Here is a 115,343-nt window from a genome sequence, read left to right as displayed (position 1 = left end):
GTGATTACAGCGGTTGTTACACAAGGTGCTGAACCACAAACAAAAACACATATTAAAAGAGGCTTGCATGCAGGTTTAACACCGACAGAGATTGTGGAAGCACTGCTGCAATTAGTGCCATACATTGGCTTTCCACGTGTGCAAAATGCACTAACGATGGCTCAGCAAGTTTTTCAAGAAAAGCAGCTCAAGGTAAAATAATAGCACGAGTCAAAGAACTTCATGTTGTTTCTCATAGCGATTTTCGCAAATAACACAGCGATAACTCGCGAAAATTTTAGGAGAGTACCTTTAATTTTAACCATTCTATGTATAGCTTTATGAACTACAGCCCATACTGTTAAAGGTTACACTTATTCATCTATTATGATGAGGAGGATGCAGAATGAGTAGTCATACACCAGTAGACAAAGAATCTCAGGAAAGTCCGCCACAGCTGTATAAGGTGGAGCTTCAAAAAACTCAATGAATTGGTAATACAGAGTTTACTCTGTCTTGCTATATCTTGAGGTCTGAAGCAGAAGCCAAACAGTAACAATAATTAGAGGCAATAAGTGTCCTCGGACCCAGAATGATTCTGGGTCTTTTTTATGCCAAAATTATAAAGTGACAAAAAGTTAATTCATTTACTAAAAGAAGGTAAGGTATGCTACTCAATAATCGGATTATTTAATTGACTAAGATGTATGAATAAATACCTTATAACATACATACGACAAGGCTCTACTATAACTTTTTATTCCTTTTGTTTTTTCTCCATATAGTTTTTACCCCACTCGCCCATAATGTCTAATACAGGTATAAAGTTTTTCCCTAGTAATGTTAGTGAGTATCCAACTTTCGGAGAAACTTCTTTATACACTTCTCTGTGAACCATTCCGTCTTCTTCCAATTCTCTCAATTGTCTTGTTAATATGCCTTTTGAAATGCCTGGTAACAACCTTTGAAGTTCGTTAAATCTTCTTGTTCGCCGACTTAGATACCATAAAATAATAATTTTCCATCTTCCAGCGATTACATTTTTGAGTAAGTGTCAAAGAGAATACTTCTTCTTGTTCTTCATGAGGTGGTTCTCCTTGAAATTTAAATCGAGCCATTGTTTGAATTTCTTCTCTTTCGCAATGGTACTTTTTTGGTGACTATGGATTTAGTATATACCCAAGCTTCATAATGCCATATAAAAAATTAATTGGGGGACAAGGAAATGAAAATAATAGTTACAGGTGCCACAGGACAATTAGGGGCAAAGGTTGTAGAAACACTATTAAAAACTGAACCAGCCAGTGAGTTGGCTGTGAGTGTTCAAAATCGAGAGAAAGCAGAGGGATTGCGAGCTCGCGGCGTGGAAGTTCGACACGGAGATTTTGATCAACCGAAACATTAGATGCTGCTTTTTCAGGGATTGATCGGGCTTTTCATTACTTCTACGTTCGGGGATAATGAAACAGTGATGAGACATCATACGAATGCCTTAGTTGCTGCCGTGCGTGCTCTAGTAAAATTTATTGCTTATACTAGTATAACAAATGCAAGTGACGGCAAATTTTTCCTTGCTTCATCACATAGAGCTAGAGAAGAAGCTATTTTGAAAACAGGTATTCCTTACTCATTTTTACGTAACAATTGGTATGTTGAAAATGAAATTGGAGGCATACAAGGCGCGATAGCAGGAGCACCTTGGGTAACATCCGCAGGAACGGGAAAAGTAGGCTGGGTACTTCGACAGTATTTAGCCGAGGCAGCAGCAAATGTATTGATTGGGCATGGAAACGAGAATACCATTTACGAACTTTCCGGTAAGCCAATGATTCAAGTGGAATTAGTAGCTGCTCTTGGAGATGTATTAGGGGAAGAAATCCTTGTACAACAAGTCGATGATGCAACTTATACCGACATTATGAGAGGCGCAGGGATGCCAGAAGCCTATCTTCCTATGCTCGTCAACACGCAAAAAGGTATTCGAGACGGTGGATTAGAGATACAAAGTAACGATTAGCGTTGGACAGAAAAAACGAGGATATCAGTTATAGAGCTACCATTAATTTTGCTTGGCATTCAACTGACGTATGGGTGTAGGTATGAAAAGTGCCAAAATACAATTGAGTGCTCAGGAAAAAAAGCATCTGCTGAGCGAGAACTTCATCAGCGAAAATATGGGAGTTGGTATTTAGCTGCAAGTAATTTAGGTATGACGATTTTATTGGTCGTTTTACAATACTTCCATCATTTTGCAAAATGAAACAGCTTCTTATTTCTTCCCTCTTTTTATCAGTTTCATGATATTAACATTTGGTGGGCTGCTGCTCTTAATTTGGAGAATCAGTAAAAGTAACGAGCGTTTTGAGACGATCCATACAAATGAAACTGTCCCAGGGGATGATCGATACTGGAAGTGGGGTATTTTTTTACATAAATAAAGATGATCCAGCGCTACTTATACAAAAGAAATTTGGTGTTGGCTAGACAGTTAATTTTTCGGAATAAATGGAGTTTTGTCATTATGCTTCTTATATTGTTACCTATATTTTTAATTATTTTTATATAAGTAAGGGAGGAAATGTTATGAAAAAACTTTTAGTCGTGTGTTTCGTGGCGTTGTTATTAGTAGCCTGTACGCAAAAGGACAAGGAAACACAGGTCGATAAAACAAAGGAGATCAATGACATGAATGAACAGCTACTAGGAAAATGGGCAGGCGATATTGAAATTCCAAACGGTTCACTATCAATTATTGTGGACTTACAACGAGAAGGTGGGACACTATCGGTACCCGCGCAAGGTTTGAAAAATTATCCAATTAACAGTGTGAAGTATAATGGCGATCAAGTAAAAGCCGCTATTCATTTAAATGGCTCAGCTATTGAAATTGTAGGTACATTAAAAGGACAGCAAATCGAAGCTACTTTTAACCTAAACGGTGGCAAGTACACGCTTTTATTAAAATCTTACGAAGAACAGCCAGTATCCTACGAGACAATCACTGTTCCCGTCACAAATGGTGATTTAACCGTGGCGCTTCAAAAGAGCACTAAGGAACCATCACCAGTGGCGCTAATTATAGCAGGCTCGGGTCCGACCGATAAGGATGGTAATTCAGCGATTGCTGGTAAAAATAATAGTTTAAAAATGCTTGCCGAAGAATTAGCAAACAAAGGTGTTGCCACTGTCCGATATGATAAGCGGGGTGTTGGTGATAATCAAGCCCTGTTGACAAAGGAAGAAGATGTGTCAATCGATCAATTTGTAGATGATGCTGTTCAAGTTATTCAAACTCTTTTAGCAGATAAAGCCTATTCCAGCGTTCATATTATTGGGCATAGTGAGGGCTCGCTAATCGGCATGCTCGCTGCACAAAAAGCAAATGTGGATTCTTTCATATCAATTGCAGGTGCAGGTAGACCAATTGATGAAATATTAGTTGAGCAATTAGCAGGTCAGTTAACGCCAGCATTAACGGAGGAAACAACGAATATCCTTCGTGCGTTAAAAAAAGATCAGTTAGTAGAAAATGTTTCTCCAGAACTACAAGCATTGTTTAGACCTTCTATACAACCATATATGATTTCTTGGTTAAAGTATCATCCAGCTAGCGTGCTACAAAAATTGACTAGCCGCGTATTAATTATTCAAGGAACCACCGATATACAAGTGAAAGCGACAGATGCTGAAGCATTAAAAACCGGAAGAAAAGATGCCGAACTTTTATATATCGAAGGTATGAATCATGTTTTGAAAACTGCACCAGCAAATCGTGAAGGCAATTTAGCGACATATGCAAATCCCACTTTGCCACTACATCAAGACTTATTACCTGCCATTCATAAATTTATTGTGAATGAGTAGCGGGAATTTCATAATAACAAAACCAACAAGCATGCTCACGGCATTGTCTGAGCATCTTTTTAAAGTAAATCTAGTTGCCAAGAGCGCTATTGCAAAAAAAAGGAAAAAGCAGTCATACACTCTGTTAAAATCGCTTCATTCATTATTTTGCTTCTCCTACGAAAGACCTTTAGAGCGAATCTGCACATCTTCAGTCGGATTTACGTTATTAAAAATAGTACCTTTAGTAACAGCTATATTTATGACAATCCTGCAAATTTTCCTGTAAAAAAAATGACGAACTATTAACTTTCTCACTGCCACAATCATTAGGTTGTGGTATTTTTAATGTGAAGAATAAAAATTCCGAACAATTTAGGAAGATATGTTTAGTATTTTGTGGAGGGAAAAGCTTGAAAATTTTAAGGAAGCTTCAACAGCAGAATACGATAAAAAGTCAACTTCGCAGAGGACATATTGTTATTTCTTTCATCATTAGTCTATTTATTTTTATTCCTACGCTTTTTATCGAATATCAGCAAACCATTAAACATCAGAATGAAGAGATGGCAAATTACTTAGACGCACAAACCTATTTTTTTGAAAGCTGGTTAATGGAGCGATCAAGAGATGTACATACAATGGCTAATTTAGATTTTGTTAGAGGTCACAATTTTGAAAAATCTCAGAGTTATTTTCAAGATTTTAAAGAACAAACAGAGTTTGCTGATTTAATCTTTGTCAATAGGGAAGGTATTGTACAGTTCGATACAGTTACCGAGTATCGTAGAAATGGTGTAGGTGTTAATGTAAATGATCGTAAGTACTTTCAAGTCGCAAAGGAAACGAAACAGCAATATATAACGGATATTCTTATTAGTAAAGTAACAAATCAGCCCATTATTGCTTTCGCTTCACCTATTTTAGATGAGCAACAGCAATTTAATGGTGTTGTTTTTGGAACCGTCAATTTACATACAATCGACGGGCTGTTACAAGAATCAAGAGTTGGCTTTTTAGGGCATGCCTATATCGTGAATCAAGATGGCACATTACTTACCGAACTCGCATCCAATAATAACAAAAGATTTCCAAATGAAACGAAGCATGATGTGTTTAAGCAAAATTTTATGATCGATGAGCATATTCTTACGGCAGCTCAGCATCATTCGACACAATCACTCACTATCTATAAAGATAAAAAGGGCGAATGGGTGCTGGCTAAAAGCAAGCCTATCAATCAAGGAAAATGGTACATTATTTCAGAAGTCGCAGTGTTGGAAGCGTATTTGCCATTGCTAAAAAGATTGGCCCTGTTAGCAATCTGTATTTTATTAGGCACATTTTTCACTATTAAAATCATGTTACTTATCAATAAAAGTATCGAGGAGCCTATTCAGCAATTGCTTAAAGGAGTAGGCAAGGTGGAACAAGGACACTACGATTATAAAATTAATGAACATCAGATGGCACCTTATGCCAAAGAGTTTCAGGAGCTTTGTTCGTCGTTCAATGAAATGAGCGCTAAAGTGAAGGCAGACACCATTTTATTGAGGGAACTTTCAATCACCTGCCAGCTGACGAAGTTATATAATCGTCGTTATCTAATTGAGCAAGGCGAGCATGTTTTTCAGGAATGTGTAGAAGCGCAAAATCCCTGTTCCTGTATAGCTATTGATGTCGATTTTTTCAAAAAGGTAAATGATTCATATGGACATCTTATTGGTGATGAGGTGTTAAAGCATGTTGCAAAACGAATAGCAGAATCCGTGCGAAGTATAGATATTGTAACAAGATATGGTGGAGAAGAATTTGTCATTTTGTTGCCAATAACCACATTGGAAAGCGCTGTAAAAATAGCAGAAAGTATCAGAATAAACGTTGAAGAGCATCCATATAAGATGGCTGACCAATTGATTAAAATTACAGTGAGTATTGGCATTGCTGAATATACTATAGCTAGGGAAATAGCAACGTTTTATGAACTGATTGATAAAGCGGATCAAGCACTTTATGTGGCAAAAGAAAGTGGCCGAAATCAGCTGAGAGTTTGTGATAGTGCCGGTAACTTTACCGAGCATATAATCTGAAGGGATGTTTGCGGACATCGATTTTTAGAGCGTCTACAGGCAAAAGACAAGATGTACGCTATGACAAACATTGCGTACTATTTTGAAGTGTATAAAAAACGACGAAGAGAAAATGGCGGAGTCAATCATACATTATGTTTATGTTTATATGATGACGTGGTCGATAAAAGTGCTTCAGCCGTTAAAAGGGTAATGTTTATATGTATGGCGAATTTGACGACGAATTTGTAATGGAAGATCCATACTCTTTAGAACTTCAACTTGAAACGATTGTTAATATTCTCTTGCAAAAAAAGTAAACGAATTAAAAAGAATGTGCATGCTTTTTACGCTTGCAAGCATCTGTTATTGGATTAAATGCTCTAAAACGGTGAGAATTGGTGATGAAAGGCAGTTTAAATCGATAGAGACCTTGCCGGGATTAGCTATTTTGTAAATAAATGTATGTATAATAATTATAGAATGTGGTCATTATAATACAGATTTCACTTATGAAATCTATAATGATGAGGAGGATGTAAAATGAGTAGGCCTGAACATTTAGACCCCAAATCTCAAAAAATCCACCGCAACTGGACAAGGATTAAGCATTCGAAGTCTCAAGTAAATGGTGAAACGGAGATTACTCTGCATAACCGTATCTTGAGAAGTGAAGCGAAAGCCCGACAGTTTTAATCATGCTAGAGAATTAAGTGGTATCGAGTCCGGAAATATTATTTCCGGGCTTTTTTAATTTGTCTAAAAATTTCCGGTGTTAAAAATAAAATTATTACCAAATAAGTAAAATTACAGTAGTTATTGATAATTTTTGATAAACTAAAATATAAATTTACGATGGATGATGGCAAGACAATCGACAATTATAACTCGGTTGCTGCTTTCTATACTAAAATAATGAAAACAGTAGAGCCAACCAATATTGGTTTGGTTTACATAGAGCCTGGTGGTGTTATCGGACATCATGAAGCACCAGTGGCGCAATTATTTGTAGTAATTCAGGGCGAAGGATGGGTAAGTGGCGAAGATCGTAAGAATATATTATTAAGAAATGGTGAAGGCGTCCTCTGGCAAACTGGGCAAGGGCATGCGTCAGGAAGTGACACCGGATTAACAGCTCTAGTTATTCAAGCAAAGCACATAGAAATTCCATCGATAACGTGAAATGAAAAATAGGTTTATCGAGGGAATAATAATGCCATGCGAATGGTCTTTAAGACATGACCATCAAACAAATCATCAAATTCCTCTACAAATTGAAAGCCCTTTGCTTGATAAAAGCGCATAGCAATTGTATTTTCTTTTTCTACACACACTGTGAGCGTGGTTGGATTCTCTAACTGTTGAATACCGTTTTCCAGCAGAGCTGTACCGATACCTTTATGTTGCATATTTGGAACAAGGTAAATAGCGAAAAGCTCAGCTTGTCCGTTGTTCGTTTTTGAAAAGTTTGCAAAGCCGACTAATGACTCGTCAAGTACAGCGACTAAAAAGGAGCTCTTTTGGCGTCGTTTTAATAAACTTTCTTTACTATAAGCAATTTGTAAAAAACGCTCTTGTACCTTTTTTGGAATAATTCCTTCATATGTATCATGCCAGCTACTCTTGGCAATTTCTTGCACAAAAAAGATGTCTTCCTCTCGCATCTGTCGTATAATTAATGTCAATACTTTTCACCTACAGTTCCAAATTTTATATTGATTGTAACATACAACCATGTGGAAGGGGATGATCTCATGCAAGTTTTGGAAAAGGCGTATGGCTATATTACGAGAGAGCGTGAGGGACGGTTGCAAGTGCTAGTATTTGAGCAAAATATGAATGGAGCGGGTATTCAAATTCCTAACGGCACTGTGGAAGAAGGGGAAACACCACTTGAGGCAGTAGCTCGAGAAATGTTTGAAGAAACTGGTTTGACGTATTTAGCGGTTAAGGAATTAATTGCACAGGACTATTTCAATCATTATTCAGGCGCTTTACAAAAACGCTATTTTTATCACTTAACGACGAATGAGCAGCGTGATAGTTGGCAACATTGTCCAACAGGTGTGAATGAAGCAGACCTGGAATTGACGTTTTACTGGATAGAGGATGAGCATGATGTGATACTTGCGCAGGGGCATGGAGATTATCTATATCGTGTATTAGCAAGGGTGAAAAATTAATAGATTTATATATCCCTCTTTTATATGGTTGAAGCACATTAAATAGGGGGTTTTTTGTGTTAGAAGTAAGTTGCACAACATAAATAGGGGGAGAAACTATGGCTGTTTATTTTAAAGAATATGGTGACAGATCTGCTCCACTCATGCTGTTTTTACATGGAGGAGGAGTCAGTGGGTGGATGTGGGAACAACAAATTCAGCACTTTGCTCCACACTATCATTGTGTTGTACCTGACTTACCAGGCCATGGCAAGAATTACAAAGATCCATACTTTTCAATAGAAAACACCGCAGAAAAGATGATCCAGCTAATTGAAAAAGTGGCTGAGGAACGAAAAATAATTGTTATTGGCTTTTCACTAGGTGCTCAAATTCTCGTGCAATTATTAAGCATGAGACCTAAATTGGTAGATTATGCAGTGATTAATAGTGCTTTAGTAAGGCCAATGTCATTGATGAAAAAATGGATTGGGCCAACTGTCAAACTAACTTCACCACTAATCGCAATCAGGGCATTTTCAAAAATTCAAGCGAAGACACTTTACATACCTGCAGAAAAATTCAATCAATATTATGAAGAGAGTTGCCAAATGCGACAACATACATTAACGCGTGTTCTGGAAGAAAATTTGTCGTTTGCCATTCCTGAGAACTTTAAACATGTAGAGACTCCTATGTTAGTTATTGTGGGTGAAAAAGAAAAATCGATGATGAAAAAATCAGTTATGGACTTACTGAATAGCAACAGTAATTGTGTCGGGATGCTCGTTGCGGATATCGGTCACGGTCTTGCATTAGCAAGTCCGGCATTTTTTAATGAGACGATTGACAATTGGTTGCAGGATTCCTCAAGCTAATCAATTTTTATTTACCTAGCAACAAATTAACACCGCATCTCAGCGAGAGATGCGGTAATTTTTATGCCTTTGCAGCAATTTCTAATGCTTGTGCGAAGTCTGCGATTAGATCATCAACATGTTCTAAACCCACTGAAAAACGTAAAAGGCCGTCTGTTATGCCACGTTTTGCACGTTCATCAGTTTCCATTGCGGCATGACTCATTTTCGCTGGATAGGAAAGAATGGATTCAACACCCCCGAGGGATACAGCGAAAACAGGAATTTTCATGGCCTCTACTAGTGCCTTAGCTGCTTCATAATTCGGTAGGCGGAACGATAATACAGCACCTGCACTTGTACACTGGCTCTGATGAATAGCATAGCCAGGATGCGATGCAAGCCCTGGATAATATACTTGTTCAACTAGTGGATTAGCATCTAAAAATAATGCAATTTTCTGTGCAGATTCACTAGAACGACTAAAGCGTACATCCGTTGTTTTCATATTTTGAAGTAAAGTAAAGGAATCCTGTACACCTAAAATATTACCAAATGAATTTTGAATAAAGTATAAGTCGTTGCCTAACTGATCGTCAGCAGTGACAGTTAATCCAGCAATAATATCCGAGTGTCCCGATAAAAACTTCGTGGCACTGTGAATGACAACATCTACACCTAAATCTAGTGGTCGTTGGTGCAAAGGAGTCATAAATGTATTATCTAAAAATGTTAAACATTTATGTTGTTTCGCCAGAGCTACTACACCCCGAATATCTGTTATACCAAGTGTTGGGTTGGAAGGTGTTTCCATATACAATAACTTTGTCGTAGGTGTAATTGCTGCCTCCACCGCTGCTAAATCCGTAAAATCAACAAAGGAATGTGAAATGCCGAAACGCGGCAACACTTTTGACACGAAGCGGTACGTTCCTCCATAAACATCCTCGGTTATAACGATGTGATCGCCTTGTGATAGTAACATTAACGCTGCAGAAACTGCTGCAATACCAGAGGCAAAGGCATGTGCGCGAACGCCACCCTCAAGCTCTGCGACAGCTTTTTCTAAAGCATCACGTGTAGGATTACCAGAACGAGCGTAATCGAATTCACCGAACGCATCGATACTTTCTTGGTGAAATGTTGAGGATACATACAGTGGTACATTAACTGCACCTTTTTTATTTTCATAACCATCACGCACACCTGCATGGATAAGTGCTGTTTCGATATGTTGTGTCATGCTCAAGCCTCTTTTCTAAGGATTTCAAATACTTGCTTCAAATCCGCAATTAAGTCCTCGGCTTCTTCAATGCCAACTGAGAAACGGAGTAAACGGTCACAAACACCACGTTCAACACGCTCTTCATACGGCATATCTGCATGTGTTTGAGTTGCTGGGTATGTAATAAAACTTTCTACACCGCCAAGGCTTTCCGCAAAGGTAATTAATTTAATATTGCGTAGGAATACATCAATCCATTCAGCCTTTTGCAGACGGAATGACAACATACCCCCTTTACCCGTATAAAGCACATCGGTCACTAGTTCTTCTTCCTCTAAATAAGCTGCAATGGCTTTGGCGTTTGTGTCATGTTGTTTTAAGCGAAGGTGCATAGTTTTTAGACCACGAATTAGTAACCAGGAATCCATTGCACCCAGCACCATTCCGCTACCATTATGAATAAAGCCTATACGTTCAGATAACTCAGCACCCTTTGCTACTACTAGGCCAGCTAGCACATCATTATGGCCACCGATATATTTAGTTGCTGAATGTAGTACTATATCTGCCCCTAATTCAATTGGTCGTTGGAAATAGGGTGTGTAAAAAGTGTTATCGACAATTAACCAAGCTCCATGCTTATGTGCAAGCTCCGCATACACTTTCAAATCAAATTCCTGCATAAGCGGGTTTGTTGGTGTTTCAATGAAAATGGCACGTGTATGGTCATTTATCAATGCTTCTACCTGCTCAACAGAGTCAAATTTGGAATAAACAGGTTTAATATTGTATGTTTCTTTGAAGAAGTTAAAAAGACGATATGTACCACCATATAAATCATCAGGTACTATTAATTCCTCACCAGGTTTGAATAGAGAAAGTACGAGTTGGATGGCCGCCATGCCTGAGCTACAGGCAAAGCCCATGTCGCCTCCCTCTAAATCCGCTATCCCTGCTTCTAAAATGGCACGCGTTGGATTTTTTGTACGTGCATAGTCAAAACCTGTAGATTCACCGATACCTGTATGTTTGTAAGCTGTCGATAAATGAATTGGAGGACTCACAGCACCTGTTGTTGGATCACTTAAATTCCCTAATTGTACTAGCTTTGTTTCAATACTTCTGTTGTTTGTCATGTCGTCACTCTTTTCCTTATCATAATAATAGAAAAGGTCCGCGTATCACCAATGGACCTAGGTTCTTATTGGATAATTTGATTACGTATATAGTATTCTCTATAATTGTTATCAATTTACCATGTAAACTTCGGTAGGACAAGATGATTTCAGAAAATTTGATAGATTATTGTGTTAAAATCTTGTCGGAATAGTAGGGGTTGTATTTTTTACAAGACACAGACAGGGAAGGGACGTTGGGACAATAAGATAAAAATAAAAAGCAATTGCTTGTAACTAAGCAATTGCTTTCTATTTTACATTTGTTCTTTTTTTAATAAATCGCGTATTTCTTTTAGAAGCTCTTCTTTTGCATCCAGCGCAGGAACTGGTTCTTCTACAATAGCCTCTTCTTTTTTATTAGAAAGCTTCGTCATGATTCTTAAGGCTATAAAAATCGCAAATGCAATAATTAAAAAGTCAATAATAGACTGTAAAAACACACCTAATTGAATTTGTGCCTCACCTGAGCCGTAAACAAAGCTCTTCGTTAAATCAATGCCACCTGTTAATACACCGACTAATGGCATAATGATATTTTCTACTAAGGAGGTAACAATTTTACCGAAGGCCCCACCGATAACAACAGCTACTGCTAAATCGACAATATTGCCTTTCATAGCAAATTCCTTAAAGTCTTTCCACATAAAATATTTCCTCCTATATTTAACCAATTAACAACAATCAAATTGTATTTTACTATATTTTGCACTATAAATTCAACTATATTCATAGGGAAAACAAAATAGCTAAAAAATGTCTACATATAAACGGTAAATTTGGTAATATAGAAGAAGATAACGAATGATTAGGTGTGACATATGGCGAAAAAAAAACAGAAAAAACCATTGCTATCACCGGCTGTGAAAATGGGGATGATTGCATTATTAGTACCCATTGCAATAACAGTGTATGTTCTCGCTTTTTTTGCGTGGAAAGAACTACAAACATTACCGATTTTTGAAAAGCTTGCACAGCAGAAGGCGATAGAAGAAATTCAACAAAATTTTGATATAAAAATACCTGAGCAATATATTCCCATCTATATTGCTGCAGAGGAGAAATATGGTGTGCCATGGACATTGTTGGCGGCACATCATCGCATCGAAACGCGCTTCTCCTCTATGAAATCCCTTGTTTCTCCAGCTGGGGCAGAAGGGCATATGCAGTTTATGCCTTGTACCTTTGTAGGTTGGAAACATCCAACATGCTCTGGGTTAGGCAAAGGCGAAATTGCTAAGTCTGAACTAATGAACCCTGCTGCCATTCAAAAATATGGTGGGTATGGGGTAGATGCGAATGGAGATGGGGTAGCAGACCCATATGATATTGAAGATGCGGTGTACAGTGCAGCCAATTATTTATCGAAGTACGGTGCAGCTAAAGGGGACGTAAAGCGTGCCGTGTTTAACTATAATCATAGTGACGAGTATGTTGAAAACGTTTTGCATTATTATAAATTATATAATAACTACCATGATGAGTTAAAAGCCGCAGTTCTTATAAATACGGAGCATTAAAAGTCAATATTTAATGAAGAAAATAAGACTGAATCCAGTTTTGGATTCAGTCTTTGTTTTGTTAAATGGAATTGCCTAGCTTTTCGACATGACTTGAGCCAAATACTTGTGCCTAATGGATTTGGCTTATGATATAATTCATTGTTATTTATGGGTCATATTAATATGTATCCCTATCCTAAAGATGAAAGGTGTAAAAGTAATTCTTCTTTAGTAATTTTTTAAAAAAACTTTTGTCACGCGACTTAAATAGGCGTTGAAAAAAATAATGTTTTGTGGTAAATTTATTAGATAGACATTGTATAATTATAATTTTGCGTATTATCCCTACTTTAATTATACGATACAATCTATTCGTTAGTCAACTCTTATATTTATTTTTTTACAGTGAAAAGAGAAATGGAAATCATTCAGGAGAGCTTTAACAGATTGGAGGAAGGAGCTACCCAGCGCAGGAACGAAAACGAGTCTTAGCATTGGAAACGAGATTTTACAGCAGGTACTGAGCAAAAGTACCGACATGACAAACAATTTGTACAAATTGTAGCAACCATTCAACAGAAGCAAAAATCGGAGTCATCCGTCATGATTGAGGGAGCTTCTCATTGTTTTGGGCGCAGTTGACAGCGGCAAGGTTGGTGCCTTACAACAATGCACTTATTTTAACATAGAAAGTAGGACTGATTATATGTCTGAGAAAACCAATGCTATGCAAAAAAAACCACCATATGGCATGATTGCCATTTTATTTATCGGGGCCTTTGTTGCAATATTGAATGAAACATTACTAAATGTTGCCCTTCCATCTATTATGGAAGAATTCGATGTGAATGCAACTACGGTTCAATGGCTTTCGACAGGTTATATGCTTATTAATGGTATTTTAATACCCGCGAGTGCATTCTTCATTCAGCGCTTTACTGATAAAAAATTATTTATTACAGCAATGTTATTGTTTACATTGGGAACACTCCTGGCCAGTATTGCACCTGCCTTTGGTGTGTTATTAGGGGCACGAATGATTCAAGCTTCAGGCTCCGCGATTATGATGCCATTATTAATGAATGTCATGCTTACCGCTTTTCCAGTCGAAAAAAGAGGGACAGCAATGGGGATGTTTGGTCTTGTGATGATTACAGCTCCAGCGATTGGACCGACTCTTTCTGGATGGTTGATTGAGCATTATAGTTGGAGAATGTTATTTGATCTTGTCCTGCCAATTGCCGTTGTAACCTTAATTTTTGCAGTCTTTAAATTAAAAGATGTAACACCACAACGTGCTATTAAGCTTGATTTCATGTCTCTCGTTTTATCAAGCATAGGATTTGGTGGTTTGTTGTATGGCTTTAGTTCAGCAGGGGAAAAAGGTTGGGATAGTCCACTCGTGTACGGTACGATTATTATTGGTGCACTTGCTTTAATTAGCTTTATAGTGCGTCAACTACGGATGGATGATCCCATGCTTGAGTTCCGTATCTACAAGTATCCAATGTTTGCCTTGTCATCGGCCATTTCAATCGTGATTGCGGTCGCCATGTTTTCGGCGATGATTTTAATGCCCATCTATGTACAAACCATTCGTGGAATTTCACCAATGGAATCGGGCTTATTAATGCTTCCGGGAGCGATTGTTATGGGGATCATGTCGCCCATTACAGGAAAACTCTTTGATAAGTATGGGGCAAGAATTTTGGCGGTGAGTGGGTTGACCATTACCGTTGTAACCTCTTATTACTTTAGCAAAATTGGTATGAATACGGCTTATTCTACCCTTGTGCTGCTGTATACTTTTCGTATGTTTGGGATGTCAATGGTCATGATGCCAGTAATGACAAATGGTTTGAATCAGCTACCAGCGATAAATAATCCACACGGTACAGCTATGAACAATACACTGCAACAAGTATCTGGTGCTATTGGTTCCGCGTTGTTGATTACCGTAATGAACAACCGAACGACCGTAAAAGCTGAGGAATTAGCTGCTGACGCAATGGCCAATCTGAGTGCAAATGCAGCTCAACCTTCAGCACAGGCTACAGCTGAATTACAACAACAAATTATGAATGAAGCGATGTTACATGGTATTAATTTTACCTTTTTCATTTCTACATTGATTGCGGTTATAGCACTTATTCTTGCTTTCTTTATTAAAAGAGTAAAACCTAATCATGAAGATAAGACCGATGAAGAGGCTGTTGTTAAACCTTTAGATATTGATACAGAGTGACAACTCAAGGGAACTGCCTTTATTATTTCATGAGATGTGTAAACTCCTGCATTTTTTACGGATGACATAACCATAGTATCGGCTATGAATTTTAAAAAGTGCAAAACAAAGACTGAATCCAATATTGGATTCAGTCTTAATTTTCTTTATTAAAATGTTAATGTTCATTTTTAATAAAATAAAAAGGGTAGCTCTTTATTTTGCATAATTACGTTGCTTTACGCATAGTTTTTAAAATAATGCTTACGATAAAGATAAGAACAATCGCCCCAATTAATGCTGGAAATACGTAAAAATCACTGACTTTCCAACCCCAGTTACCAAGAACCATACTACCAATCCAAGAACCGACAATCCCTGCAATAATATTACCAATGATGCCGCCTGGTACATCTTTACCTAAAATGACGCCAGCTAACCAACCTAATATTCCTCCGATGATTAAAAACCAAATGAAACTTATCATAATTATTCATCTCCTCAAAATTTAAGATATAAAATGGCGATTACTTAGTTATATCCTTTCTGGAGAATAATAAACATAAATAGGCTACTTTTTTGATTTTAGTTCCTCTTCATTCACGAAAATAATTAAGGTTAATGGCCTTCAGGATTATATTATTTAATGACTTTTGCGCCTAATGTCTGCTCAAAATGACGCAGTGCCCAGTCGTGACCTGCCGCATCAAAACTTGCAACGCCTTGTGCATAAATAACAGTCGAAATACCAAGATTATAAGCATCAACAGCTGTGTGCAAAATACAAATATCTGTACAAACACCCACTAAATGAATTTCGTCAATGCCACGTTCTTTTAATAAAATCGCTAAATTTGTACCAGCAAAGGCACTATAACGAGTTTTATCGAGCCAAAATACTTGCTCTTTATGCATTTGATAGACTTTACCAACTTGACCATATAAATTGCGTCCATTCGTGCCGCGAATATTATGTGGAGGGAAAAGTTTAGTTTCAGGATGATAAGGATCGTTTACTTCATGTAAATCATTCGCAAAAACAACGAATTCATTTTCATCAATAAATTGTTCAATTAATGCGGAAATTTTTTCGTCTAAAGCTTGCCCAGGTTCTCCGCACGTTAGTTTTCCATCCGTTGCTACAAAATCATGCGTATAATCGATTACAAGTAGCGCTTTTTTCAATTTCCACACACTCCTTTTGGTGTAAATTTACTTTTATCATGCCATATCTGGATTGGTTTGTCAGAAAAATAGTTATATTTTAATATTAAGAATAGTTTGAAAATTGAATTGTGTGCGAGTATAATGTGAAAAAAGGCGAGGTGATATGTATGAATATGGCTGTTATGAAACGTTTAGATCGTCAAGGTCTTCTAATCGCATCTTTGCATATGCTTGTAATGCTAAACTTAGCAGTAGAATTTTTATTTGTCTCGTAGTCTCGTAAAAATATAATAGAAAGGTGAGTTCAATGCTCGTCCAATACTAAAACAACCGTGAAGGCAATTTCGTCGTAGTCCACGGTTGTTTTTTGTTGTCGTGACTAAACTTTTTTATTTTCAATATTTTATATCATAGATAGCAATAGAATGCATTTGAATGTTTAATGGTGCGCAACAAATGCTATGTATGGTAAGCCTTTTAGACAATTTTTCATTAAAAAGGAATTTTTCTTGTGAAAATCAAATACATAGAACATATAAAGGAGTGATAGGATGACAAGGAGATTTGAACGTGTGTTTCATCGCCTAGAATGTCCATTTGCCTGGCTGGACTTAGATGCACTGGATGACAATATAGCGACTGTGCAGCAAGCATGTGGACAGAAAAAAATTCGTATTGCGACTAAATCGATTCGTTCATTAGAGGTGCTACGTTATATACAACACAACCTCTCAAATATTGGAGGTTTTATGACATTTACAGCGGCAGAAACGATTTTCTTACTAGAACACCAATTTGATGATTTATTGCTTGGCTATCCAGTAATGGAGGAATTAGCTGTTCGTCAATTGTTACAGTTCGTGAAAGAGGGCAAGACTGTCACGTTTATGGTGGATAAACAAGAACATGTTGCGTTTTTGGAGCAACTAGGTGCAGAGCTTGATGTACGTGTGCCGATTTGTATTGATATCAATTTGTCGAATGATTTTAAGGTCCTTTATTTTGGTACGAAACGGTCATCCCTTCATTCGTTGGAGTCCATCACCCCATTTTTACAATTTATAAAAAATCTATCGTATATTGACGTTGTTGGCGCTATGGGCTATGAAGCTCAAATAGCTGGAGTCGGTAATCGACCGACTAATGCTGTGAAAGGAAAAATAATAGAAGTCATGCAGAAGCAAGCGAAAAAGCAAGTAACCCAGTTTCGTAGACTAGCAATTGCTCATATAAAAGCATATTTTCCTCATCTGTGTTTTGTGAATGGTGGTGGTTCAGGCAGTATGACATATACTGCTCAACAAAAAGAAGTGACGGAAATTACGGTTGGTTCAGCATTTTATGCACCAGCACTTTTCGATCAGTTTACACATTTACAACTCTCAAAGGCAGCAGGGTTTGCGCTGAGAGTAACTCGAAAACCTCAAAAAAATATTGTGGTCTGTCATGGTGGTGGGTATACGGCTTCTGGTGCAATTGCTGCGGACCGCTTGCCAACGTTTTATGAACCAAACTATTTTTCATATCTAAACTTAGAAGGTGCAGGAGAAGTTCAAACACCAGTAAAGATAAAAGGAAAAACAGTAAATATAGGGGACACCATGTATTTTCGACATGCGAAAGCAGGTGAGCTTTGTGAACGATTCTTAGTATTGCATGTCATAAGAGAGGACAAGTATATAGGAACTTATGCAACATATAGGGGGGAAGGACAATGTTTTCTGTAGGCAAATGGAAAAATGGTGAAAAGTGGACGAATTGGGCTGGCAATATCATTTCTTACCCAAGCGAGATGTATTTACCTCGTTCTATCGAAGAGGTGGTAAACGTGGTAAGTCATGCGCGAGATACGACAAAAACAATACGTGTAACAGGGGCGGCTCATTCTTTTAGCGCTGTTGCGATGCCGGAGCATATTGCACTTTCTTTACATAACATGCGCGGTCTAATAGCTGTCAACTCAGAAAAGCAAGAGGCAACATTTTGGGCTGGAACTTATTTATATGAAATGGGACCACTGCTTGCAAAACATGGCTTTGCATTAATGAATATGGGCGATATTCAAGAGCAAACAATTGCCGGTGCGATATCTACTGGTACACACGGAACAGGTGTTACGCTAGGTTCTTTATCGTCCACTGTAACGGCATGGGGCTTTGTAGATGGCACTGGTACTTACAGAGAGCACCTAAGGGGAACAGACGCATTATCTGAGGCAATTCACGTATCACTAGGGATGCTGGGTGTACTTGTAAAAGTAACGATGCAAGTGATGCCTCTTTATAGCTTACATTATGTCGGAACACGGGAGACATTCACGAAAGGACTTGCGTCATATCGTGAGGATATTCGCCAGCATCGGCATGTGGAGTGGTTTTATTTCCCTAGTAGTGAAACGATTCAGGTAAAGCGTATGAATGCCATGGCACCTGTCTATCAAAGTGAATGGAGTAAGTGTGTGGAAACATTAAAGCTTCAAATAGTTGAAAATGGTGCGTTCTTTGCTATTTCAGAGCTGTGCAAATGGAAGCCATCATTAAGTGGTGCGATGAGTAGATTGGCTGCAGCAAATGTTATTGAGGGTGAAAAAGTTGGGATAAGCTATGAAATTTATCCTTCGCCACGTAGTGTAAAGTTCCAAGAAAGTGAATACGCCATTCCCTTAACACAATTTGAAGCATGTATGGAAGAAATTCATGAGACATTTAAAAAAGGTCATCTAAACGTCCATTTTCCATTAGAATGTCGCACAACTGCGGGTGAAGCGGGATATTTAAGTCCAACACAAGGGCAAGAATCGGCTTTTATCGCATTCCACATGTATAAAGGAATGTCAGAAGAGCCTTATTTTAAATGGGTGCATACATTGATGCAAAAATATAAAGGTAGACCGCATTGGGGAAAACAAAGTCATTTAACAGCTGAACATGTGCACGGCTTGTATCCAGCTATTGATAAGTTCTTAGAAGTCCGAGCCCTGTACGATCCAGATGATGTTTTTTTCACAGGTTATCTAAAAAAGTTATTCGTTTTGTAAAAATTGGTATTTAATTAAAATTAGAAATTTTACGCGCTGAGTAGCAAGATAGTCTAAGAAAATAGCAAAAATATTAGAACGTTTTTCAAATTTAAACTATGTAAATATTGTTTATTATAAAAAAATTTAAATTTGAACGAAATGTCAAAATATTTATCAAAGCGAGATAAAAGTGATGCTTAATCAGCATGAAAACGATTTCAAATTTTATGGAGTATTTTAATTGTTTAAACAATTCAAAAAATACTGTTGACGTGGCCCTCTTATTCGTACTATGATAACAACAATTTAATACGTTCGTTACAGTAGTTAGTTGCATTTACTGCAATTAACTTACACACAAAAACAAAATAGACAGAACATTTTGTATATAGCAACGAACATAGCAATGGATAGCAATAAATGAGGGGCGTTTAAAATGAGAAGTGACATGATTAAAGTAGGCGTAGATCGTGCGCCACATCGAAGTCTTTTATATGCAACAGGCAAAGTAAAAGCAAAAGATTTAGGCAAACCATTTATTGGGGTTTGTAACTCTTATATCGACATTATTCCAGGTCACGTTCATTTACGTACATTTGCTGATGTTGTCAAAGAAGCCATAATCGAAGCGGGCGGAATTCCGTTCGAATTTAATACGATTGGTGTAGATGATGGAATTGCAATGGGACATATTGGTATGCGTTATTCCTTACCGAGTCGTGAAATAATCGCAGATTCTGCTGAGACAGTTATTAATGCACACTGGTTTGATGGCGTATTCTACATTCCAAACTGTGACAAAATCACACCAGGAATGTTAATGGCAGCAGTTCGTACAAACGTACCGTCGATTTTTGTATCAGGCGGTCCAATGGAGGCTGGTACATCTGCTACAGGAAAACAACTTTCTCTAACATCTGTGTTTGAAGGTGTAGGAGCTCACAAATCAGGCAAAATGTCATCAGAAGAGCTGTTAGATATTGAAAACAATGCGTGTCCAACATGCGGATCCTGTTCAGGAATGTTTACTGCAAATTCCATGAACTGCTTGATGGAAATGCTAGGCGTAGCGCTTCCAGGTAACGGTACAATCGTAGCCACATCTGATGAGCGTCATAAGCTTATTAAAGAAGCTGCAAAACAATTAGTCCGTTTGATTGAAGAAGACATTAAGCCACGTGACATCATTACAAAAGAAGCAATCGATGATGCATTTGCACTTGATATGGCGATGGGCGGTTCTACAAACACTGTGCTTCATACATTAGCAATCGCAAATGAAGCAGAAATAGACTATAACATCGAAGATATTAATAAAGTTGCAGAGCGTGTACCATATTTAGCGAAAATTATGCCTGCTTCGGATATATCAATGGATGATATTAATAAAGCTGGTGGCGTGAGTGCCATTATAAACGAATTAGTATCCATTCCTGGCGCAATTCATCCAAATCGTCCAACTGTTGCAGGTGTAACGATGGGTGAACTTGTAAAGGATTATCACATTACTAATGATCAAGTTATTCGTACAAAAGATAACCCCTATAGCCCAGTTGGTGGTTTATCGGTATTATTCGGTAATATCGCACCAAATGGTTCTGTAATCAAAGTAGGTGCTGTAGATCCTTCTATTAAAGTGTTTAAGGGTGAAGCAATTGTTTTTGATTCACAAGAGGCAGCGCAAGAAAATATTGATAACGGCACAGTAAAGGAAGGCCATGTAGTCGTCATTCGCTATGAAGGACCTAAAGGTGGCCCGGGGATGCCTGAAATGCTTGCACCAACGTCTGCTATTCAAGGTCGTGGTTTAGGAACTAAGGTTGCATTGATTACCGACGGACGTTTCTCAGGTGCATCTCGCGGTATTTCAATTGGTCATATTTCACCAGAAGCAGCAGAGGGCGGTCCAATCGCTTTAGTGGAGAATGGTGACATCATTACAATTGATCTACCAAATCGCACGATTAACTTAGAAGTTTCAGAGGAAGTATTAGCTGAACGTCTTGAAAAATTGCCAGTATTTGAACCAAAAATCAAACGTGGCTGGTTAGCAAGATATTCGAAATTAGTCACAAGCGCCTCTACAGGTGGCGTCATGAAAATTTAAAAATATATATGTAAAAACGTTGATGAGGTTAAAGGGTTTAGAGCCTTGTATCTACCAGAGAGCCGGTCGTGCTGGAAGCCGGCGATACAACTAAATCCGACATCCCCTCGGAGTGAGCTATTAAACGCGTTTCGCCATTAGATAGCTCCGGGCATAATCGAAGTGCTCGTTATTAATGAATAAATGGTTTATGACACCGTATTGGATGTAAGTTTACTTGCATGGGTTCATAAATGCTTTCTTTTATTCGCGAGGTAGCAATTTTATTGCTATAAACAAGGGTGGTACCATGAAAAGTCTTTTTCATCCCTACGTAAGGTAGTTCTTTGCGTGTGGAGAAAAGGGCTTTTTATTATTTTTCACGATATTAAAATAGTTTTTCGCTATTTTAACTACTTGAAGGAGGCTTATTTTGATGAGTGCGAATGTTTCTATCAATGAAAAAGAAGAATTAGTAACAACAGCAGAAGCAGAAGCTGAAGCTAAAAAAACTTTTCAACCGAAAGATGGTGCAGACGTTTTAGTACAGTCGTTGCATGATCAGGGTGTCGAGATTATTTTTGGCTATCCCGGTGGTGCAGTACTTCAAATTTATGATGCGATGTACAAAAACCCAATTCGCCATATTTTAACAAGACATGAACAAGGCGCAATTCATGCAGCAGAAGGGTATGCGCGTGTATCCAATAAACCAGGTGTTGTGATTGCCACAAGTGGACCTGGAGCCACGAACTTGGTAACTGGTATTGCCGATGCGATGATTGATTCCATTCCACTTGTTATTTTCACAGGTCAAGTGGCCACTTCAGTTATTGGTACCGATGCCTTTCAAGAAGCTGACATTATGGGGATTACGACACCAATTACCAAACACAACTATCAAGTGCAAGATGTAAATGACATTCCACGTATCGTCCAAGAAGCATTCCATATTGCGAATACAGGACGGAAAGGTCCGGTAGTTGTTGACTTCCCGAAAAATGTCTCTCAAATGCTATTTGATGAGGAAAACCCGCCTAAAGCACCGGAAGAAATATATTTACCTGGCTACCAACCAACTTACAAACCGAATTATTTGCAAGTTCAAAAGGCAATTCAAGCAATTTCTTTAGCAAAGAAGCCGGTTATCTTAGCTGGGGCAGGTGTACTTTTTGCTGATGCCCGTGAAGAATTAACGACTTTTGCTGAAAAATATCGTATCCCGGTAACCAATACATTACTAGGTCTTGGATCATTCCACGGGGAGCATGAATTATTTATCGGTATGGCAGGCATGCATGGTACAGCGACGGCTAATATTGCTATTACAAAATCGGATTTACTCCTAAATATTGGTGCGCGTTTTGATGATCGTTTAACGGGCAACTTAGCAACATTTGCGCCAAATGCAACGATTATCCACATCGATATCGACCCTGCTGAAATTGGCAAAAACGTTCCGACAGATATTCCAATCGTAGCTGATGCCAAGGAAGCATTAAAATCATTATTGAAAAAAGATTTTGAAGGACCAGATACAGCTGATTGGTTGAACTTATTAGAAAATCATGCCAACGAAAATCCACTTTGGTATTCCAAAGCAGCAAGTGATACAGAAGTGTTACCGCAAGAAGCACTAGAGCTTGTGCATCGAATTACGGAAGGTGAAGCGATTGTTACAACAGACGTTGGTCAGCACCAAATGTGGGCTGCTCAATATTATCGCTTAAACAATGATCATGGATGGGTAACGTCTGGTGGACTAGGTACGATGGGCTTCGGCTTCCCAGCTGCAATTGGCGCCCAATTTGCGAAGCCAGACAAAAAAGTTGTTGCAATTGTAGGAGATGCAGGTTTCCAAATGACTGCGCAAGAACTCTCGCTATTAAAAGAATTCAACTTACCAGTAAAAATTGTGATTTTAAATAACAGTTGCCTAGGGATGGTACGTCAGTGGCAAGAAACCTTTTATGAGGAACGTTATTCATCTTCACTTATGCCGATTCAACCGGATTTTGTGAAGTTAGCGGATGCATATGGCATTAAAGGCTATCTTATTAACACAATTGACGAAGCAGAAAGTATCTTCCGTGAAGCTCTTCTTTCTGATGAGCCAGCATTAATCGATTGTCGCGTAAAACAGCTTGAGTGCGTCTATCCAATGGTTGCACCAGGCAAAGGCTTACATGAAATGATTGGGGTGAAAAAGAAGTGAAACGAGTAATTACAGTAACGGTGATTAACCAAAGCGGTGTACTAAATCGTGTAACGGGCTTACTTATGAAACGTCAATTCAATATTGAATCGATTACAGTTGGTCATACTGAACAGCCAAACTTCTCAAAAATGACATTTGTTGTACATGTAGAAGACGAAAGCAAAATTGAACAACTTGTCAAGCAATTATCGAAGCAAATTGACGTGTTAAAGGTTAATGACATTACAGATAAAGCCATCGTGCTTCGTGAGCTTGCACTTGTGAAGGTTATTTCACCACCAAATTTACGACTTGAAATGAACTCGATTGTTGAGCCGTTCCGACCACAAATAATTGATACAGCGAAAAACGTTGTTACCTATCAAGTGGTAGGGCATCCTGAAAAAATTGATGCTTTCATCGAGTTAATTCGCCCATATGGCATTAAAGAGTTAACACGAACGGGTGCCACAGCATCGGTTCGTGAAACACAAAAAATTACGCATACGCAGCTCTCTATTTTAAAATAGTTTGCATATAAAATGAAAGTTTTGGATGTGTGTTTCCACAGATAAGTGGCACATGTCTAAAGCTGGACCAAAAAACAAACCCAAACTTAGGAGGAAACAAACAATGACTACAATGTACTATGAACAAAACATCAACGAGGACGTATTAAAAGGTAAAAAAATCGCTATCATCGGTTACGGTTCACAAGGTCATGCACATGCACTAAATCTTAAAGAATCAGGTTTCGATGTAGTAGTAGGTGTTCGTCCAGGCGGTTCTTTCGATGCAGCAAAAGCTGATGGAGTTGACGTAAAAACTGTAGCTGAGGCTGCACAAGAAGCGGATGTTATCCAAATCTTACTGCCAGATGAGCGTCAAAAAGCAGTTTATGAAGCTGAAATCGCACCATACCTAGAAGCTGGTAAAGCACTGATGTTTGCGCATGGTTTCAATATTCATTTCGGCCAAATTACACCACCAGCTGATGTAGACGTATTCTTAGTTGCACCGAAGGGTCCAGGCCACTTAGTTCGTCGTCAATTCCAACAAGGTGCTGGCGTACCAGGTCTATTTGCAATCCATCAAGATGCAACTGGTCAAGCAAAAGATTTAGCACTTGCTTATGGTAAAGGTATCGGCGCTTCTCGCGGTGGTTTACTTGAAACAACATTCAAAGAGGAAACTGAAACTGATTTATTCGGTGAGCAAGCAGTTCTTTGTGGTGGAGCAACACAATTAGTAAAAGCTGGTTTTGAAACACTAGTAGAAGCTGGCTACCAACCAGAACTTGCTTACTTCGAGACATTACACGAATTAAAACTAATTGTTGACCTAATGTTCGAAGGTGGTATGGCTACAATGCGTTACTCCGTATCTGATACAGCTGAGTGGGGTGACTATGTTGCAGGTCCACGCATCATCGACGATTCAGTAAAAGCGCGTATGAAAGATGTATTAACTGACATTCAAGATGGTACATTCGCGCGTCGTTGGATTCAAGAAAATGAAAACGGTCGTCCTGACTACACGAAATTCAAAGAAGCTGGTGCCAACCACCAAATCGAAGAAGTTGGTACTAAGCTACGTGCTATGATGCCATTCATCAACGAAGGAAAAGAAAAAGTAGTGAGAGAAGTGAGCGTTAGTGCGAAAAATTGATATTTTTGATACAACACTTCGCGACGGCGAGCAATCTGCTGGTATTAACTTAAATACCGCTGAGAAGATTGAAATTGCCAAGCAACTCGAACGTTTAGGGGTCACAATTATTGAAGCAGGTTTTCCTGCTTCATCACCTGGTGATTTCGATGCAGTTAACCGTATTGCAGGTACTGTCAAAAATTCCATCGTGACAGGACTAGCACGCTGTGTGCAAAAAGATATTGATACAACATGGGAAGCGATTAAGGTAGCAGAGCAACCACATATTCATATTTTTTTAGCAACATCGCCCATTCATATGGAGTACAAGTTAAAGAAATCACCACATCAAGTGGTGGAGCAAGCAGTGGAAGCTGTGAAATATGCCAAAAAATTCTTCCCACTTGTACAATGGTCTGCAGAAGATGCATTCCGTTCAGATCGTGAATTTTTAGTTCGTATTATGAATGAAGTCGTTGCGGCCGGTGCCACTACAATCAACGTGCCTGACACAGTTGGCTATGCATCTCCTCAGGAATATGGAGCATTGTTTAAATTTCTGCTCGAGAATGTGAAAGGCGCTGAAAATGTTAAATTTTCTGCACACTGCCATGACGATTTAGGCATGGCGACTGCTAATACCATCGCTGCCATCGAAAATGGTGCTACGCAAGTAGAAGGTACGATTAATGGTATCGGTGAGCGGGCTGGCAACGTTGCACTGGAAGAAATCGCGGTTGCCCTTCATATTCGGAAAGATATATATCCTGTGGAAACGGGCATTCATTTACAAGAAATTAAACGTACCTCTCAATTAGTAAGCAAATTAACAAATGTGGTTATTCAACCGAATAAAGCAATTGTTGGGAAAAATGCATTTGCCCACGAATCAGGTATTCACCAAGATGGCGTGCTAAAAAATCCTGAAACATACGAAATTATTTCACCAGCACTTATTGGTGAGGGGGAAGTCCCTCTTGTTCTCGGCAAACATTCAGGACGTGCTGCCTTCCGTGACCGTGCGGAAACAATGGGCTTTAATCTTTCAGACGACAAGCTAAATAAAGCATTTGCTGAATTTAAAAAGCTTGCAGATCGCAAAAAAGAGATTACAGAAGAAGATTTACTAACACTTCTGACAGAGCAACAAGTGCAAATTGAGGATGTGCCTCTGTTTGAATTGAAAATGGTTCAAGTACAATATGGAACAGAAAATATTCCAACTGCGACAGCAACAGTTGTCACGCCAGAAGGTAATGTGAAAAATGTTGTGGCTACTGGATCTGGTTCAGTGGAAGCTATTTTCAATACGCTTGAACAGCTCGTTCCAGGAGCCATTAATGTGATCGACTACCGTGTGAAATCTGTCGGTAAGGGCCGTGATGCACTGGGTGAAGCTGTTATTAATATTCGTTACGATGGAGTTTCAACGACTGGTCGAAACTCATCACAAGATGTGTTAGAAGCATCTGCGAAAGCTTATTTAAATGCCATTAACCGTCATTTAATTCAAGTAAGCCTTCGTGCACTACAAGTGAATTAATTGTACTTGCTTTATAAAAAGTCTCTCATCTGCAAAAAGTAGGTGAGAGTCTTTACTAAAATAGCGTAACCTTGATAGGCACTTACACTATAAAAAGAAAGGTGTTTTTACGATGGAGAAAAAAATTACAGTACTTCCTGGTGACGGAATTGGACCAGAGGTTGTGGCTTCTGCTGTACGAGTATTACAAGTAATTGGCAAACGTTTCAACCATACATTCCATTTAGGCTATGCAACAATCGGAGGCGCTGCCATCGACCAACACAATAACCCACTACCAGATGAAACAATTGAAATGTGTGAAGGAAGTGATGCCATTTTGCTTGGGGCTGTAGGTGGTCCAAAATGGGATAATAACCCACCTGAGTTACGCCCTGAAAAAGGATTATTACGTATTCGCAAGTACTTTGATTTATTCGCAAATTTACGTCCAGTAAAGGCGTTCCCGAGTTTACTAGATGCTTCACCATTAAAACGTGAAGTAGCCGAAAACGTAGATTTAATGATCGTACGTGAACTAACAGGTGGCGTATACTTCGGGGAACCACGTATGCGTACTGAAAATGGCGCAATTGATACAACAGTTTATTCAACAGCAGAAGTTGAACGTATTGTTGAAAATGCCTTTGAATTAGCACGTTTACGTGGAGGCAAATTATGCTCTGTCGATAAAGCAAACGTACTTGAAACAAGTCGCTTATGGCGTGAAGTTGTAGAAGCGAAGAAAAAAGAATATCCGGACGTGCAAGTAGAGCATAACTTAGTGGATTCTGTGGCTATGAAATTGATTACAAATCCAGGTCACTATGATGTTGTTGTCACTGAAAATATGTTTGGAGATATTTTAAGTGATGAAGCTTCCGTTATTACAGGTTCACTTGGCGTATTACCATCAGCTTCCATCCGTGGTGATAATTTTGGACTATACGAACCTGTTCATGGTTCAGCACCTGAGATTGCTGGCCAAGGCGTAGCAAATCCAGCCGCAACAATTCTTTCTGTGGCAATGATGCTACAATATTCATTTGGTCTTATAGAGGAAGCAGCAGAAATCGAACGAGCAGTAAGTGCTGTATTTGATGATGGATATTTCACTGCGGACCTTGCACGTGACGGTGGTCGCACGTTATCTACCAATGAATGGACAGATAAGGTGATTAATGAGATTGATACTAGCTTTGTATCAGAAAGTATTATGACAACATACATTTAAGAAATAGGTGAAGACAATGGGCAAAAATATAATTGAAAAGATTTGGGATAAACATGTTGTTTATCAGGAAGAGGGCAAACCGGACCTGTTATATATTGATCTTCATTTAATTCATGAAGTAACTTCTCCGCAAGCTTTCGAAGGTCTACGCATGAATGGTCGTAAAGTGCGTCGTCCTGATTTAAGCTTTGCAACGATGGATCACAATGTACCTACAAAAAATTTACCAACTATCAATGATCCGATTGCACGCAACCAAATTGAGACATTAGCAAAAAATGCTGCTGAATTTGATATTGAGCTTGCAGGTATGGGGCACCCCGACCAAGGGATTGTACACGTCATTGGACCAGAGCTAGGGTTAACACAGCCTGGTAAAACAATTGTTTGCGGTGATTCCCATACTTCTACTCATGGTGCTTTTGGTGCCATCGCATTCGGTATTGGTACATCAGAGGTAGAACATGTAATGTCTACACAAACATTGTGGCAAAACAAGCCGAAAACGATGGAAATTCGTGTAGAAGGAGAGCTACCTGTGGGCGTTGCTGCAAAAGATATTATTTTAGCGATTATCTCTAAATTTGGCATCGGCGTTGGCACAGGCTATATTGTGGAGTTCACTGGAGAGGCAATCCACAAACTATCAATGGAAGAACGTATGACAATTTGTAACATGTCCATTGAAGCAGGGGCAAAGGCAGGCCTTGTGTCGCCTGACCAAATTACCGTTGACTACATTCGAGATCGTCGCTATGCACCACAGGGCGAGAAATTTGAAGAAGCATCCACTTACTGGTTAAGTCTAGCATCTGATGTCGACGCAACGTATGATGAAGTGCGCATTATCAAAGCTGAAGAAATCGAGCCAATTATCACGTGGGGAACAAACCCTTCGATGGGCTCAGGTGTTTCTAAAAATGTGCCAATGCAAGCAGATTATCAGGATGAGTCCGATCAGGCTGCACTTCGCAAAGCACTTGCTTATATGGGCTTAGAAGAAGGGCAACCACTAACTTCAATCGATATCCAACACGTATTTATTGGTTCATGCACAAACTCACGTTTAAGTGATTTACGTGCAGCAGCAAGTATCATTCAAGGACGAAAAGTACATGGAAATGTAACAGCCATCGTTGTACCAGGATCTCATTCAACGAAAAAGCAAGCAGAGGCGGAAGGATTAGATAAAATCTTTACAGAAGCGGGTTTTGAATGGCGTGAATCAGGCTGTTCAATGTGCTTAGCCATGAATGATGATGTTGTACCTGCCGGTGAACGCTGTGCATCAACATCAAACCGTAACTTCGAAGGACGTCAAGGTACAGGTGCGAGAACACATTTAGTATCACCACAGATGGCAGCGGCTGCAGCGATTGCGGGTCATTTCGTGGATGTACGCGAATTCGTAAAGGAAACGGTGTAAGGGCCATTCACACGGAAAGGATGATTGAAAATGGAACCAATTAATATCGTAACTAGTGTCATTACACCACTAGATCGTAAAAATGTAGATACAGACCAAATTATTTCAAAAGAGTTTTTAAAGCGGATTGAGCGCACAGGTTTTGGTCAGTTTTTATTTTACCACTGGCGCTTCGATGCACAAGGAAATGAAAACAAAGACTTCGTATTAAATCAACCACAATTTAAAGACTCTAAAATATTAGTGGCGCAAGATAACTTTGGCTGTGGTTCTTCTCGTGAACATGCACCATGGGCCATCTTAGACTATGGATTTAATGTAGTCATTGCACCATCATTTGCAGATATTTTTCATAATAACTGCTTCAAAAATGGCATATTGCCTATCAAACTAACAGAAGCACAGTGTGATGAAATATTAGCAAAAGGTTTAGCAAAACCTTATAGCATGGCAGTAAATCTCGCAGCACAAACAGTAACAGGCGAAGATGGTCAGGTTTATAGCTTTAACATCGATTCTTATTACAAAGAAACGTTATTGAATGGCTGGGATGAAATTGCTCTAACTATTAAATATGAAGCACAAATTGCTGCATATGAAGCACAACGTGTAGCGTACTAATAGCAAAGGGAGTCGTCTCAGGAAACGTTTGAGATGGCTTCTTTCTTTGTTAGAAAGTGTACAATCTATAAAGATTGTGCGCTTTTTTTAGTACTCAATTCATAAAAATAAGCTTATTATATACGTAAAGGAGGAGAGAAATGGATACATTATTACAAGAAATAACAACTTGGCTCAAAACAATGGATGAACGGATAGTTATTGGCATTTCAGGACATGGTGCAGCTGGAAAAACAACATTTGCCAATAGGCTCGTAGACCAACTAAATCAACAACAAGTGAATTACATGAATACAGATCCTTATATTGTTAGTTCAAACATAAGAAATCAAGCAATAATCGACTATACATACCAAAATGAAAATCATCGTTATAAAATGACAGCTTGCCATCCATCCGCGCATCATTTACCTTCTTTAGAAAGAGATATTCGGATGCTTAGAGATGGCTTAAATCTATATACAATCGATACACATTATATGAAAAGCGAGTTACTTTCGTCACAAAAAAGCGTATCGATTGTAGAAGGGATGAGTGTTGCATTTGTGAATCCAGCTTTATTTGATTTGAAAATTTATTTCTATACCGATGGTGAAACAGAATTTATGAGAAGATCGAGTCGTGATATTGTTGAAAGGGGAATGGATATTAATTATTTAAGGCAGTCACACGAAGAACGTCGTATTCAGTATGAGGTCTTTATGCAGCCATACAGCCAGCATTTTGATATTATTATAAAAACTTCAGATGAAGCAATCACTCTAGAAAAAAATAAATTTACATTTAAATAATCATATGTTTATTATACTTTGGCTTACTGGTTGAACAACGTAAGTATTTTTAGACCGTTGCTTATCAAGATGCTTACAAACTTTCGAGGAAAGAGGTAGAAATATGATCACTGTTATTGGTAGTTTAAATATGGATTTAGCAGTAAAAATGGATGTTTTTCCAAAGCAGGGTGAAACAGTGCTTGGAGAACAATTTCAAACAATCCCAGGTGGCAAAGGGGCTAATCAGGCAGTTGCGGCGGCGCGATTAGGAAGTCAGGTAAATATGATAGGGTGTGTGGGTACAGATAGCTTTGGTGATACTTTACGTAACGTTTTACAACAAGAGCATATTCATACAGACACAATAACAACAGCTTCAGTACCCACTGGCATTGCCAATATTCTATTATACAATGACGATAATCGTATCATTGTGGTACCAGGTGCAAATTATGAATTGAGTCCCATACACATAGAGGCTGCAAAAAAGGTCATTCAGCAAAGTCAAATGGTAATCATGCAACTTGAGATTCCGAAAGAGACGACGGAATATGCATTAAAATTATGTAAAGAAGCGAATGTACCAGTATTGTTTAATCCCGCACCAGCGGCGAATTTTGACATGCGATGGATGGAGGAAATTACGTATATGACGCCAAATGAATCAGAATGTTTATTGTTATTTGGTGATGACTTTGACGAGGTACTGAAAAGATATCCAAATAAGTTAATCATCACACTGGGTAGTGATGGTGCGCGTTTTTTTGATGGGGAATATCCTATTCATATCCCAGGCTATATGACAAAAGTGGTGGATACTACAGGTGCTGGAGATACGTTTAATGGTGCATTAGCACATGCACTAGTAGAGGGTCAATCGTTGGATGAGGCAGTATATTTTGCGAATATAGCAGCGTCCTTATCAATTGAAAAATTTGGCGCACAAGGTGGCATGCCAACTCTTGGAGCCGTCTATGCACGCATGAGTGGCTGTGAAGAATAAAGAGTATTAGTCCCGATCTAACAAGTTTTTAAGATAAGGCTTTGTACAGCTCCCTGCATAGTTAGATACGAGTGTGATTGCATTACCAAAATTATATTATTAATATTATTTCTTTATATCTGGATAGGGAATAGTTATTGAGGAAGACGGTCATATATCATAAGTAATAATTACTATTTGTGACAACTGCAAATAAGTACAATATCCTTTTTTGTTATCTCTCCCTAGTACAATGTATAGGAATTATATTAGTTTCATTTATAATGGAACTATAGATATATAGGAAAAGAGGTTTTGGGGATGACGAATTTTGACAATATTCCACTTGAATATACAGCCTCAGCGAATAATATTTTGCCACAGCTTGTAGATTGTTTGCGTCAACTGCATGGCATTATTGTACAAAATACATATGTAAAAGATACGGCTAAACACTTAAACCGAATCATCCAAGATGCTAACAACCAAACAATGCTGCTAATTGTTGGCAAGGAGCGTGTCGGGAAAACAACACTTGTGAATGGGCTTCTTGGTCGCTCTGTTTTACCTGTAAATGATAAAAATCCTACAGGCGTTAATACATTTTTGCGATACGGCGAGCAAGAGGAAGTAAAGGCGTATTTCTTAGATGGCGTGGTGGCGGTATTTGATATGAGTAAATTAGAGTTACTCACAACCGGAGATACATTTGCATCACAAATTTTACGCGAGCATTTAGATTATTTAGAGGTCTATCTGAAGAATGACTTATTGAAATCTGTCACAATTATTGATTCTGTTTCATTAGAAGCAGGAAGTGGAGAAATGGCCTACTTCTCCGAGTCGCTTATCAACCGGGTCGACGAAATTTTTTGGGTTTTACGTTCGGGCTCAAAGGCTATCGATGCAGAGGTCTTATTAATTGATACATTAAAAAATAAAGGGGTCGAACCTCTTTGTGTGATTAATGGCATTGACACAAATGATAACTCCGAGGCATTTGTGTTGGCTGAGAAAGAACGTATCGGACAATTAATGAGTGATTTCATCGCAGTTTCTGCCACGGATGCTCTTGAAGCAAAACAAACTCAAAATGAAGAGTTATGGCAAAAGAGCCAATACGATAATCTGATTGCACAAATTCATCGTATTGCTGTAAATAGTGATAAGAAAACGTACGCCATTTTAATTCGCTTCTTGCAATGGCTGGAGCGATTCCGCTTCGAACTGACGGTTATTCCACAACGTGATCCATTCCAATCTGCTGTAGAAAACATTGAAAAATACGCCGGCGATACACAATATGAATTTTCACGTTACCAACGTGATTTAGCAATTGTACAAGAATATGAACAAGAGTATGAACAGGTTGCAAATGTCTTTAAAAAAGCTCAAACACTGTATCAACTGTTGCAAACTATCTCGCAAAATGATTATTTACAAGATGACATAGTAGAAAACTTTACGGAAAAGGCTATTAACTATCAACAAATGTTACGTGAATATCGAAATATGCATAGTGAATACATGCGTGAATATGAACGGTTGGATGCACAGCATAAAAAAATTCATGGAAAAGGGCTGATGAAAGCTATTTTTGGCCATCATACACAAAATGAATTTTTTAAGGAGCGTGTCAATAAGTTAAATGAACAGCAAGTGGTGTGCATTGCACAATTTGATAAGGTACAGGAAGCGGAAGCATCAATGCTTCAGGCAATCTATTCGATACAAAGCTATTTGATGGATTTAGCAAAAAAGCGTTTGGCACGTATAGAGCAAAAAGTACAAGAGCTCAATAATCAACGTGCTAAAGAAAAGCGTCAGTTAAAATTATATGCTGACAAATTAAATGAATTTTCATGTTTAATTGAAGCACAGGGTTATATAAAAGAGACAATACAGCCGTTTTTAATGGATGACAAACTTCCACTACGTGCTAAGGATCAAGAAATGCTTACAGAAACAATCAACAACATCATGGCCATTGATTTATCGAAGAACGGCTTACTTGCTCGAAGTCAAATGAATAATAAAATGGAAAACAAAGAAATACCTTTTGAGGTAAAAGAAAAATATCTGTTACATATCTTAGCTTTAACGGAAACAGATGTCATCTCAAACGATATACCAGAAATACCTCGAAAATTGGATATACAATATAATAATGAATGATAATCCATGAATAAAAAGATGTCCTAAAAGTATGATTTTTCTTTTAGGACATTTTTTTGTTTTATGCTGTTCTTCTTCGTTGTTGCGTTGTAGTTATGCGCAACGGTCAGTAGTATTCATCCAGTTTCTTCGTTGCCTAGATTTTCTAAAAACCTATCTTTTCATAGCTAACGCTACTCTTCAGATGGTTCCTCATAAAATTCTCCTTTTTTGAATCACTCTTAACAGTTATCTCCACAGGACGTATTTATCTGTGCTGTGAAAAGCACAGATTCCACTAACATGCTCAGATTCTACGGATACATTAAATTGCATTTTTAAAAATATGCATTGACTGAATATAAACGTTATATTATTATGTTTGTAAATAAACAAACATAATAATATTTTGTTTGTTTTTAGTCTTTCTTATTTTTAGTCGAACCGTTTAAGAAGTTGAGCATCCCATTTTGGTAAGAGCTTGAACCGAGCTTTATTAGTGGGCTCTACTGACTTCACTGAATGGATTAAAAAAGAATGGTTTTTCTAAAATTATAGAAATTCAATATGTATTAGGAGGTTATGGAAATGAAGAAAAATAATGGAAGTTTAGATAGGTTGAAAGCTAATCCAATGATTGCTTTTTTGATTCCTGTCATTTTCGCCAGTGTTTTACAATCATTGGGTCAGGTCTTTGGGATTATTGTTGTTGGTCAAACACTAGGCGTTGATGCACTCGCAGCCATTTCGGCATTTTTTCCAATATTATTTTTTCTTATATCCTTTGCCGTTGGCATTGGCTCAGGAAGCTCAATTCTGATTGGGCAAACGTATGGTGGGGGCAAGATATCCAAAATGAAAGAAGTAGTTGGCGTAACGCTAGCCTTTACAATGCTTGCTTCAGCCTTTGTTGCCATTCTTGGTAGCATGTTTACAGCTAATATTTTGAGATCGATGGGAACACCCGAGAATATACTACAAGAAAGTATAGAGTACGCTAGAATTTTGTTTGTGTCGTTACCCATTACTTTTATGTATATGACATATACCACTTTTCTGAGGGGGGTTGGAGATTCCAAAACGCCCTTGTACGCATTAGTTTTGAATACGGTTTTAAATATCACATTGTTGCCGCTTCTTATGTTTGGATGGCTAGAATTACCTGCGTTCGGGTTAAATGGTGCCGCATATGCTGCTGTATTCGCCAACTTCATAACCTTTGTATTCCTTATCGCGTACTTATACACAACAAAGCATGTGTTAAAACCTGATCGTACAATTTTGCGTTATCTCTATTTTAAAGGTCCGATAGTAAAAAAACTTTTGACATTAGCCATTCCTACAAGTATTAATATGGTGGCAATCGCTATGTCGGAAATAGCTGTCATTACATTTGTCAACGATTATGGTTCCAATGCTACTGCAGCGTACGGTATTGTCAATCAACTTGTAAGCTATATACAAATTCCGGCAATGAGTATTTCCATTGCGATTTCCGTATTTGTTGCCCAAGCCATTGGCGCTGGAAAAACTGCTACTATCCAACAGATAACAAAACTTGGGGTTAAGTTAAATTATCTACTTGGTGGCGGACTCATAGTAATTGTTTATCTCTTTGCTGAACCTATATTAAAAATATTTTTAACAAATGACGTAGCTATTGAAATGGCAAAAAGTCTTGTATTAATTTCGTTTTGGGGTTATGTACTGTTTGGTCATATGCAAGCTTTGTCTGCAACCATGCGCGCAACAGGCACGGTTTTGTGGCCAACTGTCTTTATGATTGCGAGTATTTGGCTAATTGAGGTACCGACTGCCTATTTCTTGTCGCATTATACCGAACTTGGTATTACAGGAATTTGGATTGCGTATCCTGTAGCGTTTATGGTCAATCTACTTGTGCAAGCTACTTATCATCATGTTGTTTGGAAAAAGAAATCTTTAAAGGCATTATTGGCGTAAGAATAGCTGTGGAGTGAGCCCATTCTTTATCAAAACTTTACATAGCATATTTAATACATGAAACAAAATATGGTATTTAAACGTATAGTAGATAAGGAGGGAATGTGATGATTCATATTAAAGGACACTACACGGATGCGAAGATTTACGCACAGACGCCGCTTCAAACAGCCATTGACCAAATACAGGCATTAACAAATCAAGCTTTTATGGCTGGGACGAAGGTACGTATTATGCCCGATTATCATGCAGGCAAAGGTTGTGTCATTGGCACAACAATCCAACTAAAAGACCGTGTCGTACCTAATCTGGTGGGGGTAGACGTTGGTTGTGGTGTTTTTGTCGCAGAAATTAAGGAGTCAAAGATCGATTTTGCAAAGCTCGATGCGACGATTCGAGAATTTGTTCCGAGCGGACAAGAGATTCATCAAGAAGTAGTACCTGCACGTAGTTTTGCTGAATTTGAGGGAAAACAATTCATCGCAAGTGGCTTAAAGGATGATTACACGAATTTATCCCTTGGTACGCTCGGTGGTGGTAATCATTTCATCGAACTTGCAAAGGATGATCTGGATACTCATTATTTATTAATCCATACAGGTTCTCGTTATGTTGGGGCAAAGATTGCTAATTGGCATCAAAAACGTGCCTATGAAACGTTACGTCGTGAGGATTTAACAGAAAAAATTAATGACTTCAAAAATCAGGGGCGTGCACAGGAAATTCAAGCGATGATTCAGGCTTATAAAGAGCAAAATCCGAAAGTATCAAAAGAGCTAGCCTATTTAGAAGGCGAGTATTTTAATGATTATATACATGATATGAAAATTGCCCAGCAATACGCGCGCATGAATCGTTGGACAATTGCCGAGACGATTGCTAAACACATGGGTTGGGATTTTACAGAAACGTTTGACACGATTCATAATTATATAGATACGGATACAATGACGCTACGAAAGGGAGCGGTGCGTGCCGATGCAGGAGAAAAACTTGTTATTCCAATGAATATGCGAGATGGCTCACTTATTTGTATGGGGAAAGGGAATGTTGAGTGGAATTGTTCTGCGCCACATGGAGCTGGACGTATGTACTCTCGTCGTGTCGCAAAACAAGCGCTGACTATGGATGATTTTAAAGAAACGATGCAGGGAATATGGACAACTTCTGTAAACGAAGAGACACTAGATGAAGCTCCAATGGCCTATAAGCCGATGAGTGAAATAACTTCAGTTATCGAAGATACAGTTGATATTTTAAAAATCATTAAACCTGTTTATAATTTCAAAGCGAGTGAAGCGGTGAAGCCGTATGAGCGAAGAACGTAAATTGTACGACGCAAGGCGTGAATGCCTTGCTAATCAGCAATTCAATAAAAGGCAAGTGTTATCATATCTAGATTGCCGTAAATGACAAGGCTTACCATAAGCATAATCGCTGTGGTAAGCCATTTGGGTTTGATGAATAAACTTCTTTCAAAAAGTAAAACACAAAATGATACTTTAGCGCTTAGTACTTACGCTTCAGTTGCAGGTGTAAAGGTACGTGTTGCTAATTCGCCATCTAACATGAAAATTGCATTTGAATCGTTTTCGATACGTTCAATTTTATGAATTAATGTATCGAAAGTAGATTCTTCTTCTACTTGCTCGTCAATAAACCATCTTAAAAATGCCATTGTTGCGTGTTCACGCTCGTCTAATGCAATATCAGAGAGGTTGTAAATGCGACGCGTGACCTCTTTTTCATGCTTCAGCGCAGATTTAAAAGTATTTAAAAGAGAATCAAAATTATTATCTGGACTTTCGAAACCATAGATAGTTGCACGGTAGCCCATATCACTTAAAAAATTATAAAATTTCATGGCATGGAAGCGCTCTTCTTCAGCCTGTACTAAAAAGAAATTGGCAAAACCGTCATAGGCCTCATCCGTACAGTATGCTGCCATTGCCAAATAGGCATGTGCAGAGTAAAATTCAAAGTTCATTTGATCATTCAGTGCTTTGTGTAGTTTTTCAGATAACATAAAAGTTTTCCTCCCTTAGTAGTAAATACCTTCTACTTACTCTTCTAGTATATAGTGAATATAGGCTGTCGTACAAAAAAAATTGTTTTTCATCGTAATCACTGCAAAAAACAATTGATATTGGTTCTCAATTAGAATATTTAGTCAAACTGATTTTTTAAGCGCCAAATAAGCTCTAACAGATTGGTAAATAAATTGATAAAATCCAGATAAAGATTTAATGCCATACCAATGACTGCCTCGTCTGACACATGATTATGCCGAATTTGGTTAAAGTCATACACCGTATAGATACTGAATAGTAGTACAGTGATTGCAGCGATGATAAGCCCAACCATATTACTGACAGGGACGAATATAAAAATAATGGAAAATACAAGTACCACCATCAACACAGTGAATAAATAGCTTCCCCAATTTGAAATATCTTTATTCATCAGCATGCCAATGAGTGCCAGTGCTATGAAGATGACAACGGTTGCGCCAAAAACAAGTAAAATGAATTGTTGCCCTAGTTGCCCAATGTAGAATTGTGTTGTCCAAAAAAGTAAAATACCCATTAAAAAGGGGATAGAATACATAATCGAATGAGCGAGCTTCATGCTTCGAACAAAGCAGGTAATAATAAGTAGGATAATACAAATAATTGATAAAGGCATTACCATTGCAGGGGGCAATTGAGTCGCAACAAGCATACCTACTACAGTCAAAACCCACATAAAGGTAAAGTGTTTGAGTATTTTATTTAACTTTTGATTTCGATTGGCATACGCCATTTTGCATGGTCCTTTCTTTTGTAAAATAACGTCATAGTATGTATACGAATGATGGTAAGAAAAGATTCTGAACGTACATTAGCTTTGTCAATGATGCATATAGAAAAACATTCGCCAAGACGATTTGTCGAGGCGAATGTTTTCACTATATAATTATGCATTTTTCTTTTGGTTTTTGATACCTACTAAGTAACCACCTAAAGCAATAGCAACTAGTACAACCCAGAAAGTGACCTTCCAAAGCGTTGAGTGTGGAAATTCGTGTGGAATCACACCTAGTTTTTCATGCGCTAATGTTAGTACAGCTAGCTTCACACCAACCCAACCAACAATTAAGAAGGCTGCTGTTTCAAGTGATGGGAATTTATCAAGGACGCGAACGAACCAACGTGCAGCAAATCGCATCATAATAACTCCGATAATACCGCCTAAGAACATGACACCGAACTGCCCAGCATTAATACCACCAATATCAAAATTACCTAAATGTGGTAGTGTAACCGCAATCGCAACTGCTGCTAGAATAGAATCGACAGCAAAGGCAATATCAGCAAGTTCGACTTTAACAACAGTCATCCAGAAGCCAGATTGTTTTTTCGGTTCCTTAATTTCTTCGGTTTCCTGAGAGGCTTTCCGAGAATCATAAATATGCTTAATGGACATGAATAATAAGTAAGCAGCTCCGATTGCTTGAATTTGCCAAAAGTTAACAAGTACAGTAATTAGGAATAATGCCGCAAAACGGAAAACAAAGGCACCAACTAAACCATATAATAATGCCTTTTGTTGTTGAGGTTTAGGTAAATGCTTTACCATTACTGCCATTACGACCGCATTATCTGCAGCTAACAAGCCTTCAAGAACGATTAATACGACAAGTACCCATGCGTATTCTAATAATATTGCTTCCAAATTTGTTTCCTCCTTTATGATTGGAAAAGAATAGAATATATTGCTTTCTACCAATTTTTTATTTTTTAGGCAAAAGAAAAAGACCCATGCCTAAAAAATAGGCAAAGGTCTTGCTAAGCAATTATCTGGCATTTTTCCAGATAAATATTTCGTACCTGTGACGATGCTTTCGGTACAAATAACATCTGTCTCTTAGACAAACATCTTTGTAATTGTTGCTAAAGCTGTCGGTACAGAAACCATCTATACAAAAGCGTAGATGGTTTTGCTATCACACCCGATGGCAAGTACCATGTAATGACGAATGTGAAACCAGATGTATCGCTCACATCTGCTAGCTACTCCCCCTTGACAAAATTGTCAAAAGCTATTCAGTTCTCTTACAAAGAATTATATCATGTGTGCAGTGAAAAGCAAAAGAAAATATAGCAATAAATTGAAAATATTTTTCCGAACAGTTCTAACAAATGATACTATTAAATGATAAGTGAAATTTACAACGTAGAGAGGAGACATACATGTATAAAAAATTTTTCTCATATTACAAACCACATAAACGATTGTTTGTCATCGACTTTTCGAGCGCGATTATTGTGGCCATTTTAGAACTGGCTTTTCCTTTAGCTGTTCAGTGGTTTATAGACGAGCTACTGCCAACAGGCAATTGGGGCACAATTGTCAACGTCAGTGTATTATTATTGCTGGTGTATGCACTGAGCACAGCCTTAAACTTTATCGTTAACTATCTTGGGCATAAACTCGGGATAAATATTGAAACGGATATGCGCCAAGAATTATTTAACCATGTGCAACGTCAGTCATTCCGTTTCTTCGATAATACCAAAACAGGTCATATTATGAGTCGTATTACCAACGATTTATTTGATATTGGCGAGTTTGCCCACCACGGGCCGGAAGATTTGTTTATTGCAGTCATGACGTTCCTTGGAGCTTTCGCTATTATGTTCAATGTGAATCCGACACTTGCACTGATTGCAGCCATCATGGTGCCATTTTTAACTTGGCTTGTTACTTTCAGTAATGTGAAAATGAACAAAGCATGGAAAACGATGTACGGTAAGATTGCCGATGTCAATGGTCGTGTGGAAGATAGTGTGTCTGGTATACGCGTTGTAAAATCATTTACAAATGAAGCATTTGAGATGGAGCGCTTTAAAGAACAAAATGGGCTATTCCGCTCAGCAAAATTATATGCTTATAAAATTATGTCAGGGACACACTCAAGTATTTATATGATGACGCGTTTATTAACCTTGGTAGTCCTTGTTGTCGGGGCTTGGTTAAGCTTTAATGGTAAATTATCTTACGGAGAGCTAGTAAGTTTTGTCTTGTATACAAATGTTCTCATCAAACCAATTGACAAAATTAGTGCATTACTAGAGCTTTACCCGAAAGGTATGGCAGGTTTTAAACGTTTCCGTGAGCTTGTGGAACAGGAACCTGAAGTGCAAGATCGAGAAGGTGCACAGACAGTCACACATTTATGTGGTGATATAGCATTTAAAGATGTACATTTTAATTACGACACGTCAAAATCGGTTTTAAATGATATTTCATTTGACGTTCGTGCTGGACAAACGATTGCTTTTGTTGGTCCATCAGGAGCAGGGAAAACGACGATTTGTTCTCTTATTCCGAGATTTTATGATGTCACTAGTGGGGCGATTACAATTGATGGTATGGATGTGCGTAATATGACACAAGCCTCATTGCGTGCACAAATTGGCATCGTGCAGCAGGATGTCTTTTTATTTACAGGTACTATTCGTGAAAATATTGCCTATGGTCGATTAGATGCAAGTGAAGAAGAAATTCAAGAAGCTGCAAAAAAAGCGCATTTACAGATGTTTATTGCAGAGCTTCCAGATGGCTATGATACACAAATCGGCGAGCGTGGTTTAAAATTATCGGGCGGTCAGAAGCAACGCCTGGCAATAGCCCGTATGTTTTTGAAAAATCCGCCAATATTAATTTTGGATGAAGCAACTTCAGCGTTGGACACAGAAACCGAAATGATTATTCAGCAGTCTTTAACAGAACTTGCAGCTAATCGGACAACGCTAATTATTGCGCATCGTCTTGCTACCATTCGTAATGCTGACCGTGTTCTTGTTGTGACACCAAATGGGATTGAAGAGGATGGTACTTATGATGAACTTGTTGCGCAAAACGGCATTTTTGCTAAGCTTCACCATATCCAGTTTCGAAAAGTGCAAGGACAACAAACCATGCAGGAATTTGTTGATATGACGTAATAAAACCTTGCCTGATAAAGAACAGATTTTGCGTCACTCCTGCTCAACAAACCAGACCCACAAGATTAAAAGAAGTGACTACTACTGGACAGTCTGTGGAAAGGGAAGCAAAAGTCAGCTACAACGACTCACCAAAAACAAGGGGTTTGGTAGATAGCCCCTTGTTTTCTAGTTGCAATCATTCATTGATCGTTTCGTCAAATGTTTTTCGTCCAGGATTCACTTTATTTACATGGACATCAATTTTGCTAATCGAATCAGATGTTAAATTGATTTTCCTATCTTTCTGTAATTTTTTCCATGTTTTCACATCTTCGCGATAGAGTGCTTCAGAAAGATTGTAAATATCAGTATTTTTTTTCAATGCTTCCTCATAGGTTGCTTTTATTTCCTTTTTGACTTCTTGTATTGTTTTCTTTCTGATTTGGTCCACTGATATTTTACCTTTAAAGCCATTAACGGTTACATCGTATTTGAGGTCTATCTCAAACGTCACCTGATCGTTCTTGACAATTGGATGAATGTCTACACCAATTTTTTTCAATGTTGTCGTTAAATAATCTCTTTCTTCACCATCTAATTTAAAGGTTAATTGTCCTCTTTTTGTTTTATTATTCATCCATTGCATACCTCTCGCAGCATCATCCTTAATAAAGCCTTTAAAACCATCTTTTGAAAGTATGCCAACACCTGTCAAGGCAGTTTCCTCGGAAGACTGGTCTGCAGTTTGCCAATTTTTATTTATGGTCACTAATGGGATACTCACTTCATGGCTTGGTTCATTCAACCCTATGATTAACTTTCGTAAATTAACCGGTTCAACAAATGATTCTTGGGCATCTGAATTGAGTGGGTTACTTAGTTTGGATGCTGTTAGCGATTTATCTATGATAGGTGTTATTAAGAGAATTTCTTCAATGGATTCCTGTGTGCAATAAGCCCAAATTTGATATCTTGTTTCCCGATGACGTAAAAAGCTATCGATAATTGGTACAGCATGCTCACTTTTCATGGCCTCCTCCGATAAAATAAGGTAGGTCATATGTCCCCAAAATACTTTTTGATCGATGGAACGATATAATTTAAAAAGAGCTTCCTCCATCGTTTTACCTTTCGCACGTCCTATCTCAGCCTGTGTTGGATTTGGATTCGGTTGCTCAGATTTAGCAACGTTTGAAAAGTCGATAATTTGCATGAATATTTCATATTCATCATCCTTGAAATCAATACCGACTCCATGAATATAATACATTCTTTGAGGCTCGGACACATCCCAACAACCAGAAAGTAATGTAACGACAAGTAATAAAAGTAAGAAAAACTTTTTTCTCATTTTTTATCTCCGCTTTTAGAAGTACGAGTGTTATCTTGTGGCGCAAGTGGCTTAGGACGCTCTGCATAGCCTTTTGGTGATACCCGAAAGATGGATTTTTTGATGGTTGCCCAATCTAAATCTCCAGCAAGGTTCATGTAAGAGTAACCGAATATTCGTGTATTACATAGGTATAGCAGTGTAAAATAAATTGAAATGAAGAATCCAAATAAACCTAAGAAGGCACTCAACAGTATAAAGATGACTCTTAGTATACTGATGGTGGTGACAAGCGACTGATTAACAAGCGTAAATGATGCAATTGTAGAAACAGCAATAATCACAATCATTTCTGGGCTCGTCACACCTGCCCGTATGGCTGCATCACCAATAATTAATCCACCAACGACACTAATTGTGCCACCAATAACAGAGGGGAGTCGTAAGCCTGCTTCCCGAAACAGTTCAAACATTAGTAGCATAATGAGCATCTCAAGTGATGAAGGTAGTGGAAGGCCTGTTTTTGCTTGTACGACCGTTGCTAATAGCTGTAGTGGTAACTGGTTCTGGTGAAAAGTCGTTAAAGCTAACCAGAAAGCAGGTAAAAGCAAGCCGATTAAGATACCAACAATCCGTAAGACACGTTCAAGGGAACTGAAAATTACGGGATACTCATTATCTTCTGCAGACTTTAACAGTAAAAATAAATTAACCGGTGTAATCATTGCATACGCTACACCGTCTACGAAAATGATGAAACGTCCTCTCACTAATGCCTGAATCGCATAATCTGGCCGTCCGGTATAATCGAATTTCGGGAATAATTTTGAGTTTTTATTGATTCGTTCCATCAATAAATCGCCACTAAATACAATGTCAGTATCTACCGCTGCTAATTGCTTCTTAATGCCATGTAAAATGTTGAAGTCCACAATATCATCAAAGTACAGAATGGCGACCGTTGTCTTTGAGCGTGCGCCTAAATCCATTTTTTCCACACATAAAGAATTAGTAGGGAGACGCTTGCGTAATAGTGCGATATTTACCGAAATATCTTCAATAAAGTTATCCCTAGGACCTTTGACCAGAACTTCCAATCTTGTCTCTTCGGGATTTCGATTTGGTTTTTTTGCAATATTACTAGCATATAAAAGTGATTCTTCTTCAAAGAAAAGCAGTAGATACCCTGTGTAAACAAGTGAAATGGCCTCTGCTTTATCCGTTACTTGCTTTAAATTTGGAATGTGCAATTGTGTAATGACGCTCTCGGCAATCGACTCATCAGCTAATTTATTGAAAAAATATTGCACACGTTGAATAATGACTTCATTGAGTAATTGCTGATCGATCATCGCATTACAAGTAATGAACTGCACTTTTTGGTGCGAAAATGTATATTCTTGAAAATCAATATCAGCAGATTTTTGGAATAATTGTTTCAAGGTGTTTAAATCTATAGCCTTCTCCACCTGGGGCATTATGATTCACCGCTTTCCATTTCTTGTTTATGTGGTTTAACCTTCTTAGATGCCTTATCTGATATGAAAGCAACAATTACAAATAAAATTGATAAAAGTAAAAAGAAAATAAAAGTAGTTGTCAGTATATAATTCCCTTTAACCTTTAAAAATATGTTTTCATTCAACATCATAAGCGGTAAACACAGGAAGAAGAAGGGTGGAGCGAGAAATTTCCATATGCGCTTTGGATCACCGGTCATTTTTAACAAATCTGCTACAATGTATAAAATAAAGCTGACGCGTATAAATGTACCTGTTAGCCATTGGTAAATAGAGAAAAAATCAAGATGTTCGATATAGCGTCCGATTGTCACAAGTCCCCATTCCTCATAGGCCGGATACCGTTGCTTTGCAGCTTCACTAGGTCCGAATTCAGTAATGGCTCCAATTAATGGCCCCATTGTCAGCCCCATTAAAATAATAAGTATGATGGTAAAATGATACCAACGGATACGTCCTTTAATTTGATGCTGTAGAAACAACAGCATTATTAGCTCCACAAATCCGGATGCGGGGTAGATCAAGCCTTTGACAATAGGTTGAAAACCGTGTTCGAAAAATGGCCGTAGTAATGAGTAGTCTTTCACTTGCATATTTGTAAAGGCAACAAAAAATCCTAAGACTACTACGCCAAATAACACAAACACATTTAAAATAACAATAGTTTGTATGCTTGTAGTAACGAGTAGTATACAGAGGATTGTATAAATAAATAACAATAGAATGACTGGTGTTTGTGGTAAGAAAGTGGTATTTATCCATTGCAATGTTTCGACCATCGTAAAGGCCGTCATAATGACTAAAAAACCCACAGTAAAATAAATAATAATTCTAGCGCTAACTTTCCCAATCTTTTGCTCTAGCCAATCTTTTAGAGGCTCTTGCTTCGTCTTTTTTTGAATATAAACTAATAAAAATAGCCAAAAGAATATAATGAAAGCCGCAATAATCACCGATAACCAACCATCTCTTCCTGCAACATCTAACAGTGGGGGGAGAATGGTTACATGATTTTTTAAGCCAATAACTGTCATTGATAGGAAGATAACATGTAATATACTAATTGATCCTACGTTTTTCATATGAAAACCCTCTAACATATATTGATACAATATAGCTTAGACAAAAAGTTGAAGGATTATAAGTAATGAAAAAGGCACTATCTCATGTAAACTGAGATAGTGCTTTCTATTAATGTATATACTTATTGCTAACAAGTTTATCTTGCAGGACATCTGTTGGTATTTCAAATTCAACAACACCCATATAGCCAGGTGCGACCTCGTATTTATCAAAGGAAATCATGAGTTTTCCCTTTTCAGAAATATAGAATTCTTGCTGTGCTTTTATGCTCGTAAATTCGTCAAAAAGTTCCTCATCAGCAATACCAGCACCTTTGATCCAATACACTTTGTCTGCATCACTTGCGCTTTCTGCACGCATTTGCTCCTTGATGTTTTCACTAATCACATTGATATAACTATCATCTTTAAAGAGCATTGGTAATGTGATTAAAATTTCATTTTGTATATCAATCGTGTCGTAATGCATAACGGTTGAAGAAGAAGCAACTGTATTAACGGTATATCGACCAATCGATAAAATCTCATCGTTATCCGTTTTAATTTCATAGCCGCTATCTACGCCTAAATGACCGCCACCATTTGCTTTTAAATCTCCAACATCTGCTATAAATTCATTATAAAGTGCCTTACCTTCTGAACGGTATTTTTCATTTAATGTATTGGCAAGATCTTTATTTTCTAAATTTTCAATAGAAGGTACTTTAATGTTCGCATCGTATGTGTCTTCGGCAACTTCATATTCTGTCCACGTTAAAACTTTTACAACACTACCGACAACAGGTATGTCAGCAAGTGTACGTGCCATTGCAGGGCTAACATTTAAACTAGCTGTAAACAGCATAGCGGCAGCCGCAGAGCCAAGTAACCATTGTGGTGTTCGATTCTTTTTCTTTTTTTTCCCTTGTTTTAATGCATTCTCCACGATGAAATCTAGCTCCTTCGGTATTGGTACGTTATTATAGTGCTTTTCTAATTCTTTTAATTTTTTATCCATGTGATGTTTCTCCCTTCACATCTTGCAATTGTATTTTTAGTAGTTTTAACGCTTTATAAAGCCGCGATTTGGCTGTACTCAATTTAATGTCAAGTATGTTGGCAACATCTGCGAGCTTTAAATCTTCAAAATAGTGCAAAATAACAACTTCACGATACATCTGAGGCAATTCTTCTAAGGCATGCTCCAAGTCTACGTCTTCGTAGACATCCTCTTGAGCAGGTGTTAAATATTGCATGGTGTCATCGTCTGTCACTTGTAAGCGTTTATGCTTGCGTAAAAAATCAATTGCCGTACGAACAACAATTTTGTAAAACCAGCTTTTCATATAATCCACATTTTCTAAGCGGTCGAGAGAAAGCATAGCTTTTTGAATACTGTCTTGTACAACATCGAGGGCATCCTGTTCATTCTTTGTGTAGCTATACGCGAGCAAATAAAAACGCTCTTTCTGTTCACGAATAAACTGGACAAACACCTCTTCATGTTGAAATGCATTTCTTGTTTTCATGTCTAAAGAAGCTCCTTTATAACTTAATTCAGCTGAAGTTCCACTCTATATAGAGTGTTGAAATGAATACCATAAGCTATCGATTCAGTGGTAGTAATGCGCCATCTGAAACAAGTTCATGCTTTCGGCGGATTTGTCACAGATTTTTTGAGAGTGTTGGCAACTCAAGTAAAAATCTGGACGTAATTACACTGTGGCATATTTAATCATTTCATTGTATACAACTACTAGACGTGCGAAAGAGGAGAAAAAGTTGATGGAAAGAAAAAAACTTACCCTGGACTTACCCCTGTCAAGTAGACAGCTATAAAAAAGACTAAACAGCCATCTGGTGTCGATATTCTATCGGTGCCAGATGGTTGAGCCGTTTTTGGAAGCGTTGGTAGTTATAAAAGTAAATATATTCTTCAACCGCCTGTATAATTGCCTCATCTGAATCCTCATGTAAGAGATACAGACACTCGCTTTTAAAGTGTGAGAAGAACGATTCAATGCAGGCATTATCGTGACAGTTTCCTTTGCGGGAGTGGCTGCCAATCATGCCAAGTTGCTCGATGTGTTGATGATATTTAATGGATGTGTACTGGAATCCTTGATCTGAATGAAGGATGCTTCGATACACATTTCGTTTGCTCGTCAACTCATCTAACGTATCTAATACAAGCTGTAAATCATTTCGTTTGCTGATTTTCCAAGCAACGATTTCGTTGTTGTATAAATCTTGCACGGCAGATAAGTAGAGAAATCCATTTTTCGTCGGTAAAAATGTGATATCTGTGACGAATACTTCGTTCGCTGCACGCTCTGAAAATTGACGGTCCACGACATTGTTAAATACACGAGAAACACGATTTTTCCACACACGACACTTCTTTCGGATGATGGAATGGACGCCTAATTCGCACATTAGTCGATATACTTTTTTATGGTTCACCATGAATCCACGGTCGCGTAAAGCGATTTTCACACGTGGATAGCCGTATTGTTTATGCGCTTGATGAATTTCTAAAATGTGTTGTTTTAACGCCTTATCATTTTGTTTATGACGTGATATTTTCCCATTCTTTATCCATTTATAATAGCCTGAGCGTTGAACTTTCGCCATTTCTGTCAACCATGTGATGGGATAACGATCTTTCATCGATTTCATAATCTGATACCGATCTGAATACGTCGGTACACCTCCATTTACAGATTTGGATACTGCTTTTTTAAGTATTCTACCTGCGCTTTGTAGTAATCTCGCTCTTCTTCTATATTCTTAAAATGAATTCGTTTCCCTTTTAACGGATTCTTCACACCCTTTGCCCCTGAGCCGACAGAAGGCAACCGATTAAAAGCTTCAATGGACCCAACTTCTTTAAATTTCTTCACCCAAGCTTTCACTTGTGAAACATTTCGAATCTCGTATATTGTCGCAATCTCCTGCATACTTCCTTCGCCTGCTAAATAAGCTTGAACAACTTGTAATTTAAATTCATTCGAATAGGTGCAATTTTTTCTTGGCATACAAAAATCCCCTTTAAGTAAAATGTTATCTACAGCGTACTGTAGTTTTTTTAACATTGTCTACTTAAAGGGGATAATATCACCCCGCACAGAGGTAAGATTTTTTCTTTTTTTTAATTTCGCCCATAGTGGCGAAGTGGTTCACGAAAAATAGTCATATGTATTTTTCAGTAGTAATAGAATTGTTACAACGATAAAGAGTTTACGCACATAACCACTACCACGTTTTATTGCAAACTTAGAGCCTACGATTGCACCAGCAATTTGGGCAAGACCCATTGATAAACCATACGCATAATGTATATGCCCGAGGTACATAAACATAAGAAGAGCAGCAATATTGCTACCGAAATTTAAAAATTTGGCATTACCAGCGGATTTTAAAAAGTCAAAACCGACGATTAAAAAGGCAAAAAGTAAAAATGAACCGGTACCAGGACCTAAAAAGCCATCATAAAAACCAATTAATGTAATGATAACAATGAAAAAAGCATAGCGTTTAGGTGTTAGTTTTTTATAGGTGGAAATGCCACCCCAGTCTTTTTTGAAAATCGTATAAGCGGCTACAACTGCTAACATCACAAGCATTAATGGCTTTAAGACGCTCGGGTCCATTAAATGGACAATCCATGCGCCAATCATGGAGCCGAAAAAAACAAATGGAAACAGCTTATAAACAGATTTAATATCTAGTTTCCCAGAACGATAAAACGTAATTGTACTTGTGAGAGAGCCCATCGTACCTGCTAGTTTATTTGTTGCCACAGCAGCTGAAGGAGGTAAACCGACGAACATGAGGGCTGGTAAAGAAATGAGTCCACCACCGCCGACCACCGAATCGATGAAAGCGGCTAAAAAGCCAAAAATAATAAGAATCAGTAGAATATTTAAATCTAAATCGAAAGGCAATACCGTCATCTCTTTTCTATAATAATAAACTGATATTATCGAAACGAAGAGCAGCTGTAAATAGTTTAAGATGTTTTTTACTTTCAATGGTTTGAGCTTACTAGCTTTTTACGAGTAAATAGGAAGTGGCGATTTTTGAAGAAATATAAGAAATTCTGTAAAAAACAAAAATATTCTATTTTAAGTAATTATTTTAATGTATTATGAAGAAAATAGTGTTTTTGCGTAAAGGGGACGTGATGACATTTGAGTTTAGGGAATCATTTTAGGGTTTTTGTTTGTGTTGTGTTTATGGGGGTACTTGTTGGGTATGTTTATAACACCAAAAAAGATGTAACGGATAATGAATATATTGATGCAGTTAAACAAGGTTACTTAGCAAATTTTACGGATGTAACTGTCCGAGATGCTTTTAACTACGCGTTTACAGAACCTTATTGGCGTTATTACGAGGCGAAAACAGGTCAGCATGTTGTGGAATTATCGGGGGAAACTTCACACGCGGGGGAAGTGGGACACGCTGTTTTACAGTTTGTCGTGAATGAAGATGCCACGGAATTTACACTCTTTGCTATGAAGTTTAATGATTCCGTATTAGATATGGAACAAAGATGGACACTGGTAGTGACGGTTTATGAAACATGGCAGTTGAAACAACTTGCCTATCATTAGTGCCTTTTACTTTTGAAAAAGAAGTCCCTATATTACAGTAGAAAGGAGAGCTACATACAGAAAGGGTGTTTCTTAATGAAATTAAGTATTTTAGATCAAATTCCTGTACCTAAAGGACATACTGCTGAGGATGCCTTCAAGCGAACAGAGCAGCTAGCGCTGTTAGGTGAAGAGCTTGGTTTCCACCGTATGTGGCTGGCAGAGCATCATAATAGTGGGTCACTTGCAAGTTCCGCACCTGAAATTACAGCTGCTTTTTTAGCCGCAAAAACACAACGCCTACGAATCGGCACAGGGGGCGTCATGATGATGCATTATTCGCCCTATAAACTGGCTGAGGTTTTTAAAACATTAAGTGCGCTTGCACCTAATCGTATAGACTTTGGTGTAGGGCGTGCTCCTGGTGGTGACCATCCATCTATTTATGCGCTTGCAGAAGGTCGTAGACAGCGTATGACAGAGCAGTATGACAAACTCGATATTATTTTGAAGCTTATGAATGAGCAAAAATCGGGTGAGTATGTCTATGATCAGGTCATTGCATCACCGACAAATATCCAGTTACCCGAGGCATGGTTACTTGGCTCAAGTGGTCAAAGTGCCATGCAGGCAGGACAGCTAGGTGTTGGCTATTCATATGCACAGTTTTTTACCGGTAATATATCAAAAGATATTTTTGATACGTATAAGTCAACCTTTACACCTTCTTATTATATGGAGAAGCCACACATTATCGTCACTTATGCGACGACTGTTGCAGAAACGGTAGAGGAAGCGGAATATTTGGCCAAGCCGATTGATATTACGCGCCTTCAGCTAATGAAGGGACAAATCATCCAATCGATGTCACCAGAAGACGCAAAAGATTACCCACTAACAGAGATGGATAAATTGACGATTGCCAATAATCGTAAGGCAAATCTTGTTGGTACACCGAAGGATATTGCCCAATATTTAGTAGCAGAGCAAGAACACTATGGTTTTGATGAAGTAATGCTAAACTGCAATCAATATGCACAGGAAAGTCGTTTGAATTGCTATAAACTATTGGCGAAAGAATTATTATAGTAGCTAGTGTTTTAAACTTTAATATGCTATTGACATAAAAACGTCCAATGCAGCCACTGTTGACTGTATTGGACGTTTTTTGATCCCACAACAACGGGCAGTAACCTCAAGTTGAAAGAGTCAGCTTGGTTGTCGATCAACTGATCAGTAAAGCTTGCTTGGTTCAGCTATCAAACCAAGGGGCAGAAAAACCCTCATGGTTTGAAGTTTCACTTTATCCTATCGCTGAGCCACTTACAAACGGGGCATCTTTATAATACATATTTTTGACTAGAACGTTCGGACCTAAGCATTTCACTGCTGGACAGTGGCAATTGAGTGATTTTGCTAAATCAGTTTCCATCCATTTGTCGAAAATCGCTGGTAACTCATCGTTGATGATATTGCCAAGAGCAGGGGTATCACCAAAGTCAGTAACGATGACATCGCCTGTGAAAATATTAACATTTAGGCGTGAGCGACCATCTGGATCATTGCGCAATGTAACGTTTTTCGCCTCGCGTAAGCGTTTTAATAGCTTTTGGTCCGCCTCATTTGTACTACAAGGATAAAATGGTAATGTACCGAACAGCATCCAGGTACTGTCATCACGCACATCGAGGAGATGATGTATAGCTTCGCGTGTTTCTGCTAACGAAAGTGATGACAGTGCACTTGCAAAGTCTGAGGGATACATTGGGTGTACTTCATGTCGGGCACATTGCATGTCATTAATGATTTGGTTATGGATATGCTCTAAATAGGGCAATGTCTTTTTGTTGAGCATCGTTTCTGCCGATACCATGACACCATGTTCAGCTAGCATTTTTGAGTTATCAATCATGCGTTGGAAAAGCGCTGCACGCTGGTCGTAGGTTGGTTTACGGTCCATCATTGCAAAACCTGTTTCGACGAACTCATCGACTGTACCCCAGTTATGTGAAATATGTAGCACATCCAAATACGGTGCAATAAGTAAATAACGTTCAGGTTCTATAGTGAGGTTCGAGTTAATCTGGGTACGTACGCCTCGTGCATGTGCATATTTTAATAGTGGCAAAACATAGTTTTGCACCGATTTTTTGCTCATCATCGGTTCGCCGCCTGTAATGCTCAGTGTTTTTAAATGTGGAATTTCGTCAAGTCGTTTCGTGATTAAGTTCATTGGCAGTGCTTCAGGGTCTTTATTTTGCAATGTATAGCCGACTGCACAGTGAGCGCAGCGCATATTACAAAGGTTAGTTGTTGTAAATTCAATATTCGATAGTGTCATCTGTCCATGTTGTTCAACATCTAAATACGCTTCCCATGGATCAAATGATGGCGTAAGTTTTTGTAAGGTCGTCATAATTCGTACATCTTCCTTTCTAGCATTCTATTGTCTCATATTCGGTGATATTTTCAAATATGAAATTCTTGAAAGGGCTTTTATATGGCTAGACGAACATTTTTGTCGCCTTACTAAGGAAGTTCAGCTTATACTTTTATGCGTATTATTTTTCGGATAATTCTGTAAATAGGTAATATGGAGTGATTTTACTGCTATTTTTTGCAAAAAACGTTATGATAGAAGGAGCAAGACGGCAAGACCGTAAGGAAGGGAAGTAGGAAATAAGTTGAGTAAATATGAAATACTTTTATTTGATGTAGATGATACATTATTAGATTTTGATTTAGCTGAAAATGCAGCTCTTAGTCGATTGTTCGAACAGGAAAAAATTGCGACAACTCCGACGATGATTGCCCGCTATAAAGAAATTAATGAATCAATGTGGCGTGCCTTTGAACGCGGCGAAGTGACGAAAAATGCCCTACATAATACAAGATTTTCGATAGCGCTAAAAGAATTTGAGCTAGAAGTAGACGGTGAATATTTTGAAGCTATCTTTCAAAAGTACTTACAAGAAGCACATCATTACGTTGAGGGGGCATATGAACTAATCGCACAGCTCGCAGATAACTATCATTTATATGTTGTTTCGAATGGTAAAACGATAACGCAAAATAAACGCTTGGTAGATGCAGATTTAGCAAAATACTTTAAAGGTATTTTTATTTCGGAGCAAACAGGTTATCAAAAGCCAATGCCAGCATTTTTCGACTATGTTTTTGACCGAATTGATGGGTTAAATAAAGAAAAAGCACTAATTATTGGGGATTCTCTCACTTCTGATGTCAAGGGCGGCATACTAGCAGGGATTGATACATGTTGGTTTAATATTCACAATATCGAAAATACAAGTGATATTTTGCCAAACTATGAAATTAAAAAGTTACACGAACTTTATGGTGTATTAGAAAAATAATGAATCCCCGCGAGTACAATGTTACTTTTGCGGGGATTCAAAGTATAGGAAAATAAAAGTTGGAAAATGATCGCTAAATCTGATAAAAGGTAACCTGCATTTGCCAAAATAGGACAAGAGGCAGCATACTAGTGTATGCTAAAAATACTATATTTTTACACAATTAAATCATTTATGATAGTTATAGAAGGATGAAAGGGAGGGTAATATGAAAGGAATATTCCCAAAAGCTATAATGGTTGCCCTATTAGGCGCATCATTGACGACTCCGCTACAGGCACATGCCTATCAAGAGCCAACGGATTATGTACATATGAAAACCGAAAATATGACGGTTTACTCAGCATATGGCGCTAAAATTGCCGCGTCTGAAAAACAAGGAACCTATAGTGTTAAAGCTAATATTGTCAATAATCGACAGCCACTAGAGGTTGAAATCTTTAAAAATGGACAATCTGGAGTCTTAAAGCAAATGGTTAAAAAAGGCGTAATGGAGCCAGTTGCCTATCGGGACGAAGGAGATCGAGTGGTTGCAACCATTCATAATAATGCTGAATTAAAGTTTGCATATCCTGTACAAATTTATTTTCATGATATAGCAAACTCGACATATAGCAGCTATATTACCGCATTAGCAGAGCGCGGGATTGTTCAAGGGCGTACATCTGATAACTTCGGTGTAAATGATTCCTTAACACGTGCGCAGTTTAGTGCCTTACTCGCCCGTGCATTTAGCTTCCAACAGGAACAAACAAAACAGTTTAAAGACGTCGATGCGAAAAAATCATGGTTTGGTGGTCATGTTGGAGCCTTACATTCATTAGGGATTATTAACGGAAAAGCTCCTAATACATTTGATCCAAATGGTAAAATCACTCGTCAGCAAGCCATTTTAATGCTTGGTCGAACATTAGATGCTGTAGATTTTGTACCAGAAGAATATGACACACTACCCTATCAGGATAGCAATGCGTTCCAAGGCGAATTATTACGCTATACACAAACATTGTATGGTATTGGTGCTCTTGACTACAATACAAATTTATTGCCAAACCAATATATTACACGTGGCCAATTTGCTAAAATGTTGGCGCTTTCTTTAGAAGCGGCAGGAAGATTGTAACTAAATAGCAACACAGCAAAACGAACCAGCCGAGGGCACATAAAAGTCTTCGGCTGTTTGCTATGGATTCGGTGGTAGGAGTAGCGTGTTTTAGAATGCACAATAGGTATAAAAATCTGGTTAACGGGCAAAACCTTTTATGAGACTAGTTTCATGAAGGGGAGAAAAAGCTATGAGTACAATTTTACAGGCAAAAAAACGTGATAAAGGAAGACGATCATCTTTATCACAGCTTAGAGATAATGGTGCTATTCCTGGAGTTGTTTACGGTTATCAAATGGAATCCACTTCAATCTCACTTGACGCAAGAGCATTTGCGAAAGTGCTTGCTGAAATAGGCAGTAAGAGTGTGTTCCAATTAGATGTCGAAGGAACGAAGGTAAATGCGGTATTAACAGAAATGCAGCGTAGTGCTTTAAAAGGATTTGTGAAGCATGTAGACTTTAAATCAATCAATATGTCTGAAGAGTTAGAAGTCGATATCCCAATTACAGTAGTCGGAGACGCCATTGGAGTTGCAGACGGTGGTTTCCTGTTACAGCCAAATCGTGAAGTTCGAATTAAAGTGAAGCCTGCAGAAATACCTGAAACAATAGAAGTGGATGTGACGGAAGTAGCAATTGGTACTTCACTTTATGTTGCAGATATTCGCCAAAAATGTGCTTTTGAAATTTTAAATGAAGACGACTATACATTAGTAGCGATTACACCGCCACCTGCTGAAAATGAACAACAAGAAACGGTCGATGAAACCCCTGAAGCAATAGAAGCAACCGGACAAAATACTTCTGAACCAAAAGAATAAAGGGTGATTAGAAAACGTCATAGAACATAGAACAACGTGTTGATGTATGACGTTTTTTCTTTAAAAGGTTATCAAAAAAATAGGGCCAACTCCAATTGAGGTGGCTCTTTTTAGCGTTTATACGTGAACAAAAAGCTCGTGAAATCGATAGGATGTCACAAGCTTTTACATATATACTATAAAGTTTTGGTAGACTTATACAACTGCGCTTTTAATGCCAGTCCATTTCATAAATAATCTCTCATTGCAGGCTAGCGCAAGTTGCACAATGGGTCCGAGCCCAAATGCCATCAATACTGTACCAACCCCGACAGGGCCTCCAAGTAAGAAACCAAGTATAGCGACTGTGACTTCCATCGTTGTACGAGCGCGTGTCACACTCCAATTAAACTTATGGACAAAAAGAAGCATTAATGTATCTCGTGGCCCAATACCCAAATTTGCAACCATGTACATCCCGCAGCCCCAGCCGAGTAAAACAAGCCCAGTAAGGTAGGATAATAATTGCATCCAAAATCCATCAATATCAGGCAACCAATAGTTAAAAATATCAATAAAAATACCTGCTAAGAACATATCCACAAATGTACCAGGAAGTGGCCATTTCTTTGTCACTAACATATCAAATGCTAAGATGGCTAGACCAATTAAAATAGACCAAGTACCAATAGATAAACCCAAAGTTTTTGTTAATCCAATATGTAAAACATCCCAAGAGCCGACACCAAAAAGCTGTCCTTTTATTGTCAAGGTTATACCAAAGGATAAGACCAAGATGCCTGTAAAGAAAAATAGACATCGCGTAAAAAAAGCTTGTTTCATACTTACTACCCTCATTCTGAAAATTCATGTTCTCCAAAAGAATATTATAACAAGAGATTGCGCATATTACCGAAGACTATCATTTCTTATTTTTCAAAAAAAAAGTGTTTTAGCTTAGACTAGGAAGGGCATTATAAAAGAGAATCAAGAGAGAGGATGGGATGAAATGACTTCTGTACGTGATGAAATTTTAGAAGTATTGAATCGTGAAAAAATAGGAACGATGGCAACAGTTGAGAACGGGAAACCATACTCACGTTATATGACCTTCCAAAATGATGAATTTGTATTGTATACAGTGACAAATAAACATTCAGAAAAACTAGAGGAGTTACAAAAGAATCCGTATACCCATATTTTATACGGCTATGAAAATGGCGGATTTGGGGATACTTTTGTTGAGATAGAAGGCAAGATGGCAGAAATTCATGAGGAAGGTTTGAAAAACAAACTGGCTGAATTTTTCACAGGTATTTTTATCGGCAACAACGATGAGATGGTAACATTAAAAATTGAACCGATACGTATGCGTCTGATGAATAAAAAAGGTGAGCCCCCAAAAGAACTAGAATTTACAGTAGAATAAATAAAACTTAAAAAAGTTCATTGAGCGGATGGTTTGTTTCAGACTGTAAATAAACTTGAACTACACCCCAATTGTTAGACACCTATCTAACAATTGGGGTGCTTTGTTGATGTTTAGATTCATGGCAACTGAAAAATTCCAAGATTTATGCGTGCGTGAGCCTAGCACATCTTGCAATGATTGCGCAAGTGAGTGAAACACTGGTGGTTTATTTTAGAAAAGTGAACACTAAATTATTCATGTTGTCAATACATTTAAAAATAAGGCCACTACATACAATGCTACTTGAATCTCTGCGGTAATTCATGCATGATAATTCATAAAGAAAAAGAGGGGAGTGCATAGAATGCCAATAAAACTACAACAACTTGCACAAAACATATTGACATCTCAAGGACAGGTAGAAGCAGACTTTATCTTGCGTAATGCCCTGGTAGCGGATGTTTTTACATTGACGTGGAAAAAGGCAGATATCGTTGTCAACAATGGACAAATAGTTGCACTGGACACACACAACCAATTTAAAGCTAGCTATGAGGAGGATGCAGCCGGACATTATGTTGTGCCAGGGCTAATTGATGGGCATATACATATTGAATCGTCTATGCTAACACCCGCTGAATTTAGTCGTGTGCTTGTGCCTCACGGGATAACAACAGTCATAACAGACCCACATGAAATTGCAAACGTTGCTGGTACTGAGGGAATTCAGTTTATGCTAGACGACGCTAAAAAAGCAGATATGGATATTTTCGTAATGCTACCTTCAAGTGTGCCAGGTACTAGTTTTGAAAATGCAGGAGCCACTTTAGGAGTTAGGGATTTAGCGCCATTTTTAGCTCATGAAGATGTACGAGGATTAGCGGAGGTTATGGATTTTCCAGCAGTATTGACTGGTGAAGCAAACATGCTTGAAAAGATGCTACTTGCACAGCAAGCAAACCTTGTTGTTGATGGACATTGCGCAGGCTTAAATCGTGCGCAAATTACAGGCTACCGTGCTGCTGGTATTCATACCGATCATGAATGTGTAACAGCAGAGGAAGCGCTAAATCGTGTAGAACAAGGGATGTATGTCTTAATTCGTGAAGGTTCTGCCGCAAAAAATTTACGTGATGTTTTACCCGCAGTCAATACATCGAATGCTCGTCGATTTGGTTTTTGTACGGATGATAAATACGTGGATGAATTGATCGATGAAGGTAGCATCAACTTTGATGTGGCCATGGCTATTGAAGAAGGTATGGAGCCATTACAGGCGATTCAACTTGCAACCATCAACACAGCTGAGTGCTACCGCTTGTATGATCGAGGGGCATTAGCACCGGGATATAAAGCAGATTTTGTTTTAGTGGAAAATCTAAAGGAAATGCGTGCGAAAGCAGTTTGGAAAAATGGGGTAAAGGTTGCTGAAAATGGCGTAATGCTCACAGCTCGTCCAGAAACGGCTGTACCAGCGCACATCCATCAATCCGTGCATTTGCCAACAGTGACGAAAGAAATGCTAACAATACCGTTTGCAAAAGGGAATAAGGCCAATGTGATGGAAATCGTGCCAAATCAGCTTATTACCAATCATTTGGTCGTAGATGTCCCTGTTATAGATGGCGTATTTGAACCGTCAGTGGAACAGGATCTACTAAAACTTGCTGTTATTGAGCGTCACCACAATTTGCATACGACGGGGCTGGGCATTGTCACAGGCTTCGGCTTGCAAAAAGGTGCAGTAGCGACAACCGTTGCACATGACTCTCATAATGCATTAGTGGTTGGCACAAATGATGCCGATATGCTAATAGCCCTTACACGGATTCAAGAAATCCAAGGTGGTTTTGTTATCGTAGCAAATGGTGAAATTATAGCAGAAATGCCTTTAACAATAGGAGGCTTAATGACGGATGCACCAGCGGATCAGGCGAAGGCACAATTAGCAGATTTGCATAATGCCTTACATGAGTTAAATCCACACTTAGATTTCCATTTCTTGTTGACATTCTCGTTTGTCGCTTTACCTGTTATTCCAGCCTTAAAACTAACAGACACAGGTCTATTTAATGTGACAACATTCCAGCATATAACTGTGGAAGCCTAACAAAATATAACGATGTTGTCCTATACGTATATGTCGTAATTAGCATTCTTGAAAAGAGAGCAAGGTTTAGAGCCTTTGCTCTCTTTTTGTGTGGATGCAGTTCTTTTGAGCCATTTTGTAAATTATTTGTACATAATTGAATAACAGGAAGTTCATTGGGTATATAAATAGAATAAAAAACGAGAAAAAAATAATTAGTCTGTAAAATAGAATCTTTGTTTAGATAGGAGGAGTGTGAAGATGGCAATACTTGTTGTTAAGAAGAGCATTATGCACCGCTATCAGAATATTGGGCAAGCTATTCAAGAGGCTGAGGCTGGAGATTTTATAGAAATTAGGGATGGTGTTTACGAAGAAAGCATTGATATTCCTAAAAGATTAATCCTCTATGGCGTGGGGAATGTCACCATCAAAGGTGGCGTGTTTATTCGATACCATACGCACGTGGAAATGCGAAATCTCCGTTTTAGTCAGGGTCAGGGGATTTATATTAAAGGGGACTTACAGTTAGAAAATTGCGTAATCGAGCAACAACTGGTAAGGACACAAGTCGCCGTCAGCTTTGGAAGTTTAATGATGAAAAATGTTGATTTACTAGCGAGTCCATTAAATCAATATGGATTGCGTATCGATAATGGTTCCAGTGTTGTCCTTACTGATTCAACAATACAACATCATACAAAAGCTCAAATCATAGCACAAAATAGTGAACTCGCAATGACAAATTGTATGTTATTAGAGGGACAAATGAACGCAATCTTTGCTATAGGTAATATGAAAATGGACATAGCCAATTGTGAGATTCATGGCCACCAGAAAACACAATTTGTTGCAGCTTCTAGTACGATTTCGATGAAAAATACGCTTATTCATCAAGGGCAGAATTTGGGCATGCAAATGTTTGATCACTGTAAAATGATGATGGAGCTTTGTGAAGTCAAACAACATGGCGGCACCAATATGGTCGTACATGAAAGTGAGCTAAAGGTCTCAGATTGTGTTTTTGCAGAAGGTCAAGGAAATGGTATTTATGTGGGAGAACACTCGAAGGCGCTTATCTATGCCTGTCAGTTGAGTAGACACAACAAGCCGCAACTTTTTATAGAAAATAGTAAAGCTGAAGTTCATAAATGCACGATAAGAAATGGCGCAACTTCAGGACTTACTATTTTTAATGAAGCCGACGTAACTATGACTGAATGTAAGATACAGCATCATCCACAATTTCATATTATTGTGGATGCGAGTGGTCTACAGCTAAATCACGCCATTATTGAGCATGGTCAGACAGGTGGTATTTATGGAAATGAACATGCGAAGATTACTCTAAAGCATACAACAATTCAAGAGGTGAACAGTCACCACCTTTATATCAATCATGCACGCTTATTTGTGGAAAATAGTACATTTGCTCATATCATTGGCAATGGTATAACTTGTATCGATGCCATTTTTGAAATTTTAAATAGTGATTTCATAAATGCTAGACAGAGCCCATATGCAATCATTTGGTCTGATAAATCGATGGGGCGTATCGAGAATTGCGATGTCCATGAATGTGAGCGAGTAATTTTAGCGATGACCAATCAGTCACTACTAGAAATCGTTAACACAAATCTTGCCAAGGTAAAAACGGCTGCCATTGTTCAAGAAAAGAGTCAATTATATGTACGAGGTTATGCACATGGTGCAACATGGCAAGGAGATGCCTCCTCGAAAATTATCAATAGTGACTTAAAATCAACAGTATCTAATGAAAACATACAACATATTGTGAACTTGCTAAGTACTGCAAACACCCTGAATGTACAGCAATTAAATAAAGAATTACAGATACCAGCTGAAGTATTACAGGAAATATCAACAATACTACGTAGTAAAGATATTAAAAAAACGATGTGAAACCAAAACATGACTAGAACAAGTAATTTCATTTTTTGAAATTACTTTTTTCTTTTTTTGGAAAGAATAAGGATGAAAAAGCCTGGAGTTAAAGGGAGATTGAAGATCAATTCAAAAGTTGTTAGAAAAGGTTTAAAATGTTACAAGAAAGGGTAATGTTAATGAGTTTAACTGTCGATTTTGAAGTAGAGTGCTATAAGTTCCTCTCTTAGAATTAGTTTTGAAATAAAAATACCCTGTTACATGATTTTGTTTTCTACGAATAAGTGGCACGTGTGCATGCTCGTCGATGAACGAAATGAACGGGTTTCCTGCTCATTCTTGAATGCCGCATGAGTACTGTTTGAAACAAATAGTAGGCCGGTAAGGTATATGATTGCCTAACTGTTTATCAAAAAACAACTAGCAAGGTATCCTACGTTGATGGCTTTGACTCAATTTAAAAAAAGCATTGAGGCAATGCTGGTTATCAAACTTTGTTACAATATATAAAAGGAGTTGACAAAAGTTCTTAGAAACATCCAATGTATAAATACAAGGCTTGACATGATTATTTGCTAAAAATGAACTGGATAGTAGCCTATACAAGCTTTGATGAACAGATAGCTTCTGCAAATTTTTTGTCTTACTTTTAGACTTTGTAAACTTCTACCATAGCACCATAAAATGTGAGCGGTTTCATTTACAATTTCCGACAAATTATAGGAATGATATCGATATATATAGACTAAATAGTATGCAGTTTTCATTTTCAGGTCTATTTATAATATTATTTCAAGAAAAAAAGTCGTAATTCTAGAAGCATAATTTTTACAAACAAAAAATTATAGCAAAAAAAGTAATGCTTATTGGGTACTGCAGAAAATATTATTAGAAAATTAAGTTTTTATATTGATTAATTTTGGTGTTTTATCCTATAATTAGTATAAATGATTCAATAATAGTACTATGTTAGTAATGCTCTAGATCTTTAGATAATGATTTCGGAATAATAAAATAGGTAAGTGGAATGGAGGTGAAAAAGGTATGTTTGGGCTTTCGAAGGAAGAAATATTGCTGCTGCTCGAAAAAGTGGAGTTGGCAGATAGTCAAAAAAATGCAATAGCTGATATCTTTCATCTTAACAATATGAGAATTGAACAACAGTTAGCATTTATTATCCACTTAGTAATAGATGAGCGCGAACGAAACATAGCAAACAATACATATTTAAATTAAACGTAAAAATTTCTGTCGGAAGTTAGAGAAATTTGTCTTTGACATAGTACATATCACTTGATGTCCTAAATAATGAATGGGCATAGAAAAAAAGGTGTCGTGTTATTTACGTTTTGCCGATATTCACCTTTAAACGATAATTCGAATAGGATATTAGCAAACAATCACAGAGTTAGGGCCTTCTACTAAACCTTTGTGATTGTTTTCTTCTCTAAATACTAGTATCCCTTTTTATCATTTATGTAGTTATATTAATGAGCACGAAAAAAGGATGTCATCAGCCTTCATTTAAGAAATTAATAAGGGAGAATCAAATTTTACATAGAAAAAATAACGAAATAGCTAGCAAAGTGATGAAGAAATTTTTCAGAAAATAAAAAAGTCTGTTAGCTGTGTAGGCCAACAAACTTGAAAGGGAGTAATGGCGTATTACATCATTATATTAATGATTTTGTAAAACAAATGATACGATTCACTTCTGTAAAACCAAGTTTTTGATGAACCGCCAAGCTGTCTAAATTGTGTAATTCGCAGTCACTCGCAAACTCTAGACAGCCTTTCATTTTAGCCCACTGCTCGCATGTTGCGACAAGTTGCTTGGCTAAACCATGTCCCCGATAGTCCTCTTTCACAAATAGCCCCTCTAAATAGCCGATAGGACTGGAACTTGTACCCTCCACATAATCCGTTCGCAGTTGACATTGAGCAAAGCCGACTGCTTCTAAACCTTGATAGGCTAGGAAGATTGCCGTGTTTTCAGTGGTAGTATGTAGCGTCATTTCTTCCATAAATGCCATGAGTGTATTGTTTGGCCAAAGTAATAGTGCTAATTGTGCTGCGGTCTGTGCATCTTCATTCCTCGCTTGTCTAATCATCCAAAAACCTCCTTCTAAATATTGTATAATCGATTGAGCTGTGAAATCAATGAACAAATTATCATAAAGCAGTACCTAGTTGAGGTTTATGGTGAAAAATGAAACTAATTGAATAGTAGACCGTATAGGTAATTATTAGAAAAAGTTTAGGAAAGCATAGCGTTGAAGCTCGGCCTATGCCCGTTCTTGATTTCAAAAAGCTACGTTATTGAGTCGGGAAACCCAGAACAAGGCAATAAATTGTTGCAGTAGTGAATGTATTCATATATTTGCTTACTTAAAAGAGTTGGTGAACTTTTACAACAACTGACGGAATTTTAAAGGAGTGCAGGTAACATGACATTGTTGCAAAGGTTAATTGACTAAGCAAAGAATCCTAAAGGATTTGTAGGGTCTGCGATTTTACAGATAATGAATGTTGCTCATCGAGGCATGAATAAATGGTTAATTGACAGTGGCACGATTAAAGATGGAGATATTGTATTATAAAACCAAAACAGAAATAAAGCACTTATTTAAAAGTGTCGGATTTCAAACGGTGAACAGCCATGAAGATACACAAAAAGGCTGGCTATGTATTAAAGGTATTAAATAGTTCAAATCATAGAACATCATTATTTTGAAATGGAGGTTGTATCGATGAAGAGATGTGCATGGGTAAAACTTGATGAGCCATTATATGTCGACTATCATGACAAGGAATGGGGTGTGCCCGTATATGACGATCAGCATTTATTTGAGATGCTATGTCTTGAGGGGGCGCAAGCAGGACTGAGTTGGTGGACAATTTTACAAAAAAGAGAAGGCTATCGTGATGCTTTCGATCAATTTGATGCGACGAAAATTGTTCTGTATACTGAGGACAAGCTGGCTGAGCTTAGAGAGAATCAGCGAATCGTTCGCAATAAACTTAAAATTGCAAGTGTTGTTACGAACGCACAAGCATTTCTTCGAATACAGCAACAATATGGTTCATTTTCGCATTATATTTGGGGCTTCGTCAATCATCAGCCCATCATCAATCATTGGTCTACCTTAGCACAAGTGCCGGTAACAACAACACTAAGTGACTGCATGAGTAAGCAATTAAAAAAAGATGGATTCAAATTCGTTGGTAGCACGATATGTTATTCCTTTATGCAGGCAACGGGAATGATAAATGATCATCTTGTTGATTGTTGTTGTCGTCAAGTGAATAGCGAGGTGCAGGGTGATGGACATTGATGAAATCAAAGCACGATTAATGACAAAGGCTACGATATTTGAAACTGGTGGCATCAGACCAACTAATAAGCTGCTTGAGAGTTGGTTTGGCGCCGTTGCCTGGTCATTGCCAGAACAGCAACAGCCAGAAGGATTTCAGCCACTGGCTACATTTTTTTTGAAAGAGTTACCTTTTGTACCTGCAGCAATCAGACATATCGAACTACTGACACTTTTTATCAGTGAAGAAATTTTTGATCATCTTGTTGAAGATGATCTTAGCCGTTTTTTTGAAATAAGAACATACCCGTCATTAAAGGGTCTAGTGCATCGTAGCTGGTATCATGACAACATACGAGCATTTCCACTAAAACCTCGTTTGGTTGACAATGATTGCCCTGCATGGGATGGTGGAGGTATACCGCTTGAGGTGGAAGAGGAAATAATACGGTACGAGAACGAAGAAGCTATGGAGTACTTTGACGATATTGTAGAGGAGATTTACGCTGTCCATAAACTTGGCGGATATCCAGCTTTTTGTCAAAGTGGCAATAATTTTGGTGAAGCCTATCCATTTGTTTTACAAATTGCCTCCGATAACAAGGCCCACTTCAATATCGTGGATAGTGGGAATTTTTATTTCTTTTACAATGGTGAGAACAACGATTGGCGTGTTCACTGTGATTTCTACTAACTGTGGCCTTCTAATAAAAAAAGTTTGATGGATGGACCTTTTTAGCATGGTTTTTTACCAATTATAGTTGAGGCGCATGAAGGTACTATGATAAAATGAAATCAAGATTGCAAAAGGCATATATTTGGCAATTTGAAGAGAAAAAGTATATACTATAGCTAGTGAGCTATTTGAAAAACATGCGGTACTTTGGCAGGTAATCGTAAGTGCCGTATATTTTAATAAAGCTGAAATGCGCAGCATGGGTAATTTCATCTTTTGATTAAATATTCACTACAATTAACAATTATTTCATTAGACAAATAAAAGAAATTAGTGTATAGTAAAACTAATAAATACATTCCTTAAGTGGAAATATTGAATTCACCTATTACAAAAAGTAATCGTGTTTATTCGGTACTTTTTGTAATATGTGAATTTTTTTATTTTATAGAAGAAATTATATATTACAATTTTATTTTTTGGAGGTTTTCTTAAATGAAACAAGGTACAGTAAAATGGTTTAACGCAGAAAAAGGTTTTGGATTTATCGAAGTTGAAGGTGAAGCAGACGTATTCGCTCACTTCTCAGCGATTCAAAGCGAAGGTTTCAAATCACTTGACGAAGGTCAAAAAGTTGAGTTTGAAGTGGAAGACGGTAACCGCGGACCACAAGCTAAAAACATCGTTAAACTTTAATTAACACATGCATTTCATAAAAAAGAGGCTTCCTTAGGGAATGCTTCTTTTTTTTATGTACATCAATGTTTATACATAGAAAATCGCAGTTTGAATGACTAGGCCGATGTCAGTACGATGCTATGTGTCGTAGAATGTAAAATACATCAATTGATATATAAGGAACACACCCATGTAAGCACCGGCTACTAAAAAGAGCGGATTCAAAAAAACGGCATGAATGGTTGTCATAAAAACTGCATCATCAACAATAATTTGATAGATGGAAGTGGCTGCGATACTGCCAAAGACAATCGAGGAAATTACTGCCATAGCATTAAAAAAGTGTCGAGTTTTATCGCTGTTATGTTGTAAGTAAAGCATCAGGATGGGAACAAGCAACGTAGTTGCAATTATTATAATTTTCAAAATATCACGTCCTTTGTTCCAGTATGCCCTTGAAAAATTGCGCATAATCAACAGAGAAATATCTAGAGGATAAAAATTCATGTTGGAAATAATAAATTGGCGAAAATTAAATTACAGGGACATCCACTACAAGCTATAAATTTGTCTCCATATTGTAGGTGATGAAAAGAGTAAATTTTGATTTACCAAAGAATTATTCTAGGCTTGTCACCGACAATCAGATTCTTTTGTCGGTGCCATTTTAGCAGTGTCTGGAATCCTGTGAAAATCATATTGTGTTAAAGCAAATTGAGTATGATATAAGTATTCTAGGACAAGTAACTTGCCCCCAGCTACACCGCACAAGATGCCTGAAGTCCCTTGACCGTTTGTCAATGAAATTCCAACTGGTTGGCCGATTAAATACTGAATTTTATGTTGCTATGGCATAATGGTCACTCCTTTCAATACATAATATGTTCTTAGTATCGTTAGGTGCTGATGCTCCGATAAAAACCCATGTTGCTAGCAAACGTAAAATAGGCATTGTCATAATTCCTATAAAATGAAATTCATTCAACGCCAATAAGAAAGGAGAAAACATTTGCTAAATAGACAGATGATTCAACGAAAAAAAATAAAAAGGGTGAAAAAATTGGAAAATAAAACAGTAGTGAAAAATGGCATTGGTTTTGGTGCAGTACTAGCTATCACAATATCATGGAGTGTCAATCACTCTATATTGTGGGCTATTATTCATGGATGTTTCAGTTGGCTATATGTTATTTATTATGCTTTAACAAGGTAAATTACCAAATTGCGTATTATTGTTCGCTGGACAGTAATTTGACGTCGTCAGCATATCGGATTAAGGTGCAAAAGTTTAAATGAATTTTGAAGCGGGTAAAAATAACAGAGGTTGTATTAATCGAAGAATGGAAAAAGTATATACCGTTCATATCTGAACTGAGCTTGGCATAAATAACTAAGTGCTGGTTATTGCGAATTGAAATAAACAGCTCACAATATTCGGAGAAAAGGGTGGGTGCCATTCACTTAATTGTGGTATATTGCAAATTTCATACAACTAAGACTGCATCATTGAAGAAAGGTTGATAAGATGACACATCAAGTTACCGCTACGAGCAATATTGATTTCGGTGCTACAGGCGTTGAGGAAATATTGCAAAATGTAGCTTATATTTTATCTACATTTGTAATTTCTTGTCCTCTATATGGTAGGAGGTCAAATACTGACGCACCTTTTTATCTTACAAAGAGACGGAATACCGCACGCATTATTGATAGCATTAGACGTTTCGAGCCACGTGCAGTTGTTATCGATGTAGATTATCTTGGAGACGTATTTGTTGGGAAATTAGAACCTGTAGTAAAAGTAATTGTGAATGAATAAAGCTTGGAGAAGAAGGGGAGTGGATAAATCTGCGGACCTTCCAAGTATACAAGTATGTTAGCGTAGCGATTGTTTAGAAGCATTGTTCCTATCCGAATATATTGGATCACGAATGGCTAGAACAATTCACTATGTATCTATAAAAAAATATGCCTTAAAAAGGATCTCTAAGAAGAGATCCTTTTTTTGTTATGCAACTGGATTTCTTCTAATACCGTCAATTTTTTGGCAGTCAATAACGACTGGTGTAGCCGCAGCAGCATCTCCGACTTCAAGGAAATAAGCACAGCAAGTTTTCGGATCTAATCTAATGAAAAGAACACCAAGGAAACTACCGCCACCTGATAATAGAACATCTACTAGCGTACCTGGTTCCAAGCATCTTAATAGATTACAGATACAACCTTTACATTTGTGCTCAAATTTATCATCGCATTTCTCTTTTTTGCATTTGTGTTTGTCATCTTCCTGTTTTTTCTTGCAATCACATTTATCGTGTTTACGCTCGCACTCATCGTCTTTGTGCCAGGAGTTGTCGTGTTTACATTCGCACTCATCCTGTTTGTGCCAGCATTTGTCGTGTTTACGCTCGCACTCATCGTCTTTGTGCCAGCATTTGTCGTGTTTACATTCGCACTCATCATGTTTGTGCCAGCATTTGTCGTGTTTACGTTCGCACTCATCATGTTTGTGCCAGCATTTGTCCTTTTTCTGTTCGCAATGTCTACACTTATCATGTTTAGAATCGCACTTGTCGTGTTTATGCTTACATTTCTCCTGCTTATGTTCACACTTTTCAAATTCACAGTAACATTTATAGTGATTGCATTTGTCACCTTTATTTAAATTGTTATAATTCCAATTCATATACTTATAATATCTATTATCTTGCATTCTGTAATCTCCCTTTTATGTTAGTTTTTTAGTAATGCGCGCGCTGCCTTACACTAATAATCTATGAAGGTTGGTTGAAAGGAGATTGGTAATTTGTCCTGTGAAAAGATTAAAATATAAAAACTTGGTATTAAAAAATAAGTTGTATGATTACCTAAAGGCTATGAATACTATAACAATGCTATTTTAATGAAAAATTTAGATAAACTTTTGCCTTAAATCTGCAACTTTGATTTCCAGCAAAGAGTGTACGCTGTCAGTAATCGGTAAAAAATATGAGATAGTAGATAAAAAATAAAGTCAGAAAATGGTATAACTTCAAATAACAATTGATAACATACAGCGGAAAATCAAGTGTTATAACATTCATTCTGTTATGCATATTTATCAACATATTCCTAGGGTCTGGTTCATAATTTTTTTAGTATTTATTTGTAAAATAAAGCATATTTTATGTAAAATGAGAATGGAGAGAATGGATGAAGGGACTAAAAATGAGTTTTTTAATTTTATTTTTATTGATATTCATCACAGTTGTACTTATAAAAAATAACGCATCTCCAAGTGAACAATCTCTTCACAATGATATTAGAGACAATTATGCTGAGGAAATTGGTGAAAAATTACAAAGCTCAAGCTTTACGAAGGAGGTTTTACAGGCTTTAAGAGCGGATGGCTACTTCCCCGACAGCACAGTCGGCTATTTAGTGGATTCCCCGGATAAACAATTTATTTCAATTTACTTACATAACTCAGATAAATTAGACAAAGCGTCGAAGGAAGAAATTCAAAAAATTATTAATCGTGTGGCGAAAAATAATAATTTAAATTCATTCATTGTTGATATAAAGGAAACAAATTAAGATAAATTGTAAGTATGACAAAGATTAAGGCAGCCCAACGGATTGTCTTGGTCTTTTTTCTTGGAAATTACGCTATGGTATAATTGTTTACGAGGAGATGAAAACTGTGAAAATTTTAGTTTTAGGTGCAACGGGTCGGGTCGGTAGCCATATTGTTTCACTTGCACTACAAGACGGTCACCATGTTACTGCCTTAGTACGTACACCGAATAAAGTGGAAATAAAAGATACTAATTTAGACATTACTCATGGCAACGTATTAAACCAACAGGACATAGAATCTGTAATGTCTGAAATTGACATTGTAATTAGTGCATTAAATACGGATGGCACAAATACACTTACAGAAAGCATGCGAATGATTCTTGAAACAATGAAAAAAGCAAATGTGAAACGAATTATTACCGTTGGTACAGCCGGAATATTACAAAGTCGGTTAAATCCTCATTTACTCCGTTACCAGTCGAGTGAATCCAAACAGAAAACTACTTTTGCAGCACAAGAGCATCACAAAGTCTTTGACATGTTAAGCCAATCTGACGTTGATTGGACAATTGTCTGTCCTACATATTTGCCTGATGGAGAATATACTGGCGTATATCGAACAGAACGGAATTTCCTGCCTGACGGTGGAACTAAAATTTCAGTGGCGGATACTGCTGAATTTACTTATCAACAAAGTGTATGTAATGAATATTTGCAATCTCGTGTTGGCATTGCATACTAATAATTGGGGGATTTTTCTTCCCAACAGTGAATGAGATGATATTTAATTTGTAATATCAACGAGCTTTTATTTACTGTATGATTACTTTCAAGAAAAAAAGGGCAGGTTGCTCAAAGTCATTTCTTATGAATAGTACTCGAAGACATAAAAATACTCCCCTTGGAAAAACAGATTTTTAATGTTAAATCTGTCTCGCTAATGGGGAGCATTTGATAGAGGAACTTTTTATTGTATTAGCAATTATTTTTCATGATTGTTCTTGTCGCCTTTTTTATGATTTTAACGGTTGCGTTTGCTTCAGATTCTTTGTGCCATTTTTCACAGATAGTTAGTACCCAATTTGCTTGAGTTTTACTTGCGTCGTTTAACCAATTGCCCACAGAATCTTGCACATATTTTGATGGATCTGCTTTTAGTAAATCTAAAAGGGGTAATGCTTTATGTGGTTCTTGCTTAAGGATCTCAATATGTTTTGTCCAAACTCCCCGAGGTCTCATAGATTCAACTGCAAAACGTCGAATATTTTCATTATCATCCTTAGCCCATACAGTTAACAATTCCACACTTTTATCTATATCTTCGGAAAGATCCTCTCTTATCGCCATCCAAGCAATTTCTCGTACGCCAAAATGATGATCCGCCGCAAAATGTCTAATAAATGACAGTTTTTCTTCTAGAGTTTGTTGGCGATTTTTATTCATAAAGGCTGCCCAACATCTTACACTATCAGATATATGATTGGCGCAGTATGTCAATATTTCTAACCTTTTTGCCTCATTTTCTTCAACCATTACTGTAGTTAGTAAATCACTAGTGGTACGAATCGCTTTCATCCCCGTAAAAGCATTTTGATTGGCCATTTCGGTTAATAGTACATCCATTTTTCCCTTTTCCAAATTGAATGACGGTATTACATGCTTTAACAATATTTGATGATTGACAGCTTGCCATTCAATAAGATTTACACTCTCAATTAACCCGCGATTTAGCAAATCTAGTATTTCACTTGGGATATCACTGCTCTTCCTAGCCCCTTTTCGATTCAGAACGTGTTCATGTATCATTCGTTAGTTCATCCTTATTTTAGTATATTTGTAAAATATGAATCTATTTTAATTGTAACGTAACTATAAATCCACATCAACTTTAGAAGGAGGGGCGGGAAAGCGATTCATATTTTCTTTATACTAAAACTTCAAACAAATATTATAAAACGCGTATGACTACTTTAATTAACAAAGTAATCATACGAATTTTTAATTAGAAGTGTAATCGATACGATGATAAATAACTGTCGGACGAAACCACTTCCTCTCTTTATGGCAACCTGCGAGCCAACAATTGACCCAAATATTTGAGCAGTTCCCATTACAAGACCATAAACATAGTGAACGTGATCTAGATACATAAACATTAAAAGGGCTGCCATGTTACTGCCAAGGTTCAACAATTTTGCATTACCCGCAGCTTTTAAAAAATCGGTGCCAATCATGAGAAAAGCAAAAATAAAAAAGGAGCCAGTGCCAGGGCCGAGGAACCCATCATAAAATCCAATCGCAAAGAGCAGAAAAATAAACCCAGCCAATTGTAAAGGGGATAATTTCTTAATGGCTGAGATGCTACCCCAGTCTTTTTTGAAAATGGTATAGACAGCAATAGCAGCGAGCATAAATAGCATCAATGGTTTTAATAACTCTGGACTGATTGATGTGACGGTCCAAGCACCAAACATAGAGCCGAAAAATGCCAATGGAAAATATTTTTTGACCGAATGAAAATCAATTTTTCCAGAACGATAAAATGTAATGGTTGAAGTAGATAACCCTATCGTACTAGCTAGTTTACTTGTAGCGATGGCTGTTGTTGGATTTAGACCAAGGAATAATAATGCAGGTAATGCAATGAGTCCACCCCCACCAACGACAGAATCAATAAACGCGGCGAGAAAGCCAAATAGTATGAGTATTAGTAATAATTGTAAATCCAGCTGCATATAATCACTCTTTCATTTAGTTACTACTGAAATAGTAACTAATGTAAACTTGTTTGTAAAGTATAAGTTTTATCGCTATATAAAACGGAATATGACTATAATAAAGAAAATGGAGGGGTTCACTAGTGGAATTAATTAACCAATTAAAACAGTTAGGCTATACAGAATATGAGGCGAAGGCATACATAGCATTGGTACAAAATAATCATGTGACAGCCTATCAAGTAAGTAAGCATTCAGGTATTCCACGTGCACGAATTTATGGAATACTTGATTTATTAGTTGAAAAAGGTCTTGTAATGAAAGAGGAAACACCAGAAATAACAACCTATACGGCATTAGCGGTATCCGTATTTTTACAAAAGGTAGAAAAGCATTGGCAGTCTAGTTTTAAATCCATGTCAAGTAACTTAGAATCCTTAGAACAACAGGAGCCTGTGGAGGACAATAAAGTTTTAAGTATTAAAGATAAGGATACGATTATAACTTATTGTCAGTCGATGTTAAAAAAAGCGAAAAAAAGAGTGCTGATATCGATGTGGGATGATGTCTATGAGGAACTACGAGAAGACTTGCAAAAGGTGGCACAGCAAGTGAAAGTGCATGGCATTACACTGCATGTGACGGAGCCGTTAGCTTCATTAGACCAACATCGTGTGACTGATTTTACGGAAAAGACTACTACGGACCATTGGTTTATATTATCAATCGATGGAAAAGAAATGATTTATGGACCATCTCCTGCTAATCGTGAGCTTGCGTTCTTTACAGATGATCCCATTCATATTTATTTATTAGAAGATTATATTTGGCATGATGTACTAGTAAATCGGTTAGTAAAGCGTAGCAAAGATGATTTAGGTGATTGGATTACAAAAGAACGACATGCGTTTTTCGGGGCCTAAATTACTCACTTTTTCATAAAAGTGTCGTAATGGCAACCTTGCAAATTTTTCAATGAGCAATATCGACGAAGGAAAAAAAGAACCTTGCCAATGGAAAGCCCTCTGTTGCTGTACTGTGTCCTGTAAATTACTGATTGGAGTTTCACTGTATCCCGCATTAACGGTCAGTAAGACGCTAAGGTGGAGAATTAACTGACCGTAAAAGCCCGATTGGTTCAACTACCAATCAGAAGAACACTGATTGGAGTTTCACTGTATCCCGCATTAACGGTTAGTAAGGCATCACCTATGGACGACCAACTGACCGTAAAAGCCCGATTGGTTCAACAACCAATCAGAAGAGCACTGATTGGAGTTTCACTGTATCCCGCATAACGGTCAGTAAGACGCTAAGTGGAGAATTAACTGACCGTAAAAGCCCGATTGGTTCAACAACCAATCAGAAGAGCACTGATTGGAGTTTCACTGTATCCCGCATTAACGGTCAGTAAGACGCTAAGGTGGAGAATTAACTGACCGTAAAAGCCCGATTGGTTCAACTACCAATCAGAAGAACACTGATTGGAGTTTCACTGTATCCCGCATTAACGGTTAGTAAGGCATCACCTATGGACGACCAACTGACCGTAAAAGCCCGATTGGTTCAACAACCAATCAGAAGAGCACTGATTGGAGTTTCACTGTATCCCGCATAACGGTCAGAAAGACGCTTAAGGTGGAGAATTAACTGACCGTAAAAGCCCGATAGGTTCAACTACCAATCAGAAGAGCACTGATTGAATTTTCACTGTATCCCGCAATAACGGTCAGTAAGACATCACCTATGGACGACCAACTGACCGTAAAAGCCCGATTGGTTCAACTACCAATCAGAAGAGCACTGATTGGAGTTTCACTGTATCCCGCAATACGGTCAGTAAGGCATCACCTATGGACGACCAACTGACCGTAAAAGCCCGATAGGTTCAACTACCAATCAGAAGAACACTGATTGGAGTTTCACTGTATCCCGCAATAACGGTCAGTAAGACGCTCACGGTAGAGACTTAACTGATCGTAGAAAGCCCGATAGGTTCAACTACCAATCAGAAGAGCACTGATTGGAGTTTCACTGTTGAATTTTCACTGTATACGTTTAGCGGGGCAAAGGAGCGGGTAAAAAACCATTACGATTGACCACAGAAATGGTCTACATCGTTTTATCCCGAGGTGCTGCGCAAAAAGCAGTTAAAATCTACGAACCCGGAAATAACAACCGCAACAAAGGAGAAAGATAACATGTCAATTACAAGTACAGCAAAAGAGGATTTAAAAGCACTATTTAAAGAAGCTAAAACAAGAGGGATTTTAAAAATTGATCATAGCGATCGAGTAGACCGCATGAGTGATGGTGATGCACTCGGTTTGCTTATTTCGATGGTAAAACGAACTTTATAAAATATCAGTTACTCAACCATACAAACGATAATTAAATTAAAAAATGACCAAGATAGCAAAGAGCTATTTAGGTCATTTTTGCTTATTATTTGACTCATTGGAGGGTGAATGTAGTATTTTGGTGACGCAATCTAACTTTGATGACAAAAAAATTATGTGGTAGCTACATTTTTGAATTTGACAATATGTATACGTTTGTATACAATACGAATGTGATAAAGTGTATACATATGTATACAAAGGAGGAGTTTATTTTGAGAGATGAAAGATTTAAGGAATTTAAACGTGGTGAGCGACATGAGGGAAGAGAAGGCTCACATCAACGAGGTGGGCGACACAAAGGACGAGAAGGTTCGCATCAACGTGGACCGAAAACCTTTCGCCGAGGAAGAGCAATTGCCTTTTTAGAAATGATGAATCTGAAGCGTTCGACTATTAAGCAACAATTAGAGTTACCGGAGTTTCAATCTATTCAAGCGATTTTAGTTGGTGAATTAAAAGCAATTGATATGATTATCAACGAATTTACGCAATTATTCGAAATACATGAAAGTGAAGCAATGGATACGTCCGATGAAAATGTAGTGAAAGATTCTGAGTTGAACAATGAAAAGTCATTAGAAAATGGTATGGAGGATACTAAAATTAATGAAACAAATTAATCGTTATATCGATTCATTATTTCAAAATCAAGATATCCTTTTGGAAGATGTTTTAGCATCCATTGAAGCAAACGGGATGCCCTCTATCTCGGTGTCTCCATCCTCTGGAAAACTATTAACGATGCTTACATCAATTTCAGGGGCTAAAAATATACTTGAAATAGGCGCTCTTGGAGGTTATAGCGGAATATGTCTTGCTAGAGGGTTTGGTAGCGATGGGAAATTAATTTCTCTTGAATTAGAAGAGAGATATGCACAGCTTGCATACAACAATTTATCGAAAGCCGGTTTTGCCAATCAAGTATCATATCTAATTGGGCCAGCTTTACAGAGTCTTGAAAAACTAGTTAAGGAAAATCAGCAATTTGATTTATTCTTTATCGATGCGGATAAAGATAATTATGAAAATTATTTAAATTGCTGTATTCGACTTGCAAATCCGGGGGCCTTGATAGTGACTGATAATGTACTTGCTAACGGTAGTGTCGCAGACTCCAATGTTCAACCAAAACGATATACTGAAATAATGAAAAAATTCAATGAAATTGTCGCCAATCATCCTCAACTAGAATCTGTGATAGTTCCAATCGGTGATGGGATGACGCTTTCAAAAGTGAAGAAATAAAAGGCATTTAGCGACTATGGAATTTTGTGCAAGCAAACTCGATGCACATGCTTATATGCCGATAGACGGATAGAATCCTCGAAATGATGGATAGACCACATGAGAAGGAAATATGAAAAGGGTCACTTTCCTATCTAAAGTGACCCAAACCAACAAATCAGGGATGTAAGGCTAATTTAGCTTTACACTACTATTACTATGATGTGATTGCTATCTTTGTATAGTTTATTGCCCGAGAAATAGATTTTAAATAAATGTTTATACAAACACTGTATCTAAGCAGTAAAAGCTACATAAAATTGTTGGTTGTCGAATGATTCAGGCTAAAAAAATTGTCAGGTTAGGTCAATCGACAACTTAATATTTGCAAATGAGAAGATTGTCCAATGGGTTGGTGCAATAATTAATGTTTAGTTCTTACCAGTTGGTGGTTCTGATTGGCAAGAAAATATGAAAAGGGTCACTTATAGAAAGTGACCCTTAAAATCTATCAGGAATCGGCAAACCAGATTACTAATACGTGATAGCTAGTAAAAGGAGTTTACGTTAATAGATGAAACTTGCGCCAACAATAATTAGCAGAATAAATAGCACAACGATTAAAACGAATGATGAACCGCCGTAGCTGTTGCCATAACCTTCATTTCCCATAATATCTCCCTCCTTTCTACAATCTATAATATGTATAGATGTAAAAATGAGAGACGGTGTTAATCATAAACAATGAATTAATTTTAGTAAAAAAATTTAAACGTTAATTAAAATATGTTTAACAAAAGATAAAAAAAGGGTCACTTGGGTGAAAGTGACCCTAGTAACAAGTTTCGGAGGTGCAAAGCTAGATTAGCTTTACACTACTATTATTATGTGGAGTTAGGTATGTTTGTATAGTTCTTTGCCCGCGACTGGCCAATTTAAAATAAATAAAGGTAGATCCAGTACAAAAATAAGCACAATATGTCGATGGAGTAGCCAAAAGGTTACTTCTTTTTTTATAAAATGAAGGAGCTATCTCTTGAAAATACATCGTGTGCGATATAAAATGATCGTATACGATATATTTAGGGAGGTGAGTTTAAACATTAAAGCATTATTACTAGAGAATCAGTTATGTTTCACGGTTTATACAGCCGCTAATCAATTTACAAAATTGTATCGCCAAGTATTGGAACCATTTGATTTGACTTACCCGCAGTATTTGGTATTACTCGTATTGTGGGAACAAGATAATCTTGTCGTAAAGCAAATTAGCGAAAAATTGAGTTTAGGCATAGGTACTTTAAATCCGATATTAAATAAGCTTGTTGATAAAGGTTGGGTCAAGAAAAAAACTTCTTCAATTGATAAACGAGCCGTTGTCATTTCGTTGACAGAGAAGGCAAGCTTGATGGAGACATCGATTACAGAAAAGCTCGTTGAAAAAATGACGCATTGTGATGCATTAACTGAAATTGATGGAGATTTAAGAGCACAGTTACAAAATTTAAACGTGATATTATCTCAATTGATTGATATGGAGGAAAAAAGATGAGTATTTATGATATCAAAGTAAAATTAGAAGATGGTTCAGAATATAGTTTAGAGCAATATAAAGGTAAGGCGTTGCTCATTGTGAATACAGCCACAAAATGTGGGTTTACACCACAATTTGAGGACTTAGAAGAATTATACAAAACATATCAAGCACAAGGATTTGAGGTACTAGGATTCCCTTCAGATCAGTTTAAACAAGAGGTAGATTCAGCCACAGAGGCGGCAGAAGCCTGCCGTTTAACATATGGGGTTACATTCCCAATGCATGAAATTGTAAAGGTCAATGGTAAAGAAGCACACCCACTTTTTGAGCATTTAACAACGCATTCAAAGGGATTTCTAGGAAGAAGCGTTAAGTGGAACTTTACAAAGTTTTTAGTAAATCGAAACGGTGAAGTTGTATCTCGCTTTGCTTCAACTGATAAACCTAAAAGCTTCGAGGACGAAATTAAAAAAGTTTTATAATCACGTGTGCAAAAAGAACACATAAAATACGGTCCCAAAGACATGCAGTGTAGTAACTGGATGTCTTTCTAGTATTTATCTTTTATAGTATTAGCAGGTGAGGAGACGACAAGCGACTATTGCTAATAGGCAATGTGTTTGAATAATATTCGATGTCGATGTATTATCAATGACCATGTATTATGATTTACAATATTTGTATCTGTATTTTTTTAAAAGATTTATAAAGTCTTTATTAAAATACATAAAGAGTCACATCTAACCAGATGTGGCTTTTTGTTATGCATTTAATAACTATGTGCGGAAGATGACAAATGATTTAGGAAGAACGCATACATGAATTCTCGATTACCTTAGACGACACAGTTGATAGATACAGTAACGGCAAATAACCATTGCAGTGTGAAAACATTACGAAAGCCGACTGTGCAAGGCTGTTGGTCGTAAGCACAAGGAAGTGAACATTCAGCACATTTAATAAGTAAAGATTATCATATCTACATGGTCTATAAGCGATTTATGTAGGAACGTTTGCAAGCAACGAAAGCACCAAGTTTATCAATGAAGTGAGGTGGTAATATGCAATTTACAGATGGTACATGGACATTTGAAACAGAAGAGATTGAAGCAACTGTCAAGAATCCTCAACGAGAAGGGGAGGAGCGGGACATGCTGAATGCATTTGCTCGCTATGCTTACTATCGATACAAGCAGATAAGAGATTGTGTAAATCCTCGTAAGTGTAAATACATGTGGATTGATAAAGTACGTGAACAATTAAAATCACCGGCTAAAGTACGGAGAGTATGTACTTTATTAAACATTACAGAAGAGGAAGTACATTACATTGTAGCTTTTGTTAAAAAGTATTTAAAGTATGTAAAATAATCCGCTAGTTAAAAAATGGAAAGAACTCATATTGTCGAAAGTTTGACAATATGAGTTCTCCTTTTTTATGTGCCTGTTTTACATGGTATTTTTTCATTGAAAGTCTTGCAATTGGCTGAGCCATTAAAAGTTCAATCCAAATGCTATAGCAAAATTTCTTAGTCAAAGCTACAGGAAGTTTAAAATGGTACTAGACTAATCCGTTTCGTACCAGTAATATTCAATAGAACTCTAAAAGTAAAATCAACTGTTTGTCCGATGAAAACGGGTATCCCTGTTCTTACAAGTGGCCCTACATATTAATACTAATAAAATAACCATTACCTACATAATCAGAAGAATCTAAATGTATCTAAATAGATTTCTTTATTAAAGCCATGTTCCAGTCCAATAATGATAGGGGCAATGATCACATCTAACGAGGTGCATCTTTTCTAATGTTGCAGGGATTATTCCGAAAAACTTTTGTTATTTATAATTTTTAAAATGGGTATAATTGTTTATTTTATAATTTTGATAAGTGTTACATTAAGACTATGACATTCTGTTTTATTTACATTTTTAGGTATTACAACCCGGCTGTTTTGTATTGACATGGTAGTTCTTATGGATAATAATAGATAATAGATATCAGTATTTGTTTTTTTTTAGGTATAAAGAATTAACATGTGTCAATGAATATAATGGCTTTGGAAAGGGGAAATTTAGATGATAGGTAAAAGTATAAAGCGAAAATTATTGTTTTTTACATTAGGTTTACTGTTATTGTCATCTGTACTTAATGCCGTATTAGGTGTGTGGATAGTTGGTAAAAATAGCCGAGAAGTTCTAATTGAAAAAGCCCATGAACAGGTTTTTGAAATGGCAAAGCAAGTGGAAATGATATTAAATGCAGAGAGCGATCCCATTTCATCTCTACAAGAATATGTGCAACTAAAGGAAGAACAAGATAATGTAACGTATGCTATTATTATTGATACTAATGTTCAAGCGGTGGCACATAGTGACAAAGAAAAATTAGGAAAAGTATATGAAGACGACTACACGATAGATGGTGCTAAAAACGGCAAGAAACAATTTACAAGATGGTATGCTGAAGTGCAAGGTATATGGACGTATGACATTATGGAGCCAATATATAAAGATGGCGAGCTTTATGGAGTTATTGACATTGGGGTGCCTGAAAGCGGCATTAAATCCATTATAAATACTGTACTAATTTATCAGATTATTATAGGCGTCGTAAGTTTTTTAATTATAGGTGCTTTAATGTGGTGGATTATTGGTCGTATTGTTGCAGCTATTAAAAATCTTGAAAACGTCATTCATCAAACCGCAAGCTTAGATTTTACGGATAGTCCAGAATTAGAGAGTTTATTAAATCGACAGGACGAAATCGGACTTATGTCAAAAGGCATTTCAGGCATGAGGACGGCATTAAAGGATGTTACCGTTAATATACAAAATACCAGTTTCGAGTTATCAGATTCCTCAAAGATTTTAATGCAAATCTCAGATGATACGGTACGTACAACGGATGAAATTAGCTCAGCCATTAATGAAATAGCAAAAGCAACAGAAGATCAGGCTAATGATACAGAAAAAGGTGCGGAACAATTAAATCAACTTTCTGAAAACATTGATTGTGTTATTGAGCACACAGAAAAGATAGCGTCCATGACGGCGGATATTGATAAATTAAGTAGTCAAGGTGTGGAAACCGTTAACCAACTCTCTATCTGGTCTGAAAAGAATCGCGTGTCTTCACAACAGGTAAGTAGCATCGTGCAAGAAGTAGATAAAACTTCATCTGACATATCAAGTATTATTAATACGATTACAGAAATCTCTACTCAAACGAATTTATTAGCATTAAATGCATCTATAGAGTCAGCTCGTGTAGGTGAAGCAGGAAAAGGTTTCGCAGTTGTTGCGGATGAAATTCGAAAATTATCTGAACAGACTTCTAATGCAACTGAAGATATTAAAAACAAAATCACGGCTATTCAAGACATTTCTAAAAGTGCTGTACAGGAAATTGGTACGAGCCTAAGCATTGTCGAGCAAAATGCTAAAGCTACTGAAAATACGAGTGAAATATTTAATACCATAAAGACAGCTCTTGATCAAACAAGTAAAGTGGCACAAGAGGTGAAACAGTTATCTGATGAGATGAATGAGCGCAAAGAGCAAATCATTAGTGCTGTTCAAAACATTGCTGCTTCTGCAGTAGAAACCTCTGCTGGCACAGAACAAGTTTCCGCTTCGGCACATGAACAGCTAAAAAATATCGAAACTGTTTCAGAAAAAGCAAACGCCCTATATACAATTGCCGATAATTTAAGTAAAGAAATGAAGAAATTCACTATTTAATATTAGCAAAAAAGTAATAGCCAACAGTAATCGTAGAGAAATCTATTTATTGAACAGAGCATTACGCAATGCTATTGTGATAATTCATTTATTCATATAAGCTTCTATAATATTTACTGAGTCACATCAACTAGATGTGGCTCTTTTTAGCATTTCATGAGAGATCGTGCTGATAAATTTACACATCAAAAGGGGCTGATTTCGGCAGAAACAGCCACAACGTCGTCACACCTACAGCTTCTCGCGCGAAAGCTATTGATATGAAATACACGAGATGAGGCATTCTGCTTCGTTTTCATTTATTTGGTTTGCCTCAAGAACGCTGGAATTGAAAACGTCTTCGTCGGGACCTTGAACAATAATTGAATACCACAATCACAAATGGAGTAAGGAGAAAATAAAAGGATTAAGTCCGGTACAATACCGAACTCAATCCTTCAAAGTTGCTAAATTAGCTTCACTTCACATATATTATTTTGATCTTTGTTTAAACTTTTATTTGATAGGTATTCGAAGTCCTACGAATGAAGCGATAGTTAAAATAGAAGTAATAGCCCCTAATATAGCATTCAATTTCTCTAATGGTTTTTTAGCTTTCTCTTTATCACCATTTTCTAAATGAGTTTGAAGTAATTCAAAATTGGCTTCTGCAATATCTCGTTGTTCATCTGATAGGCGTTGAATATCTTCGTGAAGTAGCTTCAAAGCATTCATAATATCATCTGAATGACCAGCTATCCCTTGGTTTAGGGTACCATTGTTTTCAATCGTTATATTACCTTTGTTTTCTCCAAAAGTTAAACCACCATATTTACTAGATTCGCTCATATAACCATCTCCTAAAATTATTGTTAAACTCCCAAGCTTTGATACTAAATCTAATAATTGACCAGAATTTTCTTTTTCTAAGTTATTGATAATGTCTCTTAAACTCTCTGGTTTATTTTGCTGTTTTAAACCAACATAATGCGCTTTGTTATTGTTTTTTTTTTTGATAAATTTTCTTTAAAATCCTCACTTAATTCAATTATTGGAATCGTGTCTAAAGGATTAACACAATTTTCGGATCCGCAATACTTACAAGTAATTTCAGGATCAATACTATCCAGTTCATATTTAGCAACAGTTAAAATGTTTCGATTGCATTCTTCACAGAGGAACTCTAATTTTATGATAAGCGCTTCTTGTTTTTCTAATTCAGATAATTTATCAATAACTACTCCAAGAGGTAAGTCAGTTATTTTTACAATATAACTATGGTAAAATTTTTCAATTTTACTTTTAGCAATTGCCTCAAGTGCATTATTAATTTTTTGAGAAATTTCCCATGGTTTTAAATTGCTCACAACTTTTACCTCACAGAATAATTTTTGTTAAATCAATTTTTCCCTAATATAATGCAATACATGCTCAGATGCGAATACATTAAATTTAAATGTCTTTGTCGTTAAACCAATTTTTATAGAATATTCTTGGACCACGCCACCAACACTATGCTCAAATATTATAGATCCTTTTTGTTTGGCTAGGTAAGGTTCTAAATAATCATATAATGGTAATCCTCTAAGTTCTCTAATACTACCTAATCCTATTGTTTCAAGACCACTTAAAAGTAACATCGTAAAAGGTGTTGTTTCTAATGTACCGATAATATCCTCACTATTCAAGTTCTGCTCAAGAATGGATAATTCACCCTTAGTATAGTATTCATCAATGGCAGAAAGTATACTTACAAATGATTGACCATGTGTTTCTTCAAATGTATTTACTATCCCTGCTGGTCTTCCTATAGCATCAATAAGCTTTCCTTCAAGTACATCAACTAAAGAATCAAGAGTACCACCGTATCTCTCTAAGAAATCATACTGTTTGAATTCATATTCCTTATCCACTATTTTAGCTAACCCAGCAATAACTTTCTTAGCAACAGCAGAACTTGCTCGTACTTCGATTATTCCCTTAACTTCATCAATATAAACTGTTGTTATTTCGTGTCTAATGTATTCTCTACGGTTAGCTAAAAAGTAATCAACATTTACCCCTGTTCTATGAATAAATCTTAAATAATAAGCTTGTGACCCGTCAATTTCGGCAGCTGCAATAATTGTAGGTTCATCCGGAATATTCTCGCTATCTGGAGTAATGACTGTTTCAAAAGGATTAAATGGCATTTTATTAATAATACATTGTTTAAGCCCTGTTAAACCAGCTTGATTTGTAGTTTGATACCAAACTAAAGAAACGACTCCAGAAAAAATGTTATTACTTATTACTTCCAGCGCATCACCTTCAATATGCTCAAAAGCGGTCCACACTCTACTTGTTAATTCATTTATATTCCCTGTTGATTCTAAAGTCATGCCATTACAGACTTCTTTTAGTAGCGCTTTGTTTAACCTATTCAAGTCCTGGGGGAAAATCAAAGATTTAATTGTATTCATTTTTCACCTCTGGAATTATATAGTCGATTTTAATAATATATTCTATATATTACCATAAAAAGATAATTATTTGTTAAGAATGACAAAAAAACATAAATAAGTATTATTTGTATTATCGTTGAGATTTGATTTCTTTATTTCCTTATTAGAACATATGCACGTAAAAAGGATTTATGCCGTTATTTTAGAAAAAATAAAGTTGGAAAAATACTCATTATAGTAGTGGAGTAAGCTGAAGTCCAAGTCGGTTGAAGTTGTAAATAAAGCAATGTAAAAATTTAATGTATCTATCGTAGTTTAATGACTGCACAATTTGAGGGTTAAACGAAAAAAGAGCGATTAAAATATCGCCCTAAAAAATTCGTAAAACCCCATATTCATTGGTAGAGCCCACACGAAGAAACCAACAAGGGCGACAGGACCAATAAAAAAATTATAAATCTTTGTCGGTAAGATTTTCCCGAATAGTAGCTTGTAGATGACCACACAAACTACCATTACAATAGGTAGCAGAATCATCGGTGGTATTAAATATAGCAGACTTCCAACCACTGAAATCCATGAAAAGATGTCCATAGCATGACCTCATTATGTATTTTTAAGATGATTACTTGTTTCCTTTTTAAGTTCTTCAACCCGTTTGTTTTTTTAACTTTTTAATCTTAGGATCAGAAGATTGGCAAATACCAAAAAATAAGCAAAAGAAAAAGCGACAAGTGAAAGTGTTTTCTAAAAAAGATAATTAGAGTGACAAAGGAAAACTAATGCTAGTTAATCTACGAATGACATTGGAAAAAGTTTCGGCATTTTAATATTGCGCTGGACGAGGAAAACAGAATAGGAAAAGGGTCACTCGGACGAAAGTAACCCTCCATATAAAAAGTGCGGAAAGCTATATTAGCATTGCCACCCTATTATTAATATGATGTGATAGCTATTTTTGTATAGTTAATTGCCTGAGAAATAAATTAAAAAAGTCGCAGCATTTCTGACGCCACAGCTTAGTATGGTTCTTGTCCTGTTGACGGTTCGTCAGTAATTCCCCATCTTAGCAGGGCACAGGGTAAACTTAACCTATATCGGCAAAAAAGATGTAAAAGAATTAACTCGTTAACTACACTAGGCAAACAAGTAGTCCCGCGACAAAATGTGTAAGTACATAAGAATGAAGGGGAGTTTGATGCAATAACCAACTGCAACACGCAAAATACGGTGGTAATCTACCATGTACAAGTTCAACTCTAAATGGCACGTTAAGTTCACATCAATTATTAAAATTAGATCATGAGTAGTTGACTAAAGCAAGAGTTAAAAGTAATATAAATGTAAAATTAGCAATAATAGGGAGGTTTTTTATATGGCAATTACAACGTTTAAGGCAAACACATATTTAAAAGAAAAGGTTTTGGTAGAAGCAGATGTAAGAGGACATAAAATTATTATTGATGAACCAAAGGAATTAGGTGGGGATAATCAAGGTGCAAACCCTGTAGAACTCCTTCTTGCTGCTTTAGGTGCATGTCAATCAATAGTAGCAAGAACTTTTGCACATAAATTTGATATAGACCTTCAAAATTTATGGGTTGAATTAGAAGGAGACCTTGATACAGATGGCTTTTTAGGAAAATCCGATGTGAGGCCAGGGTTTTTAGCAATTCGATATACTTTTCATATCGAAACGAATGCATCACACGAAAAGGTAGAGGAATTTAAAAAATTCATTGTAGCCCATTGCCCTGTAGGGGATACGATTGCTAATACAGTAAATGTTGTTTCTTCAGGAATTGTTATGGACAATCCTATAATTTAATGGAATTGGTGTGATTTTCGGAATCCATGGCCGGCCATATTTAGACATTATGCAAAACTTCTACTAATTATATAGGTTTACCATAATAGACGAGCCTTTATCCCGAGCGGGGATGGAGGTTATTTTATTGGAGAAAATTGTGCCAATCTAGTCTCTATTGGATTATGGTTGTGTGAACGGTGAAGATGATGGAATACCAAAATTTTAGAAAAAGCATCGTCGAAGGCGTACTGGATGATCGAGTTACTTGTAGAGTTTGAGGATAAATTTCTGTTCCTTTTTAGTTCTTCGATGCGTTTTTCTAATTTTTTAATCTTCATGTCAGTAACGCAATAACTGTTATTATAACATTTAGGAGGGTAAACCTAAGAAACAGGGCAAAGCCATAGAATATTTATTACTGTTGGTGAAGAATATAGTTGAATGGTTAAATTAAAGAAATATTGATCAAATAAATAATTGTTTTTTAGAATAATAAAATGAAACTATTTAACTTGCTATTCGTACAAAGGTTAAAGGAGGTGTAAACTATGACGTTTGGTGGATGGATGATTCTTACTTTTGCAATTGTATGTTATCTACCTTTCTTTATCTGGCTTGCTGCTAGTTATTTGAATAAATCAAAAAGAGATAACAACAAAAGACAAAATACTTTTTGGGCATTGTTGGTGATAATGGGATTAATAAATTCTATAAATACTTTTTACTTTAATATTAACGATACATATTCTTTTGCAATAACAATTTCAGTTATTCTATTATTTAGCCTATATATGTTAATAATCGTATTAAAAGATAAAGGGAAGATAACAATAGGCTAAGCCTTAAAAGGAACAAATGTAACCGCGGACGTTACTTGGTGAGAAGTGTCGGTGGAAGGTTTTCTGCAAGTATTCCTAGTGCCTTGTAAAAGCTTATCTGGTTAGAAATATAGAGATGTACCTAGTGATATATTAAATGGTATAATTTACTTTATTTGATAGGTAGTAAGGGGGCATAATAGTGAATTATGAAGTGGCAGTTGCTTATGGGAATGAAGGTTTAATTAAAAAAAATGTAAATGGTGTAGATGAAATCGTTGTAGAAGATGAGGCATACTTTTTATACGATACAAATGGGGACATGATTTTTAGTGCACCGATAATAAGTGTAGTTTACATTCAAAATGTTTAGTGTTAGTCTGTTAGACCGCTCAAGGGAGTAGCTTTTATTGTATCTGTAAATAATATGTATCCTATCATTGTCAATCGGTAACAAACGAACACGCATAAAAAACTCAGGTAACCAGAGGAACCTGAGTTTTTTTGTTAATTAATAAGTGTATCAGCAGTATGCAAATAAGGAGAAATAAAGAATGAGATTATGGCATGTGGATTTATTAGAGTATCTACCAAAAGGACAACTACTTTCCCAGTGGAGAGAATTAAATAGTATATTTGCCAAAGAAGATAAACACATATTAATTAATTATATATACGAATATCCTAAAGATGATTTGTATGTTTATACAGAAAAAGTAATGGATGAAATGAAGAAGCGTGATTATAAAATTAGAACATACGAGAAAATGAATAAATACTTTGAAGATTTGGCGTCAGTTAAGAAGGTTAAACCCTTTAACAATCATCACGACATTGAATATCTTCAAATTTGCTATTACAATCTAAAGGAAAAGTTTATCCGTGGTCAGAAAGATTATGAAGAGGATATGTACCATAATTTATGTAAGTACGTCAATGACAGGCTGTTATCTCAATAAGAGATTATTAAGAGTTTGACTATTGGCTTGCTATATTTTGCAACAAACAATATTTTTATACCTATTTGGTGTACATTTTTTTATGAATTTAGGAGTACACTATTATTCAAATACAGTATCTTAAGTGTAAAAAAATAACATAATTATTTATATTTAGACCTCAACCGATTTTTAGTTGTGGTCTTTTTACTGCACTTTTAAATCTTTCAAATTTGCATATGTGACTGTATATTTATACAAATTAAGATGGAGCATAATGCCCTTTTTCAATAAAAGTAACTCTTTTAAAGATTGTTGTTATTCAAATAACGCAGCAGGTTTGTTTAATATTTCTTAATTTAGGTTTTTTCAAAACGATGGACATAATATATCAAAAACCTCACACAATAAAAAAAGAGTTTCTATTATGGACCATGTTTTTTTTAAAAGGATTCCTTCTTTATTTATCTTAGTTTTCATTGCAGAAAAAATGAACTACAACAACATCTGTAGTTTACCATATCAAATACGATTATAAGGCAATATTTTGGGGAATGAGTTATGTATAAAAGGACTTTTGCGGATATAGAATTTCGAGAGGTAATTTAGGGGCTACTTTTATGATTCCTGCTATAAAAAATGTAAAAGAGAAGAACGAAGTCTTCAAATAGAAAAACATTTCTCCGCCTATTTTTAGGTATTTGTGGTATACGTATGCCTTGTGGCATACTTTTTTTCTTTTTACTATTGAATAGCTAGTCAAAAAACTGTTATAGTGAAATTGTTTGTCTGACGTCTGACTAGTTATTTTCTTGTTAAGATATTTGGCTGTACTTCAAATTTCAATATTGGAACATAATGAACGAAAGAATGTCTTTGTAGTCTTGGGTTCGAACGCCCAAAAATTATCATATCTATTTATGGAGGAACTTATGAGATACTTAATATCCCTTTGTGGATTGTTACTTGTTTTTGCTTTAGCTCTGCTGATGAGTAAAAACAAAAAAGAAATAAAATATAAAAACATAATGATTATGTTAATCATCCAATTTCTATTGGCCGTATTACTGCTAAATACAAAGTTTGGTTATATTCTTATCAAAGGATTTACAAAAGTATTTGATCATTTATTATCTTACGCAAGTACGGGCATAACCTTTGTTTTTGGTGGTTTAGCGAATGAAGGTGAGTATTCCTTCTTCCTAAATGTGTTGTTACCAATTGTTTTTATATCTGTATTGATAGGGATCTTGCAGCATTTTAAAATTCTTCCTTTCGTCATGAGATGGATAGGTTTACTTTTAAGTAAAGTAAATGGTATGGGGAAATTGGAATCCTATAATGCAGTTGCTTCTGCAATGGTAGGTCAATCTGAAGTATTCATTACTGTGAAAAAACAATTAGATAAGATTAGCCCACAGCGAATGTATACATTATGCGCATCAGCAATGTCGACCGTTTCGATGTCAGTTGTTGGAGCATATATGACTATGATTGAACCAAAATATGTTGTAACAGCGATTGTCTTAAACTTGTTTGGCGGATTTATTATTGTTTCGATCATTAATCCGTATACAGTGGAAGAAAGCGAAGATATTTTAAAAATTGAAGATGAGCATAAGCAATCTTTCTTCCAAATGCTTGGGGAATATATTATGGATGGATTTAAAGTAGCCATCATTGTTGGCGCTATGCTTATCGGTTTCGTAGCATTAATGGATTTAATCAATTCACTATTTGATATGATTTTCGGTATATCTTTCCAAGACATTTTAGGTTATATATTTGCACCAATTGCTTTCCTAATGGGTGTACCTTGGGCAGATGCTATTACTGCCGGAGGAATTATGGCAACCAAATTAGTAACGAATGAATTTGTGGCAATGATAAGCCTTGGAGAAGTAGCGAATTCTATGAGTGCACATACACTGGGCATTATTTCTGTATTTCTTGTATCCTTTGCAAACTTCTCATCTATCGGTATTATTGCCGGAGCAGTAAAAGGGTTGAATGAAAAACAAGGGAATGTAGTTGCTCGTTTTGGCTTAAAGTTGTTGTATGGCGCCACACTTGTTAGTATCCTAACGGCTACAATTGTTGGTTTGGTTATTTAATTTTAAAAAGAAGCAGTTGCTGCTATATTGTTTGAACTGCACCCCAATTGTTAGACACAATCTAACAATGAACTGCTCCCTGTCAAGTAGACAGTGGAAATAATAAAAATGCTTTACGCGGCTTGAGACCTGAATTCCAAGGGGCTCAAGCTGTTTAATTTTTCTTGATAGCGCTCTGAATTATAAAACGAAATGTATCCTAAAATTGCTTTTTTTAGCGCTTCATATGTATCATATTTATTTAAATAGTATTTTTCGCATTTGAGCGTACCCCAAAAAGCCTCGATTGGTCCGTTATCGATACAACGTCCCACTCTAGACATACTATGTACCATCTCGGCATCATCTATCATACGTTTGAAAAGTTTTGAAGTATATTGATAACCACGATCGCTATGAATAAGTGGATGCTCATCCTCTTTTAATTTTTGTATGGCTAGTGTCATCGTTTGAAAAACAAGTTTATTGTTATTCGAGTGCCCTAATACATAACTCACAATCGAATTATCGTATAAATCAATAATGGCGCTTAAATAAGCCTTTTTACCATTCTCATATTTAAATTCCGTGACATCTGTACACCATTTTTGATTCGGTTTATCTGCTTTGAACTTGCGACTGAGTATGTTTTCTGCTACATAATCTGGATTCGATTTACGATATTTTTTTCGTTTTCGACGAATCACCGATTTTAATCGACACATTTTCATCAAACGATAAATACGTTTTTTATTTACCTTCGGTAAATCTACTTTTTCACGATGACGATTGATTGTAAGTGTGATGCGACGATATCCATAAATCCCATCTACTTGTGTATAAAGGTACTGAATTGATTCTAGAAGCTGTTCATTCTCGATTTCTCGTGCTGATGACTGACGGTTCAACCACTTATAATAAGCAGCACGTGTAACATCGGCAATTTCACATAATAAAATGATTGGCAGTGCTTCCTTCGCTGCTAATTCTTGAATGGCAATATAACGGCTATGTATACGGCTTTTACTTAACGACGCCTCCTTTCGATTTCCTCTAACTTTTTTAAGAAGAGATTTTCTGCACGTAATCGTTCATTTTCACGTTCCATACGCTGGATTTCTAAACGAAACTTGTCTTCAGTGCTTAACTCTTCTTCTAACTTTGTACGCCCACGGCGATCATGCAAGCCTAATTCCCCGTATTTTTCGAATTTTTTTACCCATTGATATACTTGTTGGTAAGAAACCGCATATTGTTCAGCTGTTACTTGATAATTCTTATCGTTGGCAATACAAACTTGTGCTATTTCAATGCGCTCTTGTACTGTTGTTTTTCTACCTTTAGTCATAGTTTGGCTCATTCCTTTACCCGAATCTTTTAATTCACTATGACTAGTATACTTTTTTATCCAATTCCTTAAAACCGATCTACTAGAAAGTCTATACTTTCTTACAACCTCTCTTAATGAAAATTCGCCTGAAAGATAGTCTCGGACAGCCGCTAATTTTAATTCCTTAGCATAACGATTCTGCTGGTTTAATCGTTCAAGACCCTCTTCTCCAAAATAACGATAATCATTTTGCCAATCTTTAATCGTATCACGATGCACTTTATATAATTCGGCAACTTCATTAAGAGTAAATTGGCCAGTATGATAAAATTTTAAAATCTCTAATTTTTCTTCTTTTGAAAAACTACACGTTCTCATAAAAAAATCTCCCCATTTGATAAACAGATTTTATTTTTTAATCTGTCTACTTAATGGGGAGCATACCACAATTGGAGGTGCAGTTTTTTTGCACTTCATGAATGGCTAGCGGCTCAGTTAAACTGAACGAGAAAAATAATCCTGTTATGCACAAGAGCACTATTATAGCGATAAAAGAAGCGACAATACAAAGTTATGACACTGCTTAAGGTGATTCCATCAAACATCCTAAGAAGATCTTGCATAACAGAAAAGTATATGGGGCTCTTTCATCATCATTAGCATGAAATCACTAGACAACTACTGTATCCGTAAACTAACACCACTTTAATGTTGGGGATTAGAGAGTTATCTTGATTGGGCTTTTGACAAAGCAGCAGCTGCACGAGGTAATTAATACTCAGCTAAACCATTTTGTAGAATGAAAAAAGAATCTATTTTGAAAAAAATTCTATCAAAACAGATTCTAAAAAAGTTTCATCACTTTAGTTTATTTTATTGAACTACATTTGCGGAGCTTCCATACCAAACTTTGTCCATTCCTCTTTTGACGGTCCATAAATACCTGGAACAACTAATCCTGCCTGTCGCATAAGAACTGTCATTTGTCCTCGATGATGGCATTGGTGTTGGATTAAAAACATTAAAAGTGAACCATTTAGTATCTGTTGACCTAGAAAGTCAATACTTTCATTCATTGTACTGTCAGTCCATTGGGTTTGTAATGCCTGTACAAATGCCTTACAAACTTTGTGATAGCTGTCTGCAATAAATTGAGCCGAAGTAGGAACGGGATAATCTTTCGTTGGGGCTTCGAACGTTATGTTTGTATTTGAAGTGATAATGCGTATAGCAGTAACGGTATGCCAAGCAATGCGTCCTAAAGACCAATTTTGTAATGTTATTTCCTGTTCAAGTGATTCATCAGTTAAATTGTTGAGTAGTCTTTGTGTAGCACCCGCTTCGAACTCCCAAGATTTCATAAAATGCTCTAAGGTTTGGAACATAAAGAACCTCCTAAAAGTAAGTTTTTATGCATCGTTTGTTCAATTATACTCTCCTTGAAGCACAATTAAATTATATTTTGTTACAAAAAGTTTAATTTTATCCATAATCAGTATAATTTAACTAATGCAAAACATTCATTAAGTAAACAGTAAAAGCTACTAAATAATATAATGATTAAGTGAAGTTTTAAAACTTATAGTTCAGGAGTGGGTACTTTGGAAATGTTAATAATGGCTATAGTGGTTACTTTTATTTTCGGTAGCTTTTCCTACATGTTGTTGAAGCATCCTGAGAGTGTTTTAACGGTGAGTTCCTTTTCAGAACAACTCTCTAGGAAACCAATTTTAACAAAGTTCCTAAAGTTTATGGGCTGGTGGTGTTTATTACTTGTGATAGGAATATGGATTATAGCAATAATTTCTTTATTTGAATGAGATTATGATTTTTTTAAGAAGTGAAACCAGTTAAAGGTCACTCGGCAAAGTGACCCTAGGAATAACTATGAGAGACTATTTGAATTTTTCAGGTTTGGCTACTTTCAAGGAAGTCACTTCCCCACAATTTTTGCAAAATGACAAAATAAGTGGGGAACCAGAAGCTATTAAAGATCCTATGGGTCTAACGTTACTATCTGTAGTAAAACTACTATGACCAAGTTGTCCAGTAGCAAATGAGTCGTTACCACAGGTCTTACAGATATTTAAATTATTTTCCATAATATCACCTCATTATGTGATTTATGTAAATTTTAACGTAAAAAGACTCGCTGATCTTACAGTTGAAGAAAAGAACTACTTAAATGATTGGGTTTATCCAAAATTCAGGTAGTGGGATAGCGTTGAACAAAAACATCTTGGGGCGATGTTAGAGGAACTATCCCAAAACTAATATATGTTAAAGAGGATAACAACATTACCACTATAAATACGTAGAAAACCACGATTTTAAAATGGGGAGCATTTTTCTAATTATTCATATCTTTAAGCCCTGGGTTGTGTTCATTTGGCATCTCTGGCATAACTGGCACCGGTAATCCTTCTGGGGGAGGCGTTACATTCAGTGTTCCACCATTTCTACTTGGGGGTTGGCCTTGGAAGATCTCCCGATACGTGTAGGATCTAATCTAATGTTAAATTGACATTATGATAGCCCATTTCAACAAACTTCCTACACTCAGGATATTTATTTATCTCAAAGTTCGGTACTGGGAATAGCTTCCCAAATCTACACCCAAAGTTTCTAATGCTTTGGCAAATGCATTCTAATGAGCATTATCTCGCACTATTAGGAAAGCAAGAGTTTCCCTAAATGTTTGATTAGAACTCATTTCATAAATACGTGTTTTCGAAGTACACCAGTTGACTCAAGTACTAAATTATCTAATAAATCTGCCATGAGTTTCCGTTAAGTATTCCCATGCTACACCTACTTTTCTAGTTTTGGCCATTATTCAAACAAGGATAGGATGGATGAAATTAATTCATAAAAAACAAGCTGATTGAGGACGACCGTTTAACTTCTTTTCAGCAGAAGTCTCCCACCTCTATAGGTGGTGAGATGAATGCGGATTTAAGTTGCTTTTCAGCGGGTGTACAAACATCCGCTGAAATAAGTTAAAAGCCTCCGGCGGATGTCACGGAAATCGAAAAGGAGTTCTTTGTGCAAGTACAAAGCCGATTCTGGACGCAATAATGTCGAGGCATTATTGATAGACAGAAAAAGGTACTTTCCAGTATAAATTACTCCTAAGAGGGCAAATTACTTTTTGGAGGTGAGAATTTTGACAAAAGAAAAGCAAAATAAAAATGAATTAGAGCAAGAGGAATTTGGATTAGAATTAAATCCTGAAGATTTAGAAGTACGTGAAGAAAATGAACAAAAGAAAGAACAAATTAATAAACCAAATAAAGAAAAAAAATAAGAGAAAAAAATACCACAATCTTCGGGTTGTGGCATTTCTAATAAAGTGGACATAAAAAAAGCTATAACGACAAGGTTCGTTACAGCTTAAGCAGTATGTGAGAAAAATCTCATGGCCTATTTAACTTAACCAGAATCGATGGTTTTATACATAAAAAATTATTAAAATCATGTCAAATAATTATTTATATCAGGACTGACAGTTACCATAGGTTAATAGGTGTAACATCTAAAACATTTTAACAGGATTAATGAATTGAATAGAAATCTTATTAGACGTGATACCCTTTTAAAAAAGCCGCAGCGAGTCAAGTCTCTGCAGCTTTGAAGTAGTGTGAGAACACTATAGACATTCTAAGATGCACCGATTTTTGTTTATTTATACATCAAAAAAGCCACAGCGTGTATTATAGGGGGCAAACAAGAAGTTTGTATAATATCTATCATTGGATGGTGCATGCAGTAAACGAGCTTCGTAACGGTCTAATTAAAAACAGCGAAGTACAGACTGGAAGCAACTTTACCAAAGGGGCAATAGGGAACGTGTAATATGTAATAGGATGCTAGACGCTCGAAATATAGCAAAAGATTTAAAGATTACAAGCCTAAGGTTGTGGCGGTGCAAGAACGTATCGATAAGGTACACACCGTGCAAAAATGAAGGACTGTTGTAGATATGAAGGGAGTTCAAGGCGGCGTTGATAGATCAACATATGGCCTTATCCTCCAAGTATTGGGCGTATAAAGCACAATAAAGTGAAAGACAGAGCTTCTTGCCCCTTATTACTTTTAACTTAAAATTAACCGACTGATTACCATAAATGGTAAAATGTATTATAAGTTTTTATGCAAATTAAAAAGGAGAGTTTCTATGAATGTGAGAGTTCCTACCCCAGTTCAAAATATTTTAAATGACTATATATCTAATTTTCAAAAGCAAATTCCTCATACACTAGAAGCGCTATATTTACACGGTTCAATTGCCCTTAATGCTTACACTGAAGGCTCTAGTGATATTGATTTTATAGCAGTTATGAAGCGCTCCTTAACTGAATCAGATATGAAAGTAATAGCTGTGCTTCATAAAGATTTAAATCAAAAATATAAGAAAATAGCAATGGACGGGAGTTATCTACCAGTTGATAGTGTCGGTAAGAAACAAGCTGAGGTGAAAAATTGTTTATACGTAAATGAAGGCAAAATAAAATGGAGTAATGATGGCATTAACCCGGTTACTTGGTGGATTTTAAAAAACAATGGGATTACCATAATGGGTCCCGATGTAACCACATTAGATTTTAATGTGGATGAAAGTATTCTAGTTGATTATGTAAAAGAAAATATGAATACCTATTGGTTAAATCGATTGAAAACAATGAAAAAATATAAAACCATAGCGTTTCTGATACCCAACCAATTTATTGATAGGGAAGTAGCGTGGTCTATTACGGGAATGTTACGGCAATTTTATACTCTAAAAGAACATAACATCGCTTCAAAAATAGATGCTAGCAGTTATGCAATCAATCATATACCTGAAAGATGGCATAACATTATAAACGAAGCAGTAAATATTCAAGAAGGTATAAATAGACGTTCTTGTAAGTCGAAAAAACAACGTATTGACGACACAATCCAATGTATGAATTACATTCTTAATACTTGTAATAGTATGAATGAATAAGCTAAATTTACGATTCTGCAAGACGCTAATGCAGAAGGGATTTGGTAAGTATGACAAGGGCAGCGTCAAGGACGTCAACCCGTTAAGAAGATGAGCCAAAGAGAAATTAAGGCAAAATGTTCTATCTAGGGGAGACGAGATGAAAATGTCATTTACTGCTGCTCTTGTTAAAACTATTACAGTGATATAAACATTTTTGTTACATCGTTCTATTCTTTAAACTCGGATACTGGAATGGAGAAATAAGCAAAAGCAAAACGCCCAAAAAAATAAAGATGAGGGTACTTGGCAGAACTAGACTTAATCCGGTAAACATCCCACCGATGGCCATACCTGCATACCGGATGAAATTAAACAGACCTAAGGCAGCTCCTCTATGTTCGCTATATGCATTACTTAGTACAGTTGAAAATAGTGGAGGGGCAAATCCAACTGTTAAGCCATACATAAACAACAGGATACTAAGTCCAATTAATGATTTGGTATGCAGAAAACCAAAGGCTATAATTAACAAGGGCATGAAAAATAAAACAGTGATAAACAGCTTGTTCAATGCCACTTTCTTTTGTATTTTTTTAAAGATAACACTCCCCAAAATCATACTAACAGTTAAAGGTAAGTACAATAAACCAATGTTTTGCATCGATACATGATAATGATCGTTGAGTAATAGCGGTAAAAAGACAAGAATGGCAAAGTAAATGAAAAAGATAAAAAAGCTTACCGTCATCGTAATAAAACCTACACGATTCAATAAAATAGCTCGATAGATTTGGGTAAAGCTACTAGACTTTTCTTTTCTGTCTTTTCTTTTTCCGTTGTTAGGAAATGCATACATAATAAACATAAGCAATATGACGGCAATAAGAAAAAGAAATAGAAAAATCCCTTGGTAGCCATAATGTTCCCCTAATATTCCTCCTAATATTGGAGAAACTGCTGGGGCAAGGGTAAGTACTATTTGATAAGTACCCATTGCGCTCCCTCTTGCTTCTCCTTCAAATAAATGTGAAATCATATTTATCGTAACCAAGGGAATAATACCAGCACCTATTGCTTGAACAATTCTAAAAACCATAAAGAGCATAAAGTTGGTTGTGAACGCGCAGATGATGGTCGAAATACAAATTAAAAAGAAACTAAAGATTAACAACCGTTTTTGATTCTTTGTATCTACCACCGTTCCTAAAAAGATTTGAACCATCGCGATAATAAAAATAAAGCTACTGACAGTAAAATTCACCCAATTAATTGATACGCTAAAGGAATCTCGAATAAGCGGAATTACCGGTGTATAAATATTTTGATTTAAAGAAGCGAAGAAACTGCTTATACTTAACAAATACAACGCTAGTATTTTCGTTTGAGATAGAGATAGTTTTCGAGACATACATATTCTCCTTTTATAGCTTTAATGTGACTTAATGTTTTCAGTAATTGCGTTTAAAAATCGAATAATGGTCTCTAATTCCGTTGGATTAAACTCTTCAAAGATACGCAAATAACGATTTTTTGCCTGCTCATGTAATTGATCATGAATAAGTGCAAGCATCTCTCCTGATTTAGTGAGAAAATAATAAACTTCTTTTTTATTATCTCCGTGTTGTGTTTTTTCAAGGACATTATGTTCTAAGAGCTTCTTTACTGCTTTTGTAATCGCTGGTTTAGATACTTTTAAAACTTCCGAGAGCGTAGTGTTATTTGCCTTTCCTTTCTCTTTAATTGCTGCAACGATGTGTAATTGTGTCAGTGTCCAATCTGAAACAATTGCTTCTTCCTGACTTACTTTCATTCCTTTTCTTCTTCTATCAGCCGATTCTCTTTCTGTAATTAATTGCTGCAAGGCTTCTATAGCATCATTTTTTCTATCCATTTGTTTCACCTATCTTCATTGTAATTTCATTATTGTTAACCGGTTAATAATTAGGATTATAAATTTTAAACTTTTTTATGTCAATCTATAACTATGTTTTTAAGGGGATGTTTTATAAATTTGATTTTAATAGTTAACCAGATAACAAAAAACACTGTAGTATTTAAGTGATGAATGCTAATCATACTTCACTCAAGTTTTGAAGAAGTTATTTATGGAAATAATACACATTGAAATAAGTGAATTAAATCCACGAAAGGTATATAATGTTAATATATTGTATAGAAAGTGAGTGATTTAATATGATAGTCAGCTCTTTATCTACATCTAACAAATTTGAGGTGCGGAAGGTTTAATAATTCAATTAAAGTTCTTCCGCATATAAAATCGGAGGGAAAGAAATGTTTAGTTATTACGGTGCATTATGTACAGAAGTATATGATTTTACCAAGCCAGAGGGGTATTCAATTGATGGTGATATTGAATATTATCTTGAAAGATTAAAAGGGACTAGAGGGAAGATACTTGAAGCTTGTGTCGGGTCAGGACGATTCTTAATCCCTTTACTTGAAAAGGGATTAATTGTTGATGGCTTTGACTATTCACCTGAAATGTTAGATTCTTGTCGGAAAAGATGCAGAGAAAAAGGCTTAAATCCGAAGCTATATGAAGGTAACTTAAGTAGTTTTTCTTTAGAATCAAAATATGAAGCTATTGTTATACCTACAGGCTCCTTTTGCTTGATAGAGAATGCAACAGATGCTTTGAAATGCTTTTATGATCATCTTATTCCAGGAGGACGCGTAATAGTTGATCTACAGATCCCAAATAATTGGCGTACAGGAGAAATTACTACATCAACCTTTCCTCTTTCTAACGAAGAAGGCATTTTATTAGAAAACAAATCAATTGAAATCAACTGGGTCGACCAATATACCTTATCTTATTTAAAATACGAGAAATGGAGAAAAGGTAAGCTAGTAGACACAGAATTACAGAAGTTTGCAATGAGATGGTACGGAATCGAAGAATTTAAACTTATATTAGAAAGCATTGGTTTTTCTGATATTACTTGTTCTGCCGATTATACTTACAAAAAGCAACCATCAAAAGAAAGCCAACTCATTACATTTGAAGCTATACGAAAATAATACAATCGCACATTTATGAAACTAGATATCTGCAAAAGAACTGAGCATTATTTCTTGCTTAGTTCTTTTATTTATATAAAAAAGACTTTTAACTAAACCTACTAAAAGCTTGTGAAGAATAATCCTTAAACAGGGGCTTTAGTTAAGGCTGTTTTCTCAAAAGATTGTTGTTATTCACCTAACGTCGTAGTTTAGTTGATATGAAGAGTACCGAGCAAAAATGGCATTGGATGAAGAATGCCAAATAGCATTTAAATTTGCAGAAGTGAATATACGTTAAAGCCGATGGAGTTGCTTAAGCAGCTCTTTTTTTCTTGTTGAACGGGTGCTTTAGTTAAATATTCAAGATTTACATAAGTTCAAAACATAAAGACAGAGTTGATTCTACATATTTTTGGTAGATTAACTCTGTCTTTATGTTTTACAGCAACCAACAAAAGTGGCACTCATGCTTATCAATAGAGATGATCCGAAACACACGTTTTAGCGGTTGTTCCAGCCCTTCATAAAAAGCGTAAAGTAGTATGATTAGCTTTGAGCAAAGGTGACTACTTCATAAATTTGTAGTTTATGATATGTCCGTTCAATCATTACAGCGAGACTACAAGGTGATTGAAAACCTTAAAATGAGCAAAGTATATTTGCCTATACTTGATAAACTTTTAGACGACATATCACAAGAATGTTAAAACGCTAAGAGGTTGTTGGCCAAAGATAAAATTAGAGTAGTGCGTTGGGAAAAGACTGATGAATACTTTAGCCATCTCGTTATTGCCACAGCTGGCGATGATCAGTGTTTACTTTACTTATGCTAATATGGCATTGAAACGCAGGTGGAGAAATTATTATTAAGTATCCAAAATAAATAACCTAGATAGTTTAATTACCATTCATTCCTTGTTTTACTTGTTTTTTTGTCTTTTTGTCTTAGCTCTCATGAAAAGTATCACGCTAATTAAATTTTCTCAAACCGTTATTATTTTTTGACTTAATATCTGAGACATTTTTTAATGGCTTTTGAAGTGCATCCACAATGGCTGCGATGATACTTGTTGCTAAAATACCCATTAGACTTAGTGATATAGGACCTGCTGGGTCGTCTCCTGTGATTTTAGCAAGCACCTTTAAGCTTACTATTCCTAACAAAATGAGGAAAATGACTGTAAAAGCACATTTTTTTATAACCTTCAAAGATTTAAGGGATAATTCAGAGAAAGCATTGTTTTTTTCGATATAGGTTAGTAGTTTAAATGCTTGATACAATGCAACAGAAAACGTAATACAGAATCCATATGCACATACTAAAAAGGGGATTAGGAAATAAGCCGTATCTGGATGTACCTTTGCATCTTTAATGGCTATCTCAGGCAACCAATAGATACATAAAGCAAGCATTGCAATTCCAATCAGAAAAATAATTACCTTTAAGAAAGTGGTTGAACCTTGTTTAACATTCATTTAAAGCACCTCACTTATTAATGACAACATGATTTTATTACATTTTTTATCGCTTTTCAATAAATTTGTATTGTTTTTTATTATATTATTGTTGTTATTGAAATATCCTTTTGCTTTTAACAAAAATAAAGAGCACTTCTCATTACAAAGAGCAAGAACTAAAAGCAGGGGTGAAACCAAATGCACCTAACGACATTTCAATTGAACAGCGAGAACTACCACTCGAATGAGGTGAACCAGCACAGGAGGAAAAAACTATGGATTATGCAAGGTTTTTTGAATTTAGTGAACCGTATTACGCGTTAATTATGGCAACTTCAAAGGAAGAAGCTAAAAAGGTGTATGTTGAAAATGTTGCTGATGATGAAGGAGATTTAGAGTTTACTGAAGTCAATGATTACTATGCTGTAGCAAGATTCGCTTACGGAAAAGGTGAAGACGGTAAACAGCCTCCGTTTAATGAAATATTAGAACAGCTAAAAGGCAACCAATCTGAATTGTTGTTGATTGATGCAAGTTTAATTTAACCAAATACACGCTGCCGGTAGAACAACACTATAAAGTTTTATCAGCAGACTACTAGTGCTAACAGGAGGGCAAACATACGAGCAAAAAAAATAGATCATATGCAAATCGTTAGCGACATTTGAATGCTTAATCAATATGGCAAACAATAAACATCGCAGTAAAGGTGTAGCAAATATACGTAAAGTGCCTACGCCAATACAGATTACAAAAGACAAAGTACGTTTTGTCATAGGAATCAAGGAAAATACTGGATGGGTTGTTTATACTGGTGTATACAATGGACCAGCTATTGCCTTTGATGCTAAGGAAACAAGTATCGCAAATTTACCGTTTTATAAAATCCATCTGACTACAAAGCTGATCCATTGTATTACTTATAAGCCCTTAATGAAAAAATGCAAATTAATTCCATTAAATGCTTTGGATGAAAAATAGACTTTAACCACAGTATAAGCTCGTACTAATTAATACAAGGAGGTTACAAGATGATTTTTAATGATATTTGGCAAGCGGACATGGATGGAAACGGATTAATGCCTTTAATTAAGGGCGTAAGTGACAATGAACAGAATGAAGAAATGGGGTTTGTAATTGTTAATACTAACCCATTTCCGGAGGGAAGAAATTCTAATAGTACAGATAGACAAGCAATGTATTAGAAACTGTAGTTATACCTGAAAGTAAATTAGCATCTTATGAATTATTCAAAAAACTTCATGACAATTATGACTGGAGACGTGAACATGATGATCCTACGCCACAGGAAGAATTAGATGAAGTAGATGAATTTCTAAATTTTGTTATTGAAACACAACCAATGAAAATAGCACGGGATTATGCAGTTGAAAATGAGAAAATTAAATCTGATGCATCAGATGAAGACTGGAAAGATTTGTTAAAAAAATATGGTTTAGGCAATATTATCATAATAGTACTTCAGCATTTGAACATGTATTTATTGGTGAAGAGGGTCGTGGAAATAAGTTAGATGGTCACCATTCATGGTATCACTATTATATAAACGATGGTCCTTATGAAAAAACGCATCAAGAAGATGTGATTTTATTCTTAAAAACTGTTCAAGTAAATAGTCGTGCTGAAATGAGCAATAAAGCTGAAGTGATTACAATAAGATATGAGTATACGGAAAAAGATAATGAAGGTTCAAAAACATTAATAAAACAAACGGGTGGATTTTTTGTTGGACTTAGTACAGAAGGGCTGTTAGCTATGGGTACTGTAGGATTTCTTTATGAACCGGATGTGGAAAATATACAAATAACAATAAACGACGAAAAATATACATTGGCAGTTTTTAAAACACAGGATGGAGATAAAAATCTGCGTACTTTCTACCCGAAAATTCCTCAAAGAAATAATTAATCCTATAATTTTTACTATTAAGTAAAGTACAGCAGAAACTAATTCACGAATTAGGTTGCTGAACAATATAAGGAAATAACGAAAAAATTTGGTGGGTATATACCCACCAAATTTTAGTTAATTGAACTTTTTTGATATTAAAAAAACAAGAACAAATGAGGTAAGAAGAAATATCTAAAAAGGTTTGTATGTGCATTCCAAAAAAACGGAAATAACACAAGTCACACTCCAAACAAAAGTGATAAATCGAACATAAGCCGCCTTCACATTTTTATACAAATTATAACATATTAGTAGATTCGGAAAAGAAAAAGCCGCAGCGTGTTCAGACGCTACAGCCTAGAATTGGTTCATGCCCTTTTAAGGCTTGTCAGATAAATGAATTATATCATAAACAATTTAGGGGGCAAACAAGGGCAAACAGAGTTAAATCGTTATCAGTTGGACAAGGCAATCAAGAAGTATCATGACAATATGTGTAAGTACATGAGAATGAAGGATGAGCTTGATTCATTAACAGCGGCGGCATCTACAGCTAAGTATGGTATTGAGGCAACAATGCCAAAAGCCGTTGGTGGCACAAGTGATCCAGTTCATGCGCATGTTCAAATCAGAGCTTCGCGCGAAGTACGTATAAACAAGATCAAAGACGAATTACTTTTGGTTCAAAATTTAACAAGCAAGGTAACTGGCGACATAGAGCAAGAAGTACTTTATTGGTTGCTAGAGGGCATGCCTTTCCGTTGGATTGGTGCAAAGCTTAATATGAGTCATACAAGCGTACAGCGAGTACGAGAACGTGTTATTGATATGATGATGAATTAAACAATAATAACCCTGTCCTCATTTTAAGACAGGGTTTTTTACAAAATATTTTACACTCTCCGAACAACGGCCAAATAAATAGATGATGATATACTTTGAATGAAAAACACTAGCATTACATAATAAATAAAATATTCTTTATCTATTAATTTAAACATTGCTACTAGTGCTACTCCAATTAATATACCAACAGTTAGAACAGAATAAGAAAATGACTTGATTTTAAAGATGAGCATTTGACCTCTCTCATCTTGCGACTCCATCCTACGTTCAAATGTAGATTTGTAAAACTCTGCAATAATTACTAACACTGCTAAAACACAAATACTAATCGTAGCTACGTTAACCATTATTCATCCTCCACATAATTAAATACATCCGTTATTTCTTTCTCAAATGAATTAGCAATTTTAAAGGCTAGAATCAAAGACGGATTATATTTATTTTTCTCTAAAGCTGCTATAGTTTGTCGACTGACACCAACCACATCTGCTAATTGTTGTTGTGTCCATCCTTTTTCCGCCCTACAAATTACTAATTTGTTATTTAACAATAGCACCACCTCTTGTATAGATTGTAATTTATTTCTTACAAATTGTAAACTATTTCTTACATTATATAGAGTTGGTATTTTCAAGATGTTCCAAGTGTTACAAATGTGCCAGATGTTCCAAATGTTCCAAACGTATCAATTTGGGTAAGTTGCGGTGTAAACTAAAGGGGAGGTCGGACAGGTAAATGTTTCTTCTCTTGGTATTTATAAAATCCTAATTATTAGAGAAAGACAGACCGACGACCGACCAGCGATGAACAAATTTGTTCGGAGCATGACATACATGGCCGGCCATATTTTTAAAGAGATTAGGTATCTAAATAATATAAAGGGCTAAAATCAACCACCAAAATCTTTTTATCCCCTTTAAAGTTTTTGGTGATATTTGCTTGATTTTGTCTAAGGTATAAGCCAATATAAAGAGAACAAGAGTTCTTTATTGGTCGAAAAGTTTACCAATATCCCCAAATACTGTATGATGATACTAATAAATTCATAGAGAGTTAAAGGGGATAAAAAGAATGGATATTGTAGGGCTTAGACATTTTATTAGAGATTTCAATATTGATACAGGAAATATTTCTGTAAAACTTGTACAAAAAATAGATTGGGAATATGAAGTTTACGAACCAATAGTGCGAGAACAAATGCAAAGAGATTTAAAAGAACTATATACAGAGGTGCTCCAAACTAGATTATTTGAACTTCCACAAGAAGAATATAATCCAAATGTAGGCCAGGATGGATATCTATCAGTTGCTCCGTTGCATGTGGCACATGTTAATGATACTATCGAAAAATTAGAATCAGAGGAGAACATTCACGGGGACATGAATGAAATGAATCTAGACAATATAAATTTTTATTGTATTAGATTTACACAGAACACAGAATCGGTTTATATATTTCGACGATTTACGAAGATGAAAAAAATCAGACGAGGATTTACAACTTTTATAGAAGATAACACTTTACGTAAATTTGATAATGATCTTTTCATAGGTTTAGATAGAGATATTGATATATTAGTATATCAAGGAGAAATGTTAATAGTTAATAGGTTTGCATTACAAACTATTTTTAATCTTCATGATTATTTCACAAATAGAGCAACAGAGGCTTTAGATCATATTGAGAATGGAAACGTAATATCTAATTTCGAAGAATTTAGAGAGGATTGTTTAAATGATAGACAAGCCTCCAAAAGAATTACAAAAATTATTAATACGCCTGGACGGATTGAGGGATTCTTAGAGAATGCCAATCTACTTCCCAACGTGATAGCAGAGGCTGACTTAGAAATAGAACTTAATGAAGAGGGAAAAATTATATATACACGGAATAGACAGGTGCGAAGTCAAATACTTTTTTGTATCGCTGATGCCTATTACCTGTCGCTAATATTAAATCGTGTAGGCGAAGATATTTCGCAATAATAATGATTAGAACGGAGGGAAAGTATGAAGGTTAAAAGAAGAATTCAAAAAATACTTTTTTACCTTTCGTCTTTTATTCCATTATATTTATTATTATTTATTCAAAACATACAAATACGTGATAATAGTGGGCGATTTCTAGCGCCAAAGGAATTTTTTAGTCAATTTTTTCAAACGAGTACATCTGTTTCATTTTTTTGGCTGGGGCTGTTAATGTTAAGTTTACTATCTTTATTTGGGGTTTTTTTGTTTTTCTTAGTTTATACTAAAACAGAAGGAAGAATAGGTGAAATCAAAGATACTGAATTTGTAAGAGAGGATACTCTTGGTTATATAGTCACGTACATTGTCCCATTAGTAACTATGGACATTCAAAGTAACAGAAGTTTGGTAATTAACTTTATTCTTTTTATAATCATTGGTACATTTTACGTAAGAAATGATCAACTTTTTATGAACCCATTGTATAATGTTTTTGGATATAATGTTTTTTCTGCAGAGAATCAAATTTATATTACTAAAATAAGCAAGTCGAAGTTAATGATAATTGCAAAAAGAAATTTACAAGTAAAAAAAGTTAATCTAGTAGGGGATATTTATATATTAACTGAGCATCAACAAGGGAGAGAGAATCCCGATGATTTGTATGGTTAGATTAGTAAACAATATGAAAGCATGATAGTTTGATGCTGGTTATACATCTAATAATTTATCCCCCCTTTTAGGTCGCATCCTTAATTGAATGTGACTTTTTAGTAATCAAAAAAAGAAGTCATGCCTTTCTGTAGTGAAACCCAAAAGATAGACTTTAACCAGAATGATTTTCTCCATTCTGGTTTTTCTTTTATGCAGCCAATCTTTCACGATAGGTGACTGACTACATCCAAATTTACTCTTTATTCGCTTGTAATTATAGTAGTAAATATATTGATTAATTGCTTGTTTTAGTTCTTCAAAACTAGTATAGATAACTCGGTGATACATTTCTTGTTTTAATAAGCCGAAGAAGTTTTTCATTGGCGAATTGTCTAAGCAGTTTCCTTTTCGAGACATGCTTTGGAATATTTGATTGTGCTTCAGTAGATTGGCGTATTGTTTCATCTTATAGGCCCATCCCTGATCTGAATGAAAAGTGCGACGATAAGGACAATCCACTGTTCGTTCAATAGCTTCTAGTTGGGCGTCATGAATGGCTTGTACATTTGGGCGTTCGGATACACGATAAGAAATGATTTCACCATTAAACATATCCAGAAAGCCGTCTAAATAAGCCTTCTTCACGGTTACTTTTCCATTCTCCTCAGTCACGAAATACTTGAATTCAGTAGTATCTGTTGTCAATTTCTAATGGGGAATGGATGTATAGAAACGACGGTGAATTCGATTCTTCTCAACCGTTCCAACAGTGCCTTTGTAGGTACTATATTTGCGAGATTTCCTTGTAAATTTCACACTTTGGAGACCAAATCTAAATCATCCAACCATTCTTCACCGTACTGAACGCTATCGGGTCCTTTTAGGTGCTGCTAAATGAGATAAAGGACTGGGAAAAGTCGGACAAACGAAAACTGATGATTACTGGTGAAAAGTATTACAGAAATAAAATGGATATTGAAGAAAAGAAACGTGGTGCTTCTTGGAAGTCTAATTTAAAGTTAGTGCATGGGTATGTGAAGAAACTTGTTGACCAAAAGGTTGGTTATGTACTTTCAAAGGAACCATCTATAACGAGTGGAGATGAAGTATATCAGAAAAAGCTAGATGAAATCTTTGATGCTGGAATGATGAATCGTTTACGCAAGGTAGGAAAAGAGGTTGTTAAAAAGGTGTAGCTTACCTGCATCCATACTTTAATGAAGATGGTGAGCTTAGTTTCATGCGTTTCCCAGCTGAGCAAATTATACCGTTTTATGCTGATTCCGAGGACATGAGAATCGAGTCGTTTTTGAGAGTATACGAAACAAATCATTACGAAGGTGGATTTTGCAAGACACTTAAACAAACAGACGCTTTTCCATTAAAAAAATAATTAGTTAAATTCCGAATATTAGAATAATTTATGTTAAGTTATAGTATAATTTAACAGATAAATGGTCGTAAGTGTTAAAGAGTTAGCGAAAAAGGGTGTGATAGTTTGGAGAATAAACATTCGATTATTAAACTATTTAGAAGGTTAAAATTATTAGGGTTGGTTTTTATGGTGATTGTTTCACTTACATTGATCTCGGGGTTTCTTTATGAATTAATCAGTTATAAAAATGTGAAAAGTAAATTTCCACCAGATGGACAGATGATTGATGTTGGAAAAAGAGAAATACATATGAATATCCAAGGAACCAAAACGAATCTACCGCCTGTTGTAATTGAAACAGGAACAGGTTCTTGGTCTTATGATTGGTCAAATGTTCAGCAAGAATTATCAAAGTATACCCAAGTCATAACATATGACCGAGCAGGATATGGATGGAGTGACCCACCTCCCAATGGATTTTCTGTTGGCACTACGATTGAAGATTTAAGTAAGATTCTCAAATTTTCTGAAATTGAAACACCTGTAATATTAGTTGGTCATTCTGTTGGCGGGATTTATTCACGACTCTTTGCAGACAGATACCCAGAAAAGGTATTTGGATTAGTTCTTGTTGATTCAAGAAATGAATATTTTTCAGAGCAAGCTACAGAATATAATAACAAGTTTTTCGAGACACAAGACCAAACTATGAATCGTTTCTTATCTCAAATTGGAATAGTGCGACTATTAGGGGCAAATATATTTTCTAATTCCATACCTGATTACATTTCCGCAGAAAAATATATAAATGTCCATTGGGATGCTCCGTTTTTCAAAGTATTAGATGAAGAAATTAAGGAAATAGAAGTCTCTGAAAAATTACTGAAAGACACTCAATCTCTAGAAGATAAGCCTTTAACAATTGTCACGCCAGTTGATGTAGAATTAATGGCCTTAGAATTGGAATTTTCAGAACAAGAGGCGAATGACCTTAACAGGAAATGGAAGGATTCTCAAAAACGATTGACCAAATTATCCACTAATAGTAAATTCGTCTTAGTTGCAAATAGTACTCACTCTGTAATGTATGACAAACCTGAGGTAATAATAGAATCAATATTGGAAATGGCTGATGAAATTAATTGATTTTAAAATAATAAAGATATCCCTTATCACTAAAGGCCCTTCCCTGGAGTTCTACATTATGTGTTCATTACAAGTATTAGTGGTATATCTTAGAATAAATCAAATAATATCTATAAATAAAAAAATCACTTATTAAAAAATAATGAGTGATTTTCTTCTATCTATTGTATTTGTTGCCTGTGAATGTTTTTTATAATGCATTTCACTAAGAATTAAAAGCAACCAAAGCAACAAAAAAGCAACCAAAAATCTGAATGCAAGTGAATCTCGGTGAAATCGAAAAATTATACAACCACATAAAACCTTGCTATAATAGGCTTTGCGAATACATATGAAAGAGGGTAAAAAGATGAACGCTTACGATGAATATAAGCGTTCATTCTTTGTAGAATCCTAGATGTATCAGCCTTTGTAGAGGATAAATGAGCTTGATTTTGAAAAAAGTCACGAAAAGTAAACATTTTTCTTCAGATTTCCTAAAGTTCAAATATTAACTATTAATTTCATTTCCATAAAATTAATAAATTCATACAGGTTATTTACTGAAAAACATTAGTGTCAACATTCACTTTTTTGTGTATAATATTGGTAAAATATAGCTAATAAGTTATATTATATTAATATTAAGGAGATATAAATAATATGGATGAAACAAGAACAGATTTAATTGAGAGTAAATCAGGCACTCAAACTTTAGTTCCTTTTAAAAATTTCGAATCATATTTACAAGAATTAGGATTACCTCATGAGGGAATCATTGCCTCAGATAGAGAAAGAAATTTAATGAGTATAAACTTGCCTCAAACAATTCAAGACCTTTCACAACAAACTAAAAGAGACGCAGTATATTTATCAAAGTTTGTTGCCAGTTCTGCTATTGGTTTATATGATGCGGCGTTAAATTATTTGTGGAATGAAGTAGTTGTATCATTAAGAACTAAAGTAAATGTCTATGGACTTGATTTATTCTTTGACGCAGCTGTGGGAGGGGATTTAAGAGAAACCTATTCAACTTTCGACGATTTAAGTTCCATAAAGGATAATACTTTAATTGATACATGTAGAAAGTTAGAATTAATATCTGATCTTTTACATGAAAAATTAAAACATATCCTATACATGCGTAATAATATCGGAGCTTCCCATCCAAATATGGAATCGATCAAAACTTTTGAGCTACTAGGTTGGCTTGAAACGTGTGTAAAAGATATTATAGATGATAGACCATCCGAAGCTGCTTTGTTTGTTCAACAACTTGTAAAAAATCTAAAAAATGATGAATTAGTAATTGATCAGCCACGAATAGAACAAATTAAAGAAAACTTACAAAAACAAAATACACGAATATCAGGCAATTTATTGATAACACTTTTCGGTATTTTTACCAAGAAAAACACGTCTCCGAATGTAAGGGTAAATATTTTAAAATTAGCACCAATAGTGTGGGAGACAAGTCCAGAAAATAAAAAATATGAGATTGGTTTTAAACTAGATCAATTTGCTTTAAATTTAGACGATGAAACCCTTGCTTTAGGGAATAGTTTCTTAGAAAAATGTAATGGTAGCAATTATAAGAGTGAAGGTACTCGCAATAGAGAAGTAAATGCACTATTAGATAGATTAATAGATACACATAATTCTAGAGATAATTTCCATCATGAAGTACCTATTGCTAAACAAATAAAAAAATATATTATTGAAGAAAGTGATATTTTGCCTAATTTTGAAGATAAGCTAATTAAAACGATATTAGTTTGCAGAATTGGTAATGGTACATGGTATTGCGAAGGAGTCTCTCCAGGTGCAAAACAATATTATGATGAAATCATTAAGTTATTTAATTCTAAACAAATAAATACATTAGTTAAGTTTCTGAAACAACCAGAAATTCGTAATCAATTTAGTATACACAACTGTTTGCAGCAAACTAAAGTAATATTAGAGTTAATAAACCTCGATTTACAAGAAGCTCGAACTAGAGAAGCGATAGAATTTATTTTGGATAATATTGATAACTATAAAACTAAAATATTTACGACAAAAGAATTAAAGGAATGCTTAAAGTTTCTTTAACATAAGTTAAATGTGAGAGACGTTACAGAGAAGATTTAAATCTTTGTAACGCCTCTTTTTGTTATTATTAATTTCGAAAATTAAAGTACTCTTCAGTCATTTTTACTTTAATAAAAAATGCTTTTTTAAATAGTATTTCTTAAAAGTTTAAACCTCCAATAGTTCCGTAAACTTAGCATGCATTTTCTCAGATGCATTGGCGCGCATTCCTGATGTCACATGTAAATAAATTTTCGTCGTGGTTTTAGAGTTTTTGTGACCGACACGATTCATAATGAAGTTCAGATTCACGCCAGCCTCTGCCAATAAACTAATGTGCGTATGACGAAGGATGTAGGTGCGGAATTGTTTGTTGATGTCGGTGAGGGCTCCTAGTCGTCGGACGGTTTGGTTGAGCATTTTGACGGTAGGGGGGATGCCTTCTTTGTCACCGAATACAAAGTCAGATTTAATCCATTCGCGATCCTCACGCCATTTGTAGAGCTGCTTCAATTTCTCTACGACAATGTCATCTATGTCAACGGAGCGGATGCTGCCAAAAGTTTTTGGTGGTGTGAGCTCGAAGTCGCCTCGAATGCTTTTTTTCGCATATACAGTTTTGTTAATGTTAATGATTTTTTTGTCTAAATCTACGTCCTCTAATTTCAAGGCAATCGCCTCTCCTGGGCGCATACCTGTAAAGGCGATTGTGTAAATGAGAGTACGGTACATAATATTGCGGTGCTTGTTCACGTAACTTAAAAATTCCTTTAATTCTTCGGTTTCTAAATAGAGCTTCGCTGTTTTTTCATTACTAACATCCTCTAATGCTAGCTTTTTCTTTGGTATAAATGAAGCTTCAACAGGGTTTATCTCAATTAAGCCAATTTCCTTCGCATATGCAAACATCATCTTCGCCACATTGTGTGTGCCGCGTAGCGTGTAAAAGGCTGTGCCATTTTCAAATAGATGATTGAGGGTACCTTGTATTTCAATGGTCGTGATGGCGGTCATTTTCTTTTTCGCCAAGTTACGTTTCAGTAGGGAAATGCAGTAGGCACGATGCTCGTTGGTCGTTTCCTTGTTGCCCTTCATACGATATAGCTTCAGCCAATCTTGGCTGAACTCTTCGAATGTCACCTTCGCATCAAAGGTATATGCCTTTTTCAGCTCTGCAATAGCTTTCTCTACTTTTGCTCTTGCATCGCCTTTACTTTTGCCACGACGGGTAATTTGGCGTCGTTTGCCAGTGGCTGGATTACGTGGGCCTTCTCCTGTACAACGCCATGTCGTCTTATTGATTTGTACGAAATGCATTAGTTGTCACCACTTTCATGAATTACTTCCCAAATCGTTTTCAGTTTCTCGATGTCCTTTTCGTTACAGTTGGGTAAAGACTTATACCATTGCTGTAAAGAGGGGTAATGGGCAAAGGGTTCTTTCAATGTAGGGTTGTAAGACGCATCATGCAAATAGCCCGCAGCTTCTATCAGCTTCATGTAATCGTATTTATATGCTCTGGCAATTTGCTGTAACGTTTCGGGAGTTGGCTTTATGGGTTTGCCTGTACGTCGATCAGTGCCTTTTTCTAACATGGCCAAGTAAGAATACGTAATTTCCATTCGTTTCGCTGCATCACGTAAACCTTCATCACCACGTAGCTCCTTCAATAATTCACCTAAACTCACATCCTTCTCCTCCATTTCATCACCTATTTATGTGCATGTCTATCTTTTCATGAATATAAAATAGCCGCATCCCACAGGCTATTCCAATTCAGAATAATTGCTTGTTACTTATGTATTGTTCCAATCGTTTTACTGCAAAATCGTATTCGACATTAAATAGTTGTTGTACATGGTGGACGGTGAGGGCACTCGAATCAGATTGCTCAAGTTCATCCAGCATGAAAGAGGGAATACAGGCATGATACATGAAGTTGTTTGCCTTATTCTCTTGGTACTCACGGAATAGGGGAGACATACGCCCTTGATGCCCAGTATGTAAAAGTACATGGCAAAGCTCATGACAGAAGTCTTGCCATTGTTGTTGTGGTGTTAGAGATTCATTTAAAAAGAGCAATCCTGTATTTCCTGTAAAAAGTGCCTGGCTGCTTTCCGACCAAAAAAATGTATTAATCCTTAAGCGTTCGGCAATCGTATGAAAGTTAAGCTCCTGCGGCGTAAATATACCAATATGATTGTACAGTGTCTTAATGTATTCTTCAGTGTGTGTAAAATAAGTTACCATCAAACCATCTCCAATATTACAAAGTGAGAACTTGTGTTCTTCTTTAGTGTATAATAAAACCCCACTATTTGGTAGTGGGGTGATAATTACTGGTCTAAGTTTTTAATTAATTTAAGATTGTTTATGTAATCTTTTTTATTTAATACCTGTCTATAATCACTTAGCTCAATAACATGAGCGTAATCTTCACTTCCGGTTGTTCGTTCTGTTACCATTATTAATTGACCCTCTAAAGTTGACATATAAAGTAAACGTGAATAAATAGTTAATAAATTTTCTTCATCTTGTCCTTGGTGATTAGGCGTATCAATAATTAGGAACCTGAAGGGATATGTTGAATTGAAAATATTGTATTCGAAAACAGATAAATAATATGAATATATAGCTCGAGTTAGATCACTTCCAGAGTAATTTTTCAAACTAGGTCTAAAATTTGTAAAAGAGGGTGATGCTAATTCTAAATTTAAAGCTTCGGCATTGCTATGGTAAAGATCTTTCAAGGATTTAGTTAAACCACTAGTAATTTTTTTTGAAGATAATTCCTTTACTTTTTGATCTAACTTTATGTAGTCAAGCTGCATACCTTCTAAAATTCCGATTTGTTCTTCCAACAGCTCCTTAGACGCATTCGCCATTTCTAAAACGCCCTCTTGTTTAATATTTTCTATGAATGGAGATTGATTATCTAATTTTTCAATAGCTGTTTTTAAATGTTCTAATTCTATTTCTAGAACAACTATGTCATTTTGATAATTAGCTATATTTTCATTAGATAATTTTATATGTTGTCGAGTTTCTTTTTTTAAAATTTCTAATTCATCTTTTTCAGATATTAATCCTAGAATCTCAGGAAACTCATTTGTATGAGAAGTATGACAGATTGGACAAACGAGTTTCGATGGTAATGAATTAGAATATTTAATATCTTTAACTAGTTCATCGATATTTCCTTTAATAATGGATAATACTTTTCTGCTTTGATTTATTATATTTTCTTCTGAAACAATCATCTTCTTTAGATCGATGATTTTGTTTTCAGTATTGTTAATTTCATTTACTAGTCTAAGTATAGATTCTTCATGAATGGGGATATCCGGGTTGCTTTCAATCTCTTGAATATTTAGTTTTTCATATAAAGTTCCTAAAAATCCAGATACCTCATTATTATTTTTCTCTTGAGCACTTATTTTCTTTTTTAAAATATCTTTTTTTTCTTTTTCTATAAAATATTCATTTGGTAAAGTATCAGTGATATAGAGAATGCTCATTTTATCGGCTTCAAAAAAATGACTCATATTTGGAAATCTATTGGGGATATTACTCCAACCAATATCTTGATCAATAAATTGATACGAAAATAATAGTGCTGGCGTTGGAATAACCGATTCACCATTATTGTTTGTGATTTTTAGATTAATGTTAAAAATAGTGTTAAAACGTTCGGAAAAATCATCGTAAGTTATAAAAGTTTCGAAATTATCATTATCAGGAGTTTTTATATAAAAATACTTTTGATTACGTGCAAAAATGAATTCTGACTCCCCGTTTGACACCTCTAAATAATATAAATTTATTAGTTCTTCCCAACTATCATCAAATTTCACTTCACAACCAAGTGTATGTAAAATACTTTTAATTAACGAAGATTTTCCAGTTTTGTTTTTCCCAATTATTAAATTTAAGCCATCACTAAAAATTATTTCTTTAGCTCTTTTACTTTTGAGATCTATCACTAATAATTTTTTGAAGGATAGGTAACTCATGTTCAGATTCTTCTCCTTTCAATTGAAGTAATCTTAAATTTCTAATAAAATTTCTATGTTTAATATTCGCTAATTTTTTCGAAGTATTTTTCATAGAATAAACCCTCCAATATTTTCAGTTTGATATTCTGGTGCTGTATAGTATAGCTGGAGACTAAATTGTTAAAATCTGATGGGAGAGATGTTGAACTAATATTAAAAAAATGTTCAGTGAAATATGTCTCGTAAATTCCCAAATATTCTTCGATTTCTTCAAAATATTCAATGTCGTCTGGATTTAGAATCATGTAATCATTATGTTGTTTTAATGCCTTCTTTATAATCTTAATATCTATGATATTTAGGGGAAGGTGGGAAAATAATTCAGAAACTTCATTTTTTTTAATAAGTGAAGATTGTATTTTATCAAATATTTCATATGATATAGACTTTTTATTTAGTATTGTTTCTCTAGAGGCGATGTAATCAAATTTAGTGGTAGCTTTTTCCACTATTTCTCTTCGAATTGCCTCGTGCAAGTGTTGTACAGTATCTAATTGTAAATTTTTGAACTCCATCATTTGAACAAAATTACTGTGAACGATCTTTCTATGATTTTTTAAATCTAAATCTGTTAATTCAAAATAAGTATTTTTTATAAAAATATTAAAAGTTTGTTCAAATAAATTATCAGGACACATTGATAATGGAAATTCATTTCTAATTGAACTTTTAATATTATTATATGAAGTAGGATGAGTCACCTTTAAATCAGTCTTATAATGTACGGATTTAATCCAGTCATTTAATTCTGAGTTTAATTCTGAGTTTATCTCTTGGTTAGTTATGAAATAGCATTTTTTACAAATGTTAGGGAAGTTTAAAAAATTGTAGAATACATATCCCATAAAAGAATGTTTTTTACCTGGCTCTACTTTAAATAATCTATTATATGTAAAGGTACCAGAATCACGTGTTTTCACTTGAAAAAAATTCACTTCATTAAATTGAATCGAATCGTTGGAAATAATTAAATCATCATGCAGTTCGCAAAAAATAGTCTTTTCTTTGTTTTCTTCTTTGTAAATTGTAAGTAGTTTGTTGAAAGTATATGAAGTTTGAAATTCATATCTATTATACGAATCGCTTCCTGATTGTTCACGAGCTACTTTATTAAAAATCATTAAGCTTCACACCCTTTAAGTAATAAAATAAATGTGATATCGAATTAATTGTACAATACATGCAAATATGTGTATATGATGTATGATTTTCCCTTTTAAGTGATGAGAAAATAGGCAAACATTCGAATGGTATGCCTATTTTTTTTGTTCACTTTTAATCACTTCCCATATAGTACGAAGTTTGCGAAGTTCTTCCTCACTAGATTGTGGTAACTCTTTATACCAAACACCAAGTTCGGGATCATTGATGAATGCCTGGAATGCAGTTTCATCATCTTGTGGCTTTGATGTAGGTTCGAGGGTATCTGTACGGCCAAGAAGATAGTCAGTACTGACTTCTAATACTATTGCTAAATTAAGTAGCTCACTATCTTTAACGGGTCTTTCATTAGATTCAATTCGATTCATGACACTAACGTTTAAATTAACTCGGTTTGCTAATTCTCGTTGCGTCCATCCTCTTTTTTCTCTTAAGGAGATTATTTTTCTTCCAATATCCAT

General features: G+C 36.1%; 111 protein-coding genes and 7 pseudogenes (1 of these 118 only partly in view). 72 read left to right on the top strand and 46 right to left on the bottom strand.

All coding sequences use genetic code 11. The features are described 5' to 3' along the window. On the top strand, positions 1–201 hold the 3' portion of the coding sequence (locus C9J31_RS13870) for a carboxymuconolactone decarboxylase family protein (RefSeq protein ID WP_107949535.1). 189 nt of this gene lie to the left of the window's left edge; only the last 201 of its 390 coding nucleotides appear in the window; its start codon lies off the left edge, out of view; it ends in the stop codon at positions 199–201. Positions 202–736: 535 nt separating this feature from the next. Here C9J31_RS13870 and C9J31_RS13865 read toward each other — a convergent pair. Beyond that, a pseudogene (locus C9J31_RS13865) lies at positions 737–1,097 on the bottom strand (winged helix-turn-helix transcriptional regulator). A gap of 107 nt (positions 1,098–1,204) precedes the next feature. Between C9J31_RS13865 and C9J31_RS13860 the strand changes: the two are divergent. The 5 genes and pseudogenes from C9J31_RS13860 to C9J31_RS13840 all read left to right on the top strand — a co-directional run. Next, positions 1,205–1,993 (top strand): annotated as a pseudogene (locus C9J31_RS13860) (NmrA family NAD(P)-binding protein); the annotation flags it as partial. A 569-nt stretch (positions 1,994–2,562) separates the two neighbouring features. After that, on the top strand, positions 2,563–3,843 hold the full coding sequence (locus tag C9J31_RS13855) for an alpha/beta hydrolase (RefSeq protein WP_107949537.1): 1,281 nt from the start codon (positions 2,563–2,565) through the stop codon (positions 3,841–3,843). Between the two features lie 392 nt (positions 3,844–4,235). Then, the gene (locus tag C9J31_RS13850; RefSeq protein ID WP_107949539.1) at positions 4,236–5,912 is read left to right on the top strand and encodes a sensor domain-containing diguanylate cyclase; all 1,677 of its coding nucleotides are present in this window, start codon (positions 4,236–4,238) and stop codon (positions 5,910–5,912) included. A gap of 522 nt (positions 5,913–6,434) precedes the next feature. Beyond that, positions 6,435–6,587, top strand: coding sequence for a YpzG family protein (locus C9J31_RS13845; protein ID WP_107923955.1), 153 nt, complete (start codon positions 6,435–6,437; stop codon positions 6,585–6,587). Positions 6,588–6,746: 159 nt separating this feature from the next. Continuing rightward, positions 6,747–7,073: a cupin domain-containing protein gene (locus C9J31_RS13840; protein ID WP_107949590.1), complete on the top strand. Its 327-nt coding sequence runs from the start codon at positions 6,747–6,749 to the stop codon at positions 7,071–7,073. Positions 7,074–7,087: 14 nt separating this feature from the next. Here the strand turns inward: C9J31_RS13840 and C9J31_RS13835 are convergent, their stop codons facing one another. Beyond that, complete coding sequence (locus C9J31_RS13835; RefSeq protein ID WP_193767064.1) at positions 7,088–7,576, bottom strand: GNAT family N-acetyltransferase; 489 nt, start codon at positions 7,574–7,576, stop codon at positions 7,088–7,090. Positions 7,577–7,645: 69 nt separating this feature from the next. On the opposite strand from C9J31_RS13835, the gene C9J31_RS13830 reads away from it, so the two are divergent. Beyond that, the gene (locus tag C9J31_RS13830; RefSeq protein WP_107949541.1) at positions 7,646–8,074 is read left to right on the top strand and encodes an NUDIX hydrolase; all 429 of its coding nucleotides are present in this window, start codon (positions 7,646–7,648) and stop codon (positions 8,072–8,074) included. Between the two features lie 98 nt (positions 8,075–8,172). Beyond that, positions 8,173–8,931 (top strand): alpha/beta fold hydrolase, encoded by a 759-nt coding sequence (locus tag C9J31_RS13825; protein ID WP_107949543.1) that lies wholly within the window; start codon positions 8,173–8,175, stop codon positions 8,929–8,931. Positions 8,932–8,992: 61 nt separating this feature from the next. Here C9J31_RS13825 and C9J31_RS13820 read toward each other — a convergent pair whose 3' ends face one another. From C9J31_RS13820 to mscL, 3 genes are all read right to left on the bottom strand, one after another. Further along, positions 8,993–10,153 (bottom strand): aminotransferase class I/II-fold pyridoxal phosphate-dependent enzyme, encoded by a 1,161-nt coding sequence (locus C9J31_RS13820; protein ID WP_107949545.1) that lies wholly within the window; start codon positions 10,151–10,153, stop codon positions 8,993–8,995. A gap of 2 nt (positions 10,154–10,155) precedes the next feature. Continuing rightward, on the bottom strand, positions 10,156–11,271 hold the full coding sequence (locus tag C9J31_RS13815; RefSeq protein ID WP_107949547.1) for a methionine biosynthesis PLP-dependent protein: 1,116 nt from the start codon (positions 11,269–11,271) through the stop codon (positions 10,156–10,158). Positions 11,272–11,567: 296 nt separating this feature from the next. After that, on the bottom strand, positions 11,568–11,957 hold the full coding sequence (gene mscL, locus C9J31_RS13810) for a large conductance mechanosensitive channel protein MscL (protein WP_107923959.1): 390 nt from the start codon (positions 11,955–11,957) through the stop codon (positions 11,568–11,570). Between the two features lie 174 nt (positions 11,958–12,131). On the opposite strand from mscL, the gene C9J31_RS13805 reads away from it, so the two are divergent. Together C9J31_RS13805 and C9J31_RS13800 are read left to right on the top strand one after the other, a co-directional pair. Then, a complete protein-coding gene (locus tag C9J31_RS13805; RefSeq protein ID WP_107923960.1) occupies positions 12,132–12,830 on the top strand; it encodes a lytic transglycosylase domain-containing protein in 699 nt (232 codons plus the stop codon). Between the two features lie 688 nt (positions 12,831–13,518). Then, positions 13,519–15,057 (top strand): DHA2 family efflux MFS transporter permease subunit, encoded by a 1,539-nt coding sequence (locus tag C9J31_RS13800; RefSeq protein WP_107949549.1) that lies wholly within the window; start codon positions 13,519–13,521, stop codon positions 15,055–15,057. 208 nt (positions 15,058–15,265) lie between these two features. Here the strand turns inward: C9J31_RS13800 and C9J31_RS13795 are convergent, their stop codons facing one another. Next, positions 15,266–15,523 carry a GlsB/YeaQ/YmgE family stress response membrane protein gene (locus tag C9J31_RS13795; protein ID WP_054767518.1) on the bottom strand — a complete coding sequence of 86 codons (258 nt, stop codon included), beginning with the start codon at positions 15,521–15,523 and terminating at the stop codon, positions 15,266–15,268. A gap of 152 nt (positions 15,524–15,675) precedes the next feature. Next, on the bottom strand, positions 15,676–16,221 hold the full coding sequence (locus C9J31_RS13790; RefSeq protein ID WP_107949551.1) for a cysteine hydrolase family protein: 546 nt from the start codon (positions 16,219–16,221) through the stop codon (positions 15,676–15,678). 533 nt (positions 16,222–16,754) lie between these two features. Between C9J31_RS13790 and C9J31_RS13785 the strand changes: the two genes are divergently transcribed. The 15 genes from C9J31_RS13785 to C9J31_RS13715 all read left to right on the top strand — a co-directional run bounded on the left by C9J31_RS13785 (position 16,755) and on the right by C9J31_RS13715 (position 37,157). After that, a complete protein-coding gene (locus tag C9J31_RS13785; protein WP_107949553.1) occupies positions 16,755–17,930 on the top strand; it encodes an amino acid deaminase/aldolase in 1,176 nt (391 codons plus the stop codon). Further along, positions 17,918–19,240 carry a D-arabinono-1,4-lactone oxidase gene (locus C9J31_RS13780; RefSeq protein WP_107949555.1) on the top strand — a complete coding sequence of 441 codons (1,323 nt, stop codon included), beginning with the start codon at positions 17,918–17,920 and terminating at the stop codon, positions 19,238–19,240. The genes C9J31_RS13785 and C9J31_RS13780 overlap by 13 nt, the downstream gene beginning before the upstream one ends. Before the next feature lie 418 nt (positions 19,241–19,658). Continuing rightward, the gene (ilvD, locus tag C9J31_RS13775) at positions 19,659–21,329 is read left to right on the top strand and encodes a dihydroxy-acid dehydratase (protein ID WP_107949557.1); all 1,671 of its coding nucleotides are present in this window, start codon (positions 19,659–19,661) and stop codon (positions 21,327–21,329) included. Between the two features lie 415 nt (positions 21,330–21,744). Then, positions 21,745–23,523 (top strand): biosynthetic-type acetolactate synthase large subunit, encoded by a 1,779-nt coding sequence (ilvB, locus tag C9J31_RS13770; protein WP_107949559.1) that lies wholly within the window; start codon positions 21,745–21,747, stop codon positions 23,521–23,523. Next, positions 23,520–24,035 (top strand): acetolactate synthase small subunit, encoded by a 516-nt coding sequence (gene ilvN / locus C9J31_RS13765; protein ID WP_107923966.1) that lies wholly within the window; start codon positions 23,520–23,522, stop codon positions 24,033–24,035. The genes ilvB and ilvN overlap by 4 nt, the downstream gene beginning before the upstream one ends. Before the next feature lie 103 nt (positions 24,036–24,138). Then, a complete protein-coding gene (ilvC, locus tag C9J31_RS13760) occupies positions 24,139–25,173 on the top strand; it encodes a ketol-acid reductoisomerase (protein ID WP_107923967.1) in 1,035 nt (344 codons plus the stop codon). Beyond that, on the top strand, positions 25,160–26,698 hold the full coding sequence (locus tag C9J31_RS13755; protein ID WP_107949561.1) for a 2-isopropylmalate synthase: 1,539 nt from the start codon (positions 25,160–25,162) through the stop codon (positions 26,696–26,698). The genes ilvC and C9J31_RS13755 overlap by 14 nt, the downstream gene beginning before the upstream one ends. 112 nt (positions 26,699–26,810) lie before the next feature. Next, positions 26,811–27,911 carry a 3-isopropylmalate dehydrogenase gene (gene leuB, locus C9J31_RS13750; RefSeq protein ID WP_107923969.1) on the top strand — a complete coding sequence of 367 codons (1,101 nt, stop codon included), beginning with the start codon at positions 26,811–26,813 and terminating at the stop codon, positions 27,909–27,911. 16 nt (positions 27,912–27,927) lie between these two features. After that, positions 27,928–29,337, top strand: coding sequence for a 3-isopropylmalate dehydratase large subunit (gene leuC / locus C9J31_RS13745; protein WP_107949563.1), 1,410 nt, complete (start codon positions 27,928–27,930; stop codon positions 29,335–29,337). A gap of 30 nt (positions 29,338–29,367) precedes the next feature. Continuing rightward, positions 29,368–29,958 carry a 3-isopropylmalate dehydratase small subunit gene (leuD, locus tag C9J31_RS13740; RefSeq protein ID WP_107923971.1) on the top strand — a complete coding sequence of 197 codons (591 nt, stop codon included), beginning with the start codon at positions 29,368–29,370 and terminating at the stop codon, positions 29,956–29,958. Between the two features lie 140 nt (positions 29,959–30,098). Next, the gene (locus C9J31_RS13735) at positions 30,099–30,749 is read left to right on the top strand and encodes a uridine kinase family protein (RefSeq protein WP_107949565.1); all 651 of its coding nucleotides are present in this window, start codon (positions 30,099–30,101) and stop codon (positions 30,747–30,749) included. Between the two features lie 103 nt (positions 30,750–30,852). Beyond that, complete coding sequence (gene rbsK / locus C9J31_RS13730) at positions 30,853–31,734, top strand: ribokinase (RefSeq protein ID WP_107949567.1); 882 nt, start codon at positions 30,853–30,855, stop codon at positions 31,732–31,734. A 300-nt stretch (positions 31,735–32,034) separates the two neighbouring features. Next, entirely contained in the window at positions 32,035–33,888 is a 1,854-nt protein-coding gene (locus C9J31_RS13725; RefSeq protein WP_107949569.1) for a dynamin family protein, read from the top strand. A 567-nt stretch (positions 33,889–34,455) separates the two neighbouring features. After that, positions 34,456–35,829, top strand: a complete 1,374-nt coding sequence (locus C9J31_RS13720) for an MATE family efflux transporter (protein WP_107949570.1) — start codon at positions 34,456–34,458, stop codon at positions 35,827–35,829. 107 nt (positions 35,830–35,936) lie between these two features. After that, positions 35,937–37,157, top strand: coding sequence for an RtcB family protein (locus C9J31_RS13715; RefSeq protein WP_107949572.1), 1,221 nt, complete (start codon positions 35,937–35,939; stop codon positions 37,155–37,157). A 188-nt stretch (positions 37,158–37,345) separates the two neighbouring features. Here the strand turns inward: C9J31_RS13715 and C9J31_RS13710 are convergent, their stop codons facing one another. The 3 genes from C9J31_RS13710 to C9J31_RS13700 all read right to left on the bottom strand — a co-directional run bounded on the left by C9J31_RS13710 (position 37,346) and on the right by C9J31_RS13700 (position 39,543). Beyond that, positions 37,346–37,855 carry a ferritin gene (locus C9J31_RS13710; protein WP_107923977.1) on the bottom strand — a complete coding sequence of 170 codons (510 nt, stop codon included), beginning with the start codon at positions 37,853–37,855 and terminating at the stop codon, positions 37,346–37,348. 140 nt (positions 37,856–37,995) lie between these two features. Beyond that, the gene (locus C9J31_RS13705; protein WP_107949577.1) at positions 37,996–38,631 is read right to left on the bottom strand and encodes a Bax inhibitor-1/YccA family protein; all 636 of its coding nucleotides are present in this window, start codon (positions 38,629–38,631) and stop codon (positions 37,996–37,998) included. A gap of 153 nt (positions 38,632–38,784) precedes the next feature. Further along, positions 38,785–39,543, bottom strand: coding sequence for a TerC family protein (locus tag C9J31_RS13700; protein WP_107923979.1), 759 nt, complete (start codon positions 39,541–39,543; stop codon positions 38,785–38,787). A 518-nt stretch (positions 39,544–40,061) separates the two neighbouring features. Between C9J31_RS13700 and C9J31_RS13695 the strand changes: the two genes are divergently transcribed. Then, positions 40,062–41,819 carry an ABC transporter ATP-binding protein gene (locus C9J31_RS13695; RefSeq protein WP_107949579.1) on the top strand — a complete coding sequence of 586 codons (1,758 nt, stop codon included), beginning with the start codon at positions 40,062–40,064 and terminating at the stop codon, positions 41,817–41,819. Between the two features lie 178 nt (positions 41,820–41,997). On the opposite strand, the gene C9J31_RS13690 is transcribed toward C9J31_RS13695, so the two are convergent. The 8 genes from C9J31_RS13690 to C9J31_RS13655 form a co-directional block, all read right to left on the bottom strand. Beyond that, positions 41,998–43,152, bottom strand: a complete 1,155-nt coding sequence (locus C9J31_RS13690) for a Ger(x)C family spore germination protein (protein WP_107949580.1) — start codon at positions 43,150–43,152, stop codon at positions 41,998–42,000. Beyond that, the gene (locus tag C9J31_RS13685) at positions 43,149–44,609 is read right to left on the bottom strand and encodes a spore germination protein (protein WP_107949581.1); all 1,461 of its coding nucleotides are present in this window, start codon (positions 44,607–44,609) and stop codon (positions 43,149–43,151) included. Before C9J31_RS13685 ends, C9J31_RS13690 begins: the two co-directional genes overlap by 4 nt. Further along, positions 44,609–45,733: an endospore germination permease gene (locus C9J31_RS13680; RefSeq protein ID WP_107949582.1), complete on the bottom strand. Its 1,125-nt coding sequence runs from the start codon at positions 45,731–45,733 to the stop codon at positions 44,609–44,611. The genes C9J31_RS13685 and C9J31_RS13680 overlap by 1 nt, the downstream gene beginning before the upstream one ends. 109 nt (positions 45,734–45,842) lie before the next feature. Then, complete coding sequence (rsiV, locus tag C9J31_RS13675) at positions 45,843–46,730, bottom strand: anti-sigma-V factor RsiV (RefSeq protein WP_107949584.1); 888 nt, start codon at positions 46,728–46,730, stop codon at positions 45,843–45,845. Continuing rightward, complete coding sequence (locus tag C9J31_RS13670; protein ID WP_107949586.1) at positions 46,723–47,241, bottom strand: RNA polymerase sigma factor SigV; 519 nt, start codon at positions 47,239–47,241, stop codon at positions 46,723–46,725. The genes rsiV and C9J31_RS13670 overlap by 8 nt, the downstream gene beginning before the upstream one ends. Before the next feature lie 316 nt (positions 47,242–47,557). Next, positions 47,558–48,460, bottom strand: coding sequence for an IS3 family transposase (locus C9J31_RS13665; RefSeq protein WP_211634939.1), 903 nt, complete (start codon positions 48,458–48,460; stop codon positions 47,558–47,560). Then, positions 48,430–48,750, bottom strand: coding sequence for a helix-turn-helix domain-containing protein (locus tag C9J31_RS13660; protein ID WP_107927154.1), 321 nt, complete (start codon positions 48,748–48,750; stop codon positions 48,430–48,432). Before C9J31_RS13660 ends, C9J31_RS13665 begins: the two co-directional genes overlap by 31 nt. A 141-nt stretch (positions 48,751–48,891) precedes the next feature. Next, the gene (locus C9J31_RS13655; RefSeq protein ID WP_107926719.1) at positions 48,892–49,659 is read right to left on the bottom strand and encodes a sulfite exporter TauE/SafE family protein; all 768 of its coding nucleotides are present in this window, start codon (positions 49,657–49,659) and stop codon (positions 48,892–48,894) included. Between the two features lie 246 nt (positions 49,660–49,905). On the opposite strand from C9J31_RS13655, the gene C9J31_RS13650 reads away from it, so the two are divergent. Together C9J31_RS13650 and C9J31_RS13645 are read left to right on the top strand one after the other, a co-directional pair. Next, the gene (locus C9J31_RS13650; protein WP_107951607.1) at positions 49,906–50,331 is read left to right on the top strand and encodes a hypothetical protein; all 426 of its coding nucleotides are present in this window, start codon (positions 49,906–49,908) and stop codon (positions 50,329–50,331) included. Between the two features lie 75 nt (positions 50,332–50,406). Further along, on the top strand, positions 50,407–51,399 hold the full coding sequence (locus C9J31_RS13645; RefSeq protein WP_107951606.1) for an LLM class flavin-dependent oxidoreductase: 993 nt from the start codon (positions 50,407–50,409) through the stop codon (positions 51,397–51,399). A 214-nt stretch (positions 51,400–51,613) separates the two neighbouring features. Here C9J31_RS13645 and yfkAB read toward each other — a convergent pair whose 3' ends face one another. Further along, complete coding sequence (yfkAB, locus tag C9J31_RS13640; protein WP_107926713.1) at positions 51,614–52,726, bottom strand: radical SAM/CxCxxxxC motif protein YfkAB; 1,113 nt, start codon at positions 52,724–52,726, stop codon at positions 51,614–51,616. Positions 52,727–52,994: 268 nt separating this feature from the next. On the opposite strand from yfkAB, the gene C9J31_RS13635 reads away from it, so the two are divergent. From C9J31_RS13635 to C9J31_RS13625, 3 genes are all read left to right on the top strand, one after another. Further along, a complete protein-coding gene (locus tag C9J31_RS13635; RefSeq protein ID WP_107926711.1) occupies positions 52,995–53,684 on the top strand; it encodes a YjjG family noncanonical pyrimidine nucleotidase in 690 nt (229 codons plus the stop codon). 208 nt (positions 53,685–53,892) lie between these two features. Next, on the top strand, positions 53,893–54,807 hold the full coding sequence (locus C9J31_RS13630; protein ID WP_107926709.1) for an S-layer homology domain-containing protein: 915 nt from the start codon (positions 53,893–53,895) through the stop codon (positions 54,805–54,807). A gap of 172 nt (positions 54,808–54,979) precedes the next feature. Further along, complete coding sequence (locus C9J31_RS13625; protein WP_107926707.1) at positions 54,980–55,612, top strand: 50S ribosomal protein L25/general stress protein Ctc; 633 nt, start codon at positions 54,980–54,982, stop codon at positions 55,610–55,612. Between the two features lie 195 nt (positions 55,613–55,807). Here C9J31_RS13625 and C9J31_RS13620 read toward each other — a convergent pair whose 3' ends face one another. Then, positions 55,808–56,434 carry a YczE/YyaS/YitT family protein gene (locus C9J31_RS13620; protein WP_107951605.1) on the bottom strand — a complete coding sequence of 209 codons (627 nt, stop codon included), beginning with the start codon at positions 56,432–56,434 and terminating at the stop codon, positions 55,808–55,810. 166 nt (positions 56,435–56,600) lie between these two features. Here C9J31_RS13620 and C9J31_RS13615 point away from each other — a divergent pair, with 166 nt between their 5' ends. From C9J31_RS13615 to C9J31_RS13600, 4 genes are all read left to right on the top strand, one after another. Continuing rightward, the gene (locus tag C9J31_RS13615; protein ID WP_107951604.1) at positions 56,601–57,020 is read left to right on the top strand and encodes a pyridoxamine 5'-phosphate oxidase family protein; all 420 of its coding nucleotides are present in this window, start codon (positions 56,601–56,603) and stop codon (positions 57,018–57,020) included. 346 nt (positions 57,021–57,366) lie between these two features. Further along, positions 57,367–59,112, top strand: a complete 1,746-nt coding sequence (gene ade, locus C9J31_RS13610) for an adenine deaminase (protein WP_107951603.1) — start codon at positions 57,367–57,369, stop codon at positions 59,110–59,112. A gap of 240 nt (positions 59,113–59,352) precedes the next feature. Continuing rightward, a complete protein-coding gene (locus C9J31_RS13605; RefSeq protein ID WP_107951602.1) occupies positions 59,353–61,014 on the top strand; it encodes a right-handed parallel beta-helix repeat-containing protein in 1,662 nt (553 codons plus the stop codon). 1,026 nt (positions 61,015–62,040) lie between these two features. Continuing rightward, positions 62,041–62,232, top strand: a complete 192-nt coding sequence (locus tag C9J31_RS13600) for a hypothetical protein (protein ID WP_107926697.1) — start codon at positions 62,041–62,043, stop codon at positions 62,230–62,232. A gap of 437 nt (positions 62,233–62,669) precedes the next feature. Here the strand turns inward: C9J31_RS13600 and aac(6') are convergent, their stop codons facing one another. Further along, positions 62,670–63,107, bottom strand: coding sequence for an aminoglycoside 6'-N-acetyltransferase (gene aac(6'), locus C9J31_RS13595; protein ID WP_054768687.1), 438 nt, complete (start codon positions 63,105–63,107; stop codon positions 62,670–62,672). Positions 63,108–63,746: 639 nt separating this feature from the next. On the opposite strand from aac(6'), the gene C9J31_RS13590 reads away from it, so the two are divergent. From C9J31_RS13590 to C9J31_RS13580, 3 genes are all read left to right on the top strand, one after another. Beyond that, on the top strand, positions 63,747–64,331 hold the full coding sequence (locus C9J31_RS13590; protein ID WP_107926695.1) for a DNA-3-methyladenine glycosylase I: 585 nt from the start codon (positions 63,747–63,749) through the stop codon (positions 64,329–64,331). Further along, on the top strand, positions 64,321–65,004 hold the full coding sequence (locus C9J31_RS13585) for a DUF1963 domain-containing protein (RefSeq protein WP_107951601.1): 684 nt from the start codon (positions 64,321–64,323) through the stop codon (positions 65,002–65,004). The genes C9J31_RS13590 and C9J31_RS13585 overlap by 11 nt, the downstream gene beginning before the upstream one ends. A gap of 477 nt (positions 65,005–65,481) precedes the next feature. Then, positions 65,482–65,682, top strand: a complete 201-nt coding sequence (locus C9J31_RS13580; protein WP_010859579.1) for a cold-shock protein — start codon at positions 65,482–65,484, stop codon at positions 65,680–65,682. A gap of 120 nt (positions 65,683–65,802) precedes the next feature. Here the strand turns inward: C9J31_RS13580 and C9J31_RS13575 are convergent, their stop codons facing one another. After that, on the bottom strand, positions 65,803–66,090 hold the full coding sequence (locus tag C9J31_RS13575; RefSeq protein ID WP_107951600.1) for a transposase: 288 nt from the start codon (positions 66,088–66,090) through the stop codon (positions 65,803–65,805). A 207-nt stretch (positions 66,091–66,297) separates the two neighbouring features. Then, a complete protein-coding gene (locus C9J31_RS23730; RefSeq protein ID WP_238602228.1) occupies positions 66,298–66,501 on the bottom strand; it encodes a hypothetical protein in 204 nt (67 codons plus the stop codon). A gap of 172 nt (positions 66,502–66,673) precedes the next feature. Here C9J31_RS23730 and C9J31_RS13570 point away from each other — a divergent pair, with 172 nt between their 5' ends. Both C9J31_RS13570 and C9J31_RS13565 read left to right on the top strand, forming a co-directional pair. Next, positions 66,674–66,877, top strand: a complete 204-nt coding sequence (locus C9J31_RS13570) for a hypothetical protein (protein WP_425312802.1) — start codon at positions 66,674–66,676, stop codon at positions 66,875–66,877. A 312-nt stretch (positions 66,878–67,189) separates the two neighbouring features. Beyond that, positions 67,190–67,483, top strand: coding sequence for a GPW/gp25 family protein (locus C9J31_RS13565; protein WP_054768686.1), 294 nt, complete (start codon positions 67,190–67,192; stop codon positions 67,481–67,483). Positions 67,484–67,672: 189 nt separating this feature from the next. Here the strand turns inward: C9J31_RS13565 and C9J31_RS13560 are convergent, their stop codons facing one another. Further along, entirely contained in the window at positions 67,673–67,861 is a 189-nt protein-coding gene (locus C9J31_RS13560; RefSeq protein ID WP_235616397.1) for a hypothetical protein, read from the bottom strand. A 159-nt stretch (positions 67,862–68,020) separates the two neighbouring features. On the opposite strand from C9J31_RS13560, the gene C9J31_RS13555 reads away from it, so the two are divergent. The 3 genes from C9J31_RS13555 to C9J31_RS13545 all read left to right on the top strand — a co-directional run bounded on the left by C9J31_RS13555 (position 68,021) and on the right by C9J31_RS13545 (position 69,967). Then, positions 68,021–68,329: a hypothetical protein gene (locus C9J31_RS13555; RefSeq protein WP_193767238.1), complete on the top strand. Its 309-nt coding sequence runs from the start codon at positions 68,021–68,023 to the stop codon at positions 68,327–68,329. Between the two features lie 542 nt (positions 68,330–68,871). After that, positions 68,872–69,240: a hypothetical protein gene (locus C9J31_RS13550; RefSeq protein WP_153062550.1), complete on the top strand. Its 369-nt coding sequence runs from the start codon at positions 68,872–68,874 to the stop codon at positions 69,238–69,240. Positions 69,241–69,346: 106 nt separating this feature from the next. Then, on the top strand, positions 69,347–69,967 hold the full coding sequence (locus C9J31_RS13545; RefSeq protein ID WP_107951598.1) for an NAD(P)-dependent oxidoreductase: 621 nt from the start codon (positions 69,347–69,349) through the stop codon (positions 69,965–69,967). A 233-nt stretch (positions 69,968–70,200) separates the two neighbouring features. Here the strand turns inward: C9J31_RS13545 and C9J31_RS13540 are convergent, their stop codons facing one another. Continuing rightward, entirely contained in the window at positions 70,201–71,031 is an 831-nt protein-coding gene (locus C9J31_RS13540) for a DNA alkylation repair protein (protein WP_107951597.1), read from the bottom strand. A gap of 164 nt (positions 71,032–71,195) precedes the next feature. Continuing rightward, a complete protein-coding gene (locus C9J31_RS13535; RefSeq protein WP_107951596.1) occupies positions 71,196–71,960 on the bottom strand; it encodes a TSUP family transporter in 765 nt (254 codons plus the stop codon). Positions 71,961–72,085: 125 nt separating this feature from the next. Here C9J31_RS13535 and C9J31_RS13530 point away from each other — a divergent pair, with 125 nt between their 5' ends. From C9J31_RS13530 to C9J31_RS13515, 4 genes are all read left to right on the top strand, one after another. Next, entirely contained in the window at positions 72,086–72,865 is a 780-nt protein-coding gene (locus C9J31_RS13530; RefSeq protein WP_107951595.1) for a TrmB family transcriptional regulator, read from the top strand. Between the two features lie 1,278 nt (positions 72,866–74,143). Then, positions 74,144–74,302, top strand: coding sequence for a hypothetical protein (locus tag C9J31_RS13525; protein ID WP_193767202.1), 159 nt, complete (start codon positions 74,144–74,146; stop codon positions 74,300–74,302). Positions 74,303–74,556: 254 nt separating this feature from the next. Next, entirely contained in the window at positions 74,557–74,964 is a 408-nt protein-coding gene (locus C9J31_RS13520; protein ID WP_193767201.1) for a hypothetical protein, read from the top strand. After that, positions 74,951–75,589, top strand: a complete 639-nt coding sequence (locus C9J31_RS13515) for an O-methyltransferase (protein ID WP_107951594.1) — start codon at positions 74,951–74,953, stop codon at positions 75,587–75,589. The genes C9J31_RS13520 and C9J31_RS13515 overlap by 14 nt, the downstream gene beginning before the upstream one ends. A gap of 546 nt (positions 75,590–76,135) precedes the next feature. On the opposite strand, the gene C9J31_RS13510 is transcribed toward C9J31_RS13515, so the two are convergent. Then, entirely contained in the window at positions 76,136–76,240 is a 105-nt protein-coding gene (locus tag C9J31_RS13510; protein ID WP_107927074.1) for a YjcZ family sporulation protein, read from the bottom strand. 364 nt (positions 76,241–76,604) lie between these two features. Here C9J31_RS13510 and C9J31_RS13505 point away from each other — a divergent pair, with 364 nt between their 5' ends. From C9J31_RS13505 to C9J31_RS24315, 5 genes and pseudogenes are all read left to right on the top strand, one after another. Then, positions 76,605–77,120 (top strand): MarR family winged helix-turn-helix transcriptional regulator, encoded by a 516-nt coding sequence (locus tag C9J31_RS13505; protein WP_107951593.1) that lies wholly within the window; start codon positions 76,605–76,607, stop codon positions 77,118–77,120. Further along, positions 77,117–77,587 carry a glutathione peroxidase gene (locus C9J31_RS13500; protein ID WP_107927069.1) on the top strand — a complete coding sequence of 157 codons (471 nt, stop codon included), beginning with the start codon at positions 77,117–77,119 and terminating at the stop codon, positions 77,585–77,587. Before C9J31_RS13505 ends, C9J31_RS13500 begins: the two co-directional genes overlap by 4 nt. A gap of 579 nt (positions 77,588–78,166) precedes the next feature. After that, positions 78,167–78,475, top strand: coding sequence for a hypothetical protein (locus tag C9J31_RS13495; RefSeq protein WP_107951592.1), 309 nt, complete (start codon positions 78,167–78,169; stop codon positions 78,473–78,475). A gap of 708 nt (positions 78,476–79,183) precedes the next feature. Beyond that, positions 79,184–80,848, top strand: coding sequence for a methyl-accepting chemotaxis protein (locus C9J31_RS13490; protein WP_107951591.1), 1,665 nt, complete (start codon positions 79,184–79,186; stop codon positions 80,846–80,848). A 355-nt stretch (positions 80,849–81,203) separates the two neighbouring features. After that, a pseudogene (locus C9J31_RS24315) lies at positions 81,204–81,296 on the top strand (IS3 family transposase); the annotation flags it as partial. Positions 81,297–81,343: 47 nt separating this feature from the next. Here C9J31_RS24315 and C9J31_RS13485 read toward each other — a convergent pair. The 3 genes from C9J31_RS13485 to C9J31_RS13475 form a co-directional block, all read right to left on the bottom strand. Beyond that, a complete protein-coding gene (locus C9J31_RS13485; RefSeq protein WP_054770005.1) occupies positions 81,344–81,676 on the bottom strand; it encodes a hypothetical protein in 333 nt (110 codons plus the stop codon). A gap of 125 nt (positions 81,677–81,801) precedes the next feature. After that, complete coding sequence (locus tag C9J31_RS13480) at positions 81,802–82,194, bottom strand: hypothetical protein (protein WP_107926520.1); 393 nt, start codon at positions 82,192–82,194, stop codon at positions 81,802–81,804. A 27-nt stretch (positions 82,195–82,221) separates the two neighbouring features. Beyond that, the gene (locus tag C9J31_RS13475) at positions 82,222–83,289 is read right to left on the bottom strand and encodes a hypothetical protein (RefSeq protein ID WP_107926522.1); all 1,068 of its coding nucleotides are present in this window, start codon (positions 83,287–83,289) and stop codon (positions 82,222–82,224) included. 1,357 nt (positions 83,290–84,646) lie between these two features. On the opposite strand from C9J31_RS13475, the gene C9J31_RS13470 reads away from it, so the two are divergent. From C9J31_RS13470 to C9J31_RS13450, 5 genes are all read left to right on the top strand, one after another. Beyond that, a complete protein-coding gene (locus C9J31_RS13470; protein ID WP_107926526.1) occupies positions 84,647–85,099 on the top strand; it encodes an OsmC family protein in 453 nt (150 codons plus the stop codon). 530 nt (positions 85,100–85,629) lie between these two features. Next, positions 85,630–85,920 (top strand): hypothetical protein, encoded by a 291-nt coding sequence (locus C9J31_RS13465; protein WP_107951590.1) that lies wholly within the window; start codon positions 85,630–85,632, stop codon positions 85,918–85,920. Between the two features lie 181 nt (positions 85,921–86,101). Next, on the top strand, positions 86,102–86,272 hold the full coding sequence (locus C9J31_RS13460) for a hypothetical protein (RefSeq protein WP_193767200.1): 171 nt from the start codon (positions 86,102–86,104) through the stop codon (positions 86,270–86,272). 181 nt (positions 86,273–86,453) lie between these two features. Next, entirely contained in the window at positions 86,454–86,858 is a 405-nt protein-coding gene (locus tag C9J31_RS13455; RefSeq protein WP_107951589.1) for a pyrimidine dimer DNA glycosylase/endonuclease V, read from the top strand. A 911-nt stretch (positions 86,859–87,769) separates the two neighbouring features. Then, positions 87,770–88,951, top strand: a complete 1,182-nt coding sequence (locus C9J31_RS13450; protein ID WP_107926530.1) for a NupC/NupG family nucleoside CNT transporter — start codon at positions 87,770–87,772, stop codon at positions 88,949–88,951. 113 nt (positions 88,952–89,064) lie between these two features. Here the strand turns inward: C9J31_RS13450 and C9J31_RS24310 are convergent. From C9J31_RS24310 to C9J31_RS13430, 4 genes and pseudogenes are all read right to left on the bottom strand, one after another. After that, positions 89,065–90,638 (bottom strand): IS3 family transposase gene (locus tag C9J31_RS24310; RefSeq protein ID WP_420798456.1). Its coding sequence is split into 2 segments (ribosomal slippage): positions 89,065–89,996 and positions 89,996–90,638, totalling 1,575 coding nucleotides; the frame shifts between segments, so codons are not numbered across the junction. Positions 90,639–91,141: 503 nt separating this feature from the next. Then, positions 91,142–91,645 carry a DinB family protein gene (locus C9J31_RS13440; protein ID WP_107951318.1) on the bottom strand — a complete coding sequence of 168 codons (504 nt, stop codon included), beginning with the start codon at positions 91,643–91,645 and terminating at the stop codon, positions 91,142–91,144. A 510-nt stretch (positions 91,646–92,155) separates the two neighbouring features. Continuing rightward, on the bottom strand, positions 92,156–92,362 hold the full coding sequence (locus C9J31_RS13435) for a hypothetical protein (RefSeq protein ID WP_107951319.1): 207 nt from the start codon (positions 92,360–92,362) through the stop codon (positions 92,156–92,158). 248 nt (positions 92,363–92,610) lie between these two features. Then, positions 92,611–93,044, bottom strand: a pseudogene (locus C9J31_RS13430) (manganese catalase family protein); the annotation flags it as partial. A gap of 382 nt (positions 93,045–93,426) precedes the next feature. Here C9J31_RS13430 and C9J31_RS13425 point away from each other — a divergent pair. Further along, a complete protein-coding gene (locus tag C9J31_RS13425; RefSeq protein ID WP_193767176.1) occupies positions 93,427–93,567 on the top strand; it encodes a hypothetical protein in 141 nt (46 codons plus the stop codon). 870 nt (positions 93,568–94,437) lie between these two features. After that, on the top strand, positions 94,438–95,250 hold the full coding sequence (locus C9J31_RS13420) for a nucleotidyltransferase domain-containing protein (RefSeq protein ID WP_193767169.1): 813 nt from the start codon (positions 94,438–94,440) through the stop codon (positions 95,248–95,250). 199 nt (positions 95,251–95,449) lie between these two features. Here C9J31_RS13420 and C9J31_RS13415 read toward each other — a convergent pair whose 3' ends face one another. Further along, positions 95,450–96,640 (bottom strand): MFS transporter, encoded by a 1,191-nt coding sequence (locus C9J31_RS13415; RefSeq protein ID WP_107951321.1) that lies wholly within the window; start codon positions 96,638–96,640, stop codon positions 95,450–95,452. Between the two features lie 21 nt (positions 96,641–96,661). Next, a complete protein-coding gene (locus tag C9J31_RS13410) occupies positions 96,662–97,123 on the bottom strand; it encodes a MarR family transcriptional regulator (protein WP_107951322.1) in 462 nt (153 codons plus the stop codon). A 401-nt stretch (positions 97,124–97,524) separates the two neighbouring features. Between C9J31_RS13410 and C9J31_RS13405 the strand changes: the two genes are divergently transcribed. Continuing rightward, positions 97,525–98,274: a class I SAM-dependent methyltransferase gene (locus tag C9J31_RS13405; protein ID WP_107951323.1), complete on the top strand. Its 750-nt coding sequence runs from the start codon at positions 97,525–97,527 to the stop codon at positions 98,272–98,274. Positions 98,275–98,834: 560 nt separating this feature from the next. Further along, positions 98,835–98,963, top strand: a pseudogene (locus C9J31_RS24395) (aconitate hydratase); the annotation flags it as partial. Between the two features lie 262 nt (positions 98,964–99,225). Here the strand turns inward: C9J31_RS24395 and C9J31_RS13400 are convergent. After that, entirely contained in the window at positions 99,226–99,732 is a 507-nt protein-coding gene (locus C9J31_RS13400) for a DUF2975 domain-containing protein (RefSeq protein WP_107951324.1), read from the bottom strand. 257 nt (positions 99,733–99,989) lie between these two features. Between C9J31_RS13400 and C9J31_RS13395 the strand changes: the two genes are divergently transcribed. The 5 genes and pseudogenes from C9J31_RS13395 (at position 99,990) to C9J31_RS13370 (ending at position 102,468) form a co-directional block, all read left to right on the top strand. Next, positions 99,990–100,259, top strand: coding sequence for a hypothetical protein (locus tag C9J31_RS13395; RefSeq protein WP_107951325.1), 270 nt, complete (start codon positions 99,990–99,992; stop codon positions 100,257–100,259). A 94-nt stretch (positions 100,260–100,353) separates the two neighbouring features. After that, positions 100,354–100,695, top strand: a complete 342-nt coding sequence (locus C9J31_RS13390; protein WP_342345593.1) for a Holliday junction resolvase RecU — start codon at positions 100,354–100,356, stop codon at positions 100,693–100,695. 50 nt (positions 100,696–100,745) lie between these two features. Then, positions 100,746–100,919: a hypothetical protein gene (locus tag C9J31_RS13385; protein WP_193767170.1), complete on the top strand. Its 174-nt coding sequence runs from the start codon at positions 100,746–100,748 to the stop codon at positions 100,917–100,919. A gap of 11 nt (positions 100,920–100,930) precedes the next feature. Beyond that, positions 100,931–101,643: pseudogene (locus C9J31_RS13375) on the top strand (hypothetical protein). A 378-nt stretch (positions 101,644–102,021) separates the two neighbouring features. Continuing rightward, positions 102,022–102,468: a hypothetical protein gene (locus C9J31_RS13370; RefSeq protein WP_238602204.1), complete on the top strand. Its 447-nt coding sequence runs from the start codon at positions 102,022–102,024 to the stop codon at positions 102,466–102,468. A 50-nt stretch (positions 102,469–102,518) separates the two neighbouring features. On the opposite strand, the gene C9J31_RS13365 is transcribed toward C9J31_RS13370, so the two are convergent. Continuing rightward, positions 102,519–102,818, bottom strand: coding sequence for a hypothetical protein (locus tag C9J31_RS13365; protein ID WP_107951329.1), 300 nt, complete (start codon positions 102,816–102,818; stop codon positions 102,519–102,521). After that, positions 102,818–103,021, bottom strand: a complete 204-nt coding sequence (locus C9J31_RS13360; RefSeq protein ID WP_054550329.1) for a helix-turn-helix transcriptional regulator — start codon at positions 103,019–103,021, stop codon at positions 102,818–102,820. Before C9J31_RS13360 ends, C9J31_RS13365 begins: the two co-directional genes overlap by 1 nt. A gap of 521 nt (positions 103,022–103,542) precedes the next feature. On the opposite strand from C9J31_RS13360, the gene C9J31_RS13355 reads away from it, so the two are divergent. Beyond that, a complete protein-coding gene (locus C9J31_RS13355; RefSeq protein WP_107951330.1) occupies positions 103,543–104,457 on the top strand; it encodes a Kiwa anti-phage protein KwaB-like domain-containing protein in 915 nt (304 codons plus the stop codon). 24 nt (positions 104,458–104,481) lie between these two features. Next, positions 104,482–105,111 (top strand): hypothetical protein, encoded by a 630-nt coding sequence (locus C9J31_RS13350; protein ID WP_107951331.1) that lies wholly within the window; start codon positions 104,482–104,484, stop codon positions 105,109–105,111. A 210-nt stretch (positions 105,112–105,321) separates the two neighbouring features. On the opposite strand, the pseudogene C9J31_RS13345 reads toward C9J31_RS13350, so the two are convergent. Next, positions 105,322–105,927 (bottom strand): annotated as a pseudogene (locus C9J31_RS13345) (DDE-type integrase/transposase/recombinase); the annotation flags it as partial. A gap of 50 nt (positions 105,928–105,977) precedes the next feature. Here C9J31_RS13345 and C9J31_RS24000 point away from each other — a divergent pair. The 4 genes from C9J31_RS24000 to C9J31_RS13325 all read left to right on the top strand — a co-directional run bounded on the left by C9J31_RS24000 (position 105,978) and on the right by C9J31_RS13325 (position 109,687). Further along, positions 105,978–106,289: a phage portal protein gene (locus tag C9J31_RS24000; protein ID WP_107951333.1), complete on the top strand. Its 312-nt coding sequence runs from the start codon at positions 105,978–105,980 to the stop codon at positions 106,287–106,289. Between the two features lie 44 nt (positions 106,290–106,333). Continuing rightward, complete coding sequence (locus C9J31_RS24305) at positions 106,334–106,486, top strand: hypothetical protein (protein ID WP_420798449.1); 153 nt, start codon at positions 106,334–106,336, stop codon at positions 106,484–106,486. A 105-nt stretch (positions 106,487–106,591) separates the two neighbouring features. Then, positions 106,592–107,614, top strand: a complete 1,023-nt coding sequence (locus C9J31_RS13330; RefSeq protein ID WP_107951335.1) for an alpha/beta fold hydrolase — start codon at positions 106,592–106,594, stop codon at positions 107,612–107,614. 642 nt (positions 107,615–108,256) lie between these two features. Then, positions 108,257–109,687: a hypothetical protein gene (locus C9J31_RS13325; protein ID WP_107951336.1), complete on the top strand. Its 1,431-nt coding sequence runs from the start codon at positions 108,257–108,259 to the stop codon at positions 109,685–109,687. 147 nt (positions 109,688–109,834) lie between these two features. Here the strand turns inward: C9J31_RS13325 and C9J31_RS13320 are convergent, their stop codons facing one another. The 6 genes from C9J31_RS13320 to C9J31_RS13295 all read right to left on the bottom strand — a co-directional run bounded on the left by C9J31_RS13320 (position 109,835) and on the right by C9J31_RS13295 (position 115,343). Then, a complete protein-coding gene (locus tag C9J31_RS13320; RefSeq protein ID WP_107951337.1) occupies positions 109,835–110,983 on the bottom strand; it encodes a tyrosine-type recombinase/integrase in 1,149 nt (382 codons plus the stop codon). Continuing rightward, positions 110,983–111,354, bottom strand: coding sequence for a helix-turn-helix domain-containing protein (locus tag C9J31_RS13315; RefSeq protein ID WP_193767172.1), 372 nt, complete (start codon positions 111,352–111,354; stop codon positions 110,983–110,985). The genes C9J31_RS13320 and C9J31_RS13315 overlap by 1 nt, the downstream gene beginning before the upstream one ends. Positions 111,355–111,442: 88 nt before the next feature. Next, complete coding sequence (locus C9J31_RS13310) at positions 111,443–111,916, bottom strand: ImmA/IrrE family metallo-endopeptidase (protein WP_107951339.1); 474 nt, start codon at positions 111,914–111,916, stop codon at positions 111,443–111,445. A gap of 86 nt (positions 111,917–112,002) precedes the next feature. Next, a complete protein-coding gene (locus C9J31_RS13305; protein WP_107951340.1) occupies positions 112,003–113,679 on the bottom strand; it encodes an AAA family ATPase in 1,677 nt (558 codons plus the stop codon). 59 nt (positions 113,680–113,738) lie between these two features. Next, positions 113,739–114,842: a dsDNA nuclease domain-containing protein gene (locus C9J31_RS13300; RefSeq protein ID WP_107951341.1), complete on the bottom strand. Its 1,104-nt coding sequence runs from the start codon at positions 114,840–114,842 to the stop codon at positions 113,739–113,741. Between the two features lie 135 nt (positions 114,843–114,977). Beyond that, complete coding sequence (locus C9J31_RS13295) at positions 114,978–115,343, bottom strand: helix-turn-helix domain-containing protein (protein ID WP_107951342.1); 366 nt, start codon at positions 115,341–115,343, stop codon at positions 114,978–114,980.

The sequence above is a fragment of the Lysinibacillus parviboronicapiens genome (genome assembly GCF_003049605.2).
Lineage (GTDB): Bacteria > Bacillota > Bacilli > Bacillales_A > Planococcaceae > Lysinibacillus > Lysinibacillus parviboronicapiens.
The sequence above is the reverse complement of the archived record's forward strand: the minus strand, read 5'-3'. Positions and strand labels throughout refer to the sequence as shown.

Coding starts and splice junctions, on each gene's coding strand:
- C9J31_RS13300 (WP_107951341.1), bottom strand. CDS start 114,842: ATGATTTTTAATAAAGTAGCTCGTGAACAATCAGGAAGCGATTCGTAT.
- leuB (WP_107923969.1), top strand. CDS start 26,811: ATGGAGAAAAAAATTACAGTACTTCCTGGTGACGGAATTGGACCAGAG.
- C9J31_RS13705 (WP_107949577.1), bottom strand. CDS start 38,631: ATGGCGTATGCCAATCGAAATCAAAAGTTAAATAAAATACTCAAACAC.
- C9J31_RS13395 (WP_107951325.1), top strand. CDS start 99,990: ATGGATTATGCAAGGTTTTTTGAATTTAGTGAACCGTATTACGCGTTA.
- C9J31_RS13670 (WP_107949586.1), bottom strand. CDS start 47,241: ATGAAAACAAGAAATGCATTTCAACATGAAGAGGTGTTTGTCCAGTTT.
- C9J31_RS13495 (WP_107951592.1), top strand. CDS start 78,167: ATGCAATTTACAGATGGTACATGGACATTTGAAACAGAAGAGATTGAA.
- C9J31_RS13405 (WP_107951323.1), top strand. CDS start 97,525: ATGTTTAGTTATTACGGTGCATTATGTACAGAAGTATATGATTTTACC.
- C9J31_RS13475 (WP_107926522.1), bottom strand. CDS start 83,289: ATGAATACAATTAAATCTTTGATTTTCCCCCAGGACTTGAATAGGTTA.
- C9J31_RS13435 (WP_107951319.1), bottom strand. CDS start 92,362: ATGGAAAATAATTTAAATATCTGTAAGACCTGTGGTAACGACTCATTT.
- C9J31_RS13690 (WP_107949580.1), bottom strand. CDS start 43,152: ATGAGAAAAAAGTTTTTCTTACTTTTATTACTTGTCGTTACATTACTT.
- rbsK (WP_107949567.1), top strand. CDS start 30,853: ATGATCACTGTTATTGGTAGTTTAAATATGGATTTAGCAGTAAAAATG.
- C9J31_RS13645 (WP_107951606.1), top strand. CDS start 50,407: ATGAAATTAAGTATTTTAGATCAAATTCCTGTACCTAAAGGACATACT.
- C9J31_RS13500 (WP_107927069.1), top strand. CDS start 77,117: ATGAGTATTTATGATATCAAAGTAAAATTAGAAGATGGTTCAGAATAT.
- C9J31_RS13735 (WP_107949565.1), top strand. CDS start 30,099: ATGGATACATTATTACAAGAAATAACAACTTGGCTCAAAACAATGGAT.
- yfkAB (WP_107926713.1), bottom strand. CDS start 52,726: ATGACGACCTTACAAAAACTTACGCCATCATTTGATCCATGGGAAGCG.
- C9J31_RS13325 (WP_107951336.1), top strand. CDS start 108,257: ATGGATGAAACAAGAACAGATTTAATTGAGAGTAAATCAGGCACTCAA.
- C9J31_RS13855 (WP_107949537.1), top strand. CDS start 2,563: ATGAAAAAACTTTTAGTCGTGTGTTTCGTGGCGTTGTTATTAGTAGCC.
- C9J31_RS24305 (WP_420798449.1), top strand. CDS start 106,334: ATGCGTTTCCCAGCTGAGCAAATTATACCGTTTTATGCTGATTCCGAG.
- mscL (WP_107923959.1), bottom strand. CDS start 11,957: ATGTGGAAAGACTTTAAGGAATTTGCTATGAAAGGCAATATTGTCGAT.
- C9J31_RS13710 (WP_107923977.1), bottom strand. CDS start 37,855: ATGTTATCTGAAAAACTACACAAAGCACTGAATGATCAAATGAACTTT.
- C9J31_RS13805 (WP_107923960.1), top strand. CDS start 12,132: ATGGCGAAAAAAAAACAGAAAAAACCATTGCTATCACCGGCTGTGAAA.
- C9J31_RS13685 (WP_107949581.1), bottom strand. CDS start 44,609: ATGCCCCAGGTGGAGAAGGCTATAGATTTAAACACCTTGAAACAATTA.
- C9J31_RS13580 (WP_010859579.1), top strand. CDS start 65,482: ATGAAACAAGGTACAGTAAAATGGTTTAACGCAGAAAAAGGTTTTGGA.
- C9J31_RS13385 (WP_193767170.1), top strand. CDS start 100,746: ATGATTTTTAATGATATTTGGCAAGCGGACATGGATGGAAACGGATTA.
- C9J31_RS13515 (WP_107951594.1), top strand. CDS start 74,951: ATGAAACAAATTAATCGTTATATCGATTCATTATTTCAAAATCAAGAT.
- C9J31_RS13585 (WP_107951601.1), top strand. CDS start 64,321: ATGGACATTGATGAAATCAAAGCACGATTAATGACAAAGGCTACGATA.
- C9J31_RS13625 (WP_107926707.1), top strand. CDS start 54,980: ATGAGTACAATTTTACAGGCAAAAAAACGTGATAAAGGAAGACGATCA.
- C9J31_RS13370 (WP_238602204.1), top strand. CDS start 102,022: ATGAATTATATCATAAACAATTTAGGGGGCAAACAAGGGCAAACAGAG.
- C9J31_RS13590 (WP_107926695.1), top strand. CDS start 63,747: ATGAAGAGATGTGCATGGGTAAAACTTGATGAGCCATTATATGTCGAC.
- C9J31_RS13450 (WP_107926530.1), top strand. CDS start 87,770: ATGAGATACTTAATATCCCTTTGTGGATTGTTACTTGTTTTTGCTTTA.
- C9J31_RS13310 (WP_107951339.1), bottom strand. CDS start 111,916: ATGGTAACTTATTTTACACACACTGAAGAATACATTAAGACACTGTAC.
- C9J31_RS13455 (WP_107951589.1), top strand. CDS start 86,454: ATGAGATTATGGCATGTGGATTTATTAGAGTATCTACCAAAAGGACAA.
- C9J31_RS13470 (WP_107926526.1), top strand. CDS start 84,647: ATGGCAATTACAACGTTTAAGGCAAACACATATTTAAAAGAAAAGGTT.
- C9J31_RS13785 (WP_107949553.1), top strand. CDS start 16,755: ATGACAAGGAGATTTGAACGTGTGTTTCATCGCCTAGAATGTCCATTT.
- leuD (WP_107923971.1), top strand. CDS start 29,368: ATGGAACCAATTAATATCGTAACTAGTGTCATTACACCACTAGATCGT.
- C9J31_RS13600 (WP_107926697.1), top strand. CDS start 62,041: ATGTTTGGGCTTTCGAAGGAAGAAATATTGCTGCTGCTCGAAAAAGTG.
- C9J31_RS13630 (WP_107926709.1), top strand. CDS start 53,893: ATGAAAGGAATATTCCCAAAAGCTATAATGGTTGCCCTATTAGGCGCA.
- C9J31_RS13525 (WP_193767202.1), top strand. CDS start 74,144: ATGTCAATTACAAGTACAGCAAAAGAGGATTTAAAAGCACTATTTAAA.
- C9J31_RS13565 (WP_054768686.1), top strand. CDS start 67,190: ATGACACATCAAGTTACCGCTACGAGCAATATTGATTTCGGTGCTACA.
- C9J31_RS13400 (WP_107951324.1), bottom strand. CDS start 99,732: ATGAATGTTAAACAAGGTTCAACCACTTTCTTAAAGGTAATTATTTTT.
- C9J31_RS13410 (WP_107951322.1), bottom strand. CDS start 97,123: ATGGATAGAAAAAATGATGCTATAGAAGCCTTGCAGCAATTAATTACA.
- C9J31_RS13535 (WP_107951596.1), bottom strand. CDS start 71,960: ATGCAGCTGGATTTACAATTATTACTAATACTCATACTATTTGGCTTT.
- C9J31_RS13355 (WP_107951330.1), top strand. CDS start 103,543: ATGGATATTGTAGGGCTTAGACATTTTATTAGAGATTTCAATATTGAT.
- C9J31_RS13365 (WP_107951329.1), bottom strand. CDS start 102,818: ATGGTTAACGTAGCTACGATTAGTATTTGTGTTTTAGCAGTGTTAGTA.
- C9J31_RS13415 (WP_107951321.1), bottom strand. CDS start 96,640: ATGTCTCGAAAACTATCTCTATCTCAAACGAAAATACTAGCGTTGTAT.
- C9J31_RS13540 (WP_107951597.1), bottom strand. CDS start 71,031: ATGATACATGAACACGTTCTGAATCGAAAAGGGGCTAGGAAGAGCAGT.
- C9J31_RS13840 (WP_107949590.1), top strand. CDS start 6,747: ATGGATGATGGCAAGACAATCGACAATTATAACTCGGTTGCTGCTTTC.
- C9J31_RS13550 (WP_153062550.1), top strand. CDS start 68,872: ATGAGTTTTTTAATTTTATTTTTATTGATATTCATCACAGTTGTACTT.
- C9J31_RS13440 (WP_107951318.1), bottom strand. CDS start 91,645: ATGTTCCAAACCTTAGAGCATTTTATGAAATCTTGGGAGTTCGAAGCG.
- C9J31_RS13615 (WP_107951604.1), top strand. CDS start 56,601: ATGACTTCTGTACGTGATGAAATTTTAGAAGTATTGAATCGTGAAAAA.
- C9J31_RS13715 (WP_107949572.1), top strand. CDS start 35,937: ATGATTCATATTAAAGGACACTACACGGATGCGAAGATTTACGCACAG.
- C9J31_RS13680 (WP_107949582.1), bottom strand. CDS start 45,733: ATGAAAAACGTAGGATCAATTAGTATATTACATGTTATCTTCCTATCA.
- C9J31_RS13830 (WP_107949541.1), top strand. CDS start 7,646: ATGCAAGTTTTGGAAAAGGCGTATGGCTATATTACGAGAGAGCGTGAG.
- C9J31_RS13800 (WP_107949549.1), top strand. CDS start 13,519: ATGTCTGAGAAAACCAATGCTATGCAAAAAAAACCACCATATGGCATG.
- C9J31_RS13620 (WP_107951605.1), bottom strand. CDS start 56,434: ATGAAACAAGCTTTTTTTACGCGATGTCTATTTTTCTTTACAGGCATC.
- rsiV (WP_107949584.1), bottom strand. CDS start 46,730: ATGGATAAAAAATTAAAAGAATTAGAAAAGCACTATAATAACGTACCA.
- C9J31_RS13320 (WP_107951337.1), bottom strand. CDS start 110,983: ATGCATTTCGTACAAATCAATAAGACGACATGGCGTTGTACAGGAGAA.
- C9J31_RS13485 (WP_054770005.1), bottom strand. CDS start 81,676: ATGAGCGAATCTAGTAAATATGGTGGTTTAACTTTTGGAGAAAACAAA.
- C9J31_RS13725 (WP_107949569.1), top strand. CDS start 32,035: ATGACGAATTTTGACAATATTCCACTTGAATATACAGCCTCAGCGAAT.
- C9J31_RS13695 (WP_107949579.1), top strand. CDS start 40,062: ATGTATAAAAAATTTTTCTCATATTACAAACCACATAAACGATTGTTT.
- ilvC (WP_107923967.1), top strand. CDS start 24,139: ATGACTACAATGTACTATGAACAAAACATCAACGAGGACGTATTAAAA.
- C9J31_RS13350 (WP_107951331.1), top strand. CDS start 104,482: ATGAAGGTTAAAAGAAGAATTCAAAAAATACTTTTTTACCTTTCGTCT.
- C9J31_RS13605 (WP_107951602.1), top strand. CDS start 59,353: ATGGCAATACTTGTTGTTAAGAAGAGCATTATGCACCGCTATCAGAAT.
- C9J31_RS13780 (WP_107949555.1), top strand. CDS start 17,918: ATGTTTTCTGTAGGCAAATGGAAAAATGGTGAAAAGTGGACGAATTGG.
- C9J31_RS13510 (WP_107927074.1), bottom strand. CDS start 76,240: ATGGGAAATGAAGGTTATGGCAACAGCTACGGCGGTTCATCATTCGTT.
- C9J31_RS13720 (WP_107949570.1), top strand. CDS start 34,456: ATGAAGAAAAATAATGGAAGTTTAGATAGGTTGAAAGCTAATCCAATG.
- leuC (WP_107949563.1), top strand. CDS start 27,928: ATGGGCAAAAATATAATTGAAAAGATTTGGGATAAACATGTTGTTTAT.
- ade (WP_107951603.1), top strand. CDS start 57,367: ATGCCAATAAAACTACAACAACTTGCACAAAACATATTGACATCTCAA.
- C9J31_RS13660 (WP_107927154.1), bottom strand. CDS start 48,750: ATGCCAAGAAAAAATTGCACCTATTCGAATGAATTTAAATTACAAGTT.
- ilvB (WP_107949559.1), top strand. CDS start 21,745: ATGAGTGCGAATGTTTCTATCAATGAAAAAGAAGAATTAGTAACAACA.
- C9J31_RS13815 (WP_107949547.1), bottom strand. CDS start 11,271: ATGACAAACAACAGAAGTATTGAAACAAAGCTAGTACAATTAGGGAAT.
- ilvD (WP_107949557.1), top strand. CDS start 19,659: ATGAGAAGTGACATGATTAAAGTAGGCGTAGATCGTGCGCCACATCGA.
- C9J31_RS13795 (WP_054767518.1), bottom strand. CDS start 15,523: ATGATAAGTTTCATTTGGTTTTTAATCATCGGAGGAATATTAGGTTGG.
- C9J31_RS13820 (WP_107949545.1), bottom strand. CDS start 10,153: ATGACACAACATATCGAAACAGCACTTATCCATGCAGGTGTGCGTGAT.
- C9J31_RS13305 (WP_107951340.1), bottom strand. CDS start 113,679: ATGAGTTACCTATCCTTCAAAAAATTATTAGTGATAGATCTCAAAAGT.
- C9J31_RS13825 (WP_107949543.1), top strand. CDS start 8,173: ATGGCTGTTTATTTTAAAGAATATGGTGACAGATCTGCTCCACTCATG.
- C9J31_RS13295 (WP_107951342.1), bottom strand. CDS start 115,343: ATGGATATTGGAAGAAAAATAATCTCCTTAAGAGAAAAAAGAGGATGG.
- C9J31_RS13420 (WP_193767169.1), top strand. CDS start 94,438: ATGAATGTGAGAGTTCCTACCCCAGTTCAAAATATTTTAAATGACTAT.
- C9J31_RS13845 (WP_107923955.1), top strand. CDS start 6,435: ATGAGTAGGCCTGAACATTTAGACCCCAAATCTCAAAAAATCCACCGC.
- C9J31_RS13490 (WP_107951591.1), top strand. CDS start 79,184: ATGATAGGTAAAAGTATAAAGCGAAAATTATTGTTTTTTACATTAGGT.
- C9J31_RS13465 (WP_107951590.1), top strand. CDS start 85,630: ATGACGTTTGGTGGATGGATGATTCTTACTTTTGCAATTGTATGTTAT.